At 70.4% G+C, this 115343-nt stretch carries 61 protein-coding genes (2 of these 61 cut by a window edge); 30 read left to right on the forward strand and 31 right to left on the reverse strand.

Annotated features, from left to right (window positions below; genetic code table 11):
• The 12 genes from WMF45_RS18185 to WMF45_RS18240 all read left to right on the forward strand — a co-directional run.
• Positions 1 to 2826 carry the 3' portion of a type I polyketide synthase gene (locus WMF45_RS18185; RefSeq protein WP_437718136.1) on the forward strand. It extends 2694 nt beyond the left edge of the window, so the window shows 2826 of its 5520 coding nt (coding positions 2695-5520); its start codon lies beyond the left edge, outside the window; its stop codon occupies positions 2824 to 2826.
• Positions 2823 to 10238: an SDR family NAD(P)-dependent oxidoreductase gene (locus WMF45_RS18190; RefSeq protein ID WP_437718137.1), complete on the forward strand. Its 7416-nt coding sequence runs from the start codon at positions 2823 to 2825 to the stop codon at positions 10236 to 10238. The genes WMF45_RS18185 and WMF45_RS18190 overlap by 4 nt, the downstream gene beginning before the upstream one ends.
• 20 nt (positions 10239 to 10258) lie before the next feature.
• Entirely contained in the window at positions 10259 to 11005 is a 747-nt protein-coding gene (locus tag WMF45_RS18195) for a polyketide synthase (RefSeq protein WP_437718138.1), read from the forward strand.
• 12 nt (positions 11006 to 11017) lie between these two features.
• Positions 11018 to 11806, forward strand: a complete 789-nt coding sequence (locus WMF45_RS18200; RefSeq protein WP_437718139.1) for an enoyl-CoA hydratase-related protein — start codon at positions 11018 to 11020, stop codon at positions 11804 to 11806.
• A 25-nt stretch (positions 11807 to 11831) separates the two neighbouring features.
• Complete coding sequence (fabD, locus tag WMF45_RS18205) at positions 11832 to 12671, forward strand: ACP S-malonyltransferase (RefSeq protein WP_437718140.1); 840 nt, start codon at positions 11832 to 11834, stop codon at positions 12669 to 12671.
• A 114-nt stretch (positions 12672 to 12785) separates the two neighbouring features.
• Positions 12786 to 13805 (forward strand): acyltransferase domain-containing protein, encoded by a 1020-nt coding sequence (locus tag WMF45_RS18210; RefSeq protein ID WP_437718141.1) that lies wholly within the window; start codon positions 12786 to 12788, stop codon positions 13803 to 13805.
• Positions 13805 to 15154: a PfaD family polyunsaturated fatty acid/polyketide biosynthesis protein gene (locus WMF45_RS18215; protein WP_437718142.1), complete on the forward strand. Its 1350-nt coding sequence runs from the start codon at positions 13805 to 13807 to the stop codon at positions 15152 to 15154. Before WMF45_RS18210 ends, WMF45_RS18215 begins: the two co-directional genes overlap by 1 nt.
• Before the next feature lie 54 nt (positions 15155 to 15208).
• The gene (locus WMF45_RS18220; RefSeq protein WP_437718143.1) at positions 15209 to 16681 is read left to right on the forward strand and encodes a DHA2 family efflux MFS transporter permease subunit; all 1473 of its coding nucleotides are present in this window, start codon (positions 15209 to 15211) and stop codon (positions 16679 to 16681) included.
• Between the two features lie 70 nt (positions 16682 to 16751).
• On the forward strand, positions 16752 to 16997 hold the full coding sequence (locus WMF45_RS18225; RefSeq protein ID WP_437718144.1) for an acyl carrier protein: 246 nt from the start codon (positions 16752 to 16754) through the stop codon (positions 16995 to 16997).
• A gap of 31 nt (positions 16998 to 17028) precedes the next feature.
• Entirely contained in the window at positions 17029 to 18294 is a 1266-nt protein-coding gene (locus tag WMF45_RS18230) for a beta-ketoacyl synthase N-terminal-like domain-containing protein (RefSeq protein WP_437329926.1), read from the forward strand.
• A gap of 433 nt (positions 18295 to 18727) precedes the next feature.
• Positions 18728 to 22450: a DUF6531 domain-containing protein gene (locus tag WMF45_RS18235; RefSeq protein WP_437718145.1), complete on the forward strand. Its 3723-nt coding sequence runs from the start codon at positions 18728 to 18730 to the stop codon at positions 22448 to 22450.
• 2482 nt (positions 22451 to 24932) lie between these two features.
• A complete protein-coding gene (locus WMF45_RS18240; RefSeq protein ID WP_437718146.1) occupies positions 24933 to 25790 on the forward strand; it encodes a hypothetical protein in 858 nt (285 codons plus the stop codon).
• 426 nt (positions 25791 to 26216) lie between these two features.
• On the opposite strand, the gene drmC (WMF45_RS18245) is transcribed toward WMF45_RS18240, so the two are convergent.
• From drmC (WMF45_RS18245) to WMF45_RS18310, 14 genes are all read right to left on the reverse strand, one after another.
• Positions 26217 to 27005, reverse strand: a complete 789-nt coding sequence (gene drmC, locus WMF45_RS18245) for a DISARM system phospholipase D-like protein DrmC (protein ID WP_437718147.1) — start codon at positions 27003 to 27005, stop codon at positions 26217 to 26219.
• Positions 27002 to 28903: a DrmB family protein gene (gene drmB / locus WMF45_RS18250; protein WP_437718148.1), complete on the reverse strand. Its 1902-nt coding sequence runs from the start codon at positions 28901 to 28903 to the stop codon at positions 27002 to 27004. The genes drmC (WMF45_RS18245) and drmB (WMF45_RS18250) overlap by 4 nt, the downstream gene beginning before the upstream one ends.
• Complete coding sequence (drmA, locus tag WMF45_RS18255) at positions 28903 to 32208, reverse strand: DISARM system helicase DrmA (RefSeq protein ID WP_437719551.1); 3306 nt, start codon at positions 32206 to 32208, stop codon at positions 28903 to 28905. Before drmA (WMF45_RS18255) ends, drmB (WMF45_RS18250) begins: the two co-directional genes overlap by 1 nt.
• Positions 32208 to 35480, reverse strand: a complete 3273-nt coding sequence (locus tag WMF45_RS18260) for a DEAD/DEAH box helicase (protein ID WP_437718149.1) — start codon at positions 35478 to 35480, stop codon at positions 32208 to 32210. The genes drmA (WMF45_RS18255) and WMF45_RS18260 overlap by 1 nt, the downstream gene beginning before the upstream one ends.
• Positions 35477 to 37342 carry a hypothetical protein gene (locus tag WMF45_RS18265; protein ID WP_437718150.1) on the reverse strand — a complete coding sequence of 622 codons (1866 nt, stop codon included), beginning with the start codon at positions 37340 to 37342 and terminating at the stop codon, positions 35477 to 35479. Before WMF45_RS18265 ends, WMF45_RS18260 begins: the two co-directional genes overlap by 4 nt.
• Positions 37339 to 38643 (reverse strand): DUF6361 family protein, encoded by a 1305-nt coding sequence (locus WMF45_RS18270; RefSeq protein ID WP_437718151.1) that lies wholly within the window; start codon positions 38641 to 38643, stop codon positions 37339 to 37341. Before WMF45_RS18270 ends, WMF45_RS18265 begins: the two co-directional genes overlap by 4 nt.
• Before the next feature lie 130 nt (positions 38644 to 38773).
• Positions 38774 to 42685, reverse strand: coding sequence for an Eco57I restriction-modification methylase domain-containing protein (locus tag WMF45_RS18275; RefSeq protein ID WP_437718152.1), 3912 nt, complete (start codon positions 42683 to 42685; stop codon positions 38774 to 38776).
• Positions 42686 to 42876: 191 nt separating this feature from the next.
• Positions 42877 to 43491 carry a hypothetical protein gene (locus WMF45_RS18280; RefSeq protein WP_437718153.1) on the reverse strand — a complete coding sequence of 205 codons (615 nt, stop codon included), beginning with the start codon at positions 43489 to 43491 and terminating at the stop codon, positions 42877 to 42879.
• Between the two features lie 46 nt (positions 43492 to 43537).
• Complete coding sequence (locus WMF45_RS18285) at positions 43538 to 44395, reverse strand: hypothetical protein (RefSeq protein ID WP_437718154.1); 858 nt, start codon at positions 44393 to 44395, stop codon at positions 43538 to 43540.
• 73 nt (positions 44396 to 44468) lie between these two features.
• Complete coding sequence (drmD, locus tag WMF45_RS18290; RefSeq protein WP_437718155.1) at positions 44469 to 47768, reverse strand: DISARM system SNF2-like helicase DrmD; 3300 nt, start codon at positions 47766 to 47768, stop codon at positions 44469 to 44471.
• A 222-nt stretch (positions 47769 to 47990) separates the two neighbouring features.
• Positions 47991 to 49046 (reverse strand): cytochrome-c peroxidase, encoded by a 1056-nt coding sequence (locus WMF45_RS18295; protein WP_437718156.1) that lies wholly within the window; start codon positions 49044 to 49046, stop codon positions 47991 to 47993.
• The gene (locus tag WMF45_RS18300; protein ID WP_437718157.1) at positions 49043 to 50032 is read right to left on the reverse strand and encodes an MbnP family protein; all 990 of its coding nucleotides are present in this window, start codon (positions 50030 to 50032) and stop codon (positions 49043 to 49045) included. The genes WMF45_RS18295 and WMF45_RS18300 overlap by 4 nt, the downstream gene beginning before the upstream one ends.
• A gap of 129 nt (positions 50033 to 50161) precedes the next feature.
• Positions 50162 to 51055 carry a dihydrodipicolinate synthase family protein gene (locus tag WMF45_RS18305; RefSeq protein ID WP_437718158.1) on the reverse strand — a complete coding sequence of 298 codons (894 nt, stop codon included), beginning with the start codon at positions 51053 to 51055 and terminating at the stop codon, positions 50162 to 50164.
• Entirely contained in the window at positions 51052 to 51549 is a 498-nt protein-coding gene (locus WMF45_RS18310) for a cupin domain-containing protein (RefSeq protein ID WP_437718159.1), read from the reverse strand. The genes WMF45_RS18305 and WMF45_RS18310 overlap by 4 nt, the downstream gene beginning before the upstream one ends.
• 64 nt (positions 51550 to 51613) lie before the next feature.
• Between WMF45_RS18310 and WMF45_RS18315 the strand changes: the two genes are divergently transcribed.
• Positions 51614 to 53101, forward strand: a complete 1488-nt coding sequence (locus tag WMF45_RS18315; RefSeq protein WP_437718160.1) for a PLP-dependent aminotransferase family protein — start codon at positions 51614 to 51616, stop codon at positions 53099 to 53101.
• A gap of 85 nt (positions 53102 to 53186) precedes the next feature.
• On the opposite strand, the gene WMF45_RS18320 is transcribed toward WMF45_RS18315, so the two are convergent.
• The 3 genes from WMF45_RS18320 to WMF45_RS18330 all read right to left on the reverse strand — a co-directional run bounded on the left by WMF45_RS18320 (position 53187) and on the right by WMF45_RS18330 (position 55709).
• Positions 53187 to 54182 (reverse strand): alpha/beta fold hydrolase, encoded by a 996-nt coding sequence (locus tag WMF45_RS18320; protein WP_437718161.1) that lies wholly within the window; start codon positions 54180 to 54182, stop codon positions 53187 to 53189.
• A 31-nt stretch (positions 54183 to 54213) separates the two neighbouring features.
• Positions 54214 to 54822, reverse strand: coding sequence for a TetR/AcrR family transcriptional regulator (locus WMF45_RS18325; RefSeq protein WP_437718162.1), 609 nt, complete (start codon positions 54820 to 54822; stop codon positions 54214 to 54216).
• A 113-nt stretch (positions 54823 to 54935) separates the two neighbouring features.
• A complete protein-coding gene (locus tag WMF45_RS18330; RefSeq protein WP_437718163.1) occupies positions 54936 to 55709 on the reverse strand; it encodes an MBL fold metallo-hydrolase in 774 nt (257 codons plus the stop codon).
• A 272-nt stretch (positions 55710 to 55981) separates the two neighbouring features.
• Between WMF45_RS18330 and WMF45_RS18335 the strand changes: the two genes are divergently transcribed.
• From WMF45_RS18335 to WMF45_RS18345, 3 genes are all read left to right on the forward strand, one after another.
• Positions 55982 to 57394 (forward strand): hypothetical protein, encoded by a 1413-nt coding sequence (locus WMF45_RS18335; RefSeq protein ID WP_437718164.1) that lies wholly within the window; start codon positions 55982 to 55984, stop codon positions 57392 to 57394.
• A 10-nt stretch (positions 57395 to 57404) separates the two neighbouring features.
• Positions 57405 to 62207, forward strand: a complete 4803-nt coding sequence (locus tag WMF45_RS18340) for a sigma 54-interacting transcriptional regulator (protein ID WP_437718165.1) — start codon at positions 57405 to 57407, stop codon at positions 62205 to 62207.
• Positions 62208 to 62268: 61 nt separating this feature from the next.
• The gene (locus WMF45_RS18345; protein ID WP_437718166.1) at positions 62269 to 63546 is read left to right on the forward strand and encodes a hypothetical protein; all 1278 of its coding nucleotides are present in this window, start codon (positions 62269 to 62271) and stop codon (positions 63544 to 63546) included.
• 272 nt (positions 63547 to 63818) lie between these two features.
• Here the strand turns inward: WMF45_RS18345 and WMF45_RS18350 are convergent, their stop codons facing one another.
• Positions 63819 to 69461, reverse strand: coding sequence for a protein kinase domain-containing protein (locus tag WMF45_RS18350; RefSeq protein WP_437718167.1), 5643 nt, complete (start codon positions 69459 to 69461; stop codon positions 63819 to 63821).
• Between the two features lie 654 nt (positions 69462 to 70115).
• Here WMF45_RS18350 and WMF45_RS18355 point away from each other — a divergent pair.
• Positions 70116 to 73352 carry a hypothetical protein gene (locus WMF45_RS18355; RefSeq protein WP_437718168.1) on the forward strand — a complete coding sequence of 1079 codons (3237 nt, stop codon included), beginning with the start codon at positions 70116 to 70118 and terminating at the stop codon, positions 73350 to 73352.
• A 4-nt stretch (positions 73353 to 73356) separates the two neighbouring features.
• On the forward strand, positions 73357 to 79680 hold the full coding sequence (locus WMF45_RS18360; protein ID WP_437718169.1) for a DEAD/DEAH box helicase: 6324 nt from the start codon (positions 73357 to 73359) through the stop codon (positions 79678 to 79680).
• A gap of 400 nt (positions 79681 to 80080) precedes the next feature.
• On the opposite strand, the gene WMF45_RS18365 is transcribed toward WMF45_RS18360, so the two are convergent.
• Positions 80081 to 81502 carry a glycosyl hydrolase family 8 gene (locus WMF45_RS18365; protein ID WP_437718170.1) on the reverse strand — a complete coding sequence of 474 codons (1422 nt, stop codon included), beginning with the start codon at positions 81500 to 81502 and terminating at the stop codon, positions 80081 to 80083.
• On the opposite strand from WMF45_RS18365, the gene WMF45_RS18370 reads away from it, so the two are divergent.
• A complete protein-coding gene (locus WMF45_RS18370; RefSeq protein WP_437718171.1) occupies positions 81459 to 81773 on the forward strand; it encodes a hypothetical protein in 315 nt (104 codons plus the stop codon). The two genes, WMF45_RS18365 and WMF45_RS18370, sit on opposite strands and share 44 nt — an antisense overlap.
• A 163-nt stretch (positions 81774 to 81936) precedes the next feature.
• Here the strand turns inward: WMF45_RS18370 and WMF45_RS18375 are convergent, their stop codons facing one another.
• On the reverse strand, positions 81937 to 82848 hold the full coding sequence (locus WMF45_RS18375; RefSeq protein WP_437718172.1) for a LysR family transcriptional regulator: 912 nt from the start codon (positions 82846 to 82848) through the stop codon (positions 81937 to 81939).
• A gap of 130 nt (positions 82849 to 82978) precedes the next feature.
• On the opposite strand from WMF45_RS18375, the gene WMF45_RS18380 reads away from it, so the two are divergent.
• Entirely contained in the window at positions 82979 to 83662 is a 684-nt protein-coding gene (locus WMF45_RS18380; protein ID WP_437718173.1) for an O-methyltransferase, read from the forward strand.
• A 61-nt stretch (positions 83663 to 83723) separates the two neighbouring features.
• On the opposite strand, the gene WMF45_RS18385 is transcribed toward WMF45_RS18380, so the two are convergent.
• The 3 genes from WMF45_RS18385 to WMF45_RS18395 form a co-directional block, all read right to left on the reverse strand.
• Positions 83724 to 84851 (reverse strand): Kelch repeat-containing protein, encoded by a 1128-nt coding sequence (locus WMF45_RS18385; protein WP_437718174.1) that lies wholly within the window; start codon positions 84849 to 84851, stop codon positions 83724 to 83726.
• 546 nt (positions 84852 to 85397) lie between these two features.
• Positions 85398 to 86837 carry a PLP-dependent aminotransferase family protein gene (locus WMF45_RS18390; protein WP_437718175.1) on the reverse strand — a complete coding sequence of 480 codons (1440 nt, stop codon included), beginning with the start codon at positions 86835 to 86837 and terminating at the stop codon, positions 85398 to 85400.
• 3 nt (positions 86838 to 86840) lie between these two features.
• Positions 86841 to 87428 carry a LysE family translocator gene (locus tag WMF45_RS18395; RefSeq protein ID WP_437718176.1) on the reverse strand — a complete coding sequence of 196 codons (588 nt, stop codon included), beginning with the start codon at positions 87426 to 87428 and terminating at the stop codon, positions 86841 to 86843.
• A gap of 182 nt (positions 87429 to 87610) precedes the next feature.
• Between WMF45_RS18395 and WMF45_RS18400 the strand changes: the two genes are divergently transcribed.
• Positions 87611 to 88708, forward strand: coding sequence for a hypothetical protein (locus WMF45_RS18400; RefSeq protein ID WP_437718177.1), 1098 nt, complete (start codon positions 87611 to 87613; stop codon positions 88706 to 88708).
• 49 nt (positions 88709 to 88757) lie between these two features.
• Here WMF45_RS18400 and WMF45_RS18405 read toward each other — a convergent pair whose 3' ends face one another.
• The gene (locus WMF45_RS18405) at positions 88758 to 89606 is read right to left on the reverse strand and encodes an oxidoreductase (RefSeq protein WP_437718178.1); all 849 of its coding nucleotides are present in this window, start codon (positions 89604 to 89606) and stop codon (positions 88758 to 88760) included.
• A 123-nt stretch (positions 89607 to 89729) separates the two neighbouring features.
• On the opposite strand from WMF45_RS18405, the gene WMF45_RS18410 reads away from it, so the two are divergent.
• A complete protein-coding gene (locus WMF45_RS18410) occupies positions 89730 to 90689 on the forward strand; it encodes a LysR substrate-binding domain-containing protein (RefSeq protein ID WP_437718179.1) in 960 nt (319 codons plus the stop codon).
• On the opposite strand, the gene WMF45_RS18415 is transcribed toward WMF45_RS18410, so the two are convergent.
• Complete coding sequence (locus tag WMF45_RS18415) at positions 90637 to 92544, reverse strand: M6 family metalloprotease domain-containing protein (protein WP_437718180.1); 1908 nt, start codon at positions 92542 to 92544, stop codon at positions 90637 to 90639. The two genes, WMF45_RS18410 and WMF45_RS18415, sit on opposite strands and share 53 nt — an antisense overlap.
• 305 nt (positions 92545 to 92849) lie before the next feature.
• Here WMF45_RS18415 and WMF45_RS18420 point away from each other — a divergent pair, with 305 nt between their 5' ends.
• Together WMF45_RS18420 and WMF45_RS18425 are read left to right on the forward strand one after the other, a co-directional pair.
• Positions 92850 to 94301: a sigma 54-interacting transcriptional regulator gene (locus tag WMF45_RS18420; RefSeq protein WP_437718181.1), complete on the forward strand. Its 1452-nt coding sequence runs from the start codon at positions 92850 to 92852 to the stop codon at positions 94299 to 94301.
• Entirely contained in the window at positions 94298 to 97684 is a 3387-nt protein-coding gene (locus WMF45_RS18425) for a protein kinase domain-containing protein (protein WP_437718182.1), read from the forward strand. Before WMF45_RS18420 ends, WMF45_RS18425 begins: the two co-directional genes overlap by 4 nt.
• A gap of 22 nt (positions 97685 to 97706) precedes the next feature.
• Here WMF45_RS18425 and WMF45_RS18430 read toward each other — a convergent pair whose 3' ends face one another.
• On the reverse strand, positions 97707 to 98600 hold the full coding sequence (locus WMF45_RS18430) for a hypothetical protein (protein ID WP_437718183.1): 894 nt from the start codon (positions 98598 to 98600) through the stop codon (positions 97707 to 97709).
• 477 nt (positions 98601 to 99077) lie between these two features.
• On the opposite strand from WMF45_RS18430, the gene WMF45_RS18435 reads away from it, so the two are divergent.
• The 3 genes from WMF45_RS18435 (at position 99078) to WMF45_RS18445 (ending at position 103914) form a co-directional block, all read left to right on the forward strand.
• Positions 99078 to 99800 (forward strand): hypothetical protein, encoded by a 723-nt coding sequence (locus WMF45_RS18435; RefSeq protein WP_437718184.1) that lies wholly within the window; start codon positions 99078 to 99080, stop codon positions 99798 to 99800.
• Between the two features lie 479 nt (positions 99801 to 100279).
• A complete protein-coding gene (locus WMF45_RS18440) occupies positions 100280 to 100543 on the forward strand; it encodes a hypothetical protein (RefSeq protein WP_437718185.1) in 264 nt (87 codons plus the stop codon).
• A gap of 278 nt (positions 100544 to 100821) precedes the next feature.
• Positions 100822 to 103914, forward strand: a complete 3093-nt coding sequence (locus WMF45_RS18445; RefSeq protein WP_437718186.1) for a DUF3427 domain-containing protein — start codon at positions 100822 to 100824, stop codon at positions 103912 to 103914.
• Positions 103915 to 104116: 202 nt separating this feature from the next.
• Here the strand turns inward: WMF45_RS18445 and WMF45_RS18450 are convergent, their stop codons facing one another.
• A complete protein-coding gene (locus WMF45_RS18450) occupies positions 104117 to 104878 on the reverse strand; it encodes a GIY-YIG nuclease family protein (RefSeq protein ID WP_437718187.1) in 762 nt (253 codons plus the stop codon).
• Between the two features lie 201 nt (positions 104879 to 105079).
• Between WMF45_RS18450 and brxE the strand changes: the two genes are divergently transcribed.
• Both brxE and WMF45_RS18460 read left to right on the forward strand, forming a co-directional pair.
• On the forward strand, positions 105080 to 105778 hold the full coding sequence (brxE, locus tag WMF45_RS18455) for a BREX-6 system BrxE protein (protein ID WP_437718188.1): 699 nt from the start codon (positions 105080 to 105082) through the stop codon (positions 105776 to 105778).
• Positions 105779 to 106015: 237 nt separating this feature from the next.
• Entirely contained in the window at positions 106016 to 107251 is a 1236-nt protein-coding gene (locus tag WMF45_RS18460) for an AAA family ATPase (RefSeq protein ID WP_437718189.1), read from the forward strand.
• 231 nt (positions 107252 to 107482) lie between these two features.
• Here WMF45_RS18460 and drmC (WMF45_RS18465) read toward each other — a convergent pair whose 3' ends face one another.
• The 4 genes from drmC (WMF45_RS18465) to WMF45_RS18480 form a co-directional block, all read right to left on the reverse strand.
• Positions 107483 to 108280, reverse strand: coding sequence for a DISARM system phospholipase D-like protein DrmC (drmC, locus tag WMF45_RS18465; protein ID WP_437718190.1), 798 nt, complete (start codon positions 108278 to 108280; stop codon positions 107483 to 107485).
• Positions 108277 to 110157, reverse strand: coding sequence for a DrmB family protein (gene drmB / locus WMF45_RS18470; RefSeq protein ID WP_437718191.1), 1881 nt, complete (start codon positions 110155 to 110157; stop codon positions 108277 to 108279). Before drmB (WMF45_RS18470) ends, drmC (WMF45_RS18465) begins: the two co-directional genes overlap by 4 nt.
• Positions 110157 to 113537: a DISARM system helicase DrmA gene (drmA, locus tag WMF45_RS18475; RefSeq protein WP_437718192.1), complete on the reverse strand. Its 3381-nt coding sequence runs from the start codon at positions 113535 to 113537 to the stop codon at positions 110157 to 110159. The genes drmB (WMF45_RS18470) and drmA (WMF45_RS18475) overlap by 1 nt, the downstream gene beginning before the upstream one ends.
• Before the next feature lie 278 nt (positions 113538 to 113815).
• Positions 113816 to 115090: an AAA family ATPase gene (locus WMF45_RS18480; RefSeq protein WP_437718193.1), complete on the reverse strand. Its 1275-nt coding sequence runs from the start codon at positions 115088 to 115090 to the stop codon at positions 113816 to 113818.
• Positions 115091 to 115304: 214 nt separating this feature from the next.
• On the opposite strand from WMF45_RS18480, the gene WMF45_RS18485 reads away from it, so the two are divergent.
• On the forward strand, positions 115305 to 115343 hold the beginning of the coding sequence (locus WMF45_RS18485; RefSeq protein WP_437718194.1) for a hypothetical protein. The gene runs 720 nt beyond the window's last position; only the first 39 of its 759 coding nucleotides appear in the window; its start codon is at positions 115305 to 115307; the stop codon falls past the right edge of the window.

Raw genomic sequence — 115343 nt, forward strand, 5'->3', positions numbered from 1 at the left:
GATCGCTACTGGTTGGAGAAGCCGAAGGAGCGACGGCCGCAGCGCGGAGGGCACCCGCTGCTCGGGGAGCGCATCGAGCTCTCGACGCCGAAGAAGATCGCGGTATGGGAGAGCGCCATCGGCCTCGAGGCGTTGCCGTACCTCAAGGATCATCGGGTCGAAGACGCGATCATCTTCCCAGGCGCGGGCTTTGTGGAGATGGCCCTCGCGGCGGCGAGAGAGCTCTTCGGTGGAAGAGCTCACGTGGTGGAGGATCTCTCGCTCGACGTCGCGCTCGTTCTCCTGCAGGAAGCGAAGGTCGTTCAGCTCGCCTGCGTGGAAGACGAACCGGGGTGGATGGGCTTTCAGATCTCGAGCTGGGAGGACGCGAGCTCGTCGTGGGTGCGGCACGCGCGGGGGAAACTGCGGCTCGGCGAGCCGGAGAAGGTCGCACCGGAGCCGCCTCGCGAGGTGCGCGCGCGCTGCCGCACGGCCGTGAGCGGCGGCGAGTACTACGGCGCGCTCTCGGAGCGAGGCCTCGTTTACGGGCCGTCGTTTCAACGGATCGCGCGCCTCTGGGTCGGAGAGAAGGAGGCGCTCGGCGAGATGCAGCTCGCGGGCGAGGGGACCTCGGGGGCGAGGCGCTACATCGTCCCTCCCGACTTCCTCGACGGCTGCTTTCAGGTGTTGATGGCCGCGTCGGGGTCGTCGACGGCGGGGCCGATGGTCCCGGTAGGCGTGAAGTCCGTGCGGGTTCGGGGGCCGCTCGAGGGCAACGTATGGAGCCACGTTTGGCTCCGAGAGATCGACGAGGCGAAGGGCAGCTTCACGGGCGACGTGTCTCTGCTGGACGAGTCCGGAGGCGTGCTGGTCGACGTGCGGGGGCTGCGCGTCCAGCGGCTCGAGCGCGGCGCGGTCGCGGGTGAGGAGATCCGCCGCCTTGAGCACCGCTTTCATCCGGCGCCGTTGCCGGAGCGCGAGCGCACGGCCTCGGGCAGGTCGGGCCGGGTCGTGATCCTCGCGGACGAGGGCGGCGTCGGGGATGCTCTCGCGAACGCGCTGCGGGCGGAGGGGGTATCGGCCACGTCCGTACGCGCTTCGGAGATCCCCCTGGAGGGCTCGCGGGTCTTCGAGGATCTGTTCGGCTCCTCGCCGTGTCGAGACATCGTGCACCTCTGGAGCCTCGACGGCCCGCCGCCCGATGAGATCACCGTCGCCTCGCTGGCGCGCGTCGGGCAGCGCGACTGCGGGGGCCTGCTCCACGCCGTACAGGCGCTCTCGCGCCTCTCCTTGCGAGACGCGCCGCGGCTCTGGATCGTCACGCGCGGCGTGCACCAGGTTGGGGCTCCATCGACCCCGAGCTCGCCCGGCCCCGCGCTGCTCTGGGGGCTCGGTCGAACGATCGCGGCCGAGCACCCGGAGCTCTCCTGCACGCGGCTCGATCTGGCGCCGCGACCGCTCCCGGACGAGGTGAACGAGCTCGCGAGACATCTGCTCGTCGACGATCGCGAGGACGAGATCGCGCTTCGTCCAGAGGGCCGCTTCGTCGCGCGCGTGGGGCCCGCGGCGAAGCTTCGGTCCGCGGGGACGTCGTTTGGCCCGACGAGAATCGCCCAGGGCGCGACGTACCTCGTCGTCGGTGGGCTCGGCGGCCTCGGATTGTCGCTGGCCGCGTGGTTGGTGTCCGAGGGGGCGCGCCACCTGGTTCTGACGAGTCGGCGCGGAGCGCACACTGCCGAGCAGATCGGGGCTGTCGCGCGAATGAAGGCCTCCGGGGCCCAGGTGGTCGTCGAGGCGGCGGACGTCTCGGTTCGCTCCGACGTCGAGCGCGTGCTGGAGCGAATCGCGAAGGAGCTGCCGCCGCTGCGCGGCGTCGTGCACGCGGCGGGCGTGCTCGACGACTCCCTCCTGGAGCGGCAGACGGCCGAGCGACTGGCCAAGGTGACCGCGCCCAAGGTGGCGGGCGCGTGGCACCTGCACGAGCTCACGCGCGATCAACCGCTCGATTTCTTCGTCCTCTATGCCTCGGCGTCGGGGCTCCTCGGCGCCGCGGGACAGGCCAATTACGCCGCGGCCAACGCATTCCTCGACGCGTTGGCTCATCATCGGCGCGCCCTCGGCCTCCCCGCGTTGAGCCTCGACTGGGGAGCGTTCTCCGAGGTCGGGTTGGCGGCGGCTCAGGACAACCGAGGCGCGCGGCTGGCGACCATGGGAATGCGAAGTATGACTCCCGAGGAGGGCATCGCCGTCCTCGCCGACGAGCTGGGCGGCGACCGCGTGCAGCTCGGCGTCATACCGCTCGACTTGCGGCAGTGGGTCGAGTGCCATCCGCACGTCGCCGCCTCGTCCCTGTTCTCCGAGCTGGTCCAAGCGGCCGGCCAGCTCCGGGGATTGAGCAAGACGGCCAAGTCGATGCAGCAGTCGCTGAGCAAGGCGTCCGCTTCGGAGCGCCGCGCGCTGGTCGAGCGCTTCCTTAGAGAACAGGTGGGGACTGTCCTCCGGATGGATGCGTCCAGGGTCGACCCGACGGCGCCTTTCCGGGGCATGGGGCTCGATTCCCTCATGGGATTGGAGCTGCGCAATCGGCTCGAGACCGGTCTCGGTCTGAAGCTCGCGGCCACGTTGATCTGGACATACTCCAACGTGACCGCTCTGGCGGAGCACCTCTCGGGTCGGCTCGCGGCGGAGACGAGCGGGGACCCGCGCGTCGAGACGAACGTTCCGGTCGACGTGCTCGTACACCCGGCGGCTCCGATGAGCGTCGCGCCCATCTTGAGCCTCTCGCACGAGGAGAAGAACGCACTCCTCGAAAAAACGCTGTCGGCGATCGAGGAATATCTCAAATGACCCAGGGCACAGGGACTGGACTCTCGCAGCTCGATCGAGCGCAGATCGCGCTCATGAAGGCGCAGCATGGGCTGGAGATGCTCGACCGGATCCGGTCGGAGCCGATCGCCATCGTGGGCATGGCCTGCCGGTATCCAGGAGGGGTCAACACGCTCTCTTCGTACTGGGATCTCCTGAGCCGGCGCGTCGACGCGATCAGCGAGACGCGCGCGCGCTGGCCCGACGCGGCGGCGGGCGCGGCGCCGGAGGTCCGCTGGGCGGGACTCCTGGATTCGGTCGACGCCTTCGACGCGGAGCTCTTCCACATCGCGCCGCGCGAGGCCGTGAAGCTCGACCCGCAGCAGCGCCTGCTCCTCGAGCTGACCTGGGAAGCGCTCGAGGATGCGGGCTACGCCCCGGACGGGCTCGTCGGTGCGCCCGCGGGAGTCTTCGTCGGCATTTCGAGCGCCGACTACGCCCAGCTCCTCACCGCCGCGCCGCCGGCCGACGTGGACGCTTATAACGGGACGGGCAACTCCAGCAGCTTCGCAGCCGGGCGCGTGTCGTATGTCTTCGGCTTCCAAGGACCGTCGGTGGCGATCGACACCGTCTGCTCGTCGTCGCTCGTCGCCACGCACCTGGCCTGTCAGAGCTTGCGAACGCAAGAGTGCGATCTGGCGCTGGCGGCCGGCGTGAACCTCATTCTCTCGCCGCGTTCGATGGACATCCTGGTGCCGCTGAAGGCGCTCTCTCCCGACGGGCGCTGCAAGACCTTCGACGCGCGCGCGAATGGCTTCGTCCGCGGTGAAGGGTGCGGCGTGCTCGTGCTCAAGCGCCTATCGGACGCGCTGCGGGATGGAGATTGCATCTGGGGTTTGATTCGAGGGTCGGCCGTCAACCAAGACGGCAGCTCGACCGCGCTCACTGCGCCGAACATGCTCGCGCAGCAGCAACTGCTCAGGCGGGCGCTCGCCCAGGCGAAGCTGTCCCCGTCCGACATCGGCTACATCGAGGCACACGGCACCGGCACGTCCCTCGGCGACCCCATCGAGGTCGAGGCCCTCAGCAGCGTGTTCGGCGCCGCCCGCGCGGATGGCTCGAGCTGCGCGCTCGGCTCGGTGAAGACGAACATCGGACACCTCGAGGCGGCCGCCGGAGTCGCCGGGTTGATGAAGAGCGTCCTGGCGCTTCATCACGAGTGTATCCCCGCCCATTTGCACCTGCGCGCGCTCAATCCGCGGATGTCGCTTGAGGGGACCCCCTTCGTGATTCCGACGAGCGAGCTCGCCTGGCCGCGCGGCGCGAAGCCGCGTCGGGCGGGCGTGAGCTCGTTCGGCATGAGCGGGACCAACGCTCACGTCGTGCTTGAGGAGGCACCTTCGCGGCCGGCGTCGGCGAAGCCGGATGTCGAGCGGCCGGTCCACGTGATCCCGGTGAGCGCGAACACCGCCGAGGCGCTCCGCGCGCTGGCCGGAAAGTACGCGCAAAGGCTCGCCCAGACCGAGGACCGGCTGGAAGACATCGCGCACACCGCCGGCGCTGGGCGGAGCCGGCTCCCGGAGCGACTGGCGGTGGTCGCCCGGACGAAGCAGCAAGCCCAGGAGAGGCTCGAGGCGTTCGCGCGAGGAGAGACGGCGGCCGAGTGCGCGCGCGGTCGGGCCGACCGGTCCAAGCCGGCCAAGATCGGTTTTTTCTTCGCCGATGGAGGTGCGCATTACCCGGGAATGGGCCGTTCGCTCTACGAAACAGAGCCCGTGTTCCGGCAGGCGCTCGATCGCTGCGACGCGGAGATGAAGCGGATCGCGGGCCGGAGCCTGCTCGGGGTGATGCTCGGCGGAGGCGCGAGCGGCGCCGCGCTCGACGAAGCCGAGGATACGCTGCCGGCGCTCTTCGCGCTTCAGTTCGCGCTCTGCGAGCTGTGGCGGTCGTGGGGCGCCATGCCTGACGCGGTCATGGGCCACGGCGCTGGCGAGTACGCGGCGGCGTGCGCGGCGGACGTGCTCACGATGGAAGAGGGATTGCAGCTCATCATCGAGCGGAGCCGGTCGCCGCAGGCGGAGCCGACCTCGGGGCCTTCCGACAAGGCGGCGCCGACGACGTTCAAGGCGCCATCGATCCTCTTGATACCTCACGAGGCCGGGCTCATGGCGAGGCTGGAGCCGGCGCGGGCAGAGTCCTGGCGCCGCGCCGTGGGAGAGGCCATCGCCGCCGAGCGAGGCGTGGAGGTGCTGCGCGCCAAGGGAATCGACGTGTTTCTGGAGGTCGGGCCGCATCCAGCGCGGTTCGGCGCGGAGGCGGCGCGGATCGAAGACGCGGCGGAGTGCGCGTGGCTGCCGTCGCTGTGCCAGGGGCGAGGCGAGTGGGAGACGATGCTGAGCAGCCTGGGCGAGCTGTTTGTGCGTGGCGCGGGCGTCGATTGGAAACGATTCGACGCGCCGTATGCCCGCCGGCGCGTGCGGTTGCCGACCTATACATTTCAGAGGACGCGCTACTGGTTCGAAAGCAAGTCGAGGCCGCAAAGCCGTCGCGGCCAGGAAACGGGGCACGAGCTGCTCGGCGAGCAGGTGGCTCTGGGCGGAGAAGGCGCGTTGTTCGAAAACCGGCTCAGCCCGCGTGACGGTCACTACCTCGCCGACCATCGCGTGCTCGGCAAGGTGGTCGTCCCCGCGGCCGGTCTCCTGGAGATGATGTCGGCCGCCGGGGCGAAGGTCACGGGAGCCAAGGTGCGGGTCAATGACCTGCTCGTCCTTGCGCCGCTGGTGCTGGATGATCCGGCGGGGCGAGACGCGCAGGTGGTCGTCGCGGAGCCGGTCGAGGGCCGGCGAAGCGTGAAGATCTACAGCAGGAAGGCGAGCGGCGACGGCGCGTGGACGCTGCACGTCTCGGGCGTGCTCTCGGAGCTCGGTGGCGCAGGCGCGGCCCCGGTGGACGTTGCCGGGTTGCGGGCGCGGTGCGCCGAACCGCAGGACGTGGACGCGGCATACGCGGCGTTCGAGCAGCAGGGGCTGGGGCTCGGCGAGTCATTTCGTGGGATGGAAGCGCTGTGGGCCGCGCCCGGCGAGATGCTCGCGCGCGTGCGGCTACCGGCGCGGTGCGCGAAGCAGGCGCCGGAGTACGGAATCCATCCGGTTCTCCTCGACACAGCGCTGCAGGTGCTGGCGTCGATCGTGATGCGGGGAGCCGCCGAGGATCGGCTGTATCTGCCGTTCGGAGCGGCGGGGTACGCGCAGCGGACCGACGCGGCGGAGCGCGGCTGGGTGCACGCGCGCTTGACGAGCGACCCGCGCCGCGAGGTCGTGACGGGAGACGTGCAGATCCTCGACGACGAGGGGAGAGTGGTGGCCGAGGTCGCCGGGCTCCAGTGCAAGCAAGCGCCGTCACACGCACTGCAACGGGCGTCCACGAGCACAACGGAGCAGGCGATTTACAGGCTTGAATGGGTGGAGTCTGCGCCGCAGGCGGAGGTCCCGCCGGTGCGGGGCCGGTGGTTGATCCTGGCGGACCACGAAGAGCTTGCGGAGGCGCTCGTGCGTGAGCTGTGCGCGAGGGGAGGGGAAGGTCGATTCGCGACCTGGCCGGAGGCGAAGCGCGAGCTCGAGGCGGGAGGCGCGTTCGAAGGGGTCGTACGGATTTGGGAGCGCGCGAGCGGGGAAGGCTCTCCGGCGGATCGCGCCGAGAGTCGCGCCGTGGGCGCTTTGGAGCTGACGCAAGCGCTGGTGCGAAGCGGGCGCGTGAAGCGGCTCTTGTGCGTCACGCAAGGCGCACAACCGGTGGCGCCGGGGGACGCCGTGGACATGGCGTCGTCGGCGCTGTGGGGATTGGGGCGCGCGGTCTTTCAGGAGCATCCCGAGCTGTCGTGCCGCCTGATCGATGTGGACGAGCTCGCCGGAGGGCTGTGGCGCGAGGTCGTGAGCGGCGACGCGGAGAACCAGGTGGCGCTGCGCAGCGGCAAGCGCTGGGTCGCTCGGCTGGTGAAGGCGCCGCGCGAGCCCGACACATTTTCGCCGGAGACGCCCAACTACCGGCTGGAGAGCTCGAAGCGAGGTTTGCTCGAGAGTCTGCAATGGGTACCGACCTCGAGGCGAGCGCCGGGCCCGGCTGAAGTGGAGATCGAAGTCCGAGCCGCCGGGCTCAACTTCCGGGACGTGCTCAATGCGCTTGGAATGTACCCGGGCGACGCGGGCCTCCTGGGCGGCGACTGCGCGGGCGTGGTGGCGGCGGTGGGCGAGGGCGTGCAGCACGTCGCCGTGGGGGACGCGGTGATGGGCTTGGTCCCGGGTTCTTTCGGCCGCTACGTCACGGTGGACGCGCGCCAGGTGATCCGGCGCCCGCCCGAGTGGACGTGGGAGCAGGCGGCGTCGGTACCCACCGTGTTCTTGACCGCGTGGTACGCGCTCCGCGAGCTCGCGGACCTGAGAGCGGGCGAGCGCATCCTCGTGCACGCGGCTGCGGGAGGCGTGGGGATGGCGGCCGTGCAGCTCGCGCGGTGGATGGGGGCGGAGGTCCTGGCGACCGCGAGCGCGTCGAAGCACGAGGTGCTGCGGGCGATGGGCGTCGAGGCGATCGCGGACTCCCGGTCGCTCGATTACGCCGAAGCGTGGAGCCGGACGAAGCGGCCCGGCGGCATCGACGTGGTGTTGAACGCGCTCGCCGGTGATCATGTGGACAAAAGCCTCTCGTTGCTCTCACCGGGCGGGCGCTTCCTGGAAATGGGCAAGACCGACGTGCGGAGCGTGTCGGACGTTGCGTCGAAGCATCCGGGTGTGCTGTACCGCGCGTTCGATCTGCTCGAGGCCGGGCCGGCGCGGATCCAGGAGATGTTGACCCAGATCCTGGCCGGGTTCGCCGGCGGTCGGCTGCGTCCGCTCCCCGTGACGAGCTTCGAAATGAGGCAGGCGCAGGCGGCCTTTCGTTTCATGGCGCAGGCCCGCCACGTGGGAAAGATCGTGCTTCGGGCGCCCGGCCTGGAGACGAAGCGGCCCGACGCGACGGCGCTGATCACCGGCGGACTGGGCGGGCTCGGGCTGCTCGTGGCGCGCTGGTTGATTGAAAAACATGGGATCGCGCATCTCGTCCTGGTGGGGCGCAAAACTCCCTCACCCGCGCAGCTCGCCAAGGTCGAAGAGCTGCGTGCGCTGGGCGCGCGCGTGACGGTGGCGCAGGCGGACGTCGCGGACCGCGCGCAGGTCGAAGCGCTGATGTCGTCGCTCGGACGGGAGTCGCTGCGGGGCGTAATCCACGCAGCGGGTGTCCTTGAAGACGGGATCTTGATGCAGCAAAACGGACGACGCTTCGCGCAGGTCTTCACGCCGAAGGCGCAGGGCGCGTGGAATCTGCATGAAGCGACGCGGGGCCTCTCGCTCGATTTTTTCGTGCTGTTCTCGTCCGCGGCGGCGATGCTCGGCTCCGCCGGGCAGAGCAACTACGCCGCGGCCAACAGCTTTCTGGACGGCCTCGCGCACCACCGCCGAACCCAAGGATTGTGCGGCCTCAGCTTGAACTGGGGGGCCTGGCTCGGGGCGGGGATGGCGGCGTCGCTCGGCCAGCCGGATCGCGTGCGTTTGGCGCGTCTCGGTGTCGGGTCACATACCCCAGCGGAGGGCCTCGCCTTGCTGGAGGACGCGTGGCTTCGAAGCGACCCCCAGCTCGGCCTCTTCAAGCTGGATCTGCCCGCGTCGGCGCAAGCCGCGGCGGCCGACGAGGTGCCGCCGTTGTGGCGCTCGCTGATCGTCCAGACCGGGGCGCCGCCGCGCCGCGCGGCACCTTCCTCTTCGGCATCGTCGCCGATCGCGCGATTGGCTTCGCTCTCACCCGCCGAACAAAGGTCGGAGATCGAGTCCACGCTGCGCCTGGAGGTGGCCAAGGTTCTGTCGTTGCCCACGTCGAGCGCGGTGCCGCTCGCGACCCCGCTGAAAGAGCTCGGTCTGGATTCGCTCATGGCGGTCGAGCTGCGCAACATGCTCACGGCTCACATCGGCCAGACCTTGCCGGTGACCCTCGCGTTCGACTTTCCGACGGTCAAGCAGATGACTGACTACCTGCTGACGGAGCACCTCGTGAAGCCGACCGAGCACCCGGCGCCCGTCGACGCGCCGGCTGCCCTCGCCAAGATCCCCGCGCGCCGCGGCATCCCAGTGGGATCGGACGAGCCCATCGCCATCGTCGGCATGGCGTGCCGGTTCCCCGGCAGCGACAATCCGCGAGCGTTCTGGGAAACGCTGATCGCCGGCCGCGACTGCACGTCGGAGATCCCGAGCTCGCGTTGGGATGTTGCCCGTTACTACGACGCTCGACCGGGAACGCCCGGAAAGATGATTTCCCGGCGCGGAGGTTTTCTTTCCAAGGTCACCGGGTTCGACGCGGACTTCTTCGGGATCGCGGGGATCGAAGCCGAGGCGATGGACCCTCAGCAACGCTTTCTCTTGACCGTCGCATGGGAGGCCATGGAGTCCGCGCGCCTGTCGCCGCGGCGCCTGGCCGGCAGCAAAACGGGGGTCTTCGCGGGCCTCTGCAATTTCGATTACGCACGCCTCCTGTTCACGCAGGCGCTCTCCGTCAGCCCGTACGCGGGAACCGGTGGATCTCTCGCCATTGCCGCCAACCGACTCTCGTACTTCTTCGACCTGCGCGGCCCGAGCCTGACGGTCGATACGGCGTGCTCTTCGTCGCTCGTGGCGGCCCACCTCGCGTGTCAAAGCTTGCGCATGGGGGAGTCGGATCTCGCGCTCGTGGGGGGCGCCAACCTCATCCTCGCGCCGGAGGTCAGCATCGCCCTCTCGCAGGCCGGAATGCTGGCGCCGGACGGGCGCTGCAAGGCCTTTGATGCTGCGGCGGACGGGTTCGCGCGCGGCGAGGGCTGCGCGGTGGTGGTGCTCAAACGTCTGTCGGACGCGCTCCGCGACCATGACCGCATCGTCGCCACGTTGGTCGGCTCGGCCGTGAACCAGGACGGGCGCAGCAACGGTTTGACCGCGCCGAACGGCCCGGCGCAGCAGGCGGTGGTGGAGCAGGCGCTCGAGGACGCCGGCGTGACACCTTCGGACGTCGGATTCGTGGAGGCGCACGGCAGCGGCACGCCGCTCGGAGATCCCATCGAGTTCAACGCGCTGCGGAAGGTCCTCGATCGACGCCGAACCCCGGATTCCCGGTGCTGGATCGGATCGGTGAAGACGAACATCGGGCACCTCGAGGGCGCGGCCGGGATCGCGGGGTTGATGAAGGCGGCGCTGGCGGTCCACCACGGCACGATCCCGCCGCATCTCCACGTGCGGACGCTCAACCCGCACCTCGATTCGGCCGACGGGCGGTTCGCTGTTCCCACGGCGTGTGAGCCGTGGCCGGCCTCAGGGGCGCGGCGGATCGCGGGCGTCAGCTCGTTCGGATTCGGCGGCACCAACGCGCACGTCCTCGTCGCCCAGCACGGTAACCCCTAGGGACGCGGAGGGAGAAGCAGGTGGAGCCCATCGTTTTGCTCGAATTTCGCTCCGATCACATCGCGCATTTGATGCTGTGCGATCGTGCAAGCAAGAACATGTTCTCGCGCACCCTCATCGAAGAGTTGACGAACAAGCTGGCCGAGGTCGCCCGGCATCCGGAGGTGCGCTGCGTCGTCGTGTCGGGACTGGAACGGCATTTCTGCTGCGGCGGCAGCCGGAGCGAGCTGCTCGAGCTCATCGAGGGCAACTACACCTTCGCCGTCGGTCATTTCTATCGGGCGCTGCTCGATTGCCCGATCCCGACGGTCGCCGCGATGGCGGGCCACGCCCTCGGTGGCGGGCTGGTCTTCGGCTTGTACGCGGACATCGTGATTTTGGCCGAGGAGTCGATCTACAGCGCCAACTTCATGCGCTACGGGTTCACGCCCGGCGTCGGAGCGACGTGCCTCCTTCCGCACCGGCTCGGGCCCGCGCTCGCGCACGAGATGCTCCTGACGGCCAACGGCTTCCACGGGGAGGAGCTGCGACGCCGCGGTGTGCCCTTCCAGGTCGTCAAGCGCGACCGCGTGCTGCAGCAGGCCCTGACCATCGCCGCGGATCTCGCTTCAAAGCCCGTCACGTCGCTCAAGCTTCTGAAGGCGACGATGACGCAAGCGCTTCGCGACGAGCTCCCTCGCGCCGTGAGCCGCGAGCTCGAGATGCATGAGATCACGTTCAAGTTGCCCGAAGTCCGCGCTCGGGTAGAGCTCGAATTCGGATACTGAGGAGTGAATGCCGTGACGTTCGAGACCCTGCACTATGAAAACAGCGGCGGCGCCGCGCGGATCACCCTGCATCGCCCGGAGCACAGAAACGCCATCAACCGTGCTCTGCTCCGGGAGTTGAACGCGGCGCTCGACCTGGCCGAGGCCGCTCCGGATTGCCGCATGGTGGTGCTCCAGGCCGACGGGGACATCTTCTGCTCCGGTATGGACTTCGACGAGATGGCCAAGCTCGCCGATCAGGTAGACCTTCGGACGATGCAGGAGAGGACCGAAGAGTACATGCTCACGCTCAAGCGGCTGGCGACCTCCCGTCGAGTCGTCGTCTCGCGCGTCGCGGGGGCGGTCACGGCGGGCGGCGTCGGCTTTGTCGCCGCGAGCGATCTCGTGCTCGCGACTCCCAAGGTCACCTTCACCTTGACCGAGGCCCTCTGGGGGCTGCTTCCGTCCAACGTCGTCCCGTACCTGGTTCGCCGCGTCGGGTTTCAGGCCGCGTTTCGCATGACGCTCACCGCCGCGTCCATCTCTGCTGAGGAGGCTCACCGGCTGCAGCTCGTCGACTACCTCGGCCCTGATCTGGACGAGCTCGAGAGGGTCATTCGCATACGGCTGAATCGAATCACTGCCGACACGGTGAGCGAGCTCAAGGGTTTTTTTCGGAAGATGTGGATCATCGACACGGCGATGGAGCAGGCCGCTGTTGAAGAGACGGCGCGGCTGGGTGCTTCGGCGACCGTGAAGGAGAACATCCGCAACTTCGTCGAGGCTCGCACGTTTCCATGGGAACGCCGCTCCGGCCGATGAACCGCCCCGAACCGAGGTACTCCTGATGAAGGCCTATATTTTTGCGGGTCAAGGATCGCAGTCGCGTGGGATGGGCCGCGAGCTCTTCGCGGAGTTCCCGGAGTACGTCGCCCGCGCCAACGACGTCCTTGGCTACTCGATCGAAGAGCTCTGCCTGAGCGACGGGGAAGGCAGGCTTGACAACACCGAGTACACGCAGCCCGCGATCTATGTCGTGAACGCCCTCTCCTACATGAAGAAGGTTCGCGACGGATCGGGTCCCGCTGACTATTGCGCGGGGCACTCGCTGGGCGAATACAACGCGCTCCTCGCGGCTGGCGCATTCAGCTTCGAGGACGGGCTGCGCCTGGTCAAGAAGCGCGGCGCGCTCATGGGCGCGTCAAAAGGCGGTGGAATGGCCGCGGTGGTCGGGTTCGGAGAGAGTGACATCCGCGAGCTGTTCATCAAGAACGACATCGTGAACATCGATGTGGCCAATTTCAACTCGCCCTCGCAGTTCGCGATCGCTGGGCCGAAGGCGGAGATCGAGGCGGCGAAGAAGGTGTTCGAGGAGGCCGGTGCCGTGTACCACATCCTGCGGGTCGGGGGCGCATTCCACTCCCGTTACATGCAGGAGGCGAAGACGGAGTTCGGGAGGCTCGTCGAGACGTTTCACTTCGCGAGGCTGAAGATCCCCGTGGTATCGAACCTTCGCGCTCTCCCGTACGCGAACGGCCGAATCGCCGCGGGGCTGACGCAGCAGATCACGGGGGTCGTTCGGTGGAGCGAGAGCGTCCGGTACATGGCGTTGCGCGGGGTGACGGAGTGGGTCGAAGTGGCTGCTCGGCCGGTGTTGACGCCGCTCTTGAAGCGAATCTTGAAGTGAACGATCGCGCCTTGCTCACGTCGCGCGGGCTCCAGGCCCGTCTCTGCCGCCGTCGGTCGGATCGAGATCCGTTGTCGGTGAGCTTTGCAAAGAATCACACGGAGAGGTGATCCGATGGACGCCCGAGGCAGACCCGTCGTTTTCATGTTCGGCGGACAAGGCTCGCAGCACTATCACATGGGGCGCGAGCTCTTCGACGCAGACTCGACGTTTCGGACGTGGCTCCTCCGCGGCGATGAGCTGTTCCGGCGCGTGAAGGGCCGTTCGCTCATCGAGGTCATGTTCGATCGGTCGAGGAGCAGGGCCGACCCGTTCGACCATATTTCGGAGACGCACCCAGCCATAGTCCTCGTGGAGTTCGCGCTCGCCCAGGCGCTCCTCGGGCGGGGTATCGAGCCCGACGTGCTCATCGGTTACAGCCTGGGCGAGTTCGCGGCGGCCGCGGTCTCGGGCGTGGCGCCGTTCGAGGACGTGTTCATGGCGGTTCTCCGGCAAGCCGAGCTCGTGGTCGAGCGCTGCTCGGAAGCCGGAATGACGGCCGTCATCGGCGACGTGCGCCTGTTTCGAGACGAGCCCCGGCTCTTCGCGGGATGCGAGCTCGTTTCGGTCAATTTCGAGCGACACTTCGTCGTCGCGGGGTCGCTCGCTGCCCTTGCTCAGGTCGAGGCAGAGCTGCGGGGGCGGAACGTCCTCCAGGTCCGCTTGCCGGTGCGGTACGGGTTTCACTCGCGGTGGCTCGATCCGCTGGCGCGTGTCAGCCCAGCGCTGCAGCTCTCCTCCCCGCCAGCGCCGCCCCGGGTCGCCTTGATTTCCTGCGCCACCACCGGCCCGGTGTCGCGCTTCGATCACCGGCATATCTGGCAGGTGATCCGGACGCCGGTGCGCTTTGCCGATACGATAGAGAAGCTCGAGCACCAGGAACGTCACGTGTACGTCGATCTGAGCCCGTCGGGGACCTTGGCCACCTTCGTCAAGAACATCCTGCCGGGCCACACGGAGGCGACCGTGGTGCCGATCATGACGCCGTTCGGCGGCGCTCGGGAGATGCTCAGCGAAGCGATCGCGCGTATCGACGCGGCGGTGCACGGCGGGACGTCGCGCGCGCGGCCGGACGAGATTGGAGCCCGCGCCTGATGCTTGGGAGCGCTGAATTTCGTAAGGATTACGGGGTCGACCTCGCCTATGTGGCAGGGGCGATGTACAAGGGCATCGCTTCGAGTGATCTCGTCATTCGCATGGGGCGAGCGAACCTCTTGAGCTTCCTGGGGACGGGGGGAATGACGCTCGCGCAGATTGAGCGGGAGCTCGACAGGATCCAGGGAGAGCTCGGTCCGACGCAGGCGTTCGGCGCAAATCTCCTCGCGAACCTGGATGACCCCAGGCTGGAAATGGCCACCGTAGAGCTGCTCTTGAAGGCCAACGTGGTCAACGTCGAGGCGGCCGCGTTCACGCAGATCAGCGACGGTGTGGTGTGGTATCGATTCAAAGGGGCGCGCTGGGGAGCTGACGGCGAGCCGGCTGTGCGCCGCCGTCTCATCGCGAAGGTCTCGCGCGCCGAGATCGCCGAGTCGTTCCTACGCCCCGCTCCCCCGGCGGTCGTCGAGCGGCTGCGCGCCGCGGGGCGGCTCAGCGCAGAAGAGGCAGAGGTCGCGCTGCGCGCGCCCGTCGCGAGCGACATCTGCGTGGAGGCCGACTCTGGCGGGCACACCGATCGAGGTGTCCTGATCGTGCTCCTGCCATGCATTCTTCGACTGCGCGATCGCGTGTGCAGGGCGCAAGGCTACGCGAAGAGCGTGCGCGTCGGGGCGGCGGGGGGAATCGGGGCGCCCGAGTCCGCCGCGGCCGCCTTCCTGATGGGGGCAGACTTCGTGCTCACCGGCTCGATCAATCAGTGCACGGTCGAGGCGGGGACGAGCGACGCGGTCAAAGATCTGCTCCAACGGGTAGCCCTGGGCGACACCGCCTACGCGCCCGCCGGCGATATGTTCGAGCTGGGAGCTCGCGTGCAGGTGGTCGGTCGAGGCCTTCTCTTCGCGCCTCGTGCCAATGAGCTCTACGAGCTGTATCGCCGCCACTCGTCTTTGGACGAGATCGACCCGCAGGTCCGTCGGCGGATCGAGGAGCGTTATCTATGCCGGAGCTTCGCGGAGGTATGGGACGAAACGCGGAGCTACTTCGAAAGGTCGAACCCGGCGCGTCTTCGGGAGATGGAGCGAAGCCCGAAGGCCAAAATGGCGGCCATATTCCGCTGGTATTTCGTGCACTCGACGCGCCTGGCGCTGCGGGGCAGCGCGCAGCAAAAGACGGATTATCAGGTGCAGTGCGGGCCGGCGATGGCCGCTTTCAATGAATGGGTCAAGGGCACCCCTTACGAGAGCTGGCGATCGCGACACGTCGATTCCATCGCTGTGCTGTTGATGCGCGGTGCAGAAGACCATATGCGGCGCGCGCAGCGCGATGAACGGGAGGAGGCGCGGCTCTGAAACCGGTATTTCTTGACTCGGTCGCGGACGCCGCTTATCTGGCTGGGTGAGATCATGGAAAACGCAAAAACCGATCAAGTTGTCAAGGGCGGGCTGAGCCGGGCAATGGTGGTGGTGCTGGTATGCATCTTCATGTCGATGCTCGACAGCAGCATCGTCAACGTTGCGCTCCCTTCGATCGGCGAAGCCTTGCACGGCTCGTTTGTGGTCCTGCAGTGGATCGTACTCTCGTACCTGGTCGTCACGAGCGGGCTCGTGCTCGCGATGGGCCGTCTCGGCGACATCTTCGGCAAGAAGCGGTTGTACATCGCTGGTATCGTTATTTTCACCGCGGGCTCCGCGGTCTGCGCGGTCCCCTGGAACGCCGGGTGGCTGCTCCTGGGACGCGCGGTCCAGGGCGTCGGAAGCGCCATCCTGCTGGCGCTCGGGCCCGCCTTGGTGACCGAGCTCGTCGCGCCGGCCGAGCGCGGGAAGGCGTTCGGCATGATGGGCGCGACCGTCTCCCTGGGGCTCATTCTGGGGCCGGGGCTCGGAGGAGTTCTGGTCTCCTCGCTGGGCTGGAATTGGATCTTCCTGATCAACGTCCCCATCGGTCTGTTCGCGGCGGTGCGCGCTCTGCGCGATATTCCGGCGACGCGCCCGGCCGCGCAGGAGTCGTTCGATCTCCTGGGCGCCACCGCGCTCTTTCTCGGGATCTCAAGCCTCGTGATCGCGATCACCGGGGGCGAGCGTTCGGGGATGGGTCCCGAGGGCGCGGCGGCGCTCTGGGCGGTCAGCGTGGGCTCGTTCATCGCTTTTGTCGTCGTCGAGCTCAAGGTCAAGACGCCCCTCCTCGAGCTGCGGATCTTCAGGAACGCGCTCTTCAGCACGAACCTGGCGGGGGCGGTGCTGAATTCGATCGCTCTCGGCGGGACCCTGGTTTTGATGCCCTTCTATCTGCAGAACGTGCTCGCCCTCAGCGTTCGAACCACGGGGCTGCTCCTCGCCGTGACCCCGATCGCGCTCACCGTGGTTGCCCCGCTCGCGGGAGGTCTGAGCGATCGCTTCGGCGCGCGCCGCCTCATCCTCGGCGGACTGCTGCTCACGGCGGTGGGCTTCTACGCGATCAGCACGCTCTCCCAAGAGACAGGCAAGGTCGAGTATGCGCTGAAGTTCCTTGTCCTGGCGGTCGGCGTGGGGCTCTTCCAAACACCGAACAGCGCGACCATCATGTCGTCGATCCAGACGGCGCGCACGGGCATCGGGGCGGGGCTCTTGTCGGTGGCGCGGCTCTTGGGCCAGACCGTGGGCGTCGCGACGGTCACCGGGCTCTGGTCGTGGCGTGTCATGTCGCACGTCGACATGGCCTCGGGCGAGGGCCCGCTGCGAGCGCCGCTGCAGGCGCAGGTCGACGGGTTTCGCGACGTGTTCCTGATGTTGCTGGTGACCACGGTGCTCACCGGCCTCATCGTGGCTCAAGGCTTTCGCTCCGGCACGAGCCCGGTCGGTCCGCTCGCCGCGGGGGGGGGCCGACCGGCAGCCGGCTGAACTCTCATCGGTTGGAAATGAAGCTCATGCAGCGACGCTGCATGAGGGGCGCCCAGGAGGAGGTTGAGTCATGACGCGTGATGAAGTGTTGTCGATCGTGCGTGAAAACATCGTGATGGTCCTTCCGGAGGTGGATGCGACCTTGCTGCGCCCGGAGAGGAGCCTCTCGGAGCTCGGGGCCAACTCCGTCGATCGCGCGGAGATCGTCGTGGGGGCCATGGCGGCGCTGCGGATCAAGGTGCCGGGCAGCGAGCTCGCCGAGGCGAAGAACATCGGCGGGCTCGTCGACGTCCTGTATCGCAAGCTCAGCGCTTGACGGCGACGCCCCCAGGAGAAGCGGAGCTCGCATGAAAGGCGTGCTTGTCACGGGCATGGGCATCGTGGGCCCCTTTGGGTCAGGGGTCGCGTCGTTCGAGCGCGCGCTCCGCGAGGGGGCACGGCCGTTCACGGTCACGTCGCCCGCGATCTCGACGCGCGCGGGCTACATCGAGGCGCCGGTGCCGGAGGCCGTTCTTCAGGTCGCGTTCGGCGGTCAAGGCCGGACCGGCGAACTTCACCCGCGCCTCCGCAAGCTCGGCGCTCGAGCTCCTCTTGCCGTACAAGCCGCGCTCCTCGCGGCGTCGGAGGCGTTGTGGCCGGCCGGCGCGGCGCTCTCCGGCGAACGGATCGGCATCGTCGTCGGAGGGCAGAACCTCACGCACGCATTCGAGCAGGAGGCGCTGCCGGCCTTCCGACAAGAACCCGCCTACGTGAGCCCGAGCGCAGCGCTCCGGATTCTTGACACCGACGTCCTTGGGTGCGTCAGCGAGGCGTTCGACATCCGCGGCGAGGGGATGTGCGTGGCCGGGGCGTCGGCGTCCGGAAACGTCGCGATCATTCACGGCGCGCGCCTCGTCTGCGGCGGCCAGGCCGATGCCTGCCTCGTCGTCGGCGCGCTCGCCGAGCTGTCGCTCTTTCAAATGCAGACGCTCGTCAGCATCGGCGCGCTCGGCGGCGAGTTCTTCCTCGACGCCCCGCACCGAGCTTGCAGGCCGTTCGATCGCCGCCACGGGGGCTTCATCCCTGGCCAGGCGAGCGCCGCGCTGTTGCTGGAAAGCGCTGCGTCCGCTCGTGCCAGGGGCGCGGAGCCGCTCGGATGCGTGCTCGGGGGCGGCATCGTCCTCGACGCCAAGAGCGGCTCGAGCCCGTCCGTTGAAGGCGAAGTCGGCGCCATGCGCCGCGCGCTCGCCGACGCAGGTGCGGGCGCGAGCCACGTGAGCTACGTGAACGCGCACGGCACCGGAACGCCGCTGGGCGACGAGGTCGAGCTACGGGCGATCGCGGAGGTGCTCGGCGAGCGCTGCGCGGAGGTCCCGGTGAACTCGACGAAGGTCGTGACGGGTCACTGCCTCTGGGCCGCGGGGGTCGTTGAAGCCGTGGCCACGCTCGTGCAGATGCGAGCGGGTTTCGTGCACGGCAACTTCAACCTGGACGACCCGCTCGAGACTCCTTGCAGGCTGGTCGGTCGGGCCAGCGAGGCGGCGGACATCGGCGTCGCCCTGAGCAATTCGTTCGGCTTTGGCGGCATCAATACGAGCATCGTGCTCGGACGAGCATCGGATTCGCGCGCATGATCGCGCGCCTCGGCTCGAGCGCCGCCGGCGCCTGACCGCGTTGTCCACGATCGAGCGGCGCTCCAAGCCCGGGTGAGCTGCCCACCCCGCTTGCGGCTCACGTCGGTGCATCCGGGGGCCAGGCGGTGTACGCTCGTGTGGATCACACGGCGGCAAGACCGCACGAGACCCGGGAGAAGACCATGGCCCGCACTGCGCCTGTACCGAACATCCCCGCCATCCCTGGAATGAACCCGGGCGTCTTCATCATGGGAGGGGGCGGGGCCGGTGGCGGGGGCGGTGGCGCTGGAGGAAACGGCTCTGGCGGTAAACAGGGCGGCAATGGCTCCAACGGCGGCAAGGACGCCCCAGCGGCGGCGGGAAGTCCGGGTGTGGCAGCGCAGGCGGCGACGGCGCCGGCTGCCCGAACCACCATGGCGGCAAGAAATCGGGAATGGCTGCGAAGGGCGACCCGGTCGACGTGGTGACGGGCCGGGTGTTCACGATTCCCGCCGTCGATCTCGAGCTTCCGGGACCGCTGCCGCTCTCGATCGTGCGGTCGTACACCACCGCGGCGTCCGAGCGCGACGTCGGGCTGGGGTTCGGGTGGAGCCACTCGCTGGCGTGGGAGATCGAGGTGCGGCAGCGCATCCTCCGCGTCTGGACCGACGATGGGCCGGTCGATCTCGACGCGATCCCCGCGGGCGCCGGCGCGGCGGGCCCCCACGGATGGGTCCTCGCCCGGGAGGAGCGCGGCTTCGTCCTCGATACCGGCGATGGCCGCTGGTACGTGTTCGCCGAAGCGGCGGGGAAGCGGTACCGGCTCACCGCGATCAAGGACCGATACAACAACGAGATCAGGCTCTCGTACCGCGAGGGCGTGCTCGCCGAGATCACCGACAGCGTCGGCCGGATCGTCCGGGTACGGCGGGCGCCCGACGGGCGCATCGGCGCCTTCGAGATCAAGAACGCGCGGGAGCGCGGTGTCTGGGTGCCTCTCTCGCAGTATAGCTACGACGCGGCCGGGGATCTCACGTCCGCGACCGACGCTGACGGCTACACGACGCGCTACACGTACCAGGAACACCTCCTCACCTCCCATACGAGCCCTACCGGGCTCACGTTCTCATTCCGCTACGACGATCGGCGCCGCTGCGTCGAGACGTGGGGCGCTTACGACGATGGGCCCGACCGCAGCCTGGCGGAGGACGTGCCGACGCACCTGGCCGACGGCAAGACCGTCGCCAGAGGCATCTATCACTGCAAGCTGGAGTTCGGAGAGGACGGATACGTCGAAGTCGCGGACTCCATCACGGTTCATCGCTACTTCGGGAACCGCTTCGGCAAGCTCGACAAGGCCGTGAGCGCCGGGGCCGTGTTCAGCCGGACGTACGACGAGCACGGGCACCTCCGGACGTTCGTCGATCCGGCCGGCGCCATGACCGTCTGGCAGCGGGATCGCCTCGGCCGCGAGCTCTCCATCACCGATCCGCTCGGTCGAATGACGAAGATCGCGCGCGATCCGGACGGGCACATCCGCCGGGCGATCGATCCGGCGGGCGGCGTCACCGAGATCGGGCGGACGCCCGACGGGCTCATCTGGACCGACCCCCTCGGGGCGGTGTTCCAGGTGCGCCAGGACGCGCACGGGCGGCTTATCGAGACGGTGGCGCCGAACGGCGGCCGCACGACGTACCTCTATGACGATCTCGGGAACATGGTCGAGAAGGCCGACGCGCTCGGGGGCAAGACGCAGCTGGCCTATGACTACTGGGGCCGGTGCCGCTCGATCCGGGATACGAGCGGCGCGGTGCTGTCGTACACCTATGACAACCGCGGCAACCTCACCGGCGTCCACCGGCCCGACGGCGGGACGACCCGCTATGAATACGACGGGATGGGGGACTGCACCGCGGTCCTCCAGCCAAACCAGCAGGTGACCCGGTTCGTGCGAGGCGGCTTCCACAAGCTCTGCGAGGTGCACAAGCCGAACGGAGAGAGCACACGGTTCCGGTACAACCGTGAGGGGCGCCTCGTCGAGATCCAGAACGCGCTCGGGGAGCGCCACAGGCTCGAGCTCGACACCGCGGGGATGGTGACCAGCGAGCGTGGGTTCGACGGGCGCGTGTCTCGATACAAATACGATTACAATGGCCGGCTCATCTCCTTCCAGAACGCCGCGGGCGAGAGGACGGAGTACACGTACGACCTCGCCGGGCAGCTCGTCGCGCGCACCTTCGATGACGGCAGCGTCGAGAGGTTCACGTACGACGACCGCGGCGATGTGATCGCCGCCGAGAGCCCGGCCGGTTCGTTCACGTATGAGCGCAACGCCGTCGGCTGGGTCGTGTCCGAGACCCAGATCGTGGGAGGCGAGGCCGCGACCGTCCGGCGCACCTTCGATCTCATGGGTGATGTCGTCGAACGCACCACGTCGTTCGGTCACTCTGCCAGGTGGATTCGCAACGTCGGCGGGCTCGCCGAGAGGGTGATCCTCGACGGAAGAGACGAGGTCCGGATCGCGTACGACGCCGCGGGGCGTGAGGTCTGCCGCGTGCTCCCGCGAGGCGGCCGGATCGAGAGCGCGTGGGACGTGATGGATCGCCTCGTCGAGCGGCGCGTCTGCTCGCCGTCGAGCCGCGTCCACGTCGGGCCGAACGAGCCAGCGTGGGTGGGCCCTGCCCCGGCGTCGATGACGGTGCACCAGGCATACCGATACTCGCCTGCGTCGGAGCTGGTCGAGGCGTGGTACCAGGCGTACGGTACGCGCCGCTTCGAGTACGACCCCGCGAGCCAGATCCTGGGGAACGTCCCGGAGCACGAGCGCGCCGAGATCTTTCGCTACGACGCCTGCGGGAACGTGTTCGACGTCGCCGCTGGCAAGAAGGATCGCTCGTACGGTCCTGGCAATCGCTTGCTCAGGAAGGGAGACACCGAGCTCCTCTGGGACGACGACGCGCGCCTCAAGGAGACGCGGGCCAGGACCTCCGCCGGAGCGCTCGAGGTCACCCGATACACCTGGGACGCGCGTGGGCTCTTGCACTCGGTCGAGCGCGCCGACGGCACCTTCGTGGAGTTCTCTTACGATCCGGACGCCAGGCGCGTGGCCAAGCGGGTCTCCCGGCGGCTCGCGACCGGCGAGCTACGGCCGGAGAGCGCGACGAGGTTCGTCTGGGATGGCGCCGAGCTCGTGCACGAGATCCGGCAGGTCACGGGCGACGCGGCTGCCCACGCCGTGCCAACGGTGGATGCGCGCACCTACGTCGTCGAGGCCGGCGCGCCGTGGGCGCAGCGCGCCGGAGAGGGCGAGTGGTATCATTACCTGAACGACGAGATCGGTACGCCGGAGCGGCTCGTCGGCCCCGACGGCGCCGTCGCGTGCGAGCTGCGGCGGAGCGCCTGGGGAAAGGTCGAGCCCGCGCGCGACGCGCTGGCGCCCGTGTCGACGCCGATCCGGTTTCGCGGGCAGTACTGGGGACGACGAGATCGGCCTCTGCTACAACCGCAACCGCTTCGAGCACGCCGCCCTTCGCAGGCACATGATCCCTCCTTCGCGAGCACCGGATGCGCTGGCCAAGGGCCCGGCGGCGGCGGAGCGCGGCGTCCTCGCCTTCTGGCGCGAGGTCGAGCGCTGCCGCAGCGTCCCCCTCGGCGGGGAGGCGCGCGCTTTCGCCGTGGCGGGCCTCGAAGCGTGGCTGGAGCGCGGCGGTGCGCGCGCGGCGCTGCTCGGGCCGAGCGGGCGCGGCAAGTCGATGCTGCTGGGCGCGTGGGCGCTGGAGCTGGCCCGCGCGGGCCGGCACGAGGTAGCGTTCGTCCCCGTGAGCCGCCGGTTCGGTACGGCGCTGGAGCATACGGTGCTGAACCTCCTCTATGCTCGCGTGGCTCTGTTCCTCAGGACGCCGCGGCGCATCGGCGAACGGGCGCACGGGGTCGAGGAGATGCGGCGCGACCTCGCGATCATGCTCGAGGAGGGCCGCCCGCCCGGAAGCAGGCCGCTCGTCGTGATTCTCGACGGGTTCGACGAGGGCGCCTCCTGGACGCTCGATGCAGCGCAGCGATTCCTGCGAGACCTCGGCCCCGGCGTGCGCGCCGTGCTGTCGGCGCGCTCGATCGAGGCGCTGGGAAGGCTCCGGGAGGAAACCGAGGTGATCGCGCTGGCGCCGATCGCAGTCGATGAGGTCGCGGAGGCGATCGGGGGGAGGCTCGGCGAGCTGCCGGCCAGCGTGAAGGACGACGTCGCACGGGTGAGCGGCGGGGAGCCGCTCCTCGTGGAGGCGCTCGTGGAGGCCTTCGCGAAGGATCCCGCGGCTGTGGCGCCGCCGCTCGCGAGCGCTCACGCCGGGGCTCCGGGGGTCCTTGAGCTCTGCGCCGGCGGCGTGATCCGCCCCGTATTGCCATGGCTTGCAGGCGCGCTCGGCCCGATCGACGGTGAGGAGCTTTTCTCGATCTCGACGGTGAGCGCCGGCGCCTGGAACGAGCTGAGCGGACCGCTGGTCGCCGCCGGAGAAACAGGCCTCGCGCTCCGTCACCCGGCCTGGGCGGAGGCCATCGAAGGGCGGCTCGCGCCGCACGAGCGCGCGGCGGTCGATCGCCGGTTCGCCGACCACGGGAAGCGCGCGTTCGCGTCGGGCACGGTCTCTGACTACGTATGCCGGAACTGGCGCGCTCACCTGGAGCGGGTCGGCGCGAGCCTCGCAGAGCGGCTCGACCTGGTCTCGAGGGCGTGGCTCGATGTGTGGAGGACACGCCCGGATGGCTCGTCCGGGTTCATCGCCGACGTGGACGCGACGGCGGCGTGCGCGGCGAGCCTTCTGGTCGATGCAGCGGCCGGAGGCGATGTCGTGGCGGTGCTGGCCGCGCGGGTCCGCTGCCTGCTCGTCACGAGCTCCGTGCGGGAGAGCCTTGGCTTCGAGGAGACGCGTCGTGTGCTGGCTGCGCAGGCCGCGCAGGAGGACGAGGAGAAAGAGGAAGGGGCCCAGGGCGGCGAGGGATCCGCCGGACCCCACATCGAGATGCCGCGTGTGGGCGAGGACATCCTCGAGGCTGGACGACCGCTCGCCGACGCCGCGGAGCGCGCCGGTGCCCTGATCCGGCTGGCGAACGAGCTGCCCGACGCCGAGCGCGCCGTCGTGCTCGGCTGGGCGCTCGAGGCCGCCAGCGAGGAGCACGCCGGCGGGGCCGCGCTCGCCGCCGTGGCGCGCGCTCTCGACGGGCAGGCGCGCGTGACGGCCGCGCGCGAGGCAGCGGCGCGGCTCGCTCGCGAGCAGAGCAAGGAGAGCCGGCTCGCGCGCGTGTCCCTGGCGGCGCTGCTGCCCGAGCCCGAGGCGCTCGACCTCGGTCGCGAGGTGTTCGCCGAGGTCCCGGCCGACGCGAGGAGCGACGAGCTGCCGCGGCTCTCGGAGGCCGCCGCGCGATGGTCTCCCGCGGCGGTGCGCGGGCTCTGGGCATGGTCCGAGGCGCTGCCGCCTTCGGAGCGGCACATGGTCCTCGCGCGCCTCGCTTCGGGGCTACCCGCGGAGGAGCGGGAAGCGGGCGCGTCGGAGGCGCTGGGGCTCGCGCTGTCGCTGCTCGCGGGCGACGCGCTTCCGCCGGACGCGTGCTGGAGCATCTGCGCGCTCGCGCCGCACGCACCTGCCGGCGCCGCGTCCGCGCTGGTCCAGGCGTGCGCGGCTGCGGCCAGCTTCCGGCGCCCGGTGGTGACGGCCGTCGCCGCGCGCCTCTGCGATCTGGGGCGCGTGGAGGATGCGCTCGCGCTGGTGGAAACGCTGCCCGAGCCGTCGGACCGGATCGAGGTGCGATCCGCGCTGCTCGCGCACCTGCCCGCCGCGGTCCGCGAGGCCGCCTGGGCCCAGCTGTCGGGCGATCTGCTGGCGAGCGACGGCGCGCGCCTGCTCTTCGAGCGGAACGCCGCTGCGTGGACCCGGGCTCTCGGGGCGGATGCGGTCCTCGACCTGTCAGGCGAGATCGGCGCCAACTGGCCAGCCCTGGTCGCGATCGCCGTGGCCTCGCCGGATGACGCGCCGGCGATTGCGCGCGATCTGGTCGAGCGCGCTCTGGAGCAGCCGAGCGACGAGGACGAGGCGCTCTTCGCGCTGATCCCGCTGGCCGCCTCGATGACCGAGCCGCACGCGCGCCGCGTCTGCCAGAGAATCCTGAACTATCTCGGCTGGAAGCCGCGGCCCGATCTCCTCGACGACTGGACGAAGGACGACCTCGGGCACCTGGCGCCGTTGTTCGCCCGCGTCGCTGGACCGCAGGGCGTCGTCGCGGTGGCCCGGGAGATCGTCGACGTTTGCCGGTGGCTGCCCTGAGCGTCCGCGGAGCGAACGGTCGGCGCGACGCCTGGAGCTCTCCCGGAGCTACGCGAGCCTGGTGGTGGTCCACGCAGAGCCCGGGCACCGCGACACAAGCGGTCGTGACGCGCCGACGGGGGCGTTGCGCAACAGCGCAATCCGTTGCGGGTCATGACCGGGCATTGCGCTCAGCGCCTCGCTGTCTGAGACGTTTCGCCGAGACATGCACGCATCTCGCGCCGGCACGTGGGTTGCCGTGCGGCCACGCCGCAACGAAACCACGGCGTGTCGCCACGGCGGCAGGCCAGAACCCATCAGACAGCACAGGAGGTTTCCCCCGTGAGTGAATCACCGATGTTTTCGACCATGGTCCTCCCCCCGGAGCTCGTCGCAGACGACGTGATCGGTCTCCGAGATCAGATGAGCGCGCGGATCGCGGCGGTGCTCAGGCCGAAGGGCGGTAAGCGCAAAGAGGGCGATGCGGCGCTGCCCAGGGGGCTCGAGCCCATCGCGGCGCTGCCGCCGCACATCGACAGGCCGTGGAAGCGCTTCGACGCGGCCGCGACGGAGCTTCAGGGGTTCCGCGACCTGCGGGCGAGCGCGCAGGCCGACCAGCGTCATGCGGCGCCGACCGAGGCCGAGCGGAGCGCGGCGAACACCGACAGCGACGACCGATGGCGCGCGTTCGAGCAGTGGAATGGGGGCGCCGCCGGGCTCTCCCCCGATGGAAAGACGCCGTCGCCGTCCGAGGCGCGCTGGCTATATGGGCAGCTCTTCCCGGCGCCCGAGGGGCTGCGCTTCATCACGCGCCGGCCCCGGGTGCAGTGGGCCGCGATGGTGCAGCGGATGAAGATGCTGGAGGAGGAGCGCGCCCAGGCGGTGATCGAGGGGTTCGGCGGGACCCGGCACTACCAGCAGCTCGTCTCCGCCCATGCGCGCTTCGGCGAGGCCTACGGCTTCACGAACGTGGTCCTCACCAAGGAGGGCGCGCCGACCGACGGCCGGCCGCAGTGGAGCGCCGCCCGGGATGCGCTGCGGAGCCTGATCCAGAAGATCGAGAACCACGCCGATCCGGAGATCCCGGGGAGCGAAACGCTCGCCGCGTTCCTGCTGGCGCCCTACGTCGAGATGGTCGACGACCTCGCGAGATCCCGTCGCAAGGCCTCCGCCAAGAAGCCCGAGGCCAGCACGGCACCCTCGTTCGAGGCGGGCGGGACGCCGTGAACCCGTCCGGGTGAGCTGGCTCGTCCACGCGGGAGAGGGGTGCACCCGTCTCCCGGAGGACGTGGCTCCAGGAAAAGATGGGTGGCACCCGTCTCCGCGGTGGAGGGGCCTCCAGGAAGAGATGGGTAGCACCCGTCTCCGGGTGGACGCGCCTCCCAGAAAAGATGGGGGTCACCCGTCTCTGCGGTGAACAGGCCACCCTCGCGTCCCCGCGATCCCTTGGCCACGCCGCGGACCTCGACGTGACCGAGACACCGTTGCGCGATGATTGAGCCGGTCGTATACGATGGCGTATTCGTGCACGATCCGCGCGTCGAGGCGGGCGAAAAAGGTCTGGTCGAGGATCGGCACGGGCCGAGCATACTCCAGGCGGGCTCGGGTGTGCTCGGCGTGACGATGCCCTCTCCCGCTTCGCAGTCTGCCGCTTCAGATGGCCTGTTCCAGGAGCCCTCTCGCCACCAGCCCCTCGAACTGCTGCGACAGCGCGCTGGCGAAGCGCGGGTCTCGCACCACGACGCCGACCTCGATGTTGTCGGTCTGCGCCGCCTCGCTGAAGTTGGCGGACGTCACCAGCGCCACCTCGTCATCGACGACGATGCACTTCGCGTGGAGCTGCGGCGCCTTGGCCTTCGAGAGCGCGCGGGGATCGTAAAACACCGTCGGTAGCGGTGCCCCGGACCAGTAGCGCTCGGCAAACCTGCGGCGGAACGCCGCCAAGGGATCCTCGCCGGCCGCTCTCCACTCCTTCATGAGATGATCGCTGATGTTGACGAACATCCGCACCTCGAACGCCGGATCCTTGCGCCTTCTCTCGACCAACGGCGCGAGCACCGACGGCGCGCCCAGGTTGTAGGTCGACAACAGCACCTTTCGACGTGCGTCCGCGAAGAGCTCGCGTACGGCGATCCCCGTGTCCCGGCTCTGGGAGGCGGCTTCGGGGCCAGACCACACGAGATCCAGCCGGCGATCGTCGGCGCGCTCCCACGCGGCACGTTCGGCCCCGACGAGCCGGAGCGCGGCGGCCGCCCCCGAGGGAGTCGGGAAGACGGTCTGGAGGGCGGTGAGCCCTCCGAGCAACACCTGAACCAGCTCGGAGTAGCCGCGCGCTCGCAGGGACAGCGCCGAGGGCGGCCACGCGAGCCGGCCGGACGCGAGCGCCTCGGCGAGATCGAACAGTGTCTGCGCCGGCACGCCTGGAAACGAGGACGTGCTCACCGCGCACCCCCTGCGCGATGAGAACGTGCCCCGGCGAAGAATGCCGCCCCGGCGTCCTGCACCGTCGGCACGACGAGCGCCCGGTCCAGGAACTCGTTCTGCCACTCGCAGCTGGGCTCCGCGACAAGCACGCAGCCGTGGCAGGCGGCGCCGTGGAAGAACCGCTCTTCCACCGCGCTGTGCGGCTCGTGCTGGGCGCACACCGGATCGTTCGAGCAGAGGGCGCCGTAGGCGAGCGCCGCGGTGATATGACGTTCCAGCTTGCGAGCGACGGCCGCGAGACCGCCGAGCGTGCCCTCCGCGTCCGGCGTCGAGGTGTAGAGCAGGATGCCGAAGCCCTCCGGCCCCGCGTAGATGCGCTCGCGGATCGAGCTCGCGGCGTAGCCGCACTCCAGCGACACCGCCGTGATCAGGAGATGCGAGAGCGAATGGAGCATCACGTATTCGACGCCGGGGAAACGCAGCGGCGCCCCCGGGCGGCCCGCGCGCCAGGCATCGACGCCCGCCTCGAGCTGGGCTTGGCGGGGCCGTACGGCGTCGCTGTCCGCCCACGTCTCGATGGCCTCCGGCTCGAAGGCCACGAAGACGCCTTCTCCGCGATTCTCCACGGCGGGGAGCCAGGTGGCCTCCTTGGCGAGCCGCGCGCGCCGCACGCCGAGATCGAGTGAGCCCTCGGCGTCACGGACAGGCGGCTCGAGCCGCGTGAACCCGAGCGTCGCCACCACCTCGCGCAGGCGGTGCACGGCGAGCACGCGGCGCACCGCCCGCAGCACCTCGGGGCGGCGTGCCGGCAACGCGATCTCGGTCGCGAAGAAATCGCTCTCCGGCAGATCGATGCCCAGGTCGTCGCTCAGGAGCTTCACCATCTCCGGCCCCTTGAACGACCTGGGCGCGGCCACGGGCGGTGCCGCCCGGCGCCGATGGATTGCCGCCAGCACCGTCACGTCATCGTGCCCGTTGAGCGCCTTGTCGACGTCCCGATTCCAGCGACGGGCCGCCTTCAAATCCTCCAGCGCCTCGACCTGGCTCAGCGCGGCATCCCAGACCGAGCCGACCGCCTCGTCGATCGCCGAGCGCTGCTCGGGGATGGAGATCACCGTGACCAGCTCCGGGAAATACGCGTTCGTCGCCGAGCGCACGAGCAGCCGGTTGCCAACCTTCTTCTGAGGCGCCTCGGCGGCCGGGGGACAGCCCTGCGGCCGCCCTCGCCACCGATCCGGTCCCAGCCACGGCTCGCAGCCCTCGCACGCGCCGAGCGGCATGTCGCCCGGATCGTTCGGCCGGCGCGGGATCGCCTCTGCCAGCGAGCGGGTCTTCTTGCATTCACGGCAGCGCACGAAGATGTCGGCGAAGTCGCCCGTCGTGCCGCGTTCATCCATCCACAGCTCGCCATGACAGCCGCTCCCCCCCTTGTGCACGAAGCGCCCCCAGTCGATGTCGCTCACGTGCCCGTACGGGCACGCCTGCACGAAGCGGATCGGGACGGCCTTGCGCTTGCCATACATCATCCCGCGGAACGCGTGGCGGTGGAGCAGCTGCCTTGAGCGCAGGCCGAGCTCATGATCCCAGCGCTCCTCCGGGGCGTCCGGCTGAAGGAGGAACCATTGCGGGAACTCCCAGACCACGATGCCCGCCGCACCCTCCTCGTTGCGGGGCAACGTCGGCGGCGTGTAGAGCTTGCGGATCCCCTGGCCGGCGAGCCTCGCCAGGAGGCGGGGCTCGTCCACCTCGCGGAAGCCGGAGCCGGCCTTTTCGGGATCACCCCAGTGCTCTAGCCCAGCGACGATCCCCGAGCGCTCGGTCAGATCGACCAGCGCGCCAGGACCGAACGTCGTGACGATCTGGCTGCGCCGGATCTGCCCGTCGGGGGGCACATGCTTCTCCTTCTTGGCGGCCATCACTCACCCTCGTTCTCAGGGATCCGCACGAAGAGGTTCACGCTCGGCTCGACGTCGCGGAGCGATCGCTGCGCCTTGAACTTGGCCGCGTCCTTGTCCTCGGGCGGCGCGTCCAGCGGATCGTAGAGCAGCCCCTGCTGGCCTCTCTCGGCGCTCGTGTAGCCCAGCACCGAGTGGCCCTTTCGGTGACGTTCGGCGACGCGCTGCCATGAATCGAAGAGGTCGCCCACGCGCTTACCCACGTCGACCGGCAGCGACGGCGCCTCGTCCCCGAGGGAGCCCTTCGCGCGCGCCTGAAACGCGTCCTTCACCCGCTCCACGAGCGGCCGCGCCGCCTCGATCTTCGCTGCTCCCTTCGTGGGGGTCATGCACGCCTCGGAGAGCCGCGCCAGCGCCACCGTGACCGCGGGCGCCGCGCGATCGATCGCGCGCGGCGAGAACGGCGTCACGCTCACGGCCTCCACCGCGCGATAGAAGCTCTCGTGGTAGGCCTGAAAGCGCTCGTAGTGAGAGCGATCGCGCGGCCGGTGCACGTTGAAGAGCGTCACCACCAGGCCGGGCAGCCGCGCCACGCGGCCGACGCGGCTCGTCGCCTGGATGTACTCGGCCGTCGTCTTCGGCTGCCCCAGCACGGCCATCAGGCCGAGCCGCGGGATATCGAGGCCGACGGAGATCATGTTCGTCGCCAGCACCACGTCGACCGGGCGCTTCTCCTTCTCGCGCGGCAGCGCGCGCAGGCGCTCCTGCGACTCGGCTACCCGGAACGTCGGCTCACGGCTCGTCAGCTCCACCACCTCTCCCAGAGATCGCTTGGCGAAGACAGCCGGCCGGCGCCTGTCGTAGGCGTAGAGGCGCGTCGTGACCTCGTCCTCGACGATACGCCGGCTGCCTCCGAGCTCTCGCAGGCTGTTGAAATAGCCGACGAGCGTCATGTACGGCGCGGCAGGGTTGTCTTTCACCGCATGTCCGCCCTCCTGCTCGTACAGCCGCTGCGCTGCCGAGAGCAGCGCCAGGTACGCGCGCAGCATCGTCTTCTTGAGGCTCCGTCCAGGGGCGGCGATGCCGACGTAGCGGCGGGCATTGGCGAAGCCGGGCGCCGCGCGGTGTTCGCGGGAGGGAGGCACGGGGACAGTGCACGCGAAGAACGAGTCGCGCCGGTCCGGGCCGGGCGGGGGGAACACCACCGTCTCCGGTCGCGCGAACAGGGCCCGGATCTGCTGGCTGGCCCGGCGCGCCGTGGCGGTCGAGGCGACGACCTTGGGCCGCGCGCCCGTCGCGTCCGTGGCCAGGGTGTCGATCGCTGTCTCGTAGAGCCCGACCAGCGTGCCGAGCGGACCGGCGATGAGGTGCAGCTCGTCCTGGATGATCAGATCCGGAGGCGGCAGGCGGCCCCCGGGGATGGGCGCGCCGACGCGCGGATCGTCGCAGGGACCGTAGAAACCGGCGGCGTCATGGCGCGCGACCCGGCCAAAGAGCGCGCCCGTCTCGCCCACCCAGGGGAGCTGCGCGAACTTGTCGACGGTGGCGAGCACGAAGCACGGGAGCCGGCGGTAGAGCGGGACGTCGACGGCGACGATCGGCAGCGGGCGGTCACCCGACCAGACGCAGCGCGGGTCGACGCAGCGCACCTCGAGCTGGGTGGGCGCGTCGTCGTCCGGCGTGAGACGGAAGCTCTTCGCCTTGAACGGCTCGCCGCACCAGGGGCACTTCTCCAGCGGGATCGGCACCGGATTGCCCTTCGAGCGATTCCGGTACGCGAGCGTCTTTTCACGCGCGGAGTGCGGGTCGTTGTCGCCCTTCTTGCCCATCCGGTTCGGCGTCGCGGCCCGGCCGACCCACAGGCCGATCTCGAACGGCCAGGCGCCGAGTCGCGGCTCTCCATCGCGCTCCAGCTCCAGCGCGCACACCAGCGCGGCGGCGCGGCGGAGCTGATCGAGGGTGAGCAGGCGGAGCGTGTAGCGCATCAGCACGCTCACGCCCGCGCCGCGGATGTCGCCGTGGCGCAGGCGGCGGTAGACCAGCGTGAACGCGGCGAGGCCGAGGTACGCCTCGGTCTTGCCGCCGCCGGTGGGGAAGAAGAGGAGATCGACGTCGCGCCGGCTCGCGTGCTCCGGGTGGACGATGCCAGGCACGTTCATCAGCACGAACGCGAGCTGGAACGGGTACCAGGCGGGGGCGTCGTTCGGGCGGCTCACCCGCGCGACGCGCGCCATGGCGCGGTTGGCGATCCGGAAGGCGAGCGCCGCGTCGGGATCGGCGAGCGCCGCGATGCCTTCGCGGATCCGCCCCTGCACGTAGCGCGCGTTGCCCATGAGCTCGGCGAGGACCGAGCGGTGCGCCTCCTCGGCGAGAGGCGTCTTGGCCTGGTCCTCGATCCACTGCAGGTACGCGTCCGTGAGCGGGAGCAGCGCGGCGGGCAAATCGGGCGCTTCAGCCAGCGCCGCCATCCCCATCTCGGCCACGCCCGCGGCCGCCGGCACCACCTTCTCGACCTCGGCGCTCGGGATCCACACGGTCTCGACATGCCGGCAAGCCCCGTCGCCGTCGAGCTTCGCCTCGGTGGCCACGCCGTGGCCGACGGCGTACTCGAATGCGTCGCGGTACTGGAGATCGGCCATCTGCTCGTCGAAGTCCGCCGGCGCGCTGTGCCCATCGTCGCGGCCGCGCAGGTTCGGCCGGCCCACGAAGCCCGGATCGCAGCTCATCGAGAGGCTGACCTGGAAGGCCGTGGAGCTGTCGCGGGGCGTCACCGGCTGTCGCCGGTTCACCAGGAACACGCTCGTCGCGGTGCCGCCGCCGCCGACGGTCCGCGAGAGCACCTGGAGCTCGAGCCCCTTGTGCTCCTCGAGGGCGATGATCGTCGGCTCCCTCTCGTCCGGCTCGATGGTGACGGTTCGGCTCTCCGCGCGCGGCTTGCGCCGCCAGGGCCTGTCGCGCTTGAGCTGTTCCCCCGCGGGCGCGTCGTCGCGAACGTAGTCGCCCCAGCGCGCCGTGACGTCGATCGTCCTCGTGCCCGGCGGGAGCAGCACGCTGATGCCGATGGACGCAGGCAAGAGGACCCTGCGCTTGGAGACCTCCTCGGGCTGCGTGGCGTCCTCCCCGTCGCCGCTGTCGCCAGGGGCCTCGAGCTCGTCGTCGGCCTCCGGGTCGGAGCGCGCGGCCTCTCCGCCCTCGAACGGGACGAGGAAGCCTGTGAGGTACCAGCGGGACGGCGACTCCTCCAGGGCCTCTTCTGGCTCGGTGGGGCCGATGAGGTCCTCGCGCAGCACGTCGACGAGGCGATCCCGAACATCCACCGGATCCATCACGGGGCGCTCCTCCTGATGATCTCGACGCTATCGCGGAGATTGGGCTGGTCACAAGGGCGCCGCTGCTCGGGGAGGAGCGGGCAGAGATCCAGCGCCGCCTCGCGGAGCCATTCCCTCAGCCGCTCTCGCTCGTGGTCATCGGCGCCCGCGATGCGCCGCTCCAGCGCCCGCACGAGGGCCTCCTGATCGGGCTGACCCAGCGCGTAGCGGTACAGCGCGAGGGCGTTCTCGAGCTCGGCCAGGCGGCGCTCCTGCTCCGAGAAGCCTGGCCGCACGATCGTGCGCCGGATCCTCGCCCCGTGGAAGTCCCACCAGGGGACGAGGCCACCGGCCGACTCCCGGTCGCGAAAGCGCTCGGCGAGCACGTGCCAGGGGCTGCGATCCCGCGCGAGCTCCCCGATGCGGGCCGCGAGCGCCTGGCGCACCGCGAGGCCACCGTAGCGGGCGACCCGTCCTTCGCGCTGCTCGAGATCCACCGGGTTGCTCGGCAAATCCCAGTGGACGACGTGGCCGCAGTAGCGGTGAAAGTCGAGGCCCTCTTGCCCGATCGAGGTCGTGACCAGCGCCATCGGGCGGAAGGGCGAGTTGAACGCCTGGCGCACGGTCTCGCTGCGGAGGGGCTCGCCGGAGTCGGCGCTGGCCTCGCTCGACGTCAGGCCGAAGGGCAGCGCGGCGTGGCAGCGCAACGGCAGCTTGGTCCGCTTCGGCCCGAGGCCGTCGACCTCGAGGCGCACGCCGCGGATGGCGAGCACGTTCCCGAGCTCGGTGAGCTCCGCTTCGCCGTCTTCGCCGCTCGGCCCGGGGCGCCCGAGGCCCTGCAAGCCAACCAGGTACTCGTCGAGGACCGCCTCCAGGTTCCCGTCCCACACCGCCCGGCGGAGCGCGATCGGGTGCGGCTGGGTCGCCGCCCGCCGCTTCCAGGCTGGCTTCCGCGCGGCTTGCGCGGCCAGGATCCTGTGCCACTCGGGCGCGTCCAGGTGCGTGCGCAGCGCGACCAGCGAGATGCGAGCCACGTTCGCGATGCTGGCGGCCTTGTCCTCCGCCTGGCCGAACACTCTTGTCTTCGCCCGCCAGAGCACCATCCCCGGCGCCGTGAGCGCGTGCTCGGCGAGGTCGTCGAGCTCCGCCGGTGAAGGCGCGCCCTCTGGCCCGCCGGGCGCCTCGAGGAGGTGCTGGCACGCGGCCGCCACGCCTCGATGCTCCGCGCGCAGCCCGCTGGCCGCGCTCTCGATGCCCTCTCGCAGCGCCCTCCAGGTGGGCGCCGCGCGCTCCACGTGCAGCGCCCACTTCCACGCCGGCTCACGCCGCTCCCTCTTTTTGTCGATGCCGAGGACCTCTTCGAGCCGCGCCCTGACGCGCTCGCGCGCCGTCGCGAGATCCATGTCCTTCGCCATCTCGATGGCCAGCGGGTCGCCAAGCTCCGCCAGCCGTGGCAGCGGCAAGAACATCAGCAGCAGCCGGAGATCGTGTCCTCTGGAGGCCCCGAAGGTGAACGCCGGCGGCGGCGGACGGAGCAGCTCCCGCCGGTCTCGGCCGCGCGCTCGCCCTTTCCGCGCCTTGCGCGCTTCCGAGCGCTGGCGCGTCCAGTAGCCGAAGCGACGACTGCCCTCCGGCTGGAAGGCGGCGCGCTCGGCCTCGTAGCTGAGGAGCGTCGCGAGCGCGCGCGGGACCGCGCGGAAGCGCGAGAAGACCAGCGTCTTCGACGGCTTCTCCGCGCCGGTGGCCGCCTCCCGGAAGACGCCGCCGAGCGGCCACCACGGGCGGGAAGGCGGTATCCAGGGCAGGGCGAGCACCTGCCGCGGCATCGCGTCGAGGAGCGCCCGGAGCTTCGGGCTCGGATGCTCCGCGTGTGAGTAGTCGCGGAGCCGCGTCCGGCTGAGGCGGACCTCCGCCGCGGGGGTCGCGGCCTTCGCCAGGTCCGCGTGGCGGCTGGCGACATAGTCCTGCCGCATCATCTGGATCGGGTAGGGGATGGAGGACCAGAGCGGCTCGACCATGTGCTGATCCTCGGGGCGCACGCAGGCCGCGAAGTGCCGGAAGACCGCGAGATCCCGCGCTTCCACCGGGGCCGTCCGCTGCGCCGACCGCGCGCGCGACAGCTCCGCGTCCATCAGGGCGCGCCGCTCGGTCCGGGCCATCACGCGCTTGAGCTGCTGCTCGAGGCGCCGCCGCACGGCGTGCACGGCCTCGGAGCCGGGTGGATCGCGGACGATGCGCTCTTGATAGAGCTGGAAGTCCTCCTGGAGCCGCGGGAGCTCCTTCGCGGCCGAGTCGCCGTGCAGGAAGCGAAGCAGGTCGAAGAACTCGTCGTGGTGCCGGCCACCCTCGCGGAAACGCGCGTACATCCGGTACGGCGTCGCGGACAGCAGCAGGACGGCAGGCCGCTCCGCTGGATCCGCCTTGGGACGCAGCATCGTCCGGACGACATGGTGGGCCTCCTCGATGCGATCGTCGTCCTTGTCCTGCCCGTCCGTCTCCTCTTCCTCGCTGGTGGGGAGCACCTCGAAGAAGCGCTGGAACTCGTCGAAGATCAAGAGCCCGGGGGCGAGCTCCTCGATCACGGCGAGCGTCATGGCGCGGCGCAGGAGCTCGACGGTCTCGCGGCGTTGCTCCGCGTCGTCGAACCGGGCGCGGAGGCGCTCGTGAATGCTTTGACTCCAGGCCTGCGGGCTGAGGCCGAGCTCCTGCGCGAGGTGCGCGCGGAAGCGGCGCAGGTACCCGGCTCCGCGCTCGGGCCATTGCACCCGTTTCCAGGCGTCGCGCCAGGAGTCGGGGCTCGCCTGGCCCATCATGGCGTCCTTGAACCCACGGAGCCTGGGGAGATCCGGCCAGATCTGCTCGATCGCCTTCCCGATCAGGGCGCGCTCGGCCAGCCTACCCGTGCCTGCCTGGAGCGAGGTCCCAGGGGTCAGCGAGTAGAGGTGAAAGGGCGCGTCCGGCGGCGCCTCGAGACCAGGGATCTCCGTCAAGCGACCCACCTTGACCTGCGCCGCCTCCCGCTGCTCCTCGGTCGGCAGCACGTCGAGCAGTCGTGTGGTGTTCTGGCTGGCGATGCCGAGGCTCGAGCAGACATAGAAGACCCGGAGCGTCCGCCCCTCGGCGCTCGCGTCCGCGCACAGGCCCTCGATCACCCCCTGGGCGATCAGCGTCTTGCCCAGCCCGACCTCGTCGGCGACGAGGAAGCGCCGTGAGCCCTTGCGCTCGCGGAGCCGCGCGAGCGCGTGATCGACCGTGGCTTGCTGGAACGCCTTCCTCGTCGTCGCGCTCATCGGCCGTAGGCCTCCTCCACGGCCTGCCAGACCTGCCAGAGCTCACCGAGCTGGGGATCGCCGCCGGCTACCGCCGCAGCGCGGTACTGCTCGATGGCCTTGCCCAGGTTGGCGACCGTCTGCTCCGGGGCCTTCGCCAGCGCGCGCAGGATCGTCTCGACACGAAGCTCTTCCGTGGAGCGGCCCTGCGAGCCGTCCCCGTGGCCCGGAGCGCCGGCGCGCGCCTCGCCGGGTAGCTCGTCGAGGCCGTCTCCCGCGTCCGGATCGAGGTAGCCGCGAAGGTACTCGAGGAACTGCCGCGGGCCGAGCACGCTGCGGAGCAGCGCGCCGTCGCGCTGGTCGTCGAGCTCCGGCTCGAGCGTGACGTGCTGCACCCAGGCGCGCTCCAGCGCCTCCGGGCCGGCCCCCGCGCGCAGCGTGAAGATCAAGAACGCGGTCCGCTCCGCCCGATCGCAGGCCGGCATCGCCGTGGCGCGTGCCTCCGGGGCCCAGGGCGACGCCACCTTCGGCTGCGACAGCCGCGCGACGCGCAGGTCGAGCTGCCCCAGCGCCCGGGGCAGCGGAGGCGCATCGGCTTCGAGGCGCGCTCCCTCCGCGCCGTGCTCGTGGAGCGTGTAGCGCCGCGCGGCCACGTAGCGATGGGCGTCGTCGAGCGCCTTGATCTCCGCGTCGGGGCCGGCCGCCGGCTTGCTGGGCGCGTGATACTCGCAGGACCTGTCCGTGGACCAGTCCCACAGCGCGTCGGCCAGGGCGGGGTTGCCGGAGAGCAGCAGCCATGCCTCGGCGTTGGCGCCGAGCCAGCCGGGGCGCGTGAGGTTGGCGCTGCCGATCAGCACGTGGGCGCGGCGCCGATGCCAGACCGCAACGACCTTCGCGTGCAGGCCGCGGGGCTCCTCGGTGATCTCTGGATCTTCCCGGGTGGCCGCCTCGGGCGCCTCCGTCGCGGGCTCGCTGCGGAGCACGACCGGCTCGTCACGGGCGATCTCCATGAAGCGTGGCTCGAGCTTCTCCAGCGCGGCGTGCTGCCTGTCCGCGATCCGGTCGAGGTGCTCGGTCCCGGACACGAGCCGGCGCTCCGGGGCCTCTCCCCAGCGCGCCGCGACCTGCTTGACGCTGTCCGCGTCGAGGAACGGCGAGAGTATGAGCACGCGCCGGGCGTCCTCCGGCAGCGAGAGCAGTGCCGTCTCCGGCCAGGCCATGCGCTTCCGCCCGTGGAAGCCGAAGCGCGCCTCGGTCACCCCGGGCGGCGGCTTCCAGGACACGGAGCCCAGATCGCGGAAGCGCTCGGCGAAGCTCCTGGTCCCGCCCGCCTCACAGGCGAAGCGCACGAAGTCCACGAGCTCGTCGTGGCCGTCGAGCCCCGCCGCCTTACCGACGTAGCCCTCCAGCGCGACCCCGAGATCCCACGACGCGTCGCGGGTCAGGTTGCGGGATCCGACCACCAGCACGTAGCGCGCGCCGCCCGCCTCCTCGCCGGCGGCGCGCTGTCGCACGACCCAGACCTTGGGGTGGAACGAGCCCTCCGCGAGCGGCAGGCTCACAGGCCGGACGACGCGGTCCAGGAGCGGGAGCACGCCCGGATGGGTCCCCGGGCGCCAGTGGATGCACCCCTGCTGCACGACCACCCGGACGTGCTCCGAGAGCCGGTTCATGGCGCGCAAGGCGGCCGTCAAGCTGAAGTCCGCCGTGTCGCGCGCGGCGCCGTCGAGCGTGACCAGCGCGGCGGCGCAGGTGATCAGGTCCAGGGAATACGACGTCCCCAGCGCGCAATCGGTGACGTAGCCCGCAGGCGGGCGGAGCCAGTCCAGGAGCGCGAGGCAGGCGGCGCGCGCTCGCCGCTCGTCGCCCTCGGCGTCGCTCATGGGAAGAGCCCTCCGTGCAGGTCGAGGAGCAGCCGCCGCGTGACCTGGTACCGGAAGTCCAGCCCTTCGACCCTGACGGTCCTGGCGTCGAAGCCCTCGCGCCGTGTGAGCCCGTCGCTCTCCGGCAAGCGCGCGCGCCCCCGCTTCCGGCGTCGCTCGATCCGGGTGAACAGCTCGCGCGTGCTCGAGTCGAGCAGCAGGGCATCGACCTGCTTGGCCCTCTTGATGGACTGAAGGCGGGACTGAACGTGATCGAGGAGCGAGCGGAGATCCCCGGGCAGGTGGATGTCGCCGGCCAGCCCCGCGAGGTCGAGCGCCGCGGCCTCGTCCACGGTCGTCTCCTCGTTGCCCGACCAGTAGTCGTACAGGCCATTTCGGTAGGCGAAGACATCGTCGGGCGTCGGCCGCCCGGCCCGTCGCAGGTCGATCTCCCGTTGACCCTCGACGAGCGCCGCGTAGATGGCGCGCACCATCTCGGCGATCGCCGACGCTCCCCGGGTCCGCTCCACGGCCTGGACGACCGAGGCCGTCCTCTCTCCGTGGCCGCCGTTCCGCTCGTCCAGCGCGCGGGCGGCGTCGAGCATGAAGGCGTCGTCCCAGAGCCGGTCGCTCGTGGGCCGCCGGCTCTTCTTCAGCATCGAGGCCGCCATGCCAAGCAGGAAACCGGGCTGGGACGCCACGAGTCGATCGCGCAGGAACTGGGCCTCTTTCGGCTCCAGCGAGAAGCGCACCTCGTGGTCCTTGTTCATCCACCACGTCGGCACGCCCGGCACGTCGAAGCAGCCGAGCGGCGGCTCATCGAGATCCTCGTCGCCGCGGCGGATGTCGTCGCGGCGCAGGATCCGGCGCCGATCCCAGCGGGCGAGGAGCTGCGCGCGGGAGGCGCTGCCGTCGTAAAGGCGGAAGGTGCGGAGCGCGGTCCAGTAAGCGACGTCGGGCGGCTGCACGGGTGGGCGCGGATAGACCTCGCCGCCGATGATCCCGTTGCCCCGCTCGGTCTCGCGGAGGCGGCTGATGAGCCAGGCCTCCGCGCTCTCCTTCAGGGCGCCGGCGTTCTCCGGGCTCGAGCGGCGCTGGCTCGCCATCCAGAGGTAGGTCCACGGGACGAAGAGCAGGTAGCGGGCGCGGGTTTGCAGGACCGAGGTGCCCGGGAAAAAGGTGTCGGCGTAGCCGGCGTGGAGCGCGCCAACGCCCATCTCGTCGAGCACGCCCTTCTCTTGCCCCTCCAGCTCCGCGCGCATGGTACGGAGGGCGGCAGAGGAGATATCGATCCAGCCGACGGTGCTCGTGAAGGCGGCCAAGGTAGTGGCCACTACTAGACGCGGGCGCGCGGGGGGCTGTCAAGGCGCGCTGGAGGCTCGGATCAGCCTCCGTAGAAGCAGCTCCGAGGGCCGTGCGGGCGGCGAGCTGCTGCCCACGACCGCGGTTGAATCAGGCCTTGCGCTCTCTCGCCGCGAGCCGCTCCTCTTCGGCCCGCGCCTGGTTCAGCGCCAGCAGCCGGGCCAGCACCTCGTCGCGCACGTCGTCCGGCCAGCGGTAGCGCCACGGCTTCTTCCGCCGTGGTTTGCCGGGCTGGTCGGCCGTGTCCTCGTCGTCCTCGTAGTCGAGCAGGAACGTGCAGGCCGGCTGAAGGTCGGTCCAGCCGTAGGCATCGAGCACCGCCCGGTCCATGGCGTCGTGGAGAGCGCGGAGCTTCAGAATTTCTGGATCCTGCTCGTCGGGGTCGTGGAAGCGGTTGTAGGTGGCGGTGAGGCCCTGGTTGTTGGCCACCATGAGGGCGGCGCGGAAGTCGTAGTAAGCCTTGCCGGCGGCTTCGAGGGTCGCGTTCTGCTCCCAGACGGGCGGGAAGGGGAAGGTTTCGAAGCAGTCGGATGGCGTATAGACCGGGTCGTCCTTCATGGTCGACCCAAAGAAGAGCGCCCAGGCCTCGTGCGCCCGCGAGCTTAGAATGGTAAACGCACCTCGGTGCTGAAACGAGAAGACGATAAGCTTCTGATCATAGACCATGCCATTCGGTACGAACGTGAAGCTTCGATATTTGCTGGTTTGGCCGCATACGAGGATCTCAGGTGTTGCCCGAATTGCTTCGTAAAGAGCCGGTGCGGCTTCGCCGAAACGCCACCAATATTTGGCACGAACTTCACGCTTTTGAGCGAGTCGCGCCGGCTTCACCTTGGCTTCGACGATCGCGATAAGATCGGGCCACTGTCGCGCTTCAGTCTCGCTCATCTGGCCAAAGTTGATTACGAAACGATGTGTCCTGTGCTCTGGATGTGAGTTTAGATCCTCGCCGCCAAGATATGGGAAGATGCGCTCCTGGTTCCGAGGATCCTTCGTGATGAGGCGACGCATTTCAGTGATCGACGTCGCTTCCGGATTCGTTTCGTCGAATGTGAAACCGAGGCCTAGAACATAGCTTCCAACAAAGCTCTTATCTGAGTTGGCTCTCAGTGGTACGGGATCTGCGTCTTGGCCTTGATGGAACAGAAACGCTGAGATTCGCTGCGCCGACTTGCCGTCAAGAACAGGAACCAAGGTGTTATCTGGAGCCTTCTGGATATGGATGATACTGACGATGACCGCAGCCATCCCCGGCCACTTGTGCCGGCGAGTCGCATTGTAGATGACGCCCTCATGCTGGCAGATCCATCGGAGCCCAGAGGCTCGCGTGTCGCCCTGCGCAATCGTGTTCGTGGCGATAAGGCCGAGGGTCCCATTCTTACGCAGTTTGCTGAACGCCCGCCGGAAGAAGTGCGCCACGAGATCCGAGTTGCCGTGGGCTTCCTCGTGAATGGTCTTGAGCCACTCGATGTACAGGTCGCCGCCCTTGGTCGCGCTCAGCGTGTTCTTCCCGGCGAACGGCGGATTCCCCACGAACGCATCGAACCCCGGGTTCTCTCTGGAGAACACCTCGGGAAACTCGATCTCCCAGTGAAACGGCCGCAGCGCCCCGAGATCCGGCTCCCGCGCCGCCGAGAGCTGGATCTGCAACCCCTTCGTGTACTCCTCCAGGCGCTTCCTCCGCGCCTTGTCCTTCGTCTCTCCGAAGAAGCACTCCACCACCAGGTCGCCCGCCTTGCGCACCTGCGCCAGCGCCGAGTCCGCGTCCCGGAGCAACCGCAGCTTCTCCCCCGTGTCGTCCGACTCCGCCAGCGCGTGAATCTGCGCCCGCAGCCGCTCGGCCTCCTGGATGGCCTCGTCCACGACCTTGCGCAGGAGCGGCACCTGCTTCCCGGGCGCCCATGAAAAACTCGCGATCTGCTCCCGCGTGAGCCCTACCAGCGAGTCGCCCTCCCGCAGGGCATGATCGAGGAACGTGAAGGGGTGATCCTTGGCCAGCGTCACCAGCCACAGCGACAGCTTGGCGAGCGCCACCGCGAACGGGTTCTTGTCCACCCCGTAGATGCAGCGCTGCGCCACCAGGCGCATGGCGCACAGCTCCTCGGTCTCGTCGGGCGGGATGGTGGGCCTGTCCTCCGGCCACCGCTTCCAGGCGACCACGAGCGCGCCGGCGAGCTGCCGGCAGGACTCGACCAGGAACGCGCCCGAGCCCATGGCCGGATCGCAGAGCTTGAGCTCGAGGAGCTCCGCCGCCCGCGCCCCGCCTTCCTTCTCGGAGAGCCGCGAGAGCAGCGGCGCCAGGGTCTTCTCGACGATTGGCTTCGTCAGCTCGCGCGGCGTGTAGTGCGAGCCCGAGCGGCGCCGCTCCTCGGTCGGCTGGAGGTAGAGCGTTCCCGCCGGGAAGATCCCGGGCCGCCGCGGCGACACGCTCTTTTGCAGGGCCGCGGCGAGCGCCTCGGCCGATCCCGCCTTCTTCACCTCGGCAGCGGCCGCGCCCGAAGGTTTGCAGTCCACCTCGGCGAGGAGCTTGAGCCGCTCGTCGGGCTTCTTCGCCAGGAGCTCGGCGAGGTCCACCACGGCGTGGTGCGGGCGCAGGCAGATCGATGGACCGCCCGCGCTCTCCAGCGTGTAGCCCATCATGGCCTCGTACACGCTCCCGATCTGCTCCACGTCGAGCGAGCGGTACGAGATGCGCTCGCGCACGCCCTTGCCCTTCGGCTCCAGGTAGAGGAGCTGGTGCAGCACGCGGAGCACGGTGCCGTCGGAGACGCGCGGCGGGTCGATGCGATCGCGCTCGCCGCGCACGTCACGGTAGGCGCGGCCCTCGAGGAACGCGTAGGCGTTGGGATCGAAGAGCTCGCCCAGGCGGGCGGGGAGCCTCAGCGTGCGGTGGCGCGCGCCGAAGAAGATCATCGAGAACAGGGAGAGGAGCTGGGCCCAGGCGCCGTAGCGCTGGTCCATGGTCTCGCGGTAGCGCGCGTCGTCGTCCCGCAGCCGCTCGTACAGGCCCGCGATGGAGTAACCACCTTCGAAGAGCTCGTCGGTCGGGAGCAGGCCCCGGTCCTCGGCATAGAGCAGGAAGACCAGGCGCATGAGGGTCGCGAGCAGGCCGCCGTAGATGTGGGCCGGATCCTCGGCGAGCTCGTGCGCGAGCAGGCGCTCGCCCGAGAGGGCGCGCGCGGACTGGAAGCCGGCGAGGAGGTCGGCGAGCGCGCCCATGACCTGCTCGGCGAGCTCGTTCGAGACCTCGTTCTGGTAGCGCCGGCTGGCGCGGAGGATGGCCGGGAGCCGGTGCTCGGTCGGGCCCTGGAGCAAGGTGTCGCGCAGCAGCATGACCATGGCGCCGAGCACCTCGCGGCCGGCGGTCTGGACCATGAGCGACACGGGGAAGGTGAGGTGACCGGTGGTCTCGGTGCGCGGGGCGTAGACGAGGCGGACGGCCGCGCCGTTGATCAGGAGGCCGATGGGTACCTCGCGCTCGTGCAAGAGGCGCTCGAAGCGCGCCTCGGGGCTCGCCGCCCAGCGGTGGCCGATGGCGGGGAGGGGCCGGTCGAGATCGACCTCCTCGACGCGCACCAGGACGAGCGGGCCGCCGCTCGGCGCGAGGAGCGCGTAGCTGGCCTCGATGCGGTCGTCGCCGAAGTCCGGGAGGCGAACGGTGAGGTCGGGGAGCGGGGGGCCCCCCGGGGCGCCGGCGAGGCGCTCGATGGGCCAGCCGAACAGGCCTGTGAGCAGCGCGACGGGATCGTCGAGGACGAGGTCCTCGTCGTCGCCGGCGCGGGCCCGCAAGGCCTTCTGCACCTCGCGCGCTGTCTTCTTGTCGGCGAGCGGAGGGACGAGCTCGAGGAAGCGCTGCTGGAGCTCGGGTAGCTCGCTCCTGTCGAAGTACGCCTGCGCGGCGAGGAGCGCCGGCACCGTGACAACCAGGCCGACGTGCTCTTCGGTGAGGTTGCCGAGCCAGCCCCGGTGCGCCTGCGCGAGCTCCTGTTCGTTCGCCGTCATCCCGACCTCGGCCAAAGATACACGAGGCCGACCACCTCACGGCGGACCGATCGTACCTCGTAGTGCGCCTGGATCTGCTCGGCCTCGCGCTCCGCCTGCGGGCCGAGCTGCTGGAGCCCTCGCTACCTCAGTCTACGCATTCGACGGAGCGACTTGCCTGATCGAGGAGAACGAGGACTGACGCTCCTGCCTCACGCGACGCGCGTCCCTTGGATCGTGAGCTTCGCCCCATTCAGCGTGCTGCTCACGACGCGGACGACCAGGCCAGCGCTGTCGAGGAGAGCGTAGGCCGGTTGTGCCATGAGCTGCGGGTTGCCAGGGAACTCGGCGCGCTCGACGTCGAGCGACGCCTGTGCGCCGATGGTCAGAGCATCCAGCGCCTCCTGGTCGCACGCGGAGACGGTCACGATCACATCCTGCGCGTGCCCGCGTCCGTCGGCGTTCACGCGGAGCTGCGCCTCGACAGGTTGCCTTGCCTCCTCGCGCAGAACGGCGAGGGACTCGATGAACGCCGACTTCTTGACGAACTCGACGAGCCACGCCTCGAGAAGTTCGGGCTCGCCGAGCCTGGTGGGGCTGTCGCCGGATGCGATAATCGCATCTCCTTCGAAGAAAAACGTCAGCATGATGCTGCCCCGGCTGGGTCGGTGCTCCGGGTAGAGCCAGACACCGAGCTTCCGGGGATCCGCAAGGGGGTCGAGGCGAGCTCCGATCCCGAGCTTCCGGAGTGTGTTGACGAATTGTTCGAGGACCTCGCGGAAGGGCTTCCCGGGCTCGGTGTCGGTCCCAGCCTCTGCGATCCTCACGGCTGCGATCAGTTTCTCAGCGAATGACATGATTGCCTTCCTTCGATCAGACCCGGAGATGCCCCTCGACGGGCATATGGTCGCTCACGCTCGGCGCAGCGAGCGCAGCGTTCCAGACCGGTGTCGTGGCCACGGTCGTGAGGATCTGGGAGCGCGTGCCGCTGTATGAGCCCTTGTCGACCGCGATGAAGTCGATGGTCTTGGCTTGAACAATGCCTGAATCCCTGAACCGATAGGTTCCCATAGCGACGTTGCGGGGCTGCACGACGTAGAGCGGAGGGTGCTCGAAGCCTCGACGCTGGGCAAAGGACGGCTCGTCGAAAGGCGAGAAGCCCTCGCGGAGTGCGTAAAAGCAGTGCCAGCTCTGCATCTCCGGGGCGGACCATTCGCAGTTCCAATCCCCGAGGACGATTGTGTGATCGCAGCGCCAGGGGATCTCGTTGATGGCGTGACGGAGGAGCGCTCGGGATCCGCCCCGATCCTCCGCTACTTTCATATCCGACTGGCTCTTTGCGTGAAGGCCAATGACCGAGATCGTCTTTTTCGGGGCGTGCACCTCGAAGCGGGCGGCGACAAACTCGCCATCCTCGTCAGCAACGGCGTCCAGCAGCACGAGGTGGGGATGATGGGCAATCGCCGGGAACTTGGCGAACGCAAGCCCGGTAGGGGCCTCCCGACCGCGAAGATCGGGCGAGAACGTTGAGACGACCTCGATCCCCTGCGCCGTGAGGTCAGCGACTTTCTTCCCGGTCCGGGCCTTGGCAAGATCGGACCTGCCGGGGAGCTCCTGGACACAGGCGATGAAGAGGCCGCGCGCTCCGTGCTGAGCGAGGTGCTTGACCGCGAGGTCGTGCGCGGCCCTGTCCTTCTTCAAATTCCACGTGAACAGGTAGATCTCCGACACGTCTCGTGATGCTTCGGACGCCGTGTCGTGTCAAGTCCCCGGTGCGCCTGAGCGAGCTCCTGTTCGTTCGCCGTCATCCCGACCTCGGCCAGAGATACACGAGGCCGACCACCTCACGGCGGGCGGATCGGACCTCGTAGTGCGCCTGGATCTGCTCGGCCTCCCGCTCCGCCTGCGGGCCGAGCTGCTGGAGGCGCTCGTCCCAGTAGGCGAGGTCGGAGAGGAGCTGGTCGCGCTCCTTCGCGTCGAAATCGAGGAGCTGCTGCTCCTCGCCAATCCGGTACTTCTTCCTGGCGTCGGCCCGGTGCCGCTCGAGCCGCTTCTCCTGCGCTGTGATGATCCGGCGCAGGTCCGCCGCTTCCTTCTTGCCGCGCGCGGTGAGCTGCCTGGTCCGCTCAGCGCGTTCTCTGTCGAGGCGCTTGTCGAGGAGCGGCCGGAGCACGGTCATGTCGCCGGCGACACGGGGGAGGATCTCCTGCTGGATCCAGGCCTCGGGCAGCGCCGCGGCCCGACGCTCGTCCGGCGCTCTTCCCTGCCACGCGGCCAGCGTGCTCTTCACCAGCTCCGCCGCCGCCGTCGCATCGGCGACCGGCGAGAGCTTCTTGCCCTCGATGCCCGCGGCGACCACGCCGAGCTCGTCGTGCAGCCGCGCGGCCTCCGGGCCGTAGAGCGCCATGCGGCCAAACAGAACGACCTGCGGCTCGGTCGCGTCGCACCGCAGGACCACGGCGCGCGCGAGGTCGTCGTGCACGAAGCCCTGCGCTGAAAACCGGCTCAGGAGCCGGCGCGCGAGCGGGTGCTCGAGGTGGAGGTGGACGACGCCGCTGTCTATCTGGCCGGGGTCCTCGAAGACCACGGGCCGGAAGGACGTGCGCCGCCGCCAGTCCCAGAGCGGCTCGCCCTTGTCGCGCGGGCCGCGGAGCAGATCGAGGAGCGGCCACCAGCTCGGGTCGGCGGCGGCGCGCTTCTCGAACATCGGGAAGCGGTAGGCGGTGAGCTTGCCATGCGAGGCCTCGTGCTCGACGGGCGCGAGCGGCGCCTCGCCGAGGAGATCGAGGGCGGCGTCGAGGGCGAATCTCAGGCGGTCGCCCGAGTAGTCGAGGTAGGCGCGCGACTGCCCGAGGAGCTTGCGCAGGTCGGTGAGCTCGTGGTCCACCTCCTCGCGGCTCTTCGGCGCCTCCAGCTCTTGCTTGCGGGCCTCGATGCGGGCGCCATCCTCGCCGAGCTTCTCGATGGCGGCGCACAGCTCGGCGACCCGAGGCAGCGGGATCCCGCGCTCGAGCAGCGCGGTGAGGCGCCCCTCGACGACCGTGCCCACGCTGCCGAGATCCTTCTGGATGGTGGCGGTCTTCTTCACCATCGTCTCCAGCACCTGATCCTCGGCCCGCTGCGCGAAGATGAAGTAGTGGCAGCGGACCTCGCCGGCGCGCTGGAGGGTGCGATCGATGCGGCCGTTCCGCTGCTCCACGCGCGAGGGGTTCCACGGCAGATCGAAGTGGAAGAGGTCGGCGCAGTGGTTCTGGAGGTTGACGCCCTCGCGCGCGGCGTCGGTGCAGACGAGGATGCGCAGCGGCTCGGTGCGCGGGTCGGCGTTGAACGCCGCCTTGATCTCCTCGCGCGTGGTCTCGTCCATGCCGCCGTGGAAGGCGCGGAGCCGCGCCTTCTGCCGCTCCGGCTCGCAGAGGGCCTCCCTGAGCCGCGCCAAGAGGTAGTCCTTGGTGTCGGCGTACTCGGTGAAGATGAGGAGCCGCCGATCGGTCCACGCCCTGGGTGCAACGCGAGCGGGGGCGCCGAGGGGCGCGAGGTCGGGGCAGAGGTCCTCGCGGATCCAGTCCACGAGCGCTTGGACGCGAGGATCCGGTTTGCTCCGCGCAGCGTCGGCGACGGCGAGCATCTCGTCGAGCAGCGCGAGCTCCTCGGGCGAGGGGAGCGTCGGATCGGCCAGCGTGGCGCGCGCGAGCTGCGCGTCCTCCTCGGCGCGCACCGCGGCCTCGTCGATCTCGGCGCGTTCGTCGTCCATGCCCGGCGCCGAGACGAGCAACGCGAGCTGCTCCGGCGTCGACGTCGGCGGAGGCGCCGCCTTGGAGGCGGCACGCTTCTCCAGCGTATGTTTCCGGTGGACGCCGAGCGTGCGCCAGAAGGCGTAGATCGACGAGAGGAGCCGCTTCTGGAGGGCGAAGACGACCAGCGCCGCCGCGGCCTGCTGCGCTCTGGGGAACTGCGCTGCCCGCTGCTCACGGAGCACGCGATACCGATCGAGGAGCCGCGAGAGGACGAGCTCAGGCGCGTCGTCCGGCAGCCCGGTGATCGTGTGCTGCGGGGCCTTGCGTTCAGGGAACTCGCCAGGGATGGCGTGGCGGAGATCGCGCTTGAGGCGGCGCACGACGACCGCGTCGCGATCCTCGGGCGCGATGGGGGCGCCGCGGCAGAACCGGGTGTTGTCGAGGATCTCGAGGAGCGCGGCGAAGCTGTTGGAGTGGCCGTTGTGCGGGGTCGCCGAGAGGAAGAGGCGGTGCTCGAAGCGGTGCGCGAGGTCGCGCACGACGCGGGTGAACTTGGAGTCGACCGCGTACTTCGCCCCGCTTGCCGGCGCGGCGTTGTGCGCCTCGTCGAGGATCAGCAGGGAGCCGGCGCGCGATTTGTCGAGGAGCTTGCGGAGGAGGCCGGCGTACGCCTCGTCGCGCAGGATGGCGTGGGAGACGATGAGCTGCTCCTGCGTGGCCCAGGGGTTGGCGGCGTGTCCACGCTCGCGCCGGACGCGGAGGACATAGGCGCGGTCGAGGACGCCGAAGCGCAGGCCGAAGCGCTTCTCGAGCTCGTCCTGCCACTGGAGGACCACCGAGGGGGGGCAAGCCACGACGACGCGGCGTATGCGCTGGCGGAGGATCAGCTCGCGGAGGATGAGGCCGGCCTCGATGGTCTTGCCGATGCCGACGTCGTCGGCGATGAGCAGGTTGGCGCGCGGCAGGAGGAGCGCCTTGCGGAGGGGGGCGAGCTGGTGCGCCTTGATGGCGATGCCGGCGCGGTACGGGGACTGGAAGAGGTCGGGCGTGGTCGAGGTGACCGAGCTCCAGCGGAGGGTATCGAGGTAGGCGGCGAAGAGCTCGGGGCGGTCGAAGCGCGTGATCGGGGCGCTGGCGAAGGCGTCTTCGCCGAGGAGCTGGGCGTCGAGCTCGCGCTCCCACAGGACCACGAGGGTCGCGCCTGCGGCGTCGTCTTCGACGCACGCGAGATGGACGGCGGTGTCCTCCCCGGGCGCGCGTTCGACGCGCTGGATGACCCAGCGACGGCCACGGACACGGGCGAAGCGGCCCTCCGCCAGGGGAGCGTCGGGAGAGGGGGGCGGCCGGGACGTGGCTCGGGAGGTCTGCATGGGGCAGGGGGGCGGCCATGATACGGCACGGAGCTCCTATGGGCGCGATTTCCGGCCTCGCTTGCGCAGAGGCGCTGCGTGGCCACGCCTCGGGTCCGGTCACGTTGGCCTCGCGCTGTGTCGACGAGGCTGGGCCTTCGGCGGGGTCGGCCGGCCGCGGGTTCACCACCAGGCGGCACACAAGGCATCCAGGGACATGGCGCCATGCCCCTGGATTGCCGCTCAGGGGCGGTACCGCGGATCGTCCAGGAAGGCGGCATCGGTCAGCGACCGCAGGAACGCCACCAGATCGGCCTTCTCGTCCGGAGAGAGCCCCAGCTCCTCGATCTGCGGATCGGTCGAGGAATGGCCCAGCCCGCCGCGATCGTACTGGTCGACCACCTCCTCCAGCGTCGCCAGCGATCCGTCGTGCATATAGGGGGCGCTCGCCGCGATGTTCCGCAAAGCGGGCACCTTGAACTTGCCAAGGTCTCCCGTGCGCCCGGTGATCACTTGCCGTCCGACGTCGCCGCCGTCGAGGTAGGTGCCGTTGTTGAAGAAGCCTTCGTTGGTGAGCATTCCGGACGGGTGGCAATGGAAGCAGCCAGCCGGCTCGCTCAGGAACAGCGCCTCGCCGCGGCGCTCGGCGTCTCCAAAGGTCGTGTCGTCCCCGCGCTTGTGCCGGTCGTAACGGCTGTCCGCGCTGACGATCGAACGGACGAAGCTCGCCAGGGCATGGCGCAAGGACTCCTCCCCGGGAGGCCCGCCATAGGCATCCTTGAACGCCGTCACGTAGTCGTCATCGCCGGAGACACGAGCGACGGCCTCGGCGAGCGGTAGATCCATCTCGTCAGGGTTCTCGATGGGCTTCCCCACCTGCTCTTCCAGGGTGGCGGCGCGGCCATCCCAGAAGAAGCTCTCGCCCCAGGCCAGGTTCACCAGCGCGGGCGCGTTCCGCTGTCCCAGGCGGCCGTCGACACCCCGGGAGACGGGGTCCGGATCGGCGAAGGCGTACTCCTGGCGGTGGCAGCTCGCGCACGCTACCTCGCCGGTGCGAGAGAGGCGCTTGTCGAAGAAGAGCCTCTTGCCGAGCTGGGCCCTCGCCTCGGTGAGCGCATTGTCGGCCGGCGCTCTGGCCGCCGCGGTGCGCGCCGGAAACCCGGCCGGGATGACGTCCGTGACGAGCGGCGGCAAAGGTCCAGGGGCCCCAGGGGCCGCCAGCCCGTCGTCGCCGCATCCGCCCGCAAGGAGCAGCGCCGCCAGGCCGATGGCCCCGCCACGGTTGGAGCTCGGCGTCACGGACCGAAGGCGAACACCGTCAGGTCGGGGAGGCCGCGCCGCAGGCGCTCACCGGCCAGGAGCTCGTCTCCCACGGGCCCGGGCGGCGCGACGAACCCGGTCAAGTCGATGTCCGCCGTGGCGCCCGCGAAGACCTCATCCATGACGACCCGGACGACCTTGCCTGTCGAGCCGCTCGCGGGCACGGACAGCGCGTCTCGTACCTCGACCCTGGGGGCGAGATCCTCGGCCAGGTTCCCTCCCATGTGGACCGCCGGCGGAACCGCGGCCGTCTCTCCGTCCGGATCATCGGAACCACCCTCACCCTCGGCCGGCGGAGCCACGCTGCCCTCGTAGCGCAGGAAGAGGTAACCGCTGTGCGGCCACGTCATCTGGGAGGCTTCCGAGAGAGGCGCGACGTTCGCTTCGGGCCGAGAGGTGCTGCAGGCCTTGTGCAAGCCCCAGACGAAGCTGACGCCTTCATAGCTGCCGGCCGGAGCGCGCAGCCGGAGCGTGGCCGAGCCCGGGTCTTCGGCGTTGAAGAAGTGGACCCCGTAAGGGGTGGCGGCGCCGCCCGGGCCGACGATATCGACGGGCACGAGGTTGCCGTCCTCTCCGATCAGCGCCGCGTGCGAGACGTAGAAGCGAACGTTGAGCGGCGTGACCGTGCTGCCGTCCGGCGCGACGTTCGGCTCGCCGAACAGGAACGGCGCGCCGCCGAGGACGAGCTCGAACGCGAGCTCGACGATGGCGCCCTCGGCCCTGATGGACGCCGGCTGCTCTGCGCAACCGGTCGGCCAGGTGGCCTCGGCGTGGCCGCCGGCGCCGCCCGCGCCGCCCGCGCCGCTGGCGTCGGCCTGGCCGCCCGCTCCACCGGACCCGTCAGGCTGGCTGCCGCCCGCCCCGCCGGTCCCGGACGCCACTTGCTGCTGATTCGGAGACGTGCCGCAAGCGGTCGCGGCGACCAACAGCAACCCGATCCACCGGAACAAGCCAGGAGATTTCATCGTGGGATCGAGTGTACGCGAGGACGCACCCCACCGGAACAGAGGACGCATCGCCGGGATCTTGCTGGGCGAGATGCGATCAAGGCGCGAGTGATGGCGTGACGAGCGGTAGCAAAGATTCCGGACGGCTCATGCGGATGGCAGTACGGCGAGGTCGACCAGGATCCGCCGGAGCTCCTCCACCCGCGCCTTCTCGAGGGGCTGCAGCGGGGCTCGAAGCGGCCCGACCCGTGTGCCCATCAGCTCGAGGGCCGCCGAGATGGCCCGCGGCAGGCCATGCGCGACGATGAACTGAAGGAACGGCAGCTGGCGATAGAAAGATCGCCGAGCGGCCTCGAGATCGCCACGGGTCACCGCGTCATAGAGCTCGACGGTGAGGCGAGGGATGATGTGCGGGGCAGCCGTGCACCAGCCGCGCGCCCCGGCCACGAACGCGGCGAGCGCGAGCGGATTGCTTCCGTTGTAGAAGGCAACCTGGTCGCCGCAGAGCTGCACGAGCCGGTGCATCCGGTTCACGTCCCCGGTGCTCTCCTTGACCATCGTGACGTTCGGGATCTGCAGCAACCGGGCGATCGCGTCCGGGCTCAGGTCGAGGCCGCCCGTCGCCGGGTTGTTGTACACGGCGATGGGAATGGAGATGGCCTTCGCGACGGCCTCGAAGTGCGCCACGATCTCCCTGTCCGAGAGCTTCCAGTAGCTCATCGGGAGGATCATCACCGCGGCGGCGCCGGCCCTCTCCGCGTACCTCGCGTGGTGCACCGTCCGCTCCGTTGTGAGGCTCGAGACGCCGACAAGGGTCGGGACCCGGCCCGCCACGCGTCTCACGACGGTGTCGGTGACGGCCTCGCGCTCCGCGTCCGAGAGATACGGCAACACCCCGGTGCTGCCCAGCGGGGCGATCGCGTGGACCCCCGCGGCGAGCATGTCGTCGACGATGCGCGCGAGGAGCTGCTCGTCGACGCGTCCAGCCTCCGTGAACGGCGTGATGGGGTAGGCGATGATTCCACGGAGAGACGATGTCATCGCACGCCTCCTTCCGCCTCGTGATCCCGGTCGAAGAGCTGATCTCCCCGGTCGGGCACCTCTTCGCGCAGCGCGACCCCTCCCATGTTCTGCAGCATCGGCGCGTTCTCGCAGGCGAGATAGCGGGCCCGACCCCTTCCGGTGTTGACGTGGTTGTGCCAGGCCCAGACAGGGACGTAGATGGCGTCCCCCTGCTTCCAGTCGACACGCCTCCCGCCCACGTACGAGTAGCCCTCTCCCTCCAGGACGTAGAGAACGGTCTCGTACGTGTGCCGATGCCGGTTCGAGGATTGCCCCGGATCGAGCCACCCGATGGTCATGCTGATCGCGTGGGACGGGAGGTCCACGAAGAAGACAGGATGCTTCCTCGCCCTCGAGTACTCGCCGTGGAGCCCGGCGGACTCGACCGCGGGGTGCGCGAGCCTCTCTGGCATCACCACGCGAGGCCGCGGCGGCGTCTTGTCGAAGTCTGCTGAATGGAATCGTTCGCTCATGTCGGCTCCCTGTCAGCGCAAAAGGCATCTTGCGCAGGAGAGTGGATAGCGCGAAGCTGGACCCATGACAGGCTCCAGAACGAACATCTCGACGGGTCCAGCTGGTCGGCCCTGGCGCTTCGACCTGGTGCTCGACGACGGCGCGTCCGTGCCGCGGCAGACCCAGCTGAGCAGGGCGATCGTTCAAGAGATCCAGCGCGGGCGGCTGCTGCCGGGTTCAACGCTCCCGGGCAGCCGGACGCTCGCGGTCCAGCTCAACGTGAACCGGAAGGTCGTCGTCGCTGCCGTCGACGAGCTGGTGGCCCAGGGGTGGCTCGAGGCGCTGCCCGCGCGCGCCACCCGCGTCGCGCTCAACCTTCCGACGCTCGCCGTCGCGGACGCCGAGGGCCGCCGCTCGGTCGATACGGTCCTCGCCCAGCGCCGTGGCGCCATGCTCGCGGTGAACGACGGGATCCCGGACGCCCGGATCGCGCCCGTGGACGAGCTCGCACGCGCGCAGCGGCGCGCTCTCCGAGCGCTGGCGCGGACGGGCCTGGGCTACGGAGATGCCGCGGGCGATCCCGTGCTCAGGGAGGTCCTTGCGGGCTTCGTCAATCACGCACGCGGGTTGTCGTGCTCCTCGGAGGAGGTCGTGCTGACGCGCGGCAGCCAGGGCGCGCTGAGCCTGTTCGCGCTGGCGATGCTGGAGCCCGGGGATGTCATCGCCGTCGAGCACCCTGGATACACGCCGGCATGGCGCGCGTTTCAGCTCGCCCGGGCCGACGTGGTCCATGTGCCGGTCGATGCCCACGGCCTTCGAACGGAGGAGCTGGAGGCCCACGCCAGGAAGCTCAAGGGGCGCCTCAAGGCCGTGTACGTGACGCCTCACCATCAGTACCCGACGACCGTCGCCATGTCGGCCGAACGTCGAATGCACCTGCGGCGAATCTGCGAGTCGTTTCGTCTCTACATCGTCGAGGACGACTACGACTACGAGTACCATTTCGAGGGCGCGCCGCTGCTCCCCCTCGCCGCGACCAAGGACCTCTCGTCGCGCTGCATCTACGTTGCCTCGCTCTCGAAGCTCATCGCTCCGGCCCTGCGGCTCGGGTACATCATCGCGGACAGGTCCGTTGTCGCGCGCCTGAGGGCGGTCCGTGAGCTGCTCGATCGTCAGGGAGATGTCACCCTCGAGCGCGCCGTGGCCGAGCTCATCGAGGACGGCGAGATCCAGCGTCACGCGCGGCGCGCCCGGCAGCTCTACCGGCAGCGTCGTGACCACCTGCTGGAGCAGCTCGCGTCGAGGCCGCCCTTGCGTTCCGCGATCGAGTGCGACCCGCCCGGCGGGGGACTGGCGCTCTGGATGCGCTTGCGCGGCTTGACCTCGGAGGAGCTCGTCCAGCGCGCGCACGCACGCGGCCTGGCCCTCACCCCGGGATCCGTTCATGTCGCGGCCGGGGCCGTCCCCGCATTCCGCTTCGGCTTCGCGGCGCACACGAGCGAAGAGCTATCGACGATCTGCGACACGCTGGAGGCGTGCCTGACGTCCGACGCCGGATCGAGGCGCCGATGAACAGCGTTCTCCACGCCGTCCGTCGTGTTCGCCTTCCGGAGACGCCTCGCCCGGTCCAGGCGCTCGCTGGGTTACCAGCTCCTGGTCACCCCGCCGTTCGCCGGCGGTCGCGCTCGAACAGCTCCCGCTCCAGCTCGCACGTCTCGAGCCCTGTCCGGACCGGCCACGGGGTGCCGGTCACGACCTCGACCACCTCGGCGATCACCTCCGGCGCGCGCAGGACGCGCCTGTGGCCGAGGCCGCGGGTCGACATGAGCCGCGCGCCCGGCCAGCGATCGGCGAGCGCCGCGCCTGCCTCGAACGACACCTCGCGATCGTCGCGGTCGTGCACGACGAACAGCGGCGCGTTCATCCGCGGGGCCGCAGAGAGCGCGTCGAGGTCCGCGAGCGGCACGCCGTAGCGCGCCTCCAGGCGGGCGACCATGCGGCGCCGGACGGCCTCGTCGATGCCGAGGAGCTTCGCGAAATGCTGGGTGTAGCGGACCGCGCTGAGCGGCGGCGCGATGAACACGAGCCTCGGCGCCGGAGCGCCCGCGCGCCGGACGGAGGCCGCGCGGGACAGGGCATACGTCGTCGCGGCGCTCCCGAGCGAGTGCGCGACGATGGCGTGGACGGGCCCGACCTCGTCCATCGCGACGGTGACCGCGCGGGCCAGCTCCACGAGCGTGGCCGACCGGCTCGGCCCATCGCCGTGCCCCGGCGCGTCGAACGTCACCACGCGAAAGCCCAGCTCCACGAGCGGCCTCACGAACGCGCCGAGCTGGCTGCCCCGCCCCTCCCAGCCGTGCACGAGCAGCACGGTCGGCCCGTCCCCCCACGACCACGCGGGCAGCGCCTCCGCGCCCCACGGCAGCGAGAAGCGCGCCGCGCCGGCGAGGATCTCCTCCTCCCAGGCCGGGCGCGCGTGCCGGCGCGGAGAGCGGAACAGCCGTTCGGCCGCCAGGGAGGCCAGATCCGGCGCGGCCTTGTTGAGGAGCTTGAACCCGAACCGGAGCCCACCGCGCAGGAGGACCTGCCGCGGATCAGTACGAACGATCGTTCTATTATTGGACGACGAATGGACCTGATTGGCTTCCTGCATGGGGGACCTCCTCGGGGGATTGCGAGACGGATCAGGCAGAGCGGCGGGGCGAACGCCGGGCGTCGGCCACGAGCCTCTCGAAGGCGGCGCGGGCCCGGCGCTCCGACGCCTTTTCGCGCATCAAGCGGCTGAGCGCGTGGGAGCCGGACGCGATGGCATAGGCCTCGAAGGCGAACTGCCCGAGGTCGAGGTCCGAGCGGAAGTGGCCCTCTTCGACGGCGATGCGCGCGGCGGTGGCGAGCGTGGCGAGCCAGTCTTTCTGCGACGCGACGAGCGCGTCGCGCGCCGGACCGGGCTTGTCGTCCAGCTCGGCCGCGGCGGCATGGAAGACGCAGCCGCCTGGCATGAAGTCCTGCTCTGTCCAGACGAACCACCGATCGATGAGCGCGCGCACGCGCGGCTCACCGCGCGGCTCGCGCAGCGCGGGCGCGACCACGACGTCGACGAAGCGGCGCTTGGCCTCTTCGAGGATGGCGACGTCCAGGTTCTCCTTGGAGCTGAAGTGCGCGAAGAGGCCGCTCTTCGACATCTTCACGCGCTCGGCCAGGGCGCCGACGGTCACGCCCGAGAGCCCGACCTCGCTCGCCAGCGCCAGCGCCTCGGCCAGGATGGCCTGCCGGGTATCTTCACCTTTCGCCACCTCGACTGGATAGAACGACCGTTCTATTTTGTCAAGCGACGGGGCAGCCGACCCAGGTCGGGCCGACAGGGCAGCCGACCCTCCTCGACGATCGCCTGCATCGCCGGCGCACGCTAGGCGCGCTTCGCCAGGTAGGCATCGACCAGCTCGATCAGCCGTGCCCGGCCGAAGCTGGGGTCGTGGCCTGCATGCACGATCTGCACTGGGAGCTCCCGCAACCGCTTCATGGTGCGGACGTAGGCGGGAATGTCTGCGCCCTCGATCTCATCCAGCAGCGGCCCGTCATAGATCGCATCGCCCGAGAACAAGGTCCCGGTCGCCGCCTCCCACAGACCGATGCTGCCCGGCGAGTGACCGGGCAGGTGCAGCACCTCGAAGTGACGGTCGCCGAGATCCACGACGTCGCCTTCGACGACGACCTCCGTGACCGGCGCGCCATGCAGGGCGTAGCTTGCGATGTCGTACTCCGCGTAGGGCAGGGCGGTGATCACATCGCCCTCGATCGCATAGCCGGCGTCGCCCAGCTCGCGGACTTTCGCGGCGCCCATCACCGCGGCCAGCAAGGTGCCGCGGTCGGTCGGTGAGCGCAGGTTCTCCGCCTCGAGACCGTGCACCAAGGTGTGCTCGAAGTCATGGTGGCTGCCCACATGATCGGGGTGGGTGTGGGTCGCGACCGCCGTCACCGGCTTGTCGAGCAGGTGCTTCATGGCCTCCCGCAGGCTGACGATGCCCAACCCCGTGTCGATCATCAGGTCGCGATCGCGACCGCGCACATGCCAGATGTTGCAGCGCATCAGCGGCACCACGTGCGGCTCGATCAGCAGCGTGATGTCATCGCTGACGCGCGTGATCTCGAACCAGCGGTCGGCGATCGGCAAAGTGGCCATGCGTTTCAGTTCAACCGCCCGCCTGACTCCGGGGCAAATTAGGCCACCACCGGCGGCGGGAGCGCTCCTCGCTCGGCCGGTCGTCCACGGTTACCAGCTCCTGGTCACCCCGCCGTTCCGGTTACCACGTCCCCTGGTAACCGCCCCGCTGCGACGCGCGCAATCCATTGAAATTCAAGTACTTATCGCGATGGCCCGAGAGCTGCATCAGGGGGCTGGCAGGAGACCTTACCATGGTAACCGAACCGACATCCCATCGCCTCACGCTTCCCATGCTCCTCGCTACCCTGCTCGCCGCGTGCGCCGGAACGGCCGACGGCGGCAGCTCGACCGGCGACGCCCCGGCCGATCCGGCCGGTCCAGCGCCCCACGAGGGCGTCCGCCCCGGCCAGCAGGCCACGCCCGCCGTGCCTTCGGCGCCGGATCTCGCGTACCCCGGCAAGGGCTTCATCGTCCACGAATGGGGCACCGACACCGTGGTCGTCGGCTCCGACGGCTCGCTTCAACCGGGGCTGCACCACGAAGAGGAGGATCTCCCCGCCTTCGTCTATGACCGGCTCGGAGCCGGCACGCTCGATGGCTCGATCTCGACGAGCGTCAACGTGAAGATGGAGACGCCGGTCACTTACTTCTACGCCGAGGAGCCGCTCGACGCGCATGTCCAGATAGGGTTCCCCAAAGGGATCTTCACGCAGTGGTACCCCGCCGTCCGCGAGTTTTACCCGCCCATCATCGCGCCCGGCAGCGTTGCTGGCGTGACGACGTACGCGGACCCGGCGTTCGACCCCGACTTCCCCTTCGGCTCGCCGATGTGCGCGGAGGCGTACGGCCCGAACGCGCGCGGGTTCCTCCAGTGGAGCAACATCGAGGTCCTCGGGCGTGACAGCGATGTCCCCCTGCCCGAGGCGCCGCTCGATCGGTTCACGTGGGCGCACGCGCGCCAGGTCGGCGCCAATCCGCTCCGCATCGCAGGCGTGCCCGGCGCGATGGAGGCGCCCCAGCACGAGCGCTTCCTGTTCTATCGAGGGCTCGGCAACTTCGACCTGCCCGTCCACGTGACGGCCGGCACCGGCGGGGAGATCTCCGCCGAGAATACCCTCGACGAGGCGATCGGCGCCGTCTTCGTCCTCAACGTCGGCGCCTCGACGGGGGCGTTCGTCGCGCACCCCCAGGGCATCGCCACGGGCGGCACGCTCGTCGAGCGCGCCCCCTCGCTCGACGGAGCGCCGCCGCTCGACGAGTTCGTCGAGTCGCTCGGCGCGAGCATGATCGACACCCTCGACGCGACCGGCCTGTACCACGACGAGGCCGTCGCCATGGTGAACACCTGGAAGCGCCAGTGGTTCCGGACGCCCGGCGTCCGGGTGCTCTACCTCGCTCCGGAGGCGTGGACCGACGCCTCGATCCCGATCGACATCATTCCCGCGCCTGCCGATGTCGTGCGCGTCATGATGCTCCGCGTCGAGGTGCTCTCGCCCGAGCTCGAGGCAGCGGACGTCGGCGCGGCGCGGCGGCTCGCAGATCCGTCCCTCGCCGGCGACGCCGAGCGCCACTTCGACGATCTCGGGCGCTTCGCCGAGCCGCGTCTCCGCCGCGCGCTCACGATCCTCGGCGAGCCCGCGTACGGCCAGCCCCTGCTCGCCCGCATCGCAGCCGGAGCGACGGCGAGCGCCGCGCGCGAGTAACCTCTCCACCATGCACGCCCCGCGGCGCGAGCCCTTCGTGGCCCATGCTCGGTACGAGCCCGGCGAGATCCTCGGACAGGGAGCGCAGGGCGTCGTGGGGCGCGTGATCGACCGCGAGGCGCGGGGGCGCGAGCTCGTCGCGAAGGTGTTCCGTCAGGGCGCCTTCCGCGAGGACACCCTGCTCGGCGAGTTCGCGCTGCTCGCGCGCCTGCGCGTCCCCGGCGTTGTGCGGGCGCACGATCTCGGGCGGGACGAGCGGACGGGAGCGCCCTTCCTCGTCGAGGAGTACGTGGCCGGCGACGACGCCGCGGCGTGGGTGCAGGGGGCCCCGGCCGGCGAGCGCCCGGCGCGGCTCGCGGGCGTGCTCGCCGGCGTCGCGAGGACGCTCGCCGCCCTGCACGACGCGGGGTTCGTGCACAGCGATCTCAAGCCGGCGCACGTCCGGCTGCGGCCCCTCGGCGGGGGCGGCGCCGAGGCCGTGCTCCTCGACCTCGGGGCGGCGGTGTCGAGGGCGCGCGCGCCGGGCGGCGCCGTCGCGTTCACCTCGGCGTTCGCCGCGCCCGAGCTGCTCGCCGGGGGCGCGCCGTCGGCCGCGTCCGACCTCTACAGCCTGGGGGCGCTCGCGTGGTGCTCGGCCGCGGGCCGCCCGCCCGGGCCCTTGCGCGCGCGGCGCCCGCTGCGCGACGGCGCGTCGTGGGTCCAGCCGAGCGTGGCCGAGGTGATCGAGGCGCTGCTCGCGCTGCACCCGCGAGACCGCCCCTCCGAGGCGCGCGAGGTGCTCCGGCAGCTCGGCGTCGCGGCCGCGGAGGCGGGCATCGCCGTCGGGGCGCCGCCCGCGCCCATCGGGCGGGAGCGCGAGCTCGAGGCGCTCCAGCAGGCGCCGTCACCGTCAGGCCGCGTGCGCTACGTCACGGGGCCGAGCGGCGCCGGCAAGAGCCACCTCGGGCGCGAGCTCGTGACGCGGGCGCTGCTCGCCGGGCGGAGCGCACGGTACGTGGCGTTCCCGCGCGAGGCCGACCCGCTCCAGCTGCGGCTCATCGCGTTCTTCCGGGGCGCCGAGCGGGCGCCGCCGTTCGTGACGCCGCCCGGCGACGGGCCCCCGCTCCTGCTCTTGCTGGACGACCTGGATCAGGCCCCGGCCGAGCTCCGCGCCGCGCTCGACGCGTACCGGTGCCGGCCGGCGGCGCCCGGCGGCGCGGCGATCGAGGTGGTCGCGACGGCCCGGAGCGCGCCCGAGGGCGCGGCGTGCGTGGCGCTCGGGCCGCTCGGCGACGCGAGCTTCGCCGCGCTGTGCCGCGCGCTCGGCGTGGACGACGAGGCGAGCGTGCGAGAGGCCGCCGTGGCGTCGGGGAAGAACCCGGGGTGGCTCTTCGCGTCGCTCGGCCGCGTGCCGCTCACGAAGGACACCGCGATCGAGCGCGTGCGCGGGCTGTCGGCCGACGCCTGCGCGACGCTCGCCGCGATCGCGATCGCGGGCGGCGCCCTGCCCGAGGCGCGCTGCTCGCTCGGGTTCGGGCGCGGCGGCCGGGCCTACGCGCGGGGGGGCGCGCAGCCGGGCGCCTCCGGCGAGCGAGCCCTGGGCGAGCTGCTCGCGGGCGCGCTGGTCGCGCGGCGGGAGGCGGCGGCCGGCGCGCTCACCACGCTGTCCGCTCCCGCCCTGGCGAAGGATCTCGCCGCGGCGCTCGCCACCCCGGAGGTCGCCGAGGAGGTCGCCGCGGCGCTGCTCGCGGATCCGGGCGCGCCCGCGTCGGCGCTCCTCTCGGCGGCGGCGGCGCCGTGCACGAGAGCCCGGCGCGCGCAGCTCCACGAGCGGGCCGCGGCGCAGGCGCGCGAGGCCGGGCTGCGGTCGGAGGAGATCGAGGCGCTGCTCGCGCTCGGCGAGGACGCCGATCGGAGGACGCCGGCGCTCCTCTGCAGGCTCGAGCGGCTGACGCGGGACGCGGGCGTGGGCGCGGCGCACCCGCAGGTCGTGGCGTGGCTCGACGAGGCGGCGCAGCGCGACGAGCGGGTGCTCGTGCTCGCGCTGCGGCGTCGCGCGGAGAAGCGCGCGCGGGATGGAGACGCGACCGCGGCCAAGGAGCAGGCGCTCGCGGCGCTCGCGGCGGCGCGGAGGCTCGGCGGCGGGACGGCCGAGGCGTTCGCGCTGTCGACGCTGGGGCTCGTGGCGCTGATGCGCGCCGACTGGGGCGAGGCGGAGGCGTGGCTCGCGGGGGCGCAGGCGAAGCTGCCCTCGGCGGGCGAGCGCGTGGACGACGTGGAAGGCGAGCGCGTGGACGACGTCGAGGAGGTGGCGCGGCTCCACCACAACGCCGGCGTCGTCGCCCTGTACCGCGGCCAGGTGGACGGCGCGGTGCGGACGTTCGAGGCGTCGCTCGCGGTCAAGCGGACCCTCGGGGACCGCGCCGGCATGCGCTCGTGCCTGATGAACCTCGGGATCGCGCTCGGGAAGGCGTCGCGCTACGAGGAGGCCTTCGGCGCGCTCGACGAGGCGATGCGCCTCGCGCGGTCGCTGGGGCAGGTGGCGGGGCGCGGCTGGTGCCTGTCGGCGCGCGCGGACATCGAGGTGCGCCGCGGCGACGCGCGCGCGGCGGAGCGCTGCATCGAGGAGGCGTGGGCGCTCGCGGCGTCGCTCCCTGCGGCGATCCAGGCCGATCTCGTGATCGCGCGGGCGAACGTGGCGTTGCTCGACGGCGACGGGCGGCGGGCGCTCGCGGCGCTCGCGGCGCTGGACCCGGGCGTGCGGGCGAACGACCCGCTGGTGGACGCGCGGGCCCAGGTGGCGGAGGCGCAGGCGTACCTCACCAGGCTGCCGGCGGAGCCCCGGCGGGCGGCGCGGGGCGCGATCCGGGCCGCGCGGCGGGCGCGCGCGGCGATGCTCGCGGAGGTGGAGGCGCAGGCGCTCGACGTGCTGCGCTCGGCGCGGCCGGGCGCAGCACGGCGGGCGCCGGCCGCGGCGACGGCGCGGGGCGGCGCGCATGGGGCGCAAGGGGCACCGGCGGCGGCGCAGGGCGCACCGGCGGCGGCGCAGGGCGCACCTGCGGCGGCGGGCGGCGCGTATGCTGGCCCAGGCATGACGGCGGCGGCGAGCGGAGAGGACGACGCGCTCTGGGGGTGGCTCGCGTCGGCGGCGATCGCGGACGGCGCCGCGGAGGCCGCGGTCGGGCTCGCGCGCGCCCTCGTGCAGCAGTCGGGGGCCGAGCGCGCGCTGCTCGCCGTGGTCGACGAGCAGGGGCGGGTGATCGCGGCCTGGGGCGCCGACCTCGACGGGCTGGAGATCGCCGAGGCGGCGCGGCGCATCGCGCCCGACCTGGCGCAGCTCGCGCTGAGCCAGGCCGCGCCCGTCCACTACCAGCGCGACGTGGAGACGCCGGGCGGCCGCGGCTCGCGGCTCGTGCTGCGCGTCGGCGCGGGTCACGCCTCGACGGGCGCGCGCGCCATGGCGGCGAGCGCGGCCTCGCCGGATCCGGCGCTCCCCGGGCCTCCGCGCGCGCTCATCGTGGTCGAGCACCGGTTCCGCCCGGCGTGCTTCGACGCCGTCACGGAGGCGCGGGCCGCTCGCTGGGCGTCGCTCGCGGGGCTCTTCCTGCGGCTCTTCGCCCGCCCCGGCGTGCCGGAAGAGCCCCGCCGCGAAGGCCCGGCGCCTCCCTGCGTCGCCTCGTTCGCCGAGCCCGCGCCCGATCTCCGGCGCGCCGACACGACCGTCGTGCCCGCGGCCCAGCCGCGGAGGAGCTTCCCCGACATCCTGGGCCAGAGCGCCGCGCTGGGCCGGGCGCTCGCGCGCCTCGACGCGGCCATCGACAGCGATCTGCCCGTGCTCCTCATGGGCGAGACCGGCACGGGCAAGGAGCTCTTCGCCCGCGCGCTCCACGATCTCGGCCCGCGCCGTTCGCGTGAGCTCGTCGCCATCAACTGCGGCGCCGTACCCGACGCGCTCTTCGAGGCGGAGCTCTTCGGCCACGCGCGGGCCTCGTTCACGGGGGCCGAGCGCGCGCGCCCCGGCCTTCTCGCCCGGGCCGAGGGCGGCACGCTCTTCCTCGACGAGCTGGGGGAGCTGCCGCTCGCGCGGCAGGCGGCGCTGCTGCGGGCGCTGGAGTCACGGCGCTATCGCCCGGTGGGCAGCGACGACGAGCGGCCGTTCGACGTGCGGATCGTCGCGGCCACGAACCGGGATCTCGCGCAGGCGGCCGCCGAGCGGGCGTTCCGGCAGGACCTGCTCTTCCGGGTGAACGCCATCGAGATCCACCTGCCGCCGCTCCGCGACCGCGAGGGCGACGTGCCGCTGCTGCTCGCCGGGTACCTGGCTCGGGCGGGCGCCCCCATCGAGATCGCGCCGCGCGCGCTCGCGGCGCTCGATGCCTACGCGTGGCCCGGCAACGTGCGGGAGCTCGCGCACCTGGTCCAGCGCCTGGCCGCGCTGGGCGTGCGCCGCGTCGAGCTGGAGCACCTCCCGCGAGGGGTGCGGGCGAGCGCGCCGCGGGCGAGCGCGCCGCGGGCGAGCGCGCCGCGGGCGAGCGCGCCGCGGGCGAGCGCGCGCCGGACGCCCGACGCCGCCGAGCGCCCAGCGTCGCCGGCCCGGCCGCCGATGGCCGGACCCGTCCCGTCGCCGGCCGCGGGGCGGGGAAACCCGGGCGAGGCGCGCCACGCGCTGGCCGAGGACGACGAGCGCGAGCCGATCCGGCGCGCGCTCGCGGAGACCGGCGGGAACATCAGCCGCGCGGCCGAGCGCCTCGGCATCACGCGCCACGGTCTGAAGAAGCGCATGGCGCGCCTCGGCATGCGCGCCCCCTCCGGGTCGCAGAGGAAAGCGGAGTGAACCCCCTCGTGAAGGCGCTGCTGACAGAGAGGCAAGCAAACGCAGTCGTGGAGGACTCTTTATGAAGGGCAGCGGTTCCGGAGCACTGAACACATCGAGGCTCGAGGAGGAGCGCCGACAGGGCCGCGCGGCAGGAGAAACGGTCTTTCCGATCTCCCCGCGCCCCTGCCATCGAGCGCCGCGCGCTCGCCGTGGATGGGGCGGGCGGTTCGCGCTCGCGCTGCTCGTCGCGGGCTGCTCGCCCGCGGCCGTCGACGGATCGCCGGCGCCCCTGCCGGACGGCGGAGGGGGCGCCCCCGCCGAGCCGCCTTCGCCCGCCGCGTGTGATGCCTCCGCGGCCGACGGCGTCGCCGTCTTCGCCTCGAGCGTCGACACGGGCGCCCCGCAGGCGCCCGGAGCTCCCCCCTACGCGATCGACGGCTGCCTGCTGGCCTACGTCGCGCCGCGCGAGGCGGGCGACGTGAGCGGCGCTCTGAGGCTGCGTGATCTCGGTACGGGCGAAGAGCTCCTCCTCGCGCCGGCCGCCGAGACGCCCCGCCGGCCTGCGCTCGCCGGCGATGTCGTGGTGTGGGAGGCGACGGACAGCGGAGCACGCGTGGTGCGCGTGCGCCGGGGTGGCGAGACGCAGACGATCCGCGGCCCGTTCGATCACGCGGGCGAGCCGCGCGTGGCGGGAGACGCCGTGGTCCTGACGGGCTGGTTGACCGCGGACGAGAGCGGCGACACGGACGTCTTCCTGTACGAGATCGGCCAGGCGGAGGCGGTCCAGATCGCGTCCGGCCCGGGGCAGCAGCGTTTCCCGGACATCTCGGCGACGCACGTCGCCTTCGCTGATTTCTCCGAGGATCCCGACGGCCGCTTCGACGAGGACGAGCGCGATCTAGCGGACATCGTTGTCTATGACCGGCGCACGAGGCGCGCTGTCCCGCGATTCCGGGAAGGCAAACAGTCCTTCCCGATGCTCGGCGCCGGAGAGAGGGTGGTGGCTTATCTCGAATGGGCGCCGTTTCATCCGGAGCCCAAGTACGAGCAGTTCGATCTGCGGATCGGGGACATCACCGCTCCTGCGGACGGCGACGCCCTGGCCGCGAGCATCGAGCAGTCGGGCCGGCCGTACGTGCTTCCCGAGGTCCGCGGCGAGCTCATCGAGTGGGTGGAGCGGCCCGCGGACGGCAATGCGTCCTTGCGGCGGAGGCCGGCCGATCTCTCGGCGCCCGCGGTCGAGGTCCCCGGGCTCTCGGCGTTCGAGCTGTTCGGGCCGTCGGCTTCTGCGACGATCACCGTGGTCGCGGCGCGCTCGCCGGGAGGCGAGCTGGAGCTCCACGGCATCGCCCGGTGATCGGGGGCCACCTGGCACGTAGGCGGACTGTGTCGCTGTTCGACTCGATCGAGCTTCTCGTCTACAGGTGGGGGGCCGCCCGAGATGGTTGTTTTGGATCACCAGCAGCGTCGCCGCCTTGGCCAGCGCCTTCTCCTTGCGTCGCAGCTGCCGATCCTGTTTCCGTACACGCCGTGACGAGGGCGGGGCTTAGCCGGCCCGCTCAGCGCCTCCAGCGCGGCTTTGCGCCACTCGGCCAGCTTCGCCTTAACCATTCGGGCTTGGCCTCCGCCTCAAGGACGACTTATCCAGGATGCGTGCACCGGGCCGCCGTTGGGCGCGCCGGCGTGGAGGGCCTCGCTGACGAAAGAGGCGACGGCCTTACTCTGAGTGAGCTCGTCGAGAAGTTGCGCGACGTGGGCCAGCGCTTCGACTAGCTTTGTGTCCGCATCCCGCGCCGCGAACGTAGTGCCTAGTAGCTGGAGAGCGCGGTCGACGATCTCGTTAAACGCGTCGGGATGATGTTCGGCGTTGCGTAGCCGACCCGTGACGTCCAGCAGCGTGTCGTCGAGCCACGCGGGAATTCGTAACCTTGCACTGTCGAGCAGTGAACGGGCGCTGCGCAGGTATACGCTGGTGGGGGCGGCGTAGCCGCGCGGGAGCCGCGCCTTCACGATTCTCCGGAACGCGACTTCGAGCATCGCAGCCACGGCTGCGTGGCGACGGGTGCCTCGGAGCATCCCGGCACGGATGAAGGTCAGGCTACGCATCGAGTCCTGGGCGGCTTCTCGCACCGGGGCTGGGAGACCGACCATCCGCTTTTCGAGCGCCGCCGCCATATCCGCCAGTCCGTTCGATCGGCGCTCGTCCCGCATGCTCTGCACGATGGCGCGAAAGCGCTCTCGAAGCTCTCCGGCCCGCGGGCGATCCTCGGATCGAGGGATCACCATCCGGCCCAGGAGATCTTGGAGCTGGTGGGAGGCTGCGGACGCGTTCGTGGCGGCGCTCAGGTCCGTCTTCAGAAGCTTCCGCAGCATGGTGCCGGTGGAGTACACGTCACCGGCGGTCGACCAGGCCGAGGAGTCGCTCGTGTTGAGCACCTCGGGAGGAATGAACTCCGCCACGCCTTCGACGATGGAGCGTTGACCGCCACGGAGCTGCTCGACCGCCCGCGCCAGCCCGAAGTCGATCAAGACGACGTTGATCTCTACCTTGCGAGCATCGTCGTCCTGCGGGACGCGAAGGAGGACATTCGCGGGCCGGATGTCGCGGTGAACCACGCCCGAACGCTCCAGCACCGCCAGGACTTCCGCCATCTGCAGGCCCACTTCCGCGACCGTGGGTTCCGTCATGCTGCCCTCGGGGAGCGGATAGCCCGGGATCCACTCGTAGACCACGAGCCCCTGCTGAGGATCATCGTCCGCGATGCCCATCTGCAGGATACGGGGCAGATGCTCCCGAACCCGCTGGTCGCCCGCTTCGCCGATCTTCCGGAGGAGCGCGACCTCGTGGATGAACCGCGCCCTCGCCCGTGTCTCGCGGAGCGAGATCGCCCTCACTGCGACAGCGCGGTTGTTCCATTCCGCGCGCCAGATCCGGGCCTGGCCGCCCTCGAATTCGGGCGTCTCGTCGGCGTCGCTGCTGCTCATGCGTGCCGGCCGCCGCACCCGGTGGAGCCCGAGGCGCTGCGCGGCTTCGCGCTCGGCATCGTCATGGAGCGGGCGCGGGCTGAGCGCGCGAATCGCGAGCAGCCGCTCCAGCATCGGCAGCTTGAACTCACCATGATCGTTGAGGACGCGCAGGTTTTCGAGCTCTCCCTCGGCTTCGTTCAGCCGCTCATCGAGCGGCTCCGCGTCGGGGCAGAGCTTGCGAAGCAGCGCCCTGGCTTCGGCACGGCCGGCGCTCCCGCCGGCTGGTCTCTGCGCGCGCGCACCGGCCCAGGCGAGAGCCAGCGGGTAGGCGGTGCTCGGCTTCCAGTCATTGAGGTTGTCGCTCTCGTTGAGCGGATCACGTACCCAGTCCCAGATTGCCGTGTCGCCGTTGCGGAAGTCCGTCTCGATCTTCGCGCTCGCCCGGTCGACGTCGGCGCGAATGAACCAGGTTCGGTGCGATTCCCGGCAGAGCGTGAGGATTTCCGCCAAGAGCTTGCCGAGGATGAACAGGTTCCCGGAGAGCTTCGCGAGGTGCTCGCGCGCCTCGCGGGAGCTCTGCAGGCCACCGCCGCTAGTGGTGGTGCGCTGGAGCAGGTCGATGATCTCGTCATCGCTAAACTCGAATCGGTGGAACTCCTTGAGCGAGGCGCGCAAGTTGGTGCTGATCAGCTTCTGCAGATGGCCTTGGCCGACGAACCCGAAGAGCACCGCTGCGCGCTGCACCTTCTCGTCGCGCTTGACTATCGCCCACGAGTCCTCCATTCGCTCTTTGAGCCGCTCCGCCAGCTGCTCGCGCCGCGGATGCGCGAACATCGCCTGCGCCTCGTCTACGAGGACGTAGATGGCGCGAATCCCGCGCGCTGCCGCCTCTTCGCGGACGGAGTCGTAGGCGTGCGCCACGGGCAGGAGCCCATCTTCCAGATCCCGGTAGACTTTCCTGGGGCTGAACTTGGCTTCGAACCGCTTCGCGACTTCGTCCCACAGGCTCGCCAGCGGTCGCTGGCTGGCCGCGACGCGGTCCAGCAGGACGATGTCGTCGGCTCCGATGAACTTCTGTACGCCACGAAGCAAGCTCGTCTTACCGAACCTCCGGGGGCCATAGACGAAAAAGGACGAGGCCCCCTGGCGCAAGATGCTCAGCAAGGCGTCGTAGCGGCGCTCGACGCCGAGCCGGCAGCGCAGCATGTCCTCCGGCTCCACGTTCTGGGGGATGGGATCGCGCAGCTCCGGCATTGTCAGCGCCAGCACCTTCCAGGTTAGCGTGGTCTTCTCGCTCCCGCCGTCCGGCGCGGTGCCCGTGATCGATACTTGCAGCTCCCTCTTGCGTGCCGCCATGTCCTCGGCGAAGCGCCGCGAGAGGACCACCGTAATCTCGAAGTCGTGCTGGATGGTTCCCGCAGGAAGATCGAGCGGATCGATCTCTTCGCGGTACGCATGCGCTTGTGGGGTCACGAAGCTCACCGACAGCTTCGTGAGCTTGACGCGGAGCTGGATCGCCGCTGGGAGCGGCGACTTGAAGCGCACCTGCACCGGGAGGCAGACGGTCCCGTAGTCGAGCGTGTCGATTTGCTTGTAGACGCCTCGCGCATGGTGCACCGCGGCGCTGGCGCTACCGTCACTTTTCGAGGACAGCGGGGGATCGAACCAGAATGCGGGGATCGAGCGCACGTCAGGAGACGTGGGCAAGAAACGCCGGGCGATCTCCCGGATTTGCTGGAAGGTGAGATTGGAAATCGTATTGAGCAGAGCGCGGACCAGGTCGATGTCGCGCAGCGTGCTGCTGCAGTCGTCGAGGGATGCTGTTCGCAGGTGCTCCCGGACGGCGTCGAGCGTCTCCGTACCGAGAGAGTCCGAGAGCTCCCTGAACCGCTGCAGGATCCCCTCTCGCTCGAGGACCTCGGCCTCGGTGTCAGGCCACCCGGCCGACAGGCGAGCACGATCCTGGTCGGTGGTGATCTCTGCGATCCGCACGAGTCGGCCCTCACGTTCGTTCTGTGCGGCCCGCTCTTCCAACGCTCGCCGGAGTCGCTCCGTCAGCGTGCCGGCACCCAGGTCGGGGAGATCGCGGACGTGCTCCTGCTCCGCCGCCGGGAGTTCCTCCACCCAGCGCAAGCACGCCTGGGCCTCGTCGACGAACGCACCGGCATCGATGACCTGCCTGGCGCGCGCGGCGCGGTCCGTCACCCCTCGCCAGACCCAGTCGGGGAGATGTGCCTCGATCCGAGTCGCGAGGGCGCGCGCGCTCTGGAGCTCATCGAGGCTCTCCGGTCGGCCGAGCAGATCCACGAGCCTGTCGTCGAGGGGGGCTTCGATGCTGGTGCCGAGCCAGGTTGCGATCTCGTCGACCGACGTCGCGATGGCGGCGACCTCGGTCTGCTCTGGCAGCCGTGCGAGCTGGGCGTTTAGGGCGGCGATGGCCTGGCTCAGCGCGGCCGCTACCTGGAGTGGACGCGCCGGGTTGAGGGGCGCCCCGATCCACCCTTCCTCGACTTCACGCAGGGCTTGGAGCGTGCGGAGGACCTCGCTCACTCCCGAGCAAAGGCGTGCGCGCGCCGCGTCCAGAAGGGTGCGGACACACGGTGGCTGCGTCCCGCCCACGCGCTGCTCCGAACGGTCTGGCATGCCGGTCGGCGGGCCGCTGTAGGGGGCGATCTGCTGCGTGGAATGGAGAGCACCCTGCGCGGTCTCGGCGCCGCGCTGCGCAGCGTCGCCGGCCCTCGGCGCAGCCGCTTCAGCCCCCGGCGCATCCCCGCCGGTGCCTTGCGAGCCCTCGCTGGCACCCACGGCGTCCACGCCTGTGACAAGCGCCTCCTGGCTGCCGCCCAGCGCAGTTTCGCGAGCGTATGGCACGCCTTCGCCCGCTTTCTGCGTGGCCTCGCTGCCCTTCGCCTTGAGCTTGACGATCGGCGACCCAATGGACGGCGTGGGCGAGACGACGCCAAGGCTCGGCACTCGCCCCGAGCGCGGAGGCGGCGCCGTATCCGCGGGCGTCTCCCCCGACGGCGTAAGCTCCGGCGGGGCGGCACGGCGCTTTGAGGTCGGTGCACGGTAGTCCTTCCAGCGGAGGAGGACTGCCGCGGCGTTCGCCTCGTCCTCCGTGGCCAAGAGGCGCTCCACGGGCGACTCCAGGAACTCGTCGTCGCCGGTCAGGTCGCGGAGGCCGTCGCGTAGCCACGTGAGAACGGCGCGACGCCAGGCGAAGGCGGCCTCCGGGGCGGTGGCCGCGTGGCTCAGGTCCTTCGCGCTCTCCTCGAGCTCGACCAGTCGGTCTCGAGCTCGAACCCCGCTCGCCATGGCCAGCCAGATCTGCGCGCGATCCTCGTCGAGCAAAGGCAGCTGCGAGAGCGCCGCGAGGAACGCTTGGAGCTTCTGGTTGCCGAAAGACGCGGGGTTGCACACGGTGTTCAGCAGCGGCACGCCGAGCGCGCGCCGCAGGGCCTGGTGCACGCGCTCGTCTATCTCGACATCACCAGGCAGAGGTCCAGCCACGAGTGCCCGAAGCTTTTCGGGCAGAAACGCGCGCGTCCGGACGCCGTGCGCGTTCAGGAACTCGCGAGCGGGGGTGAGGACGTCCGTTACAGTAGGGGCCTTCCGTGGCAAGAAGCGCCTCCGCGTAGCGGGGGGCACCCCCGACAGCCGGCGCCTCACGTCGTCGCTGAGGGCCTGCGCGGTCACGAGGAGATCCTCGTCGGCGATGCGGCGGCGCGGAGGGAGCGTGGGCGTCTCCGGTTTCGGCGGAGGCGCGACAGGCTTCGCATGCAGCGACGCATCGTCGAGGGCCTGCGCGGTCACGAGGGGATCCTCGTTGGCGATGTCGCGGCGCGGAGGGAGCGTGGGCGTTTCCGGCTTCGGCGGCGGAGGCGCGACAGGCTTCGGATGCAGAGATGTGGACGTCACGGGCGCCGCCGGTGGGGTGAGGAGAAGCAGCAAGCCATCGAGCTGATCCGCGGGCGATGAGCCTGCACTCGGAGCGACGGATTGGAACGACGCCTGGAAGCGGACAGCCTCTGGCGGGACGGGAACGGGCGCGAGGAGGTCCGTGATGAGCAACGCATCACCGCGCGGTGAGATCCTCGCGGTAGCCCTGCAAAGATCGGAGAACAAGACCAGCTCTTGTGCATCCGTGCCCCGCGCAACGACGATGTAGTTCTTCCCGCCCGATTTGGCCCACCGGTGGGTCAGCTCGTCGAAGACGTGCTGGCTGGGGCGGATGCCCTTGGCCCCGCGGAACTCTGGCGCTCTGTGGACGGCGTTGCCGGTCAGTTGAAGATAGTGAGTCGTCATCGCGTGCGTTGCTCGATCTGGGCGGTAGCGCCGCTCCTCAGAAGTTGCGCTTCGTACGATGGAACCCTCTAGGAGCTCTTCCAGCTTCTCGATGGATGCTCCCTACGGACGGAAGGCTCAGCGTACATGATGGCGCGGGTGCCGGGTAGACGGGGGTGAGGGGCTCAGCGCCGCGCAGCGGCAGGTGGCACGCGCCGGAGCGAGAACTGGGCCGACGGACATCTCCTTTCATGGTGGCGGGGAGACCTACGCCGTCGCTGGTGCTCGCCGCTGAAGAAGGTGGGTGATGTGCGCGGATCTGTTCTGGAGCTGGTTCCGGGGCGGCGTTTACATGAGCGAGTCTTGGCGCGAGGATAAGGCTCGCGTCGTCGCGGTGGTAGGGTTGCTCACTTCGCACAATTTATCGACGTACCCAAGTCTGATGAAAGGGGAAGTTGCAATGAAGCGAACCGCGGTCCGGCACTTCCTGCGCGAGGTGCGTTGGTGAGCGCGCGAGGATCGACGGCGAACGCTGCGCTGCGCCGGCACCATGGCGGGCGCCCGCTTTTCACGCTCAACCTGTCGGCGGCCGAGCTCTCCGCACTGCGGGAGGCGCTTGCGGATGGCGTCCGAAGCACGGGGATCGCTGCGTTGCGGGCACCGGACCGCGCCCGCATGTTCGTGGTCTACGCCGCCGAGTTCCTATGCCAGGAGGGGCACGCGCTGGAGTGGCGGCCCATCCTCGGCTCGATCGGGGTGAGCGCCGAGGAGGCGCCGCGGTATCCCGAGCTTTACGAGGCCGTGGTCGACGCCCTGCGCTCTTTCGATCGGCAGGTCGTGACGCGCCAGGGCCGCAGGCGCTTTCTCGCGACGTTGCTCCGGGAAGGCGGGCTCCCCGTGCACATCGGTAATCTCCCCGAGCTGGTGGGGGCGCTGGGCCGGGAGATCGGCTGGGAGGCGCTCGCAGGCCAGGACGGCATGGCCGCCCGGCGCTTCGCCGTGGCCCGTATTAAGTTGCTTGCGCAGGGGCGGCTCCGAGAGTTGCTCGACGCGAGCGAGGCCGCCGAGGCGCTGGAAGACATCCTCGCAGATGCCGCATCGACGCGCGAGCGGCTGGCGCGGTGCGGGGTGGATCCGACCTCGCTCGGCAGCGCGGACGATGTCCGGTGCGCGCTGGATCAACACGGGATCGAGCTGCCGGCGACGAGGAATCCCCGCTTGCTAGCGGCCATTCTGGCCTCGTTCCGGGACGCGGCGCAGTCGCCGCGCGGAGCGCCGGCGGCGTCCTTCGGCGCGGCGCTGGAGCTGCGCGCGATCCTGCTACCAGATCGCCGAATCGAGCTCCGCGCGAGCTTGGATCTGGCGCATCCGGCGCTCCGTGGGCGCATCCCCGCGGACGTGACGTATGCGACCGTGGCCCTGGAGCCCGGGACGCACGGGGCGCGCTTGATCGCGTGGTCGGAAGGGGAGAAGCGCTTCGAGAGCGACGACGCCGTCAAGGGACGTCTGGAGTGGCTCCTCGGCATGGGGAGCTCGACCGCGATCGTGGTGGCGCGCTACGCGGCGAGGGGCGGCGCGGCGCAGGTGGTGCCCGTCGAGACGCTGGTGCTCCCGGACCAGGCGCTGTGGTGGTTCGACGAGGGGGGCCGGATGCTCCGCGCGGATCAGGAGCTCATCGCCGCCGGCGAGCGCCGCCTCCTCTTGGCGCGCGAAGAGATCGTGATCGAGACCTCGGGAGGCGTCACCGCCGGGGAGCTCTCCGGGGGAGCAGCCGCCGCCTGGGCCATCGACGCCGCCACGGAAGGGGAGGTCCGCGTGCTCACCGCGGGAGGCGAGATCACGGTGCTCGAGTGCCGGCAGCGGGTCCTCTCCGTGAGCATCGAGGGCGGCTTGCCGTCCCAGTTCTCGCGCGCAACCAGCGCCTTCGAGCGCTTGCCCGATCTGACCGTGAACGACGCCCCCGATGGGGTCGACGTGATCGTAAGCGCCGGGCAGCACGCGCCCTTCGAGACAGTGGCGCGCGATGCGACGGGGCGTATCCGTCTCAGCGGGCTCCCGCAGCTCCGAGGCGCGTGCGGCACCGTGCGGGTGCGCCTCACGGCGCGCGACGGGCGGAACTTCTGTGCCCGATGGACGGTGATCCCGCCGCAAATCGTGGAGCTCGTGGAGGCGCGGCGGGTCGTCTTCGGATCGAAGCTCCTGGCCCATGTGACCAGCCCGCACGGGGTGGTCACGGCGCTCGGCCCAGGCCGCTTCGAGATCCAGGCCCCCGCGGACGCGCAGGAGGTCGCGGCGGCGCTAGGGCTCAACTCGGGGGAGATCCTCCGTGCCTGCGTGCCGCTCGCGCGACGCTACGTGCGCTTGTGGAAAGACGTCGTGTCCAGGGAGGAGGCGCCGCTCGACGGGACGGCGATCCTCACGGAGCGCATGGTCTTCACGCACGCCTGCGTGGAGGTGCGCTCCGAGCCCGATCGCGAGGTGTGGCTGGAGGACGAGGGCGGGGCGCGCCTCGTCACGAGCCGCACCGATCGCTTCGGGCGCGCGCTGGTCCCACTGCGCGACGTGGTGCGGCAGAAGCTCCGGCCGGACAGGAGCTCGATCCTCGTCGCCGCCCGCGTCGACGGCGATCCGGCGGCCTATCGCTTCCAGGTAGTCGTCCCCCGGATGCACCACCCGTCGCGTGTCACGCGCCCGGGGCAGCTCGTGCTCAAGCTGCTGCTCGACGAACGCGATCTACCGGAGAAGCCCGCGCTGGCCTGTTTCGATGTCCTGCGACCATTCGACGAGCCGGCGATCGTCGCCTGCGGGCTCGAGAAGGTCGGGCCCCAGCGCTTCGAGGCAGCAGCGGCCGCGAGCGCGCTGCCGACGTCGCGCGGCCGGTGGATCGTGTTCCTGGCGGACGCGGCGCGGTCGCCCGTGAGGAGCCATTCGGGCGGCGTGCTGGTGGAGATCCCCCTGGACATGGAGGCGGTCCCCCCGCGCGTGCTCTCGGCGCTTGACGAGGGGTTGTGGTCCAAGGAGGAGGCGCAGATTCTCCGCGCGCTGGAGGACATGACGGCCGATCCGCCTGCGTTCGAGGTGTGGCTTGATCGCTTCGTGGGCGCGGTGCGGGCCCGCGCGGCCTTCGGGATCGAGTGGTTCTACCTCTTCGATCTCGTCGCCGCGCGCGCGCCCTGGGTCCTGCTCGCCGCGGCGGCGCGGCTCCCTGCACGCGCCCGGTTCGCGTGGCTCGATCTGTACCGCACCGAGTGCCGCGGCTTCACTTGGCTCGGCATGACCCGCTCGGAGCGGCGACCTCTCGCGCGAGCGCTGCGGCGCAAGGAGGTCCACGAGATTACCGAGCTAATCGAGACGGCCAAACAGGCGCGCGCCATGCCGCGCGTCGTCGAGCTGACGCTGTATCAGGAGGCGCTGGGTGGGCGGCCGGAGGCCCCGCTGCTCCTCGAATCCATGAAGGCGGAAGTGTTCGGTGAGGGTGGTCCCATCGAGCTTCCCCGCGACTGGGAGGGGCGCCTCGCGCTCCGGATGTCGGACCTGACCGAGATCGCGACGCAGGACAGTCTGCGTGGACGCCGAGCGGCGGCGTTGCTGAAGCTCCGCCAAGGGGCGAGCCAGGAGCTTCTAGAAGCGCTCCCGCGGGCCTGGGTCTTCGGTACGCCCGGCGCCGCGCCGAGCGTCACGGCGACGTTGATCGAGGCGGAGGCGAAGGCGAAGCGCGAGCTCTCGGTCGGCCACGGCCGCACGGTCGTCGACGCCGAGCTGCGCGTGGCCGAGGCGGCGCAACTTTTGACGGCGTACCGTGAGCAGGGCGCACGGATCAGGAAGGACGCGTGGAACGCCATCGCGGTGCTCGACCAGATCGTACCCGACCTTCTGGATGCCTGGTTGCTCGCGTCGATGGGGAAGAGGTGAAGCGATGAGCAGGTATCAACTGGACGCCTATGCCGCCAATGAGCGGGCGCTGGCAGAGATGACGAGCTTCGTTCGGTCCTCGTTTCGCTTCCGCGATCCGACGCTCGACGATGCGGTCCACAAGGCGATCACGGACTTCGGGCTCGTCGCGCCTCCCGTCGTGGAGGCGAACTTTCCCTTCGAGCTGCCCAGCCTCGGCCCGATGACGACCGGCGAGCTGGCGAAAGCAGGGATCGTGCACCGCGATCTCCCGGCGCTGCTCCAGGCCGCGCGCGGCGAGGCACAATGGCTGGCCGACCGCCCGCTCTACCGGCACCAGGTCGAGGCGATCGAGAACTACCGGAAGGGGAAATCGCTCGTCGTCGCGTCGGGCACGGGTAGCGGCAAGACCGAGTGCTTCCTCTTCCCCGCGATGGACAAGCTCCTTCGCGATCCGGACCTGAAGCGCCCCGGCGTACGCGTGCTCCTCCTCTATCCCCTGAACGCGCTGGTGAACAACCAGATGGATCGGCTGCGGGCGATTCTCGGCGACCATCCGACCATCCGCTTCAGCCTTTACACGAGCCGCCTGCCGGAGACGACGAAAGAGGCCGAACGGAAGCTCAAGAAGCTCGGGTTGCCCGTGCCGCACGCGGAGCTCATCTCGCGCGAGCAACTTCGCGAGCGGCCGCCGCACATCCTGGTGACGAACTATTCGATGCTGGAGTACGCGCTCGTCCGACCGGCCGACGCGCCCATCTTCAGCGACCGGTTCGCGTGCCCGGAGATGGTCGTCATCGACGAGGCGCACGTCTATGCCGGCGCGATGGCGGCCGAACTCACGCTCCTCATGCGGCGCGCCTGGCTTCGCTGGGGGATCGCGGAGCCGAGCGCGGTCCAGGGGATCGCCACGTCGGCGACGATGCACCAGGGGATCTCGGACGGCCGGGAGCTCCTCCGCTCCTTCGCCGCGAGTTTGCTCTCCAAGGCCCCTTCCGACGTCGAGCCTATCGAGGGGCGGCGCGTCGTCCCCCAGGCGAAGACCTCGCCTGTCGAGATGTCCCTCCCTGCGCCCGCCGCGGTGGCGGCGCTCGACACCGACTTCGCGACGCTCGTGGACGAGGTGGTGGACGGCGAGGTCGAGGTCAAGCTCGACGGCTCGAAGGTCTCCCGTGAGCGGGCGCAACAGGTGGTCGACGTGCTCCGCCCCGGCTTCCGGACGCGCGATGACCTTCCGGCCGCGCGCCTGCTCCATGATGCGCTGGAGCCGCTCACCTGGGTACGCAAGCTGCGTGGCGATCTGAACGACGCCGCCACCCGCATCGATAAGCTGGCCGACGTTCTGTTCGGGAAGGACGGTGATCTGGGCGTGCGGCGGCGGGCTGCTCACCGCGTCCTCGAGGTGCTCGCGCTGGCCCGCAGCGCGGCGAGCGAGATCCCGCTCCTGCCCGTGCGCATCCATGCGACGGCGCGCGGACCGCACGGCGTCTACGCCTGCCTCAATGGCCAGTGCCCCGAGGCGGTGATTCGGGGCGCGCTCGGCACGCTGTACACCGAGCCGGTAGGCCGGTGCGGGTGCGGCTGCGGCGTCTACGAGCTGCGCGTGTGCGAATCCTGCGGTCAGTCGTTCGTGCTCGGGCTCGAAGGGGCTGGCGATGATGGTCTCCCGGCGCTGGTGCCGCAGCGGGTGCACGGGCAGGCGGGCTCCGGCGGCGGGAAGCGGAAAGAGGACAGGAGCGACGTGGCCCTGTTCTGCTTCAGAGATCGTTGGGACGATGGCAGCCCTTTCCCCACGGCGGACGGAGCGCCGGAACAGCGGTGGGTCGACACCAGCTCGGCACCCTGCCGGCTCGGCGCCGCGGACGGCCGGCGCCTGTGGCGATTCCCGGGCGGGAACTTCAAGGGGCCCGACCGGACGCTCGCCGGTGTAGCTTGCCCCCGCTGCGATTCCCAGCGACCTGCGCTGCCCGTCATCCGGCGCGTCCAGGTCGGCACCGACGCGGCGTTGCAGGTGTTGATCGATGGGGTGTATCCGTCACTCCCGCGACACCGCGTCGCCGCCGGTCGCTGGTTGCGCGGTGAGGGGAGACGCCTCCTGCTCTTCGCCGATAACCGCCAGGTGGCCGCGTCGCTGGCGGCGAAGGTGGAGGAGTCGCATGATACGCTGCTCGCCCGCCGGATCCTCGTCGAATCGCTCGACGCTTGCGCCGGCCGGGGGGAATCGGGCCGCGTTTCTGCCCTCCAGCGGGACATCGTGGCCGCCGTGGAGCGTGACGACTTCGAGGAGGCGGCCCGCCTCAAGGTCAAGCTTGCTGCGGCCCGCGCGGCCGCCGCCGCTGAGGGCGTCGACTTCGAATGCTTGGCCTCGGCCATTCGCGACCACGCAGACCTCCGAGAGCTCAGCAACCACGACGCCGCCAGCGCGCTGGATCTGGCTCGCATGCTCGTTGCCCGCGAGCTCTCGCGCCGCCCTGGACGCCTCGGCAACCTGGAGGCGAACGGCGTCGTGGTGGTCGATTACGGGATCGATTTTCCCGCGCCCAAGCATCCGGACGTGCGCCGGCTGTTCCCCGACGAGGTGTGGAGCGCGCTCGTTGCCACCCTGCTGGACACGATGCGCGCCGATGGCGCATGCACGGTCCATCGCGTCGGGATCCATGATGACTTTCTCCCGCGCCGACTCATCGACCGCCCGATGGTCAAGGAGCATCGGAAGGGCAAGGCCGGCGCAGACACCAACGACGACGCCGCCGACAGTACGTGGGAGAAGACGCCGGTGTCGCTCATGCCATCGGGCGCCGGGGTGACCGCGAACGAGAGCCGCCGGCTGGCTTACGTGGCGCGGGTGCTGGAGGCGCTGGGCGCGCCCGCTGCGGTGACAACGGTGCTGGTCCTCGAAGAGGTCTGGGACGCGCTCGACCGCGTGGCGCCGGTGGGGCAGCAGCAATCTCAGTCGGTGTCGCCCATCCGGCGCCGGGACGAGGCGGGGCGCCTGGACATCGTGTTCCACCTGCTCCGCTTCCGGCGGTCGAGCGCGGGGCCGCTTTACCGCTGTCGCCTGTGCCGGACCTCGTGGCCCCGTGCGGTGGCAGACGTCTGCCCGACGAGCCACTGCGAGGGCACGCTCGCCCGCGTCTCGCCGGGACAGGAGCTCGATGACCGGGACCGGATCGTGGCGCGTGCGGTGGGCGAGGGCCGAACGGAGCTCCTCGGGCTGAACTCCGAGGAGCACACCGCCCAGATCCTCCCGGAAGACCTGGAGCAGAGCGAGGCTCGCTTCAAGCAGGGCGAGCGCAATGCGCTCGTGTGCTCGACCACCATGGAGCTCGGCGTCGACATCGGCGGCCTCAGCGCCACGTTCCTCACCAACGTCCCGCCCGGTCCGTCGAGCTACCTGCAGCGTGCTGGCCGCGCCGGCCGCCGCGCGGAGGGCACGGCGCTGGTGCTGACGTTCGCGCGACCGCGGCCGTTCGATCAGGCGGCCTTCGCTGATCCGGAGCGCCCTTTCAAGCTCCCGATCACACCCCCCGCGGTCAAGCTCGACAGTCCCCGGATCTGTCGACGCCACGTGTATGCGCACCTTCTGGCGCGGTTCTTCCAGCACTTCGACGCCGGCGTGAGCGCCCAGAATCCCCTCACCGTCTTCGGCTCGGTGAAGGCGTTCTTCGAGGACGCCGTCGCCGCGGTCGAGCACCTCGACGCCGCGGTCGGCGATCGGATCGGGAAGACGCTCGGGGTCGACGTCAAGCAGGAGACCATGTGTCACGCGTTCGTCGCCTGGCTGGTGGACATGGCGATCGCCGACATCGCGCTCGTCGCGCAGGTGCGGGCGCTGACGGCGCGCACCGCACTGGCAAGCATGTCGATGGACGACATCGCCGACCGTTGCTGGACGCACATCGAGAAGATTGCCGCTGAAGTGCGCCGCCAGCTTCGCGCCCTGAACGCGCAGCTCGACGCCGAGCGGGCCAGGCCGGAGGCGGCGCAGGATCGCGGGATGATTCGCGCGCTGGAGTACCAGCGGGACGACCTGGCGAGCGAGTCGTTGCTCAGTTATCTGGCCGTCGCGCAGTTCCTGCCGCGGTACGGGTTCCCGGTGCAGGTGGTGCCGCTCGTCGAGCGATGGGACGAGAGCCGGGGGGAGAGCCGGTCGTTCTCGCAGCCGCGCCTCCGCCTCGAGCGCGACGTGGCGCTCGCGCTGAGCGAGTACGCGCCGGGCGCCGAAGTCATCGCGGGCAAGCACGTGCACGTCTCCCGCGGTCTCCTCCGGCACTGGACCGGTACGGACGCGCCCGGCGTGATCGCGCAGCGGGTCATCGGCCTGTGCCCGAACTGCGGACAGTTCCACTTCGCTCGCAACCAAGGTGGCCTGGAGAAGGCGTGCAAGACCTGCCAGCAGCCGGGGTTGCGGGAGATCCCGGTGATACAGCCGAAGCTGGGGTTCGCCGTGCAGTGGGGGCGGCGGCCGCAACGGTGGGCCGGCGGGGCAAGGACCGCCCTGCGCCCGGTGACGGAGGCTGTGTACGCAACCCGCGAGGGAGGCCCCACGGCAGAGGTGAGCGCCGGTCTTGCGCTGGCGTACGACGAGGAGGGGTCGATCCTGGTGCGCACTGAAGGGTCGCTCGTGGAATCGGATCGAAGCGGAGCGAGCGCGAGCTCGGCCGCGGTGGGCGCGCAGCGGCACGGATACGGCTATGCCATCTGTTACCTCTGTGGCCGCGCCGAGCCCGAGACGGAGCTGCCAGGGACCGACAAGAAGGGTAATAAATTCGACCCGCTGCCCAGGGCGCTCGAGCAGCATCAACGCCTGCGTGGCAAGGGGCGCTGCGAAAACAAGGGGAACTACTGGCGCCACATGGTGCTCGCTGGCGATCTGCGCACGGAGACGCTCCGGATCGAGCTGAAGGGGGCGCTCGCGCTCCCCGGCGGGGAGGATGGGCTGCGTCTTGCCACGACGTGGATGGTGGCGCTCCAGCTCGCAGCGGGCGAGGTGCTGGGGGTCGATTCGCGCGAGGTCAGCGGGTTGCTCTCGCCGCGGGGTGTCGGTCAAGGCTTCGTCTACGATGTCATCCTGTACGATCAGCTGGCCGGCGGGGTGGGCCACTGCCGGGCGCTGCGGGAGCGCTGGCAGGATCTGATCAACGCGGCGCGACAGCGGCTGCAGTGCTCCAACCCTGCTTGCACGACGGCATGTCACCGGTGCCTGCTCGCGTTCGAGACGCAGCGTTACGAGCCGCTCCTGCGGCGCCGCAAGCTGCTCGACCGTCTTGATCCCGGCTGGGCGCTCCTGGAGAAGCGGGCTGAGCGAGACGGGCTTCCGGTCGAGCCGGTGTTCCGGGGCGGCGTCGAGGTCCGGGAGCGTCTTGCGCGGCTGCCGACCGTGGAGATCACCGTCGTGGCGCCCAGCGTCGGTCGGCAGGCGATGGCGGACGATGGCTGGCTGCGCTGGATTGTGCGGCACGCCGACGGCCCAGGGCGCGCACGTGTGGTGCTCGGTCGCCTGCCGGATCCGAACTCGGACGAGGAGCGCATCACTGCGCTCCGGCTGCGGTTGGCGATCGAAATGGGCAAGGTGGAAGTGCGGAAGGTGTCGCCGAGCGCCGCCGCGGATTTTGCCTGGAAGCTGTCGTCCGGTGCACCCGATTCCGAAGACGTGTTCCTTGTGGAGCAAATGCATGACGCGGACGAGCTCGGTCCTGGGTGGCTACGCGAGAAATGCCGGGTGTTTCGCACCGTGGGACGCGCGGCTGCGCAGGCAGCCCGGGAGCGGGTGGCGGCGCTTGTCGCTGCCGCGCGGGTGTGCGCCGCATCGGACTTCGAGCCGGACGAAGCGGCCCCGAGCATCATCGTCCATAACGTGCCCGCGGGCCAGCAGGGTGCGGACGCGACCTTCGTCCGCTGGTTCGTCAATGCCTCGGGTGAAGCACTCAACCATCGACCTATCCGCACGCTTCGGATCGTCGATCCTTACTTACAGACCGACTGGCAGCTCACGCTGCTCGAAGAGGCAGCGACGTTCTTCCGAGCGCGTAGCTGCCAGAGCCTGGAGGTCGAAACCTACGCGCCCATCTCTGAGAAGGAGAACCAGGGGCACGGGCATCACCGGACGCTCAGCGCCGTTGAGCAAAAGGCGCGGATCGCGCGCATCGCAGGGAACTCGGGATGGAAGCCGCTGGCACTGCCGAGCGATCCGCTGGCACGCCTTCATCAGCGAGCCATTACGGGCACCCGGGAGGACGGCTCGCGTTTCGTGGTGCTGCTTGAGCGCGGTCTCGACTTCATCGCCTTCGACAGGCGGCGACGGGCGCGGCTGACGCGGGAGAGCTACGTCGTGGTGAAGGAAGAATGAGCGCCACGCGATGAAACGGGGGCACGCGGTACTCGATTCTGGCGCCCGTGCCCGCGTCTTCGTGGCTCGCGGCTGCGTTCGGGACGCGCTTTACCGGCCGGAGAGGGTGGCCGCGGAGCTCGGGGGGACCCATCGGGACGACGCGGAAGTCGAGCTGGCGAGCCTCGGGGACCTGAACGGACAACCTTGAAGTCTCAGATCATTGGCCCCTTGCCGCTACATCGGGGAGCAGGTCGATTTTTGCGAGTTCCGGGCGGATAGATGGAAGGCTCGACGGCTTCCCCGGGCCATGATCTCGTCGGCGTCCAGCGGTCAGGAGCAGCTGAAGGGCATGCTGGCCAAATCGGCGCTGGGCGCCCGCGATCATCGAAGTGATCCGAGCGCCCCCACGCCTGCCGAGCTACTTCTTCGCGGCAGCGGCAGCAGGCGCCGCTGCCGGCGCCTTCCCAGCAGCGGCAGCAGGCGCCTTCGCTGCGGCAGCCGGCGCCGCGGCGTGCGCCTGCGGCGTGATGATGCGGAATTTCCCGCTCAGGTGCAGCAGCGACATCGTGTACAGCATGCCGTCGTAGTACCGCCACTTGCCGGTGGGCGCCTCGCGCTGATAGAGCTCCTCGACGAAGCGCCAGGCCCGCGGATGGGTGGCGGCCAGCGCCGCGACGGCGTTTGCCGACACGAGCCCGAGCGAGTCGTAGTCGACGGTGGGCTTGCCCTCGAGGGTGAAGTTGCCCTTGTACTTGGGGCCCTGCGCCTCGAAGAACGCGAGGAGGCGATCGCTCAGCTCGGTCTGCCGCGGATCCTTCGCCCACCACGCCGCGTCCACCGACCAGTTCATCGCGGTGCGGAACGCGTCCTGACGGAAGTTGGCGGTCCCCGCGTCCCAGGAGGCAGCCTTGGGGGTGCCATCGAAGTTGGCGTAATCCGGAGCGAGCCCGGTCTTCGGATGGGTCACCTTGACGAAGTAATCGCGGCTCACCTTGGCCGCCTCGGCCCAGAACGCGCGATCGGCCTCGGGGCCCCAGGCCGCCCAGACGTCGTAGAACGCCGGCAGGTGATACGACGGATCGGTGTGATCGCCGTTCTTCGCGAAGTTGTCCGCGTCGGGCGTGAACCGCACCATCTTGTGCTCGGCGTTGAAGAGCGAGTGCAGCGTCGTCTTGCGCTTGTCCTTGTTGACCGGCCCGGTGATCGGCTTCCGGTTCTTCATCGCGTCGAGGATGGCGAAGGCTTCCTTCTTGTAATCGTAGATCCCCTTGCCGTTCCCCCAGCGGTTGGACGCGAACAGCAGCGCGGTGGCGAAATACTCCTCCGCGTCAGGGGCCGGATTCTCATCGATGGCCGTGCCGTCCGGGCGCATCTGCCACGAGAAGTAGCCGAAGCCAGGGTGCTTCGGATCCGCGCGGAACATGTGGGACTTGGCCCAGTTCCACAGGGCGTCGAAGTCGTCTTTGCGATCGACCTGCACGGCGATCATCATGCCGTACGACATCCCCTCGGAGCGGACGTCGTTGTTGCCGATGTCCATGATGTACGCCTTGGGGCCGTTCGCGTTCTTTCCCGCCGGGAACAGGACGGCCTGCTCCTTGGGATCGCCGTGGAACAGCTGCTCGTAGGCCTTCGCGATCTTCGCGTCGATCTCTTCGGGCTTGTGTCCCAGCTCGGCGAACAGGTTGCGGTACTCCCCCGTGGCGAACGCTCCCTTGGCAGCGGGCTTGAGCGGCGGACCGAGGGGCGCGGGCTCCGCCGGGGCGGGCGCCTGGGCCGTGCCGCTCGGGGTCGCGGTGCTGGCCGGCGCGGCGCTGCCGGCGGGGTTCGCGGAGCTCACCGGATCGGGCGAGCCGACCTGGGTGCCTTGGTTGCTGGGCGCGCAGGCGATCACCGTGACCGCAAACCATGCCGATGCGACGGGAGACGTTAGCATTCGCAAGTTCATCGCTGTCCTCGTGTTCGAGCTCGCATCCTGTGAGGACGCGCTCGGCGTGAACATCGCTGGCGACGTCCACGTGATGACGCTACTGGGCGAGAAGGAAATCCAACCGCTCGGAGGCGTCAAGTCCCAACTGCCGGGCCTGCCTCGGGCTGAGAGGACACCGTGACAACCGCGATCCGGCGCTTCTGGAAAAGTCGCGTGATCCCGGCATCTTTTCATGTGTCGAAGGGGATCGCCTTCACGTCACAGCGCTGCTCGCTCACGGGTCGACGCGGTCGACATGATCGACGTTCACACGCCCTGAATCGGCGCCGCTGGACCGGGCGCGGCTACGCCCTGAACTCCGCCAGCGACCGGCAGGCGCGGCGGAGCCGGTCGCGCAGCCACCGGTGCGCCGGGTCGGCGTCGAAGCGGGGGTGCCACGCCTGCGCGATGGTGATGGCCGGCGTGGTCACGGGCAGCGGGAAAGTGACGAGATCGAAGCGCGGGGCGGCGTGCGCGAGCCATTTCGACGGGAACGCGCCGACGAGGTCGGAGCTGGCGAGGAGGCACAGCGCCGCGTAGTGGCCTGACGCCACGGCCGCGGTGGTCCGGGCGAGCCCCTTCTTCTTGAGGGCCTCGTCGATGGGGCCCCAGGTCTTGCCCAGCCTGGAGACGCCGAGGTGGGCGTGCTCGACGAACCGCTCCAGCGTCACCTTGCCGGATGCGAGCGGGCTGCCGCGGCGCACCACGCCGACGAAGCGGTCCCTGACGAGCGCCTGCACGCGGATCTCCGGGCCCATGTCGCCGATGATGCCGAGGTCGAGATCGATCCGGCCCTCCCGGAGCGCGGCGACGTCCTCGTCGCCCTCGGGCAGGAAGCGGACGGTGACGCCCGGGGCCTCGGCCCTCAGCGCGTCGAGGAGCGGGGCGCCGACGAGCCCGAGCATGCCGTCGCTGGTCCGGACGGCGAAGCTGCGGGTGAGCGCGGCGACGTCGAGCGCGCCCCGCTCGCGGAGGACCGCGCTGGCCGAGGCGACCACCGCGCGCACGCGCGGGCGCAGCTCGGCGGCGCGCGGCGTGGGCACGAGCCGCCGGCCGGCGCGCACGAGGATCGGGTCGCCCACGGCCTCGCGGACGCGCGCGAGCGTGCGGCTCATCGCCGAGGGGCTGAGGTGCATCCGCTTCGCGGCCAGGAGGACGCTCTCCTCCTCGAGGAGCGCGTCGAGCGCGACGAGCAGGTTCAGATCCATGGAGTGCATGGGACGCAGCAATACCTTACCGTACATGCACTGGAAGTCATGTCTGTTCGGGCGCAGGTTCTGTGTCGACAAGGGCAGCCGCGAGGGCAGGGGAGCCGTCGCCGCGCCTGCCCGGAGGAGACATGCCATCATGAGCACGACGCTCGATTCGCCGCGCGTTCTAAGGACCCTCGACCGCCTCTTCCAGGACGCCGACAGCGGCGATCCGGGCATCATCGCCCGCGTCCGCGCCGACTGGGAGCGCCTCGGCCCGAGACCCGACCCCGAGACGCTCGCCCACACGCTCGCTGACGCGTATCTGCCGGTCTCCCGCGAGGTCGGGCGGCTGCTCCACCTGCTCGCCTTCGCGGCGCGGGCGCGCACGGTGGTGGAGTTCGGCACGTCGTTCGGGATCTCGACGGTGTTCCTGGCCGCGGCCATCCGCGACGGCGGCGGCGGGCGGGTGATCGGCAGCGAGCTGCACCCGGAGAAGGTGCGGCGGGCGCGGCAGAACCTCGACGAGAGCGGGCTCGGCGATCTCGTCGAGATCCGCGAGGGAGACGCGCTGGTGACGCTGCGGGACGTGGAGGGGCCGATCGATCTGGTGCTGCTGGACGGATGGAAGAACCTTTATTTGCCGGTGCTCCGGATGCTCGAGCCCCGGTTGCGGAGGGGCGCGCTCATCGTCGCGGACGATCTCGACATCGCGCCGGACGACCTGCGGCCGTACCTGGAGTACGTGCGCGGCGCGGGCAGCGGCTACGGGTCGGTGGAGATTCCGCTGGGGGACAGGCTGGAGGTCTCCTGCTGGCACGGGCGCGAGCGCGAGGCGTGAGACAGGCCGCCTCGTTCCGTTCCTCGCGCGAGGGCGAGCGGCGCGCGGCGGCGCGCGCGCATCAATGGTTCTTCTTGCAGCCCCCGTAGCGTTCCACGCTGGCGAGGGTTGGCGGATTGCTGAAGTACGTCGCGTCATACCCGCCCGTGATGAGGACCGAGCCGTCTTGCAGGGTCGTCGCGGTGTGGAAGCCCCTCTGGACCGGCTCATCGATCGGGGTCCAGCTGCCGTTCGCCTCCTTGAAGATCTCGGCGCCGTCGCTGCCCACGGCCATCACGCGGCCGTGGGACATGGGCGCGACGGCGGACGCCCACGTGTGGAGGAAGTTCGGCGGCGCGGTCAGCGTCCACGTGTCGTTTGCGGGATCGTAGATCTCGGCGGTCTCGCCGGCATCGACGAGGATCTCGATCTCCTCCTCGGTGCCGCCGTAGATCCTGCCGCCGCCGCCGACCACCAGCACGCGCCCGCTCGGCAGGAGCGTGGCCGTGTGCTGCATGCGGGGCAGGTTCGTCGGCGCCGCCGCCGTCCAGGTGCCCGTGGCCGGATCGTAGATCTCCACGCTGGTGCGGCCCTGGGGCATCTCGTTGCCGTTCAACGTGTAGCCGCCGACGACGAGCACGCGCCCGTCCTGGAGCAGCGTCGACGTATGAAGATAGCGGGTCACCGACATCGACCCTGCGCTGGACCACGTGTTCGTGGCGGGATCGTACATCACGGCCTCCTTGAGGCTCCTGTCGTCGTCGCTGCCGCCCGTGCGTAATACCCGCCCGTCTGGCAGGAGGGTGAGCGCGGTATACGCGAACTCCCAACCACGGGCCGCCTCGCCGGGCGTGAGCGGGACGCTCGCCGTCGCGCCCGTGATCGGATCATAGACAAGCCCGCCCGGGCTGAAGAGGACCCTGCCGTCCTGAAGGAGCGCCGCGCCCACGGGGGACATGGGGTAGGGCAGCGTGTCACCGGTCGTCCACGTGTCAGCGGCGGGATTATAGAAATCGACCGTCGTGGGGTACGGGTAATCGCCGCTTCCGCCGGCCACCATCACCTGGCCGTCCGGCATGAGCAGGGCGACATGCCGCTCTCGCGCCTCTGGCAGCGGCGCCACGGACGACCATTCCGCGTGGACGCCGACGTGGCGGCGGCACTTCTTGTTCTTCTTCGCGTGGTGGTTGCCCAGAGGCGCTGAGCTCACCTCAAGCGCTGCCTCCTCGAGCACATCCGCGGCGGGGGGTTCAGGCTCCGCCCCGGCACCGCAGCCCGCGACCGCGAGCGCGGCGAGGGAGAGGAAGGGGACAAGACAACGATGATGGCGACGGCCGATGGTGGACATGTAGGACCTCGTCAGGAGCTGGGGGAGGGGCAACCGTCCCCGGCCGGGGAGGCGCCATGGAGCGCAACGGAAGACCATATCAGATGGTCGTGTAAGCCGGAACGGGGCTCGCTTGGCCGGGCGAGCCGTCCCCATGAGGCGCCCTGCGCTCTATATCACCCATCGGCGTTAACCAAGCTTCGCGCCGCGTTCTCCTACATCCGAACGTGAACGTAGTCGTGAACGTGGTCGTGGTCGTGGTCGTGGTCGTGGTCGTCAACGGTCGGCCGTGAACGACCACGACCACGTTTACGACCACGTTCACGTTTACGACCACGTTTACGACCACGTTCACGTAAACGTTGGTGACCGATGGTGGAGCGGTGCGGGCTTCGGCGACCGAACGAGCTTGGTCAACACCTATGCACGTTATACCCCCACTACCGCCCTCGCCATCGCCCCCCGCGCGCTCGCCACCGCCGCAAACCGCTGCGCCAGGTACTCCGCCACCCGCACATCCTGGCTGAACACCACATTGAACCGGATATGCGGATCTCCCGCCCCCTCCGCCATGAACGTCGCCCCGCGGGCCAGCAGGATCTTGTTGAGGTACGCGTCCTTCACCAGCTCGTCGACGTCCACCCCGCGCGGCGCCGTGCCCCAGAGGAACAGCCCGCCTTCACCTGGGTGGTCCAGCAGCACGCCGGCGTCGCTCAGCCGGCGGGCCGCTGCGTTCCGTGCCGCGCCGAGCTTCTGCTGCAGCCGGTCGATGTGCTTGCGCCACCTGCCGGCCGACAGCACCTCCAGGAGCACGAGCTCGTTCAGCGCGCCGGTCGTCAGCACCGAGTAGATCTTCTCGCGCAGGAGCGGCTTCAGCCGCCCCGGCTCGGCCGCGATGTAGCCCAGGCGCAGCGCCGGGCTCAGCGCCTTGCAGAAGCTCGAATAATAGACGACCCCGTCCAGCCCGGAGAGCTGCGCCAGCCGCGTCGGGTGCCCGGGGTGGAAGTGACCGTGCACGTCGTCCTCGGCGATGAGGACACCGTGCTGGTGCGCGATCGTCAGCACGCGGTGCAGGTTGGCGGCGCTCGAGCCCCAGCCGGTCGGGTTGTGCAGCACGCTCTGGAGGAACATCAGCTTGGGCCGGTGCTCGCGGCACGCAGCTTCCAGCGCCCCCAGATCCACGCCGTCTGGCCTTCGCGCCACAGGCACGAGGCGGTAACCCGCCTGCCGCAGGCGGCCGAACAGCAGGAAATAGCCCGGGTCTTCCACCAGCACCGCGTCGCCTGGCTGGAGATAGCCTCGGCAGATCAGGTCGATCGCGTGCGTGCCGCCCCAGGTGGTGAGCACGCGGCCCGCGTCGGCCGCGATGCCCTGCGCGCGTAGCAGCGTCGCGATGCGCTCGCGCAGCTCGGGCAGCCCCTGCGGCGGGCAGCGCGCCGCCATGCCGGCGTCGCTCCTGGCGAGCGCCCGCTGGAGCACGGTCGCCGGGATAGCGTCGCTCAGCCAGCTCGCCGGCAGGGCGCCGCTGCTCGCCAGCAGCACGCCGGCGCGCTGGTCGTTGGACTGCTGCGCCAGCCACACCGGCTCCTGCTCCTCCCCGGCCTCGAGCCACGCCTCGCTCGGCATGGCCGACGCCGCCTCGCACACGAAGAACCCGGCCGTGCCGCGCGACTCGACCAGCCCCGCCGCCGCCAGCCGATCGTAGGCCGTCACCACGGTGTTGGGGCTCACGCCGAGCTGACCCGCCAGCTGGCGGATCGACGTCAGCCGCGCGCCGGGCGGCAGCCGCGCGCCCTCGATCAGCGCGCGCAGCTGCGCCTCGATCTGGTCGGCCAAGGGAACGGCGGAGTCGCGGTCGAGCGAGAACATGGGTCAGCGCAGGAGCAGGAGCGCCAGCACCGCCAGCGCGCCGGCCATGATGCCATTGAACAGCCGGTGCCGTCGCGGATCGGTCAGCAATCGTCGGATCGCCACGCCGAACAGCGCCCACGCCGAGGTGCACGGAAAGGTGATGGCGAGGCCGACGACGGACACGAGCAGGGCGCCGCTCGCCGCGCCCATGCCCGACGGCATGAACACCGAGGCCACCGTGATCGCCTTGACCCAGCTCTTCGGGTTGACGGCCTGGAACAGCGCCCCCTGCGCGAACGACAGGGGCCGCGGCACTTCGGCGCCCTTGACCGCGGCGCAGCCGGTCAGCTTCCACGCCAGCACCAGCAGGTACAGCGCGCCGGTCACACGCAGCACGCCGTGCAGCGCCGGGTAGGCGGCGAACAGCGCGCCCAGGCCCAGGCACGAGACGAAGGTCTGGACCGCGCCGCCCACGCCGATGCCCAGGAGATGCGGCAGCGATCGGCGGTAGCCGAAGTTGGCGCCCGAGGCGGTGAGCATCATGTTGTTCGGCCCAGGGGTGCTCGACATCACGAAGCAATAGGTCAGGAGGGGCAGCAGCTCGGTCATCGCAGATCGCTCCGGTCGGGGATGGCCCGGAGCGTAAGGAGCCGGTGTTCGCCGGTGAAGGCACAGGGGACGCGCCCCACGAAAGCACTGTGTCAGCCGCGCGACCGGTACAGCGAAGGGCCCGGCGCGCGGGGTACACTCGGATCAGCGCAGCCGGATGAGGCCGGGGGCGCGGAGGAGATATGACGGACGAATCCGAGGCAGGCGCGCCCGACAAGGCGGCGTTCTTCCGACCTGAGAACGAGCGGGAGGGCTCGCGCCGCGAGATCTCGAGCCCCACGGGGAAGTACAGGCTCGTGGTGTCGAGCTTCTCGACCGGACGTGGCGGCTGGGACTACGCCCAGGGCGAGGTAACCAGGACCGCCTCTGCCGACCCCATCGCCGTCGTGCGACGGAACCTCGACGCGTTCCCGTTCCTGTTCGTCGAGGGGCACCCGAACGGCCACGACTACCTGGTGTGCGGCGAGGACTACCAGGGCCAGACCGTGGTGGAGCTCGATACCGGGAGGCGCCGCGACCACCTGCCGGACGAGGCGAAGGAGGGGATCGCCTTCTGCTGGGCGGAGACGCGCTTCGAGCCGCCGGCCGCGATGCTCGTCGTCGACGGGTGCATCTGGGCGTGCCCGTACGAGTTTCGCTTCTTCGACTTCTCGGACCCGATGTCGGGATGGCCCGAGATCGAGGCGCCCGTGCCGATCGACGCCGATCGGCGCCCGCCGGCCTTCAACGCCGACGGGACGATCGTCTGTTATCAATCGGCATCGGACGGCGAGGCCAGCGGCGACGCGGCCGAGAAGCCGATCGCAGCCATGCTGACGTTCCGGCGCGACGGCCTGAAGCTCGTCCTCGAGAGCGAGTGGATCTCCGAGCAGGAGCAGGCGAGGCGCAGCGCGAAGGAGGAAGAGCGGAAGCGGTACGAGGCGTGGCTCGCGGACTTCCGCGCCAACGATCCGCTCTACCGCACCGCCGTCGAGGCGATGCGCGACCCGGCCTTCTCTCCCGAGGACCACGACAGGATCGGGATCACCCACGACGGCTGGTGTCCCGACTTCAAGGCCCGGGAGCGGCGCATCACCCGTCGTATCGTGAAGAAGGGGACGAGCCGGTACACGATCGATCTCGAATGGGGCGCGGAGACCGGCCCGGTCAAGCTCGTTGTCTACAGGGACGGCAAGCGCGCGGAGGACAGGTTCTTCGCGCATTCCGTCGCCGGGATGCTCGACGCCTTCGCCTGCGCGAGATCCCTGGTGGTGAACGACCCGGACACGGCGGGCGCGTGACCCCCCGTCTCTCCCTGCGCCCTCGCGCCTCCGGGGTGTCAACCTCGCTTCACTTCGGGAAGTCCGTCGACTCCGAGACGGCGCGCCACGCGGCGAGCTCCTGCGCCACGAACGCGTTCTTCGCCTCGATCGCAGCGACGGTGTCGCTGCCGAGCGGGAGGCGGAGCGGGGGATTCTTCGCGCGGGCGAGCTCGACGACCACGCGCGCGAGCCGCTCCGGGTCGCCGGGCTGCTGGAGGCTGACCGTCTTTGCGTAACTCCGGACTTTGCCCGCGGTCTCCGCATAATCGGCGATGACCTTGCCCGTCTCGACGACGGACTTCGCCTCCAGGAACTCCGTCCGGAAGTAGCCCGGCTCGATGATCGTCACCGCGATGCCGAGCGGCGCGAGCTCGGTGTGGAGCGCCTCCGAGATGCCCTCGACGGCGAACTTCGTCGAGCAGTACACGCCGAACCCGGCGCCCGACCGGTAGCCGCCGAGCGACGAGATGTTCAAGATCTGGCCGGCGCGCTGCTTCCGGAGCTGCGGGAGCACGGCGCGCGTCACCGCGAGCAGGCCGAACACGTTCGTCTCGAAGACGCGCCGGACCTCGTCGCCCGAGGTCTCCTCGATCGCGCCCATGACGCCGTAACCGGCGTTGTTCACGAGGACGTCGATCCGGCCGAACCGAGCGATGGCCGCCTCGACCGCGGCGGCGACCGACGCCTCGTCCGTCACGTCGAGCGCGACGGGGAGGAGCGCCTCGGACCGCCCGAAGCGGTCGGTGATGCTCTTCGGATCGCGCGCGGTGGCGACCACCCGATCGCCGGCGGCGAGCGCCGCCTTCGCGATCTCCGCGCCGATGCCGCGCGACGCGCCCGTGATGAACCACACCCGCTCGTGCTTGCTCGTGTCCATGGGGATCTCCTCTTCGTGGCCGGGGCGCTGCGCCCCTCACACGACGGAAGATGCACCATCCCGAGCATGAAGAGAATGCGCGAAACCGTTGATGCTTTATGAACTCTCAGTTCATAATCCAGCATGTCCGACGCGCTCGACGGGCTCACGACGTTCCTCGCCGTGGGCCGCCTCAAGAGCTTCACCGCCGCGGCCGCCGCGCTCGGTGTCACCCCCACCGCCGTGAGCCAGAAGATCAAGCTCCTCGAGCGGCGGTGCGGCGTTGTGCTGTTCCAGCGGACGACGAGGCGCGTCGCGCTCACGGAGCCGGGCGAGAGCCTCTTTCAGCGCCTGCGGCCCGCGATCGCCGACGTCGAGGACGCGCTCGCCGCGCTCGGCGACTACCGCGGGCGCCCCTCCGGGAACCTCCGCCTCACCGCGCCGCGCGTGAGCGGCGCGTGGCTCGTCGCGCCGCTCGTGGCGCAGATGCGGGAGGCGTACCCGGAGCTGTCGATCGAGGTCTCGCTCGACGACGCCTTCGTCGACCTCGTGGCCTCCGGCTTCGACGCGGGCATCCGGCTCGGCGACGCGGTGGAGAAGGACATGGTGCGGGTCCCGATCTCGAACCACTCGTCGTGGTCGATCGTCGGCTCGCCGGCCTATCTCGCGAAAGAGGGGCGGCCGCGCGCGCCGGAGGACCTCGTCCGCCATCGCGCTATCCGCCAGCGCCTCCTCGCGAGCGGCGTCGTCTATCGCTGGGAGCTGGAGCGCCGGGGCAAGACGATCACGGTCGACGTCCCCGGCGGCGTGGTCACCGACGATATCGGGCTCATGGTCGCGCTCGCGTGCGCGGGGGCGGGCCTCGCCTACGTGCCGGACCAGGCCATCGAGCGCGACCTCTCGGAGGGACGGCTGGAGCGCGTGCTCGAGGCGTTCATCACGAAGGGGCCGGGCTTCTGCCTCTATTTCCCCGCGCGCACGCAGGAGCAGCCGAAGCTCCGCGCGCTGATCGAGACCGTGACGAGCTTCCGCGGGCAGGAGGCCAGGCGGGTCAGTCGCACTCCCCGACGCTCCACATCCCGGGCGCCTCCACGTGGAGCGTGACGATCTCGTCCTCGTCGAACCCGAGCGCCTGCTGCACACCCGTTGTGCGGTATCCAAGGAAGATCTGGTCGTCCCCGAGGTCGACGATCTGCTTGTGGGCGCGGCCGTGGATCTCGTGCTCCGCCACGGACGCGGTGATCGCGTTGCAGGCGAAGGGGACATAGCTCACGTGCGCGAGCATGATCGGCCCGGAGACGTTGAAATCCGTGACCGAGAGCCCCGTGAACTGCCCGTCCGCGTCGTCGCTGCTCGGGTCGGTGAACGGCGTGAAGGTGCGGCCCCCCTCCTCGTTGTAGAGGTTGGCGAGGGAGCTCGGTGAGCTCGGGTTGCTCGCCATGACAGCGATCTTCCCGGCGCCCGCCTTCCTGGCCTCGTCGACGCGGTAGATCGCCACGCCGCCGGAGACGTCATCGAAGTCGAACCAGCGCTGCAGGCCGCTGTCGTATCCCTCGTTCTGGCGGTTGTCGATCAGGAAGTACTGGTCCGGATCCGAGGTCTCGATCTTGTAGATCGTCGGCGCGACGCCCTGCCCGAGGAACTCCGCGCCGGCCGTCCGGACGATGGCGATGTCCTGCGGCGGGGACCCGGGCTCGATCACCGTCGGCGCCAGGAATCCGGCCTTGATCCGGCTCCAGGCGCCCATCGCCACGGGCACCGAGCCCGCGGGCGAGCCGCTCGTGCTCCCCCAGCTCCCGCTCGCCATCACGCACCATGAACCGAGCGGGGTAGGGCCCTTGTAGAGATCCGGGAGGCCGACCGCCGAGTGCCCGAGCTCGTGGACGATGACACCCACCGTGGCGGGCATCGTGGTGGGCACGCCGCGGACGGCGTGGATCTGCCGTTCGCCGAGCGCGGCGTAGCCGGTAAGGACCTTCCCGTCGAGGGTGATCGGGTCCTCGAAGCCCTTCGCATGGGCCCAGATGGAGGGCGTCTTGCTCGTGTTCGCTGTCTCGTAGCCGGCCACGATGAAGACCGTGTTGAGCTCGTCGCCGCGGACCTTGCCGTCTGCGTTGGTGTCGTAAGAGGCGAAGTTGACGAAGGGATCCGCCAGCACCAGCGCCTCCTTCAGGTAGAGCTGGAGGAGGGAGAAATCCTTCTTGCTGTTGGGGTGCGCGAACGGGAGCTTGATCCGGACGATGCCGTCGTTGGCGGTGCCCTGGGTCTCCTTCGCGCGGGTGAAGGAGAACTTCCCGCGCGACATGTCGGCGTAATAATGGTTCACCGAGCCAGGGAGGCTCCCGTACATCGTCTGCTTCCAGTACGCGAGGTCGGTGTCGAAGTTGCCGGTGAACGCGCCCGGCGTGGCGAGCCCGCCCCCCTGGGTGAACTCCAGCAGGATGGTCAGCAAGGGGCGCCGGATCCCGGAGATCACGGTCGGATTCGCCGCGAACGAGAGCGCGCCCCGGGAATGTGCGATCTCGGCCTCCCAGAGGGTATCGAGCGCCTCGTCGTCGATGCGCTGGAGCAACGACGGATCCACGGGGCCGCCGTGCCCGCGGAGATCGCGGACCAGCACCCCGGAGGGGACGAGCCTGAGGGCGCCGCGCGCGTCCGAGCCGAGCTCGGCGACCTCGTAGTCGCCCGAGAGGTCGTTGAGCACGACGGCGGTGCCGTCCGCCATCCGGAGGTAATCGAAGTGCTCGTCGCCGATCACCTCGGCGCGGAAGGTCGCGCCGGTCGCGTCGAGCTGGATCTCGCGCAGCCCGGGCTCGGCGCTCACCGCGGCCGCAGGGCGGCTCGCCGAGACGGCGCTCGCCAGCACGGCGAGCGCGACGAGCCCGAGCCGCGCCGCTCGGCGCGCGCCGGCGATCCCCTGGTGATCCACGTTGCCCGCGCCGCTGTTTCGAGACGTCATGTCCGCATCCTCCTCAATCCGCGTTTCGCCGCGTTCGAGGAGCGCATCGCAACGCATGTGCCGGAATCGGTCAGAAGCGCGAATCGCCGCGTTTCCAGGCTGATCCGCGCGTCGCCGGCGCACGCGTCGCCCCGCGCCGACACGCGGCCGGGACAGCTGTCACGCGCGCGCGACGGGCGCTGTTGCGGCGGCGTGACAGCGGTCCTGCAGGCGCTCCACCCGTGCGCGTGCCCGTGCGGTGCAGGCGCGGACGCGGCCCGCGGGCGCGCTGGTTCCTGGTTGACGCGGCCCCCTCCAGGGGCACCATGGCGATCATGGGCGACGATCCCGGGGAGGCCTGCACGCTCACGAGCTTCGATGAGGGGCGCTCTCTCCGGCTCCCGGCCGTCTCGGTGACCGTCACCCTCCCGGACCGGCGCACGCTCACCGCGCCGCTCGATCTGCGGCCCCTCCTCGTGGGCGCGGGCGCCGACTGCGATCTGGTCCTCGCCGATCCACGCGCCTCGCGCAGGCACTGCGAGATCCGGTTGACCGAGCAGGGTGTGCTCCTGCGCGACCTGGGCAGCAAGAACGGCACGCTGATCCGCGACGTCCGGATCCGCGAGGCCTTCCTCCCGCCGGGCGTCCCCGCCACGGTCGGCGGCTCCGAGATCGTCGCCGGCCCCGCGGGGCCCGCGGCGGTGTTGCCGCTCTCCGCCGCGGACGCGTTCGGCGAGGCGGCGGGGCGGAGCCTCGCCATGCGCGCGCTGTTCGCCCGGCTGGAGCGCGCGGCGCCGACCGATGAGACGCTGCTCCTGCTGGGGGAGTCCGGCACCGGCAAGGAGGTGCTGGCGCGGGCGATCCACGCGCAAAGCCGCCGCAAGGACGGCCCGTTCGTTGTCGTGGACTGCGGCGCCATCGCCCCGAACCTCGTCGAGAGCGAGCTCTTCGGCCACGCGCGGGGCGCGTTCACGGGCGCCGCGGCGGCGCGGCCGGGGCTGCTCGAGCAGGCGAGCCGGGGCACGCTCTTCATCGACGAGATCGGCGAGCTCCCGCTCGAGCTCCAGCCGAAGCTCCTCCGCGCCATCGAGGGGCGGCAGATCCGGCGGCTCGGATCGAACGAGTGGCTCCCGTTCGACGCGCGGATCGTGGCGGCCACGCACCGGAACCTGCGCGCGAAGGCCCAGGACGGCTCGTTCCGGGCCGATCTCTACTTCCGGCTCTCGGTGGTCGAGGTCCATGTCCCCGCGCTCCGGGAGCGCAAGGACGACATCCCGCTCCTCGTCGAGCGCTTCCTGGTCGCGCGGGATCCGCCGCGCGCGCTCGCGGACCTGCCGCCGGGCGCGCTCCCGCTGCTGGAGGCGTACGACTGGCCGGGGAACGTGCGCGAGCTCCGGAACACCGTCGCGCGGCTCGTCCTCTTCCCCGAGCTGCTCCACGAGGTCATCGGCGCCGCGCCGCCGGCGCCGCGGGGGAGCGCCAGCGTGGAAGCGACGCGGCCCGATCCCTCGGGCGCGGCGCCCTCCGGAGCGGCTTCGTCGGGCGCTGCGCCCTCCGGCGCGTCACCGGCAGAGCCCGGGGATGCGCGCCTCCGCAGGCTCCTCGAGCTGCCGCTGCCCGAAGCGCGGGAGGTCGTGCTGGAGGAGCTGGAGCGCGCCTACGTCACCGAGAAGCTCCGCCAGCACGGGGGCAACATCTCGCACGCGGCCGACGCGATGGGCGTCTCGCGCCAGCTCGTCCACAGGCTGATCCAGCGCCACGGCCTCCGGGCCCGATGATCCTGCCCGTGGACGGTGACGAGCCCCGCGTCGACGCCCCGCCGTGGCCGCGGCGCGGGCGCGACGACGCGACCGTCACCGGCCCGGCCACGCCCGGGGCATCGCCCGCCGCGTTCGAGGCCACGCCCGGCGCGCCCGAGGCCACGTCCGATCTTGGCCTCGGTGAGGAGAGCCGGCGCTCCGCCGCCGCGCGCGGGTCCACGTCCGCCGCGCCCTCGTCGATCCCACCCTCGCCGGTACCGCCCTCGCTCCACGCCCGCTTCGAGGACTTCCACCTCCTCGGCCGCGGCGGCATGGGCGTCGTCTACCGGGCGCGGGACCTCCGGCTCGGCCGGCGGGTCGCCATCAAGCTCCTCTCGGCGGGCGCGCAGATCGACGGGAGCTTCCTGCGCGAGGCGCGCTCCCAGGCGCGGCTCCGCCACGAGAACGTCTGCGAGGTCCACGAGGCAGGCGTCGCCGATCACGTGCCCTTCCTCGTCATGCGCTGCATCGACGGCCCCTCCCTCCAGGACGCCCGCGGCGATCTGACCCTCGAGGAGAAGGTGCGCGTGGCCCGGGCCATCGCCGCCGCGCTCCACGAGGCGCACCGGCTCGGCCTCGTGCACCGCGACGTGAAGCCGAGCAACGTCATGCTGGAGCGGGACACCGACGGCGCCTACCGCCCCTACCTCATGGACTTCGGCATCGCGCGCGAGGCGGGGGAGGGCGGGTCCACCCTCACCGGCGCCCTGCTCGGAACCCCCGCGTACATGGCGCCCGAGCAGGCCGCGGGGCGGGTGCACGCCCTCGATCGGCGGACCGACGTCTACGGCCTGGGAGCGACGCTCTACGCGCTGCTCGCCGGCCGCCCGCCGTTTGCCGGGGGCACCGTGATGGACGTGCTCCGCCAGGTGCTGGAGGCGGACGCGCCGCCGCTCCGGACCCTGGACCGCGACATCCCCCGGGATCTCGAGGCGGTGGTGATGCGCTGCCTCGAGAAGCAGCCCGGCGCCCGCTACGAGTCGGCGCGCGCGCTCGGCGAGGATCTGCAGCGCTTCCTGGACGGCGATCCCGTGCTCGCGCGCCGCGCCTCCCTCGGCCGCCGCTTCGCCCGGCATGCGCGGCGGCACCGGGCGGCGGTCGCGAGCGCGGCCGCGCTGCTGCTCGCGGCGCTGGTCGTCGCCGGCCTCCTCGTCCGCGGCCGGCACGCCGCCGCGGAGCAGGCGGAGCTCGCGCGAGAGCTCGGCGAGACCGTGAAGGAGATGGAGCTCTTCCTGCGCGCCGCCCACGCGATGCCGCTCCACGACGTCGAGCGCGAGCGCGACGTGGTCCGCGCCCGGCTCGGGGCCGTCGAGGCCCGGATGGCGCAGGCGGGCGAGAGCGGCCGCGGCCCCGGCGAGTACGCGCTCGGCCGCGGCCTGCTCGCGCTCCAGGAGCCGCGCGCCGCGCTCGACCACCTCCGCGCGGCCGAGCGGGCCGGGTACCGATCGCCGGGGCTCGACCACGCCGCCGGCGTGGCGCTCTCCGAGCTCTACCGCCGCGCCCTGGAGGAGACCCGCCGCATCCGCGACCCGGCGCAGCGCGAGGCCCGGATCGCGGCGCTCGAGGTCGAGTACAAGACCCCGGCGGTCGGGCACCTCCGCGCGGCGCTGGGCGGCGCCGGCGAGGCACCGGCGCACGGCGCCATCGAGGCGCCCGCCTACGTGGAAGGGCTGCTCGCGTTCGCCGAGGGCAGGCACGACGAGGCGCTGGAGAGGGCCCGGGAGGCGTTCGCGGCGGCGCCGTGGCTCCACGAGGCGAAGAAGCTGGAGGGCGACGTGCTCTTCGCCCTCGGGAGCCGCCACCGCCACGACGCCGCCGCCTTCGACTTCGACCGGATGAAGGGCTACTTCGACAGCGCCGCCGAGGCGTACCGGATCGCCGCCGATCACGGCCGGTCCGACCCCTCGGTCCACGCCGCCGCGTGCGAGCTCTGGACCCAGACCATGAACGCCGCCGGCAAGCGCGGCGACTCGATGCGCCCGAGCTTCGAGCGCGCGCGGGCGGCCTGCGAGCGGGCGATCGAGGCGAGCCCGCGGAGCCCCGAGGCGCTGGTCAAGCTCGCCTGGGTCCACAACTGCTTCGCCTGGTGGGCCGCGAGCGGCATGCAGCCGGGCGAGGACGCCGAGGCCGCCCTGCGCGCCGCCACCGCGCGCGCCGAGGCGGCGCTCGACAGGAGCCCGGACGACGCCTTCGCCCGGTACGTCGCCGCCGCGGTCGCCCGCGCGCGGGCGTACCACGCCGACATGCTCGGCCGCGACCAGCGCGAGGACCTGGAGCGCGCCATCCAGGGCTACGAGGCCGCGCTCCAGCGCGAGCCCGACTTCGCCTGGGCCCTCGCCGAGCTCTGCTCCGTCCACGCCGAGCTCGGCCGCCACGACTCCCTGCACGGCCGCGACCCGAGCCGCTCCTTCGAGCGCGCGGCGGCCCGCTGCGACCAGGTCCTCGCGCTCGATCCGGGCCTCGACGGCGCGCGCACCTCGCGGCTCGTCACCGGCGTCTACGAGGCAGAGCACCTCGTCCGCGCCGGCCGCTCCCCCGAGGAGGCGGTCCAGCGGACGCAGCAGGTGATCGAGGCGATGCATCAGAAGGACCCTTCCTGGGGCTGGGCGCCCTACTGGCGGGTCTGGCTGGAGCACGCGCTCGCGCTGCACGCGCTCGACGCGGGCGCGGATCCCGGCCCGGCGCTCGCGCGCGTCCGGGCGAGCGCGCGCGAGGTGGCGCCGGGCGCGACAGCCTTCCCGGAGTCGCTGCGGGCGATGCTGGCGGTGCTCGAGGCGCGCGTCGGGGTCGCGCGGGGAGAGGACCCGTCGCCCTCGATCCGGATCGCGCGCGAGGCGCTCGATCGCCAGATCGCGGTGGCGCCCTGGGACGTGTCGGACCGGCTGCAGCGCGCCGAGGTGGAGCTGCTCGCCTACCGGTGGAGCGCGCAGCGCGGCCGGCCGGACGCGGCGCGGCTCGACGCGGCGCTCGCCGTGCTCGACCCCCTGCTCGGCGGGCAGCGCGTCGATCCCCGGCTCCCCGCGCTGCTGGCCGAGATCCACGAGGCCCGCGCCGCCCACCGGGCGGACCGCGGGGGGGACGCCGCCGCCGACATCGCGGAGGGGCTCCGGCATGCGGACGCGGCGCTCGGGCTCCACCCGCGGTTCGACCGGGCGCTCGTGGCCCAGGGCGGGCTCTGGCTGCTGCGCGCCGCGGCCGCGTCCGCGCCCGACGTGGCGGCCCGGCGGGAGGCCGCCCAGCGCGGGGCCGCGGCCCTGGAGGCGGCCCTCCTGGCGAACCCGCTGCGCGCCCGGACCGAGGGCGCGCGCCTCGCGGAGGCGCGGCGGCTCGCGGGCCCGGCGCCCGACCCGGCCGCGCCCTGACCGCCCCCGCGCGCCGCGGCGCTCACTGGGGGAACAGCACGGGATCGAGGGGGCGCGGGCGCGTGGGCTCACGGCACCAGTCGGGCTCGATGTCCTGCAGCCACGTCATCGTGCACGGCTTTCCGTTGCACGTGAACTGGCCGTGCCCCGCGGGCCCGACGTTCTGGCAGGTGCCGTCAGCGACGCGGTCCGCCAGGGACCCCATGTAGTTGAGGTCGCAGGCCCCCACCTTGTAGCAGTACCGCTGCCTCAGCGCCGACTCAGGGTCGATGCTGCAGTTGGCGATGAACGGGAGCGTCGCATAGACGGACACCGTGGGGACTGCCCCGGTCGAGGGGGCCGCGCACCAGAGCGCCTCGCGGTGAACGTACTCGGCGTGACCCTTTCCGTCGTCGGCCACCTGGGTGCCCGTGAGCAGGACGCTGATGCCGTCGGCCACGTCGTTGACGTAGGCGATCACGCACTCCAGCACGTTGCCGATCACGGCATCGGAGAGCCCCTGCTCCGTCCAGGCCGACGCGCTGCTCACCATCCCTCGCCCCAGGTAGACCTCCTCGCCGTGGTGCACGACGGTGCCTTTGGCGGCGGCGCAGCGGACGGTGTGACCGAAGACCTCCTTGCCGTCCACGCCCCCGGGGGCCGCCGCGTCGAGGATCTTGGTGGCGAGGATGTCCGGGTGGATCTTGTCGCCCTTGAGCAGCGGGCTCCGCAGCGCCGTGACCATCGCGTACTTCCATGTGTGCCACGCGAGCTTCGGGGTCCCGTTGGTGTCCGGGATACCGGGCTTCAGCCCTGTCGCCTCGAGCCCTGGTTCGTCGATCTCGACCTCGATCTCCGACTCCGACGCCGGCCCGCAAGCCGCCATGAGGAGCCCGACGCCCATCACCATCCCGTGCGCACCAGCAGAGCGCTTCATCGCGATCTCCTCGTCCAGAGAGTTTCGAGCCTTCGTTCACGGCAACGGCGACCTCGCCGAGCGTGGGCACAAGCGGCCATGATCGCCGCGCTGCGTGCCGGGGACAAGGAGCATGCGCCGTGCCATGTTGGGGAGCGACGCGGCGGCGGCGGATCTGGCAGCGCGTCTCCCGGCGAGGTGGTACGGCGGCGTTACAGGTGACCGTCGCGCGGACAGCGGGTGTTGCGCCGCCATGACAGGGGCCCGTCGGAGCTGCTGGAGCTGCCGGAGCGAGGGGGGCGGCGAGAGGGGGCGTGGCCGGGTCGTGGAGAGGTGATGTTCTCCTCGCTCGCTGGAGATCGAGAGCAACCCAACTGGAGGGAGCGCGGGGAAAAATCGACCGAGGCCGTGTCGGGTCGGCGGGGCCTTTTGCGGGAGTAGGGGAAAGAGGGCGCGAACCGCGCGCTCCACGATCGCCTTCTGCCCGAGGTACACGCCATGAACAAGCCGTCGTCGCTCTCCGTTCTCCTCTCGCTCGTTCTCGCCGCGGTCGGCTGTGGCAGCACGGAGCCCGTCGGAACCGAGTCGCCGGAACCCGCGCAGGAGGCCCTGCGGGGGAGCCGCTACTGCGAGATCCTGCTCGGCGACGCGGATCTCGGCGCGGGATCGGTGACGATCGACGTGTACAACACGCAGGGCCTGAACGAGTGCCCCGAGGCGGCGTGGGCCGCGGTCGATGAGGCCGAGGTGAAGGCCGAGACGAGGGCGGACGTGGTGGTCATGAACGGCCCGCGCCACTGGATGATCGACAGCTTCGAGGGCTCGAAGGTGCTCGATCCGGAGGTGCGCACGCTCGGCGGCATCGAGATGCGCAAGACGGGCACGCTCACCGTCGCGCTCGCCGAGGCCTCGAGCAAGGCGAAGCCCTACGAGACACGCACCGTCCGGCGCGACACGACGTGGGGCTACGACGCGGGCAAAACCGTGTACGAGCTCGTCGATCCGGAGGGCGCGATCTACGAGTTGCAGTCGTACAGCGTGCAGGAGGTGCAGCAGGACGAGGCGTCGCTCGCGAAGCTCGGCGAGACATTGACGCTCCCCGACGGCTGGGCCTTTCGAACGCGGGTGCTCGACGAGAAGCTCGAGGTGGAGGCGGTGGACGGGCTCGCCGTCGTGGTGCAGGACGACTTCGGGAATACCTACCAGCGCTCGCAGCAATAGACTACGAAGGGAGGGGGAGTGGCCGCGAGGATCACGCGGTGGCGTGGCGTCATGATGGTCCAGCCCAAACAGCACGAGTTCCTGCGCGAGGCTACCGGCGTGGGACGTCCTCTTCGAGCTTCACGCGCAGCTCGCTGGCATCGGTCCCCGGCGCGCGCCCGGACAGGGGGCTCTGTGGCTCTTCCCGGGGGCCGGCGATCCGGCGATGCTCGCTCCGCCGCTTCGTGCCCGATCCGGCACGTTCCTCGCCTCCCCGTCGGCCTGGCGAGGGGCGCCTCGCGGGCGCGATGTTCCGGCGGCCGGTCGTGGGATAGGCTCTCGCTGGGAGCGAAGGGAGGAACCACAGGATGGCAGACAGGATCTCCAGGGAACCGATCGTGGCGCCGGCCGGCTCGAGTGAGGCGGCCGCTGTCCTGATCCCGCGCAAAGTTGCTGCTGCTGTGAACCTGAAACCCTGATCGACAAGACGAGCGTCCGGCATGTTCCTCAAGGTTTTCATCGCCCTTTTGCTCGCGCTGCCAACTCTGTTTTCCATCTATGTCTTTTCGATTGAAGGAACGAAGATGCTCAAGCCGTTGGCGTTTGCCTTGACGCTGACCTCTGCGCTCTACGTCCTTGTCGTCAGTCTCGTTCGCGTCCGTCACCCTTCCACGCCGTACCTCGGTTTCTGGCTCGTGTTGCCCATCTGTTCGGCGCTGATTCTCGCTTGCGTGGTGATGGCTCTCTCCGTCGTCGGTCATTGACGAGCGTGAGCTCTCTGGCCCGAGGCGAGGGATCGACCATCGCGAGCTCGCCGAGCCCCTGGCTCGCCGTTGGGCCGGGGTTGGGGCCATGCCGTGTGAGGGAGTGCGGTCCGTCGTCACGCCCCGTCCCACTCCGGGAAAGCGACGCATCGCGACGGTTCGGCACCGCAAGTTCGTGCCTCCAAGAAAAGATGGGTGGCACCCGTCTCGGCGGTGGACGCGCCCCTGCCTTGTGATGCCTCTTGGACGTGCGCTCGCCTGCCGTAGACTCGCTGGCCATGACGACGAGCCGGCGCGGTCTCTACCAGGATCTGATCACCGAGGCGCTGGCGTCCGGCCTGCGCGAGCTCGACGCCAGCCTGGAGGTCCGCACCGCGGGGCTCCGGTCCGCCGAGGCGGCCGACCGTATCGCCCTGCACCTGGGTCGCCTCGTGCAGCGCGCCCTCTCCGGCGTGCCCGATGCAGAGCGTGTGGCGGTCGGCGTGGGTCTGGCGCGGAGGCTCGTCGAGCAGATCGATCAGGTGATCGCCGGCGCGGAGCTCCAGCCCGAGGCGCCCGTCGAGCCGGCGACGGTGCTCCACTCCATCGTAGGGCGCCAGCCGGACGGCAGCCCGGAGACGATCCCCGAGCCGCTCATCCCGCTCCTCGACACGGCGCTGCTCACCAACGCGCCTGGCGAGCCGAGGGTAGGCCACCAGCTCCTGACCGAGGTTCGCTCGGCGGACCGCATCGACGTCGTCATGGCGTTCGTCCGCCGGAGCGGCATCGCCCCGCTGCTCGAGGCGCTCCGCGTGCACTGTCAGGCGGGCCGCGCGCTGCGGGTGCTGACGACCACGTACACGGGATCGACCGAAGCGAGGGCGCTCGAGGAGCTCCGCAAGATCGGCGCTGACGTGTGTGTGTCGTACGACACGGGGACGACGCGCTTGCACGCGAAGGCCTGGCTGTTTCATCGCGCGTCGGGCTTCTCTACCGCCTATATCGGCTCCTCCAACCTGACGCACACCGCGCAAACGAGCGGGCTCGAGTGGAACGTTCGCGTGTCCGGCGCGCGCAACCCGGATGTCATCGCCAAGGTCGCCGCCGTCTTCGAGAGCTACTGGAACAGCGGCGACTTCGTGCCGTACGACCGCGCGGAGTTTCTTGCGCGCGTCGATCTGGCGACGAACGCGGCGCCATTGGTGATGCTCAGCCCGATCGAGCTTCGCGCCGAGCCGTTCCAGGAGCGTCTGCTCGAGCAGATCGCACTCTCCCGCGAGCGCGGGCATCACCGCAACCTCCTGGTATCGGCGACCGGCACCGGCAAGACCGTCATGGCCGCCATCGACTACGCCCGGCTCCGGGAGGCGCTCCCCCGCGCACGCCTGCTCTTCGTCGCGCATCGCGGGGAGATCCTGGAGCAGAGCCTCGCGACCTTTCGTCACGGCCTGCGCGATCATGCCTTTGGCGAGCTGTGGGTCGGCGGCCGTCACCCGCGGCGCTTCGAGCATGTCTTTGCGTCGATTCAGAGCCTCTCGGCAGCAGGGCTCGATGACCTTGATCCGTCCCATTTCGACGTGGTGATCATCGATGAGTTTCACCACGCAGCCGCGCCGTCGTACCGCGCGCTGCTGGAGCGCGTGCGTCCCGTCGAGCTCCTCGGGCTCACGGCCACGCCCGAGAGGAGCGATGGGCTCCCGCTCCTCGGCTGGTTCGATGACCGGATCGCCGCAGAGCTGCGGCTCTGGGACGCGATCGATCAGCACCGGCTCGTTCCGTTCGTCTACTACGGCATCCACGACGGGCTGGACCTGCGCGATGTGCCCTGGCGTCGCGGGCGCGGCTACGACGTCGATGGCCTCTCCAAGCTGCTCACAGCCAACGATGTCTGGGCCCGGCAGGTGGTGGCCCAGCTCGCCGCGCATGTCGATGACACGCGAACCATGCGGGCGCTCGGATTCTGCGTCAGCATCGAGCACGCGCGGTTCATGGCGCGCGTCTTTCGCGAGGCCGGTGTCGCGGCGACCGCGGTGTGGGGGGACAGCGCCGATGACGAGCGGCGCGCGGCCCTCGCGGATCTCGGGGCGCGGCGGGTCAACGTTGTCTTCTCGGTGGATCTGTTCAACGAGGGCATCGACGTCCCTGCGGTAGACACGCTGATCCTCCTGCGCCCGACCGACAGCCCCACGCTCTTCTTGCAGCAGCTCGGGCGCGGCCTGCGGCGCAGCGCCGGCAAGACCGTTTGCACGGTGCTCGACTTCGTCGGGCACCATCGACGCGAGTTCCGCTTCGATCGCCGCTTCGCAGCCCTGCTCGGCGGGAGCCGGAAGGAGCTTGTTCAGCAGGTTGAACGCGGGTTCCCGTTTCTGCCCGCGGGCTGCCACATGGAGCTCGACCAGAAGGCATCGGAGCTCGTGCTCGACAACATCCGGCAAGCGGTGCCGTCGGGGTGGACAGCCAAGGCCGACGAGCTGCGGCGGCTCGCCCGCAGCGGCGACGTGAGCCTTGCGCGGTTCCTTGAAGAGACCGGGCTCGAGCTCGAGGACGTCTATGCCGGGCAGCGCTCGTGGTCAGACCTCCGTGGTGACGCTGGGCTCCCGTCGCTGGGCGTGGGGCCGCACGAAGAGGTGCTGCGGCGCGCGTGCGGGCGGCTGCTCCACGTCGACGACTTCGTGCGGATCGAGGTGTTTCGCCGGCTGCTCGGGTCTGACGCATGTCCCGATCTGGGGGCGATGAGCCTCCGGGAGCGCCGCCTCCTGCGCATGCTCGTCGCCACCGTGGCCGATCGCGCCATCGATAAGGCGACCACCCTTGCGCAAGCGTGCGCTCTCGTCTGGGCGCACCCCCAGGTGCGCGCGGAGCTCGTCGAGCTGATGGACGTGCTCGCTGCCCGCGTGGACCACGTTCACCGGGAGCTCGCGACCCATCCGGACGTGCCGCTCCAGGTGCACGCGCGCTACTCGCGCATCGAGATCCTGGCGGCGTTCGGCGTCGGGGGCAGCGCGAAGGTCGCGCCCTGGCAGACAGGCGTGTACTGGGCGAAGGACGCCCGCGCCGACCTGCTCGCGTTCACGCTCGACAAGACGAACGGGCAGTTCTCGCCGACGACGCGCTACCGCGACCATGCCATCAATCGGCAGCTGATCCACTGGGAAAGCCAGTCGACCACCCGCGCCGACAGCGAGACGGGGCAGCGCTACCAGCGGCACGAGGATCTCGGCACGGCGGTGATGCTGTTCGCGCGGCTGCGCAGCGACGAGCGGGCGTTCTGGTTTCTGGGGCCGGCGAGTTATGTGCGGCATGAGTCGGAGTTGCCGATGGCGATCACGTGGCGGCTGAAGCATGCGCTGCCGGGGGACCTGTTCGCGTCGTTCGCCGCGGCGGTGGCCTGAAGCGAACCTCGCCCGATCCCGCGGACAAAGTGCGCGCCTGCGGTGCACCTAAGTGAACCACCCGCCGGATCTCGTCTCGGCATTGCTCGGAGATCGAGCTGCCGCGGGAGTCTGAACCACAAGCCGGTCGTTTCGCGCCGCCATCGGTGAGACGACGGGAACGGTCATGAAGCTGCGCCCGCGTGCATCCGCAAGCGCCGCCTTAAGAGGCGTCGCTTGCTTCCGAAGCGACGAGCTTCTCCTGCCATTCCTTGTACGAGATCCCCTCGTTCTTTACCTTCCAGGCAACACGCCCGTTGAGCCCGGTGCCCGACACGACGGACGCTGCTCCAGAAGGTGAATCGAAGGCGTACTCCTGAGTGAACCGGAACAGATTCGGGTTCCCGTTGGCCGGCACGAGTACCCCGGCGTCTCGAAGGTTCTTGCGAAGCGCCCGTGCTCCATCGCCGAGGGACTCGACCTCCCTCACCCGTGCCGAGGAGCCCTGGCGGATGACGAACTGGCCCTCGCGCACTACGCACTCGGCCCTCGCGTCCTCCCATCGAAGCTCAAGAACTATCTCGTTCGTGTCGCCCGCCTGGTCCGGCTTGGGGGCGACGTCCGCGGTAAATACGCTCACGCCGAGCGTCGGGAGGAGCAGGCGGACGTTCTCGAAGTACGTCTCCATGTCGGCGGTATCGGCCTCGGGCAGCTTTCCGCCGGTCGGCTCGTTCCCGTTGTAGACTTCGGCGCGCTTGGCCTTCCTGATCTCCCGGACGAGCGCGGCCTCCAGCCAGCGCACGTGAGCCTTCGTGAGGTTCTCGTCCTTCGAGACGAACACGACCACGTGCGTCCAGAAGTCCTTGTTGCTGTCATGGCTCGTGAGCCGGATCCATACTTCGTCACCCTCGCCAACGTACACGCTCATCCCGGATGTTGCGGTCTCCGACGGGCCGACGAGGATGTAGATGCCGGTCTTCTTCACCTCGGGACGCAACGCGAGACGAGCGAGATCCGTGCGAGGGCAGACGAGGGCCAGCCCGGTCCAGTTGCCAACTTCGGCCGTGCGCATGCCCTGGGGACTGCCGTCGATCAGAAACAGCCTGACGGAGCGACCCGGCACTACGCAGCCCTCCTCCCATTGAGGATCTTCGTCCGCAACTTCATCCCATCGAAGCGAAGGACCATGCGATATGCGCTGATTGGGTGGCAGCGGGTGCGAAACTCCGCGCTCCCGTCCCACCAGCGCGACGCCGGCAGGTGGACGCCGAACAGCATCGTCGCCGCGGCAGTCGCGATCAGCTCGGTCGGCTCTGGTCGATGGCAACGACGCGGCACCAGGGGCGATGCTAACGAACCTAGATCAGATCGGCAACCTGCCCGTAACGTCGACCGTCCGCATGGCAACCCTCGTCCCGATGAGACGCTCGACGCGATCCTCGCGATGCAGGTGACGACCGCGTGGGCGGGTGAAGGTCGTTGCTCGTCGCGCCGCCTCGGCTGGTGGGACACGGATCTGATCGACGACGCGGGCGGCGGCGACCTCTTCGCGCGGCTCCTCCCGCAGACGTACGTCTGGGCGTCCCTCGAAGCGGCCCTGCGGACCGACGCGAAGGCGCGCGCCAAGATGGCCGATCCCGACAAGCTGCGGACGCTCTACTTCCTCGGCTTCGAGCTGGACGAGCAGCTCGGAGATGGCTTCGCCGCCCACAAGCGCTCGGGGCGCCCGCCCGCCGAGGTCCTGCCGCTCCCGCTGCCCCTCACCGCCGACTTCGCCAAGGAGAAGCTGGTCTCGGCGCTCCAAGGAGGCGATGCGGCGTCCACCAGGGTCCCGGAAGGCGGCAGATCAAGGGCAAGCGGCCCGACGCGGCCGACGTGCTCGTGAGGCGCCTCCCGCCTGCGCGGCGGTCTCCGAGGAGGCCCACGCGACCTGCGGTCGCTCGCCTCCCCGTGCTGCGAGGCGCTCGGCGTCTCGTCGAACGCGGCGAACGGATCGTCGCCGGCGCTCCGAGCGATCGGCCGCCGCGCAGCGTGTGGTCGTCGTGGGCCCGTCCCGGTGGCTTCGGCGTGCATGAGAGCTGGACGACGAACCGTATCCGCGCGATAGACGGCGAGCGCCGCGATGCTCGAGAAGATCCGCATCCAAGGCTTCCGCGCGCTCAAGGACGTGGAGATCTCGCTGCCTCCAGGCAAACCGCTGGTACTCATCGGCGAGAACGCCAGCGGCAAGAGCTCCATCCTGGATGGAGTCGCGATGATCTGCGCGGCCGTGGGCGGGCGGGCCGGGCGGGCGATCCTTGATCGGGGCGGATGGGCCGCTGTCGCCTGGGCCGGGACGAGCACCGAGATTGAGCTGCTCGCCCGCTTCTCGGAGCGCTCGCCGGTCTTTCAGCGGGAGGGAGCGCCAGTCGACTACATGATCCGCTTCGGCAGCGTCCGGGCGAGCCCGACCGTCCTCGACGAAGAAGTCCGGGTTTACAAAAACGGCTTCGACCAGCGTCCGTTCATCGCGCTGAAGGGCGGCGCCGCGTCCTGGGCGGCCAATGTCCAGACAAGGAAGAACGATGTCGTGGCCCCGGTGGAGTCGGATAGCGCGATGCTCACGAACTCAAGCCTCGCGGCTATCTCGGACGAGGTGCGTTACCCGACGCCGATGCACGTCAAGGAGGCACTGCAAACCATCGCCTTCTATCCTTCGTTCGCCCTCGGCGCCGCCCCCGACGGCTCGGAGGGCGCGCACGAGCCCATCAACGCGCGGCCCGTGGAGCGGACGCGCCGCATCAAGCGGTCTGGGCGCGACCTCCTCAACGCGCTCCACACCCTCTCGCAGGAATACCCTGACACGTGGAGCGCGCTGCTCGCCGACCTGCAGTCCGTCTTTCCCTGGTGCGAGGAGATGCGGTTCCCTCCCGGGCCCGGCCGAGGCGTGATCACCCTGACGTGGCGTGACAAGCGCTCGGGGGCGATCCTCTACCTCGACGACATGAGCGAAGGCATGCGCGTCTACCTGGCGATGCTCGCCGCGCTGCACGCGCCGGACAGCCCCGCGCTGATCGCGTTCGATGAGCCGGAGCGGAGCCTCCAGCCCAGGGCGATGCGGCGGCTCGTGAAGGTGATGGAGTCGCGCGCGGAGAAGACCCCGATCCTGGCGGCCACGCACGCCGATCGCCTGCTCGATCACCTGGAGGACCCCGCCGCGTCGCTCGGCATCACGCGCTTCTCGAGCGACGCCGGCGTCACCGTGGAGACGCTCGACGGCGAGCTGCTCGACGCGTGGCTCAAGGAATATTCGCTGTCGGAGCTGCGCGCCCGAGGCATGCTGGAGTCGCCTTATCAAGACGGGATGTCCGTGTCGTGAGATCGATCGTCATCGCCTACGAGGACGATTATCACGAAGAGCTGCACCTGCTGGTCAAGGCGTTGCGCCAGGACCGTGGTCTCCCCGGAATGATCGTGGAGGGGAGGCCTGTTCGGGGCACCGGCAACTTCGTGCATGAGATGCCCAGGCTCCTGCGGACGCCGCTCAAGCAGACGAAGCCTGGGTGGAGACGTCGCGATCCTTCATGCCATCGACTCCGGCAGCGCTGTGCTAGGGCTGGTCGAGCTCATGCTTTGTGTATTCGCCCACAATGCGCGCGTCGATCAAGCCGAGCCACTGCCCAGCCAGGTAGCTCGCGAAGCTCGGGTCCTCGACGAGGACGCCGACCTCGATGTTTCTCTCCTGGCCTCGCTGCGTGAAGTTCGCGCTGGACACGAAGGCCTTCGCGCTGTCCACGACGACGCACTTCGCGTGCAGGCTGCAGTACGGCGGGCCGGGCGCGAGCGCACGCTTGTCGTAGTAGAGGCGCGGGCGAGGCTCGCCGAACGGCCAGCTCTCGGCGAGGAACTTGCTGAAGTACCGCGTGAGGTGCGCATCCGCGGAGGCGCGGCGCTCGATCTGCGGAATGTCGATGAAGAACCGGGCGTCGACCCGGCGGCTCCGCATCGCGCCGTACAGCGGCGCCAGCACATCCTCGGCGTGATCGAAGCTGTAGCCGGCGAGGAGCACGCTCTCCTGCGCGCCCTCGAACAGCGACCGCAGCACGACCGCCGTGTCTCGGGCCGTCCCGACGGGCACGTCAGGGCCCGTCCACACGAGCTCCGGTGCCGGCCGGCGGGTCTCGCGCTCGGCGAGCGCTACGTCGAGGATCGCAAGGCACGCGGCCGCCTTGTGGCCGGCGAGCGCGTGCTCGATGGTATCGACCTGATGCCGGATGCCCAGGCCGACCAGCGACGCCCGGTCCACCGGGGTCCGCAAGAGCCCCGACGCGATCGCCTCCCGGAGCGCCGCGAGCACCCCGGTGCCGACGTGCTTCAACGTGGGCCGGGAGCCGGCGGCGCCGCTCATGGACGCTCCCGGAAGAAGGCCAGCTCGGGGTCGTTGCCGATCGTGGGCACGACCAGCGCGCGGTCGAGGAACCGGTTGAACCACTCGCAGGAGCACTCGGCGATGTAGAGGCAACCGTGACACGCGGCGCCCTCCGTGCGGCGATCGCTCGACTCGGAGCTCGGGTCGTGCGCCGCGCAGACGGGGTCGTTCGAGCAGAGCCGCCCGAGATCCCACGCCTCGCGCAGGTGATGCTGGATCCTCCGCCCCTCCTCGACGAGCCCGCCCAGGGTGCCCTCGCTGCCGGTCGTGCCCGTCGTGAGCATCACGGCGGCCATGTTGGGCCCATCGACCTCGGCCTGGCCGCAATAGATGCGCTCCCGGATGGCGCTGGCGGCATAGCCGCACTCGAGGCTCACCGCGGTGAGCAAGAGGTGCGAGAGCGAGTGCAGCAGGAAGAACCGGATGCCCGGAAACTCGCCCCTCCTGTCCAAGCCAAAGGCCCGCTCGAGCTGCGCGGCGCGCTCTTTCACGGCGTCACGCTTCTCCCAGTCGGAGAGCGCCTTCTCGTCCAGCTCCACGAAGACGCCCTCGCCGCGGACCTCGGCGGCCGGGAGCCACTTCTCGTTCCCCGTGGGGAGCGTGAGCACGGTCGGCTTTACCTTGCGCCCCGCGAACTCGTACTCTCCCTGCAGGTTGGCGCCGATCGAGTCGAACCGGCTGAAGCTCACCTGCACGCGCACCTCGCGGAGCTCGGGGACGACGACGAGGCCACCAACACCCGGCGGCAGCTCGATGCGCGGCTTCGGCACCCGGTACGCCGCGAACTGGACACCCCGGTCAGGGACCGCTCCAGGCTGCTCGGTCGGTGCGTGGACCAGCCGGTCGTACTCCGCGCTGCGCAAGGGGCGCTCCGACGTCGCCGTCGTGGCCTCGTTCTCGGCGCGGATCGCCGCGAGCACCTTCTCCGCCGGAGCCTCGCCGATCGCGCTCGCGACGTGCTCCATGAGCCCGGCGATCATCGAGAGCTGCTCTGCCGTCTTGACCTTCTGGACGGCCTTCCAGACGTCCTTTTCCCGCAGCCGCAGCCGCAGGGGGTCGGGCTCGGGGTCCGGCAGGCGCAGTGCGCTCACCACCTGCCCGAAATACGCGTGCGACGCCGTGCGGACGAGCAGCTCGCTGCGCTGGTCACACGGCTCGTTCGCCGCGCGCCCGCCGAGCCAGGGGCGATCCCCATTGCAGCTGTAGGGCAGCACCATCGCCTTGCTCATGGGCGTCGTTGCGTCGCAATTCTTGCAGTGCACAAGAATGCGCCCGATATCGCCGATCGCCCTCTCTTCCAGGTAGAGCTCCGGCCGGTCGCACACGCCCTCTCGGCCCAGGTGCGCGAACGGGATCCACGGGAAATCCGACAGGTGCCCGCGCTTGCACGCGGCGACGAAGCGGACCGGCACGACGCTCGACCACTTGTTCTTCGCGCACTCGTGGCGATACCGACCGCTCTTGTTCTCGAACTGTTCCGAGGCCCGCGCCAGACGACGGCACTTCTGGCAGACGAACCACCGGGGAAACTCGAGCGCGCGGACGCCGACGCCCGGATGGTGGTTGCGCGCGTCGCCCTCGGGGGCCATGCGGAAATAGCCCTCGCGCGCCAGATCGAGGTCCGGATCGAGCGCCTTCAGGCGGGGGATGAGCGAGCGCCGGAGCCGAGGGTCGTCCAGCGCGACATACCCCTTGGCGCCATAGCTCCAGTGCTCCAGGCCGCCGATGACGACCGCGCGATCGACAAGGTCGACCATCGCGCCGGGGCCAAACGTGCTGACGAGCTGGCTCTGCCGGAGCTGACCGTCCGAGCGCAATGCCCTGCGGGCGTCCTTCCTCTTCTTCGGATCGTTCATCAGCCCCTCTCGTCGAGCTGCTTGAACCGCAGCCAGACATGCACGCTCGGCTCGACGTCGCGCATGGACGTCGGGACCTGGAAGTACCGCGCGTCGTGGTCGTCGGGCGGATCGTCGCTCGCCGTGAACAAGAGGTGGAGGCCCTCCTGGCCGGCGCGGTCGTTCTTGCTGTAGACGCGCCTCGCCGCGCCCGTGCGCGCCTTGTCGACGACGCGCTCCCACGCGTCGAGGAAGCTCCGGCCGCGGGCGCGCACCAGCTCGGCGATCCGGTCCTCGGACTGCTTCTCGGGGAAGTGCCGGTGGTGGCTGGCTCGCGCGACCATCCAGGCGACCATGGCCTCGGCCGCGGGCCGCTGCTCATGGATGGTCATCACGCCCGCCGGGGGCTCCATGCGGGGAATGCCGTGCCGGATCATCGATAGGAGGCTGCCCACGAGGCCTCGATCCAGCGCCTGGCCGCTGAACGGCGTGACGCTCGTCGCCTCGACCTCGCGGTACAGGCTCTCGTGGTACGCGACGAAGCGCTCGTAATGCGAGCGATCCCGCGGCCGCATGACGTTCAGGCAGGTGACGACCAGGCCCGGGTAGGCCCGCCCGACGCGGCTCGTCGCCTGGATATACTCGCTCGTCGTCTTCGGCTGGCCCGTGACGACCATCAGGCCCAGGCGGTCGACGTCCAGGCCGACCGAGATCATGTTGGAGGCGAGCACCACGTCGAGCGGCTCGGGGTCGGTCGAGGTGCGCCGGGCGTTGAGGCGCTGCTTCGTCTGCTTGACGTTCTCGGTCCGCTCGCGGGACGTGAGCTCGGCGGGCATCTCGAGGTTGCGGTCCTTGGCCCACGGGTGCGGCCCGAGGAAGAGCAGCGGTCGCTTCTCCTCCTCGATGTTGTCGACGCGGTTGCGCACCTCGTCCTCGACGAGGCGCCGCATGCCCCCGAGCTCGCGCAGGCTGTTGAAGTACCCGATGAGCGTCATGTACGGGTCGGCCGGCTGCTTCGGGTCGCCCTTCGGATCGAAGTGCTTCCGCGCGGCGGCGAGCAGCGCCGCGTAGGAGCGCACCGAGACCGCGCGGAGCGCGCGCCCGGGAGCGCCGACGCCCACGTACAGCCGGCCGGGCTTGTCGCGCTCTACCTCCGAGAAGAACGTGTCACCCTCGGCGATGCCGCGCGGCGGGAAGAGGACCATCGTGCGCCCGAAGAGCGCCTTGATCTGCTCGCGCGCGCGCCGGACCGTCGCCGTCGAGCAGACAACCTTCGGCGGCCGGGGCGCGCCGCCGATGGGGTGCTCGCAGAGGTAGTCGACAGCGGCCTCGTAGAGGCCCACCATGGTGCCGAGCGGGCCGCTGATCAGGTGCAGCTCGTCCTGCACGATGAGCTCGGGGGGCAGGAGCCCTTCAGGGAGAGGCTTCGCGCCGGGCCTGGGATCGTGCATCACGCCGTAGGCCCGTTGCCCGTCGAGGTGCGTGGCTCGGCCGAACAGCATGCCGGCGTCGCCGAGCCAGGGCATCATCGCGAACTTGTCGACGGTGGCGACGAGGAAGCTCGGGACCTCCTGGTAGATTTGCTCGTCGACGAACAGCACCGGGAGGCCGAGGCCCGGCGTCCTCGCCTCGGTGTAAAGGCACTTTCCATTGTCGCAGTAGACGGCGGCGCGCACGAAGCTCTTCTTCGTCGGCTTCCCCTCGGCGTCGACGAGCTTGATGTTCTGGATCTTGATCGGCTCGCCGCACCACGGGCAGGTCGTGAGCGGGAAGGGGGAGTCGGTCCTGCCCGGGGTGTAGTCGGAGAGCGCCTCTTGCACGTCCTTCAGCCGGTTGGCGCTGGCGCTCGCGCCGACCCAGAGGCCGATGGTGAACCGGGCGTTGCCGAGCTCCCCGGGGTACTTGCGCCGGAGCTCCTCCAGCGCGCATATCAAGGTGGCCGCGCGTCCGAGCTGGTCCAGGGTGAGGAGCCGCAGCGTGTACCGGAGCAGGACCGCGACTCCGCGGCCCTCGTGCGGCGTGCCTTGCCCGCGGAGGCGCCGGAGCAGGAGCACGAACGCGATGAGGCCCAGGTAGGCCTCGGTCTTGCCGCCGCCGGTGGGGAAGTAGATGAGCTCCGCGAGCTTCCGCTCGGGGTGGCTCGCGTCCACGACCGACGGCAGGTTCAAGAGGATGAAGGCGAGCTGGAACGGGCGCCACTCGGGCTGCCTGCCGCCGATGTAGCGGCGATCCTCGCGGGACAGGTCTGCTTGCACCGCCGCGACGTGCATCGCCTGGTTCATGAACTTGAACGCCTTCAGCGCAGCCTTGTTCTCGCCCAGCAGGGCGATGCCCGCGGCGATGCGTTCCTTGGCCCTCGCCGCCTTGCTCATCAGGTCGTCGCGCGTGTCCGCGAGCGATGCCCGGTCGAGCCCCGCATAGCGCTGGTCGTCGATCCACGCGCCGTACGCCTCGATGAGGGGCGAGAGCGCGTTCGCGATGCCCTTGGCGTCGAGCTTCCCGAGGTCCATCATGCCCAGCGCGGCGTCATCGATCTTCCGGTGAGCGACGCGCGGCACCTCGAAGCAGGGGAGCTGCGTGGTCCGGAGGCGGATGACCTTGCCGTTCTTCTCCACCGGGCGCTCGACGCTCGTGTTGTGGCCGACGGCCCACTCCCTGTGATCGCGGAAGGCGAGCGCGAGGGCGCGCTGGTCCTCGTCGCCGTCCTCGCCGCGCCGGTTCGGGCGGGAGACGAAGCCGCGCTCGTAGGTGAGCTCCATCCGCACCTGGAAGGCGAACTGCGTGTCGCGGTCCTGCTCTACCGCGGTGCGGTCGTTCACGAGGAACAGGCTCAGCACGCGCGTGCCGGGATCGAGGCCGTCCATGGCCGTCGTGCGGAGCTCGCCCTTCAAGATGAGGTTGCGCGAGCCGGGGACGGGGATCCCGTCCTTCTGCTGGAGGACGCTCGGGTCGAGCGGGACTGCGACGCGGACGGGGCCGTACGGCACCCGCTTCCAGCCGGGGACCTTCTTGTCGGTGTGGTCGAGCGCGACCTCGATCTTGTCGTAGTCCGCGTACCAGACATCGACGTGGATCGTGTCGTCCTTGCCCGGGGGCAGGAACACGGACAGGCCCATCGAGGCGGGGAAGCGGACCGGCCGCTTGGGCTCCGGCTCCTCGTTGCCGGCGTCCTCGTTCTGGCTCTCGCTGCCGGCGGCGAGCGCGGTGTCGGTAGAGTCGCGATCGTCCGGATCGGGGACACGGCCGCCCTGCGGCGCGAGGAAGCCGGTCAGGTACCAGCGCGACGGCGGGATCGGCAGGATCTCCTGGCCTCCCTGCGCGTGGGTGTCCGGCACGAAGGGGCCGATCAGATCGGCTTCGAGGGCTTCGACGAGGTGACGGCGGACGTCGGCAGTAGTCACCGCGGCAGGATCGCGTCCATGCTGGCGAGAAGGCAACCCTTTGGCGTGCTCACCGGAGGCGCTCCTTGATCACGCCGAGCATCTCGGGGAGCCATGAGCCTTGCTGTTTCATCACGTCGGGAAGAACGCGGCCCGAGCGGGTCGGTTGTTCTGGTTCGGTGTGTGCTTCCTCGGGAGAGCGCAAGAGGCCGCTTACGCCTGCTTCCGCAGCACGGGAGGTCTCCCGAGTTGGGGCGGAGCGCCTGCTCGACATAGGCGACGCGGTCTCGATCGTGTCTTCAGGCGGCGGGAGCTGCTGTGGTGTCTTCAGGCGGCAGGAGCTGCTGGTAGAAGGAGACGTCGGGGTCCTCGCCCTCGATCATGGTGGACAGTTCACGGATGAGCTGGCGCGCCTCGTCGTAGCGGTCGGCGTCGACCGCGTCGCGCAACAGGTTCAGCTTGCCCGCCACCTCGGGAGGCCGGCCTGGATCGCCGAAGGCCGCCTCCAGGATGCGGTTGGTGTCGCGCCGCCAGGTGCCGCGGTCGAGCGCGCGGAGCTCGAAGCGCTCCAGGATGCGGACGTTCGCCGCGTGTAACGAGGAGAGCACCTGGGGAGAGTGGGTGGTGATGATGAACTGGGCCCGCGGGAACACCTTCTGAAGCCACGGCAGGATCACCCGCTGGAGGCCTGGATGGAGGTGGAGCTCGATTTCGTCGATCAGGACGACCGCTGGGTGCTCGAGCGGGTCCTCCGCCTTTGGCGCCGCGAGCGCCATCCGTCGCGCGAGATCCCCCGCCATGGCGAGGAGGCACTTCTCGCCGTCCGAGAGCTGGGCGACGTCGAGACGCGTGCCGTTCAGCTCGACGGTCATGCGCGGCGGTCGACGCTCGATACGGACCGTACGCGCGCCGGGCAGGAGCGCCGCGATCGCCCTGCGGACGGCCGGCAGCGGCGACGGCGTGGAGGACGCATCGATGCCTTGCTCCTCGTGCAAGAGCTCGAGGACCTGATGCTCGTTGAGGATGTCTTCTTCCTGGCGAAACCATTCGAAGAAGCCACGGAAGTTGCTCGCCCCGCCCTCGAGTGCGCCGTCGTAGGCGCTCAGCGCATCGAACTCGTGCGGCGTGCGCATCCGCTCCGGGATGTCGAGCGCACTCCGGTTCGTGGGGAAGTAGACAACGAGCGGGAGGAGAGGGGAGCCGAGCGCGATCGTGGCCTGCGCGGCAGCGACGGGCTCATGCAGCGCGTCGAGCGCGCTCGGCGCTCCAGGCGGGTGCCCCGGCAGCGTCTTCGCGATGCTCCAATGGGTAGGCTGCACACTGATGTCCGCGGTCAGCGAGAGCTGCGCCGTCGACGCTCCGACCCGGACGTCGCTCGCACTTGGCGCGATGGTTTCGGGCTCTCCCGAGCGAATGCTCTCCACGAGGCACGAGAGCAGGAGCGCGAGCGCGTCGAGGATCGACGTCTTGCCGGCACCGTTGACGCCGACGAGCGCGGTGACGTCCGGCGAAAAATCGAGGTCGAGGCTCGTGAAGCCCCGGAAGTCGCGCAGGGAAAGGCGGGTGAGCTTCATGGTCCGGACGGCGTGACCCTATACCGGAGAACGAACGCGTGGCGAGCCCGGAGGGCGCGGTCGAGATCGCCAAGCACGCGCGCAGGCTCGGCTCAGGAGAGCTCTCCGTGCGCGGTCACAGGTTGGTCGACCTCGCGAAGGGAAAGGGTCAGGCATGACCCTACGTTCACACCCCGGGAGGGCCGCATGGACGCCGCTGGCGAGCCTGCATACGGTGCGCCGCGTCGAGGAGGGCATCATGCAGGCGTGGATG

The sequence above is a fragment of the Sorangium sp. So ce448 genome, from assembly GCF_051520915.1.
Lineage (GTDB): Bacteria > Myxococcota_A > Polyangia > Polyangiales > Polyangiaceae > Sorangium > Sorangium cellulosum_B.

Excerpts from the sequence above, each read along its gene's own strand:
- WMF45_RS18190 (WP_437718137.1), top strand. The coding sequence starts at position 2,823 with ATGACCCAGGGCACAGGGACTGGACTCTCGCAGCTCGATCGAGCGCAG.
- fabD (WP_437718140.1), top strand. The coding sequence starts at position 11,832 with ATGAAGGCCTATATTTTTGCGGGTCAAGGATCGCAGTCGCGTGGGATG.
- WMF45_RS18210 (WP_437718141.1), top strand. The coding sequence starts at position 12,786 with ATGGACGCCCGAGGCAGACCCGTCGTTTTCATGTTCGGCGGACAAGGC.
- WMF45_RS18215 (WP_437718142.1), top strand. The coding sequence starts at position 13,805 with ATGCTTGGGAGCGCTGAATTTCGTAAGGATTACGGGGTCGACCTCGCC.
- WMF45_RS18220 (WP_437718143.1), top strand. The coding sequence starts at position 15,209 with ATGGAAAACGCAAAAACCGATCAAGTTGTCAAGGGCGGGCTGAGCCGG.
- WMF45_RS18225 (WP_437718144.1), top strand. The coding sequence starts at position 16,752 with ATGACGCGTGATGAAGTGTTGTCGATCGTGCGTGAAAACATCGTGATG.
- WMF45_RS18230 (WP_437329926.1), top strand. The coding sequence starts at position 17,029 with ATGAAAGGCGTGCTTGTCACGGGCATGGGCATCGTGGGCCCCTTTGGG.
- WMF45_RS18235 (WP_437718145.1), top strand. The coding sequence starts at position 18,728 with ATGGCTGCGAAGGGCGACCCGGTCGACGTGGTGACGGGCCGGGTGTTC.
- WMF45_RS18240 (WP_437718146.1), top strand. The coding sequence starts at position 24,933 with ATGGTCCTCCCCCCGGAGCTCGTCGCAGACGACGTGATCGGTCTCCGA.
- drmB (WP_437718148.1), bottom strand. The coding sequence starts at position 28,903 with ATGGCCGCCAAGAAGGAGAAGCATGTGCCCCCCGACGGGCAGATCCGG.
- drmA (WP_437719551.1), bottom strand. The coding sequence starts at position 32,208 with ATGGATCCGGTGGATGTTCGGGATCGCCTCGTCGACGTGCTGCGCGAG.
- WMF45_RS18260 (WP_437718149.1), bottom strand. The coding sequence starts at position 35,480 with ATGAGCGCGACGACGAGGAAGGCGTTCCAGCAAGCCACGGTCGATCAC.
- WMF45_RS18265 (WP_437718150.1), bottom strand. The coding sequence starts at position 37,342 with ATGAGCGACGCCGAGGGCGACGAGCGGCGAGCGCGCGCCGCCTGCCTC.
- WMF45_RS18275 (WP_437718152.1), bottom strand. The coding sequence starts at position 42,685 with ATGACGGCGAACGAACAGGAGCTCGCGCAGGCGCACCGGGGCTGGCTC.
- drmD (WP_437718155.1), bottom strand. The coding sequence starts at position 47,768 with ATGCAGACCTCCCGAGCCACGTCCCGGCCGCCCCCCTCTCCCGACGCT.
- WMF45_RS18300 (WP_437718157.1), bottom strand. The coding sequence starts at position 50,032 with ATGAAATCTCCTGGCTTGTTCCGGTGGATCGGGTTGCTGTTGGTCGCC.
- WMF45_RS18305 (WP_437718158.1), bottom strand. The coding sequence starts at position 51,055 with ATGACATCGTCTCTCCGTGGAATCATCGCCTACCCCATCACGCCGTTC.
- WMF45_RS18310 (WP_437718159.1), bottom strand. The coding sequence starts at position 51,549 with ATGAGCGAACGATTCCATTCAGCAGACTTCGACAAGACGCCGCCGCGG.
- WMF45_RS18315 (WP_437718160.1), top strand. The coding sequence starts at position 51,614 with ATGACAGGCTCCAGAACGAACATCTCGACGGGTCCAGCTGGTCGGCCC.
- WMF45_RS18320 (WP_437718161.1), bottom strand. The coding sequence starts at position 54,182 with ATGCAGGAAGCCAATCAGGTCCATTCGTCGTCCAATAATAGAACGATC.
- WMF45_RS18330 (WP_437718163.1), bottom strand. The coding sequence starts at position 55,709 with ATGGCCACTTTGCCGATCGCCGACCGCTGGTTCGAGATCACGCGCGTC.
- WMF45_RS18335 (WP_437718164.1), top strand. The coding sequence starts at position 55,982 with ATGCTCCTCGCTACCCTGCTCGCCGCGTGCGCCGGAACGGCCGACGGC.
- WMF45_RS18340 (WP_437718165.1), top strand. The coding sequence starts at position 57,405 with ATGCACGCCCCGCGGCGCGAGCCCTTCGTGGCCCATGCTCGGTACGAG.
- WMF45_RS18345 (WP_437718166.1), top strand. The coding sequence starts at position 62,269 with ATGAAGGGCAGCGGTTCCGGAGCACTGAACACATCGAGGCTCGAGGAG.
- WMF45_RS18350 (WP_437718167.1), bottom strand. The coding sequence starts at position 69,461 with ATGACGACTCACTATCTTCAACTGACCGGCAACGCCGTCCACAGAGCG.
- WMF45_RS18355 (WP_437718168.1), top strand. The coding sequence starts at position 70,116 with ATGTTCGTGGTCTACGCCGCCGAGTTCCTATGCCAGGAGGGGCACGCG.
- WMF45_RS18360 (WP_437718169.1), top strand. The coding sequence starts at position 73,357 with ATGAGCAGGTATCAACTGGACGCCTATGCCGCCAATGAGCGGGCGCTG.
- WMF45_RS18375 (WP_437718172.1), bottom strand. The coding sequence starts at position 82,848 with ATGCACTCCATGGATCTGAACCTGCTCGTCGCGCTCGACGCGCTCCTC.
- WMF45_RS18380 (WP_437718173.1), top strand. The coding sequence starts at position 82,979 with ATGAGCACGACGCTCGATTCGCCGCGCGTTCTAAGGACCCTCGACCGC.
- WMF45_RS18390 (WP_437718175.1), bottom strand. The coding sequence starts at position 86,837 with ATGTTCTCGCTCGACCGCGACTCCGCCGTTCCCTTGGCCGACCAGATC.
- WMF45_RS18395 (WP_437718176.1), bottom strand. The coding sequence starts at position 87,428 with ATGACCGAGCTGCTGCCCCTCCTGACCTATTGCTTCGTGATGTCGAGC.
- WMF45_RS18400 (WP_437718177.1), top strand. The coding sequence starts at position 87,611 with ATGACGGACGAATCCGAGGCAGGCGCGCCCGACAAGGCGGCGTTCTTC.
- WMF45_RS18405 (WP_437718178.1), bottom strand. The coding sequence starts at position 89,606 with ATGGACACGAGCAAGCACGAGCGGGTGTGGTTCATCACGGGCGCGTCG.
- WMF45_RS18410 (WP_437718179.1), top strand. The coding sequence starts at position 89,730 with ATGTCCGACGCGCTCGACGGGCTCACGACGTTCCTCGCCGTGGGCCGC.
- WMF45_RS18415 (WP_437718180.1), bottom strand. The coding sequence starts at position 92,544 with ATGACGTCTCGAAACAGCGGCGCGGGCAACGTGGATCACCAGGGGATC.
- WMF45_RS18420 (WP_437718181.1), top strand. The coding sequence starts at position 92,850 with ATGGCGATCATGGGCGACGATCCCGGGGAGGCCTGCACGCTCACGAGC.
- WMF45_RS18425 (WP_437718182.1), top strand. The coding sequence starts at position 94,298 with ATGATCCTGCCCGTGGACGGTGACGAGCCCCGCGTCGACGCCCCGCCG.
- WMF45_RS18430 (WP_437718183.1), bottom strand. The coding sequence starts at position 98,600 with ATGAAGCGCTCTGCTGGTGCGCACGGGATGGTGATGGGCGTCGGGCTC.
- WMF45_RS18435 (WP_437718184.1), top strand. The coding sequence starts at position 99,078 with ATGAACAAGCCGTCGTCGCTCTCCGTTCTCCTCTCGCTCGTTCTCGCC.
- WMF45_RS18440 (WP_437718185.1), top strand. The coding sequence starts at position 100,280 with ATGTTCCTCAAGGTTTTCATCGCCCTTTTGCTCGCGCTGCCAACTCTG.
- WMF45_RS18445 (WP_437718186.1), top strand. The coding sequence starts at position 100,822 with ATGACGACGAGCCGGCGCGGTCTCTACCAGGATCTGATCACCGAGGCG.
- brxE (WP_437718188.1), top strand. The coding sequence starts at position 105,080 with ATGCGATATGCGCTGATTGGGTGGCAGCGGGTGCGAAACTCCGCGCTC.
- WMF45_RS18460 (WP_437718189.1), top strand. The coding sequence starts at position 106,016 with ATGCTCGAGAAGATCCGCATCCAAGGCTTCCGCGCGCTCAAGGACGTG.
- drmC (WP_437718190.1), bottom strand. The coding sequence starts at position 108,280 with ATGAGCGGCGCCGCCGGCTCCCGGCCCACGTTGAAGCACGTCGGCACC.
- drmB (WP_437718191.1), bottom strand. The coding sequence starts at position 110,157 with ATGAACGATCCGAAGAAGAGGAAGGACGCCCGCAGGGCATTGCGCTCG.
- WMF45_RS18480 (WP_437718193.1), bottom strand. The coding sequence starts at position 115,090 with ATGAAGCTCACCCGCCTTTCCCTGCGCGACTTCCGGGGCTTCACGAGC.